Annotated in this window: 130 protein-coding genes and 1 tRNA gene (2 of these 131 running past the window's edge); 79 read left to right on the top strand and 52 right to left on the bottom strand. The window is 64.9% G+C overall.

The annotated features are described in order from the left end of the window. The 12 genes from WJU27_RS08470 to WJU27_RS08415 all read left to right on the top strand — a co-directional run. Positions 1-175, top strand: partial view of a hypothetical protein gene (locus WJU27_RS08470; protein ID WP_341421817.1) — the 3' portion only. 161 nt of this gene lie to the left of the window's left edge; the window shows 175 of its 336 coding nt (coding positions 162-336); its start codon lies beyond the left edge, outside the window; it ends in the stop codon at positions 173-175. Between the two features lie 101 nt (positions 176-276). Beyond that, complete coding sequence (locus tag WJU27_RS08465; RefSeq protein ID WP_341421816.1) at positions 277-522, top strand: hypothetical protein; 246 nt, start codon at positions 277-279, stop codon at positions 520-522. Then, on the top strand, positions 522-920 hold the full coding sequence (locus WJU27_RS08460) for a phage holin family protein (RefSeq protein WP_341421815.1): 399 nt from the start codon (positions 522-524) through the stop codon (positions 918-920). The genes WJU27_RS08465 and WJU27_RS08460 overlap by 1 nt, the downstream gene beginning before the upstream one ends. Beyond that, a complete protein-coding gene (locus tag WJU27_RS08455) occupies positions 913-1,257 on the top strand; it encodes a hypothetical protein (protein ID WP_341421814.1) in 345 nt (114 codons plus the stop codon). The genes WJU27_RS08460 and WJU27_RS08455 overlap by 8 nt, the downstream gene beginning before the upstream one ends. Before the next feature lie 29 nt (positions 1,258-1,286). Next, positions 1,287-4,232 (top strand): hybrid sensor histidine kinase/response regulator, encoded by a 2,946-nt coding sequence (locus WJU27_RS08450; protein ID WP_341421813.1) that lies wholly within the window; start codon positions 1,287-1,289, stop codon positions 4,230-4,232. Next, the gene (locus tag WJU27_RS08445) at positions 4,229-5,098 is read left to right on the top strand and encodes a YihY/virulence factor BrkB family protein (protein WP_341421812.1); all 870 of its coding nucleotides are present in this window, start codon (positions 4,229-4,231) and stop codon (positions 5,096-5,098) included. The genes WJU27_RS08450 and WJU27_RS08445 overlap by 4 nt, the downstream gene beginning before the upstream one ends. A 156-nt stretch (positions 5,099-5,254) precedes the next feature. Continuing rightward, positions 5,255-6,238 carry a BON domain-containing protein gene (locus WJU27_RS08440; protein WP_341421811.1) on the top strand — a complete coding sequence of 328 codons (984 nt, stop codon included), beginning with the start codon at positions 5,255-5,257 and terminating at the stop codon, positions 6,236-6,238. Between the two features lie 60 nt (positions 6,239-6,298). Beyond that, positions 6,299-6,733 (top strand): PRC-barrel domain-containing protein, encoded by a 435-nt coding sequence (locus tag WJU27_RS08435; protein ID WP_296810475.1) that lies wholly within the window; start codon positions 6,299-6,301, stop codon positions 6,731-6,733. An 88-nt stretch (positions 6,734-6,821) separates the two neighbouring features. Beyond that, positions 6,822-9,551, top strand: a complete 2,730-nt coding sequence (locus WJU27_RS08430; RefSeq protein WP_341421808.1) for an ATP-binding cassette domain-containing protein — start codon at positions 6,822-6,824, stop codon at positions 9,549-9,551. Beyond that, on the top strand, positions 9,532-10,059 hold the full coding sequence (locus WJU27_RS08425; protein ID WP_341421807.1) for a hypothetical protein: 528 nt from the start codon (positions 9,532-9,534) through the stop codon (positions 10,057-10,059). The genes WJU27_RS08430 and WJU27_RS08425 overlap by 20 nt, the downstream gene beginning before the upstream one ends. A 1-nt stretch (position 10,060) precedes the next feature. Then, entirely contained in the window at positions 10,061-10,555 is a 495-nt protein-coding gene (locus WJU27_RS08420) for an MgtC/SapB family protein (protein ID WP_296810483.1), read from the top strand. A gap of 186 nt (positions 10,556-10,741) precedes the next feature. Then, on the top strand, positions 10,742-11,329 hold the full coding sequence (locus WJU27_RS08415; protein ID WP_341421806.1) for a DUF4142 domain-containing protein: 588 nt from the start codon (positions 10,742-10,744) through the stop codon (positions 11,327-11,329). Between the two features lie 200 nt (positions 11,330-11,529). On the opposite strand, the gene WJU27_RS08410 is transcribed toward WJU27_RS08415, so the two are convergent. After that, positions 11,530-12,417 carry an aldo/keto reductase gene (locus tag WJU27_RS08410; protein WP_341421805.1) on the bottom strand — a complete coding sequence of 296 codons (888 nt, stop codon included), beginning with the start codon at positions 12,415-12,417 and terminating at the stop codon, positions 11,530-11,532. Positions 12,418-12,718: 301 nt separating this feature from the next. Between WJU27_RS08410 and WJU27_RS08405 the strand changes: the two genes are divergently transcribed. Next, complete coding sequence (locus WJU27_RS08405; RefSeq protein WP_296810491.1) at positions 12,719-13,102, top strand: hypothetical protein; 384 nt, start codon at positions 12,719-12,721, stop codon at positions 13,100-13,102. A 44-nt stretch (positions 13,103-13,146) separates the two neighbouring features. Here WJU27_RS08405 and WJU27_RS08400 read toward each other — a convergent pair whose 3' ends face one another. Genes WJU27_RS08400 through WJU27_RS08380 form a run of 5 tightly spaced genes read right to left on the bottom strand, consistent with a single transcriptional unit; the run spans position 13,147 to position 17,117 of the window. Further along, positions 13,147-14,319 (bottom strand): zinc-dependent alcohol dehydrogenase, encoded by a 1,173-nt coding sequence (locus tag WJU27_RS08400; RefSeq protein ID WP_341421804.1) that lies wholly within the window; start codon positions 14,317-14,319, stop codon positions 13,147-13,149. A gap of 4 nt (positions 14,320-14,323) precedes the next feature. Further along, positions 14,324-14,839, bottom strand: coding sequence for a hypothetical protein (locus WJU27_RS08395; protein ID WP_341421803.1), 516 nt, complete (start codon positions 14,837-14,839; stop codon positions 14,324-14,326). 27 nt (positions 14,840-14,866) lie between these two features. Then, a complete protein-coding gene (locus tag WJU27_RS08390; protein ID WP_341421802.1) occupies positions 14,867-15,325 on the bottom strand; it encodes a DUF2269 family protein in 459 nt (152 codons plus the stop codon). Continuing rightward, positions 15,307-16,626 carry an SDR family oxidoreductase gene (locus WJU27_RS08385; RefSeq protein WP_341421801.1) on the bottom strand — a complete coding sequence of 440 codons (1,320 nt, stop codon included), beginning with the start codon at positions 16,624-16,626 and terminating at the stop codon, positions 15,307-15,309. The genes WJU27_RS08390 and WJU27_RS08385 overlap by 19 nt, the downstream gene beginning before the upstream one ends. Further along, a complete protein-coding gene (locus WJU27_RS08380; protein WP_341421800.1) occupies positions 16,623-17,117 on the bottom strand; it encodes a DUF421 domain-containing protein in 495 nt (164 codons plus the stop codon). Before WJU27_RS08380 ends, WJU27_RS08385 begins: the two co-directional genes overlap by 4 nt. Positions 17,118-17,871: 754 nt before the next feature. Here WJU27_RS08380 and WJU27_RS08375 point away from each other — a divergent pair. The 4 genes from WJU27_RS08375 to WJU27_RS08360 all read left to right on the top strand — a co-directional run bounded on the left by WJU27_RS08375 (position 17,872) and on the right by WJU27_RS08360 (position 21,761). Next, complete coding sequence (locus tag WJU27_RS08375) at positions 17,872-18,945, top strand: sensor histidine kinase (RefSeq protein WP_341421799.1); 1,074 nt, start codon at positions 17,872-17,874, stop codon at positions 18,943-18,945. Beyond that, positions 18,920-20,359: a sigma-54-dependent transcriptional regulator gene (locus WJU27_RS08370; protein WP_341421798.1), complete on the top strand. Its 1,440-nt coding sequence runs from the start codon at positions 18,920-18,922 to the stop codon at positions 20,357-20,359. The genes WJU27_RS08375 and WJU27_RS08370 overlap by 26 nt, the downstream gene beginning before the upstream one ends. Positions 20,360-20,513: 154 nt before the next feature. Further along, entirely contained in the window at positions 20,514-20,972 is a 459-nt protein-coding gene (locus WJU27_RS08365) for a Crp/Fnr family transcriptional regulator (protein WP_020164161.1), read from the top strand. Positions 20,973-21,011: 39 nt separating this feature from the next. Beyond that, the gene (locus tag WJU27_RS08360) at positions 21,012-21,761 is read left to right on the top strand and encodes a sulfite exporter TauE/SafE family protein (RefSeq protein ID WP_341421797.1); all 750 of its coding nucleotides are present in this window, start codon (positions 21,012-21,014) and stop codon (positions 21,759-21,761) included. Positions 21,762-22,056: 295 nt separating this feature from the next. Here the strand turns inward: WJU27_RS08360 and WJU27_RS08355 are convergent, their stop codons facing one another. Genes WJU27_RS08355 through WJU27_RS08340 form a run of 4 tightly spaced genes read right to left on the bottom strand, consistent with a single transcriptional unit; the run spans position 22,057 to position 28,500 of the window. After that, positions 22,057-22,998 carry a dimethyl sulfoxide reductase anchor subunit family protein gene (locus WJU27_RS08355; protein WP_341421796.1) on the bottom strand — a complete coding sequence of 314 codons (942 nt, stop codon included), beginning with the start codon at positions 22,996-22,998 and terminating at the stop codon, positions 22,057-22,059. A 29-nt stretch (positions 22,999-23,027) separates the two neighbouring features. After that, entirely contained in the window at positions 23,028-23,759 is a 732-nt protein-coding gene (locus WJU27_RS08350; RefSeq protein WP_304002975.1) for a 4Fe-4S dicluster domain-containing protein, read from the bottom strand. 55 nt (positions 23,760-23,814) lie between these two features. After that, entirely contained in the window at positions 23,815-26,721 is a 2,907-nt protein-coding gene (locus WJU27_RS08345; RefSeq protein ID WP_341421795.1) for a molybdopterin oxidoreductase family protein, read from the bottom strand. Positions 26,722-26,766: 45 nt separating this feature from the next. Continuing rightward, positions 26,767-28,500 (bottom strand): SulP family inorganic anion transporter, encoded by a 1,734-nt coding sequence (locus tag WJU27_RS08340; RefSeq protein WP_445928430.1) that lies wholly within the window; start codon positions 28,498-28,500, stop codon positions 26,767-26,769. Positions 28,501-29,046: 546 nt separating this feature from the next. On the opposite strand from WJU27_RS08340, the gene WJU27_RS08335 reads away from it, so the two are divergent. The 11 genes from WJU27_RS08335 to WJU27_RS08285 all read left to right on the top strand — a co-directional run bounded on the left by WJU27_RS08335 (position 29,047) and on the right by WJU27_RS08285 (position 39,303). Then, entirely contained in the window at positions 29,047-30,252 is a 1,206-nt protein-coding gene (locus WJU27_RS08335; protein ID WP_020164167.1) for an aromatic ring-hydroxylating oxygenase subunit alpha, read from the top strand. Between the two features lie 35 nt (positions 30,253-30,287). Beyond that, positions 30,288-30,749: an aromatic-ring-hydroxylating dioxygenase subunit beta gene (locus tag WJU27_RS08330; protein WP_020164168.1), complete on the top strand. Its 462-nt coding sequence runs from the start codon at positions 30,288-30,290 to the stop codon at positions 30,747-30,749. After that, the gene (locus WJU27_RS08325; protein ID WP_232415992.1) at positions 30,697-31,809 is read left to right on the top strand and encodes a 2Fe-2S iron-sulfur cluster-binding protein; all 1,113 of its coding nucleotides are present in this window, start codon (positions 30,697-30,699) and stop codon (positions 31,807-31,809) included. The genes WJU27_RS08330 and WJU27_RS08325 overlap by 53 nt, the downstream gene beginning before the upstream one ends. Before the next feature lie 10 nt (positions 31,810-31,819). After that, complete coding sequence (locus WJU27_RS08320) at positions 31,820-32,545, top strand: cyclic nucleotide-binding domain-containing protein (protein ID WP_341421793.1); 726 nt, start codon at positions 31,820-31,822, stop codon at positions 32,543-32,545. Positions 32,546-32,668: 123 nt separating this feature from the next. After that, positions 32,669-33,808, top strand: coding sequence for an ABC transporter substrate-binding protein (locus WJU27_RS08315; RefSeq protein WP_232415993.1), 1,140 nt, complete (start codon positions 32,669-32,671; stop codon positions 33,806-33,808). Positions 33,809-33,855: 47 nt separating this feature from the next. Next, positions 33,856-35,208 carry an ABC transporter permease subunit gene (locus WJU27_RS08310; protein ID WP_020164172.1) on the top strand — a complete coding sequence of 451 codons (1,353 nt, stop codon included), beginning with the start codon at positions 33,856-33,858 and terminating at the stop codon, positions 35,206-35,208. Next, complete coding sequence (locus WJU27_RS08305) at positions 35,208-36,071, top strand: ABC transporter ATP-binding protein (protein WP_020164173.1); 864 nt, start codon at positions 35,208-35,210, stop codon at positions 36,069-36,071. The genes WJU27_RS08310 and WJU27_RS08305 overlap by 1 nt, the downstream gene beginning before the upstream one ends. Positions 36,072-36,074: 3 nt before the next feature. Continuing rightward, positions 36,075-36,896 (top strand): ABC transporter permease, encoded by an 822-nt coding sequence (locus WJU27_RS08300; protein ID WP_008060904.1) that lies wholly within the window; start codon positions 36,075-36,077, stop codon positions 36,894-36,896. 11 nt (positions 36,897-36,907) lie between these two features. Further along, a complete protein-coding gene (locus WJU27_RS08295) occupies positions 36,908-37,801 on the top strand; it encodes an ABC transporter ATP-binding protein (protein ID WP_232415994.1) in 894 nt (297 codons plus the stop codon). A gap of 172 nt (positions 37,802-37,973) precedes the next feature. Then, positions 37,974-38,822 (top strand): amidohydrolase family protein, encoded by an 849-nt coding sequence (locus WJU27_RS08290; protein WP_341422112.1) that lies wholly within the window; start codon positions 37,974-37,976, stop codon positions 38,820-38,822. A gap of 31 nt (positions 38,823-38,853) precedes the next feature. After that, a complete protein-coding gene (locus WJU27_RS08285) occupies positions 38,854-39,303 on the top strand; it encodes a GNAT family N-acetyltransferase (RefSeq protein WP_341421792.1) in 450 nt (149 codons plus the stop codon). Positions 39,304-39,432: 129 nt separating this feature from the next. On the opposite strand, the gene WJU27_RS08280 is transcribed toward WJU27_RS08285, so the two are convergent. Further along, entirely contained in the window at positions 39,433-40,017 is a 585-nt protein-coding gene (locus tag WJU27_RS08280; RefSeq protein ID WP_020164177.1) for a TetR/AcrR family transcriptional regulator, read from the bottom strand. Between the two features lie 246 nt (positions 40,018-40,263). Between WJU27_RS08280 and soxC the strand changes: the two genes are divergently transcribed. Both soxC and WJU27_RS08270 read left to right on the top strand, forming a co-directional pair. Beyond that, the gene (soxC, locus tag WJU27_RS08275; protein WP_341421791.1) at positions 40,264-41,574 is read left to right on the top strand and encodes a sulfite dehydrogenase; all 1,311 of its coding nucleotides are present in this window, start codon (positions 40,264-40,266) and stop codon (positions 41,572-41,574) included. Next, on the top strand, positions 41,561-42,187 hold the full coding sequence (locus WJU27_RS08270; RefSeq protein ID WP_029143619.1) for a c-type cytochrome: 627 nt from the start codon (positions 41,561-41,563) through the stop codon (positions 42,185-42,187). The genes soxC and WJU27_RS08270 overlap by 14 nt, the downstream gene beginning before the upstream one ends. 1,290 nt (positions 42,188-43,477) lie before the next feature. On the opposite strand, the gene WJU27_RS08265 is transcribed toward WJU27_RS08270, so the two are convergent. Next, positions 43,478-44,287, bottom strand: coding sequence for a DUF3800 domain-containing protein (locus tag WJU27_RS08265; protein WP_341421790.1), 810 nt, complete (start codon positions 44,285-44,287; stop codon positions 43,478-43,480). A 229-nt stretch (positions 44,288-44,516) separates the two neighbouring features. Then, on the bottom strand, positions 44,517-45,416 hold the full coding sequence (locus tag WJU27_RS08260; RefSeq protein ID WP_341421789.1) for a tyrosine-type recombinase/integrase: 900 nt from the start codon (positions 45,414-45,416) through the stop codon (positions 44,517-44,519). 503 nt (positions 45,417-45,919) lie between these two features. On the opposite strand from WJU27_RS08260, the gene WJU27_RS08255 reads away from it, so the two are divergent. The 3 genes from WJU27_RS08255 to WJU27_RS08245 are packed head-to-tail and all read left to right on the top strand — an operon-like array spanning position 45,920 to position 47,659. Next, positions 45,920-46,210: a hypothetical protein gene (locus tag WJU27_RS08255; RefSeq protein ID WP_341421788.1), complete on the top strand. Its 291-nt coding sequence runs from the start codon at positions 45,920-45,922 to the stop codon at positions 46,208-46,210. A 3-nt stretch (positions 46,211-46,213) separates the two neighbouring features. Then, positions 46,214-46,444, top strand: a complete 231-nt coding sequence (locus WJU27_RS08250) for a hypothetical protein (protein ID WP_341421787.1) — start codon at positions 46,214-46,216, stop codon at positions 46,442-46,444. Between the two features lie 12 nt (positions 46,445-46,456). Then, complete coding sequence (locus WJU27_RS08245) at positions 46,457-47,659, top strand: ParB/RepB/Spo0J family partition protein (protein WP_341421786.1); 1,203 nt, start codon at positions 46,457-46,459, stop codon at positions 47,657-47,659. Between the two features lie 37 nt (positions 47,660-47,696). On the opposite strand, the gene WJU27_RS08240 is transcribed toward WJU27_RS08245, so the two are convergent. The 14 genes from WJU27_RS08240 to WJU27_RS08175 all read right to left on the bottom strand — a co-directional run bounded on the left by WJU27_RS08240 (position 47,697) and on the right by WJU27_RS08175 (position 56,790). Continuing rightward, positions 47,697-48,623, bottom strand: a complete 927-nt coding sequence (locus tag WJU27_RS08240; RefSeq protein WP_341421785.1) for a hypothetical protein — start codon at positions 48,621-48,623, stop codon at positions 47,697-47,699. A gap of 125 nt (positions 48,624-48,748) precedes the next feature. Beyond that, positions 48,749-49,552, bottom strand: a complete 804-nt coding sequence (locus WJU27_RS08235; protein WP_341421784.1) for a TraX family protein — start codon at positions 49,550-49,552, stop codon at positions 48,749-48,751. Then, positions 49,537-50,688, bottom strand: a complete 1,152-nt coding sequence (locus tag WJU27_RS08230) for a zonular occludens toxin domain-containing protein (RefSeq protein ID WP_341421783.1) — start codon at positions 50,686-50,688, stop codon at positions 49,537-49,539. The genes WJU27_RS08235 and WJU27_RS08230 overlap by 16 nt, the downstream gene beginning before the upstream one ends. After that, a complete protein-coding gene (locus WJU27_RS08225; RefSeq protein ID WP_341421782.1) occupies positions 50,685-50,990 on the bottom strand; it encodes a DUF2523 domain-containing protein in 306 nt (101 codons plus the stop codon). Before WJU27_RS08225 ends, WJU27_RS08230 begins: the two co-directional genes overlap by 4 nt. Before the next feature lie 12 nt (positions 50,991-51,002). Next, positions 51,003-52,493, bottom strand: a complete 1,491-nt coding sequence (locus WJU27_RS08220) for a virulence factor TspB C-terminal domain-related protein (RefSeq protein WP_341421781.1) — start codon at positions 52,491-52,493, stop codon at positions 51,003-51,005. 129 nt (positions 52,494-52,622) lie between these two features. Then, entirely contained in the window at positions 52,623-52,838 is a 216-nt protein-coding gene (locus tag WJU27_RS08215; protein WP_341421780.1) for a major capsid protein, read from the bottom strand. Next, a complete protein-coding gene (locus tag WJU27_RS08210; RefSeq protein ID WP_341421779.1) occupies positions 52,819-53,433 on the bottom strand; it encodes a hypothetical protein in 615 nt (204 codons plus the stop codon). Before WJU27_RS08210 ends, WJU27_RS08215 begins: the two co-directional genes overlap by 20 nt. A gap of 2 nt (positions 53,434-53,435) precedes the next feature. Further along, positions 53,436-53,648 carry a hypothetical protein gene (locus WJU27_RS08205; protein ID WP_341421778.1) on the bottom strand — a complete coding sequence of 71 codons (213 nt, stop codon included), beginning with the start codon at positions 53,646-53,648 and terminating at the stop codon, positions 53,436-53,438. Then, complete coding sequence (locus WJU27_RS08200) at positions 53,645-53,908, bottom strand: hypothetical protein (RefSeq protein ID WP_341421777.1); 264 nt, start codon at positions 53,906-53,908, stop codon at positions 53,645-53,647. Before WJU27_RS08200 ends, WJU27_RS08205 begins: the two co-directional genes overlap by 4 nt. A 50-nt stretch (positions 53,909-53,958) precedes the next feature. Continuing rightward, positions 53,959-54,252, bottom strand: a complete 294-nt coding sequence (locus WJU27_RS08195; protein WP_341421776.1) for a hypothetical protein — start codon at positions 54,250-54,252, stop codon at positions 53,959-53,961. Between the two features lie 70 nt (positions 54,253-54,322). Further along, complete coding sequence (locus WJU27_RS08190; protein WP_341421775.1) at positions 54,323-54,679, bottom strand: hypothetical protein; 357 nt, start codon at positions 54,677-54,679, stop codon at positions 54,323-54,325. Positions 54,680-54,735: 56 nt separating this feature from the next. Then, positions 54,736-55,104, bottom strand: a complete 369-nt coding sequence (locus WJU27_RS08185) for a hypothetical protein (protein WP_341421774.1) — start codon at positions 55,102-55,104, stop codon at positions 54,736-54,738. After that, on the bottom strand, positions 55,085-56,203 hold the full coding sequence (locus WJU27_RS08180; RefSeq protein WP_341421773.1) for a replication initiation factor domain-containing protein: 1,119 nt from the start codon (positions 56,201-56,203) through the stop codon (positions 55,085-55,087). The genes WJU27_RS08185 and WJU27_RS08180 overlap by 20 nt, the downstream gene beginning before the upstream one ends. Before the next feature lie 404 nt (positions 56,204-56,607). Further along, positions 56,608-56,790 (bottom strand): hypothetical protein, encoded by a 183-nt coding sequence (locus WJU27_RS08175; protein WP_341421772.1) that lies wholly within the window; start codon positions 56,788-56,790, stop codon positions 56,608-56,610. 56 nt (positions 56,791-56,846) lie between these two features. Between WJU27_RS08175 and WJU27_RS08170 the strand changes: the two genes are divergently transcribed. Next, on the top strand, positions 56,847-57,311 hold the full coding sequence (locus tag WJU27_RS08170) for a DUF2726 domain-containing protein (protein WP_341421771.1): 465 nt from the start codon (positions 56,847-56,849) through the stop codon (positions 57,309-57,311). 146 nt (positions 57,312-57,457) lie between these two features. Then, entirely contained in the window at positions 57,458-57,850 is a 393-nt protein-coding gene (locus tag WJU27_RS08165; protein WP_341421770.1) for a hypothetical protein, read from the top strand. A 76-nt stretch (positions 57,851-57,926) separates the two neighbouring features. Here WJU27_RS08165 and WJU27_RS08160 read toward each other — a convergent pair whose 3' ends face one another. From WJU27_RS08160 to WJU27_RS08065, 20 genes are all read right to left on the bottom strand, one after another. Continuing rightward, on the bottom strand, positions 57,927-58,994 hold the full coding sequence (locus WJU27_RS08160; RefSeq protein WP_341421769.1) for a tyrosine-type recombinase/integrase: 1,068 nt from the start codon (positions 58,992-58,994) through the stop codon (positions 57,927-57,929). Between the two features lies 1 nt (position 58,995). Continuing rightward, positions 58,996-59,265, bottom strand: a complete 270-nt coding sequence (locus WJU27_RS08155; protein ID WP_341421768.1) for a DUF4224 domain-containing protein — start codon at positions 59,263-59,265, stop codon at positions 58,996-58,998. Continuing rightward, positions 59,265-59,711 (bottom strand): hypothetical protein, encoded by a 447-nt coding sequence (locus WJU27_RS08150; protein WP_341421767.1) that lies wholly within the window; start codon positions 59,709-59,711, stop codon positions 59,265-59,267. The genes WJU27_RS08155 and WJU27_RS08150 overlap by 1 nt, the downstream gene beginning before the upstream one ends. A gap of 9 nt (positions 59,712-59,720) precedes the next feature. Continuing rightward, a complete protein-coding gene (locus tag WJU27_RS08145; protein ID WP_341421766.1) occupies positions 59,721-59,891 on the bottom strand; it encodes a hypothetical protein in 171 nt (56 codons plus the stop codon). Continuing rightward, a complete protein-coding gene (locus WJU27_RS08140) occupies positions 59,888-60,556 on the bottom strand; it encodes a hypothetical protein (RefSeq protein WP_341421765.1) in 669 nt (222 codons plus the stop codon). Before WJU27_RS08140 ends, WJU27_RS08145 begins: the two co-directional genes overlap by 4 nt. Continuing rightward, the gene (locus WJU27_RS08135; RefSeq protein WP_341421764.1) at positions 60,556-60,876 is read right to left on the bottom strand and encodes a hypothetical protein; all 321 of its coding nucleotides are present in this window, start codon (positions 60,874-60,876) and stop codon (positions 60,556-60,558) included. Before WJU27_RS08135 ends, WJU27_RS08140 begins: the two co-directional genes overlap by 1 nt. Next, positions 60,873-61,895 (bottom strand): phage Gp37/Gp68 family protein, encoded by a 1,023-nt coding sequence (locus WJU27_RS08130; RefSeq protein ID WP_341421763.1) that lies wholly within the window; start codon positions 61,893-61,895, stop codon positions 60,873-60,875. The genes WJU27_RS08135 and WJU27_RS08130 overlap by 4 nt, the downstream gene beginning before the upstream one ends. Then, positions 61,888-62,337, bottom strand: coding sequence for a hypothetical protein (locus WJU27_RS08125; RefSeq protein ID WP_341421762.1), 450 nt, complete (start codon positions 62,335-62,337; stop codon positions 61,888-61,890). The genes WJU27_RS08130 and WJU27_RS08125 overlap by 8 nt, the downstream gene beginning before the upstream one ends. Positions 62,338-62,347: 10 nt before the next feature. Continuing rightward, positions 62,348-62,836: a single-stranded DNA-binding protein gene (ssb, locus tag WJU27_RS08120; protein WP_341421761.1), complete on the bottom strand. Its 489-nt coding sequence runs from the start codon at positions 62,834-62,836 to the stop codon at positions 62,348-62,350. Further along, positions 62,836-64,686, bottom strand: a complete 1,851-nt coding sequence (locus WJU27_RS08115; RefSeq protein ID WP_341421760.1) for a DNA cytosine methyltransferase — start codon at positions 64,684-64,686, stop codon at positions 62,836-62,838. The genes ssb and WJU27_RS08115 overlap by 1 nt, the downstream gene beginning before the upstream one ends. Continuing rightward, positions 64,683-64,994, bottom strand: coding sequence for a DUF4406 domain-containing protein (locus tag WJU27_RS08110; RefSeq protein WP_341421759.1), 312 nt, complete (start codon positions 64,992-64,994; stop codon positions 64,683-64,685). The genes WJU27_RS08115 and WJU27_RS08110 overlap by 4 nt, the downstream gene beginning before the upstream one ends. Continuing rightward, entirely contained in the window at positions 64,991-65,572 is a 582-nt protein-coding gene (locus WJU27_RS08105) for a hypothetical protein (RefSeq protein ID WP_341421758.1), read from the bottom strand. The genes WJU27_RS08110 and WJU27_RS08105 overlap by 4 nt, the downstream gene beginning before the upstream one ends. Beyond that, on the bottom strand, positions 65,572-67,404 hold the full coding sequence (locus tag WJU27_RS08100; RefSeq protein WP_341421757.1) for an ATP-binding protein: 1,833 nt from the start codon (positions 67,402-67,404) through the stop codon (positions 65,572-65,574). Before WJU27_RS08100 ends, WJU27_RS08105 begins: the two co-directional genes overlap by 1 nt. After that, positions 67,401-68,060 carry a DUF1281 family ferredoxin-like fold protein gene (locus tag WJU27_RS08095; RefSeq protein ID WP_341421756.1) on the bottom strand — a complete coding sequence of 220 codons (660 nt, stop codon included), beginning with the start codon at positions 68,058-68,060 and terminating at the stop codon, positions 67,401-67,403. The genes WJU27_RS08100 and WJU27_RS08095 overlap by 4 nt, the downstream gene beginning before the upstream one ends. 2 nt (positions 68,061-68,062) lie before the next feature. Next, on the bottom strand, positions 68,063-69,004 hold the full coding sequence (locus tag WJU27_RS08090) for a recombination-associated protein RdgC (protein WP_341421755.1): 942 nt from the start codon (positions 69,002-69,004) through the stop codon (positions 68,063-68,065). A 6-nt stretch (positions 69,005-69,010) separates the two neighbouring features. After that, the gene (locus tag WJU27_RS08085; RefSeq protein WP_341421754.1) at positions 69,011-70,039 is read right to left on the bottom strand and encodes a hypothetical protein; all 1,029 of its coding nucleotides are present in this window, start codon (positions 70,037-70,039) and stop codon (positions 69,011-69,013) included. Positions 70,040-70,050: 11 nt separating this feature from the next. Beyond that, complete coding sequence (locus WJU27_RS08080) at positions 70,051-70,872, bottom strand: RecB family exonuclease (RefSeq protein WP_341421753.1); 822 nt, start codon at positions 70,870-70,872, stop codon at positions 70,051-70,053. Beyond that, the gene (locus tag WJU27_RS08075; protein ID WP_341421752.1) at positions 70,869-71,123 is read right to left on the bottom strand and encodes a hypothetical protein; all 255 of its coding nucleotides are present in this window, start codon (positions 71,121-71,123) and stop codon (positions 70,869-70,871) included. Before WJU27_RS08075 ends, WJU27_RS08080 begins: the two co-directional genes overlap by 4 nt. A gap of 102 nt (positions 71,124-71,225) precedes the next feature. Further along, positions 71,226-71,618, bottom strand: a complete 393-nt coding sequence (locus tag WJU27_RS08070; RefSeq protein ID WP_341421751.1) for a hypothetical protein — start codon at positions 71,616-71,618, stop codon at positions 71,226-71,228. Next, positions 71,615-71,950, bottom strand: a complete 336-nt coding sequence (locus WJU27_RS08065; protein ID WP_341421750.1) for a hypothetical protein — start codon at positions 71,948-71,950, stop codon at positions 71,615-71,617. The genes WJU27_RS08070 and WJU27_RS08065 overlap by 4 nt, the downstream gene beginning before the upstream one ends. 285 nt (positions 71,951-72,235) lie before the next feature. Between WJU27_RS08065 and WJU27_RS08060 the strand changes: the two genes are divergently transcribed. Continuing rightward, complete coding sequence (locus tag WJU27_RS08060; RefSeq protein ID WP_341421749.1) at positions 72,236-72,502, top strand: hypothetical protein; 267 nt, start codon at positions 72,236-72,238, stop codon at positions 72,500-72,502. A 66-nt stretch (positions 72,503-72,568) separates the two neighbouring features. On the opposite strand, the gene WJU27_RS08055 is transcribed toward WJU27_RS08060, so the two are convergent. The 3 genes from WJU27_RS08055 to WJU27_RS08045 form a co-directional block, all read right to left on the bottom strand. Next, positions 72,569-72,796: a hypothetical protein gene (locus tag WJU27_RS08055; protein ID WP_341421748.1), complete on the bottom strand. Its 228-nt coding sequence runs from the start codon at positions 72,794-72,796 to the stop codon at positions 72,569-72,571. Next, positions 72,793-73,209, bottom strand: a complete 417-nt coding sequence (locus WJU27_RS08050) for a thermonuclease family protein (protein ID WP_341421747.1) — start codon at positions 73,207-73,209, stop codon at positions 72,793-72,795. Before WJU27_RS08050 ends, WJU27_RS08055 begins: the two co-directional genes overlap by 4 nt. A gap of 799 nt (positions 73,210-74,008) precedes the next feature. After that, positions 74,009-74,767 (bottom strand): LexA family protein, encoded by a 759-nt coding sequence (locus tag WJU27_RS08045; protein WP_341421746.1) that lies wholly within the window; start codon positions 74,765-74,767, stop codon positions 74,009-74,011. Here WJU27_RS08045 and WJU27_RS08040 point away from each other — a divergent pair. The 40 genes from WJU27_RS08040 to WJU27_RS07845 all read left to right on the top strand — a co-directional run bounded on the left by WJU27_RS08040 (position 74,766) and on the right by WJU27_RS07845 (position 103,850). Then, positions 74,766-75,002: a helix-turn-helix domain-containing protein gene (locus tag WJU27_RS08040; protein ID WP_341421745.1), complete on the top strand. Its 237-nt coding sequence runs from the start codon at positions 74,766-74,768 to the stop codon at positions 75,000-75,002. The two genes, WJU27_RS08045 and WJU27_RS08040, sit on opposite strands and share 2 nt — an antisense overlap. A 208-nt stretch (positions 75,003-75,210) precedes the next feature. Next, complete coding sequence (locus WJU27_RS08035) at positions 75,211-75,567, top strand: hypothetical protein (RefSeq protein WP_341421744.1); 357 nt, start codon at positions 75,211-75,213, stop codon at positions 75,565-75,567. Next, the gene (locus WJU27_RS08030; RefSeq protein WP_341421743.1) at positions 75,564-75,692 is read left to right on the top strand and encodes a hypothetical protein; all 129 of its coding nucleotides are present in this window, start codon (positions 75,564-75,566) and stop codon (positions 75,690-75,692) included. Before WJU27_RS08035 ends, WJU27_RS08030 begins: the two co-directional genes overlap by 4 nt. Then, positions 75,689-77,395, top strand: a complete 1,707-nt coding sequence (locus WJU27_RS08025; protein ID WP_341421742.1) for a class I SAM-dependent methyltransferase — start codon at positions 75,689-75,691, stop codon at positions 77,393-77,395. Before WJU27_RS08030 ends, WJU27_RS08025 begins: the two co-directional genes overlap by 4 nt. Continuing rightward, positions 77,392-77,550 carry a hypothetical protein gene (locus tag WJU27_RS08020; RefSeq protein ID WP_341421741.1) on the top strand — a complete coding sequence of 53 codons (159 nt, stop codon included), beginning with the start codon at positions 77,392-77,394 and terminating at the stop codon, positions 77,548-77,550. The genes WJU27_RS08025 and WJU27_RS08020 overlap by 4 nt, the downstream gene beginning before the upstream one ends. Beyond that, positions 77,547-78,140: a hypothetical protein gene (locus tag WJU27_RS08015; protein ID WP_341421740.1), complete on the top strand. Its 594-nt coding sequence runs from the start codon at positions 77,547-77,549 to the stop codon at positions 78,138-78,140. Before WJU27_RS08020 ends, WJU27_RS08015 begins: the two co-directional genes overlap by 4 nt. After that, entirely contained in the window at positions 78,133-79,146 is a 1,014-nt protein-coding gene (locus WJU27_RS08010) for a hypothetical protein (protein ID WP_341421739.1), read from the top strand. Before WJU27_RS08015 ends, WJU27_RS08010 begins: the two co-directional genes overlap by 8 nt. Further along, complete coding sequence (locus tag WJU27_RS08005) at positions 79,130-79,741, top strand: DUF6475 domain-containing protein (protein WP_341421738.1); 612 nt, start codon at positions 79,130-79,132, stop codon at positions 79,739-79,741. The genes WJU27_RS08010 and WJU27_RS08005 overlap by 17 nt, the downstream gene beginning before the upstream one ends. Then, on the top strand, positions 79,738-79,926 hold the full coding sequence (locus tag WJU27_RS08000; RefSeq protein ID WP_341421737.1) for a hypothetical protein: 189 nt from the start codon (positions 79,738-79,740) through the stop codon (positions 79,924-79,926). The genes WJU27_RS08005 and WJU27_RS08000 overlap by 4 nt, the downstream gene beginning before the upstream one ends. Positions 79,927-80,137: 211 nt before the next feature. Beyond that, positions 80,138-80,572 carry a RusA family crossover junction endodeoxyribonuclease gene (locus tag WJU27_RS07995; protein ID WP_341421736.1) on the top strand — a complete coding sequence of 145 codons (435 nt, stop codon included), beginning with the start codon at positions 80,138-80,140 and terminating at the stop codon, positions 80,570-80,572. Then, the gene (locus WJU27_RS07990) at positions 80,569-81,150 is read left to right on the top strand and encodes a hypothetical protein (RefSeq protein ID WP_341421735.1); all 582 of its coding nucleotides are present in this window, start codon (positions 80,569-80,571) and stop codon (positions 81,148-81,150) included. The genes WJU27_RS07995 and WJU27_RS07990 overlap by 4 nt, the downstream gene beginning before the upstream one ends. A 205-nt stretch (positions 81,151-81,355) precedes the next feature. Further along, a complete protein-coding gene (locus WJU27_RS07985) occupies positions 81,356-81,910 on the top strand; it encodes a terminase small subunit (RefSeq protein ID WP_341421734.1) in 555 nt (184 codons plus the stop codon). Between the two features lie 2 nt (positions 81,911-81,912). After that, positions 81,913-83,373 (top strand): phage terminase large subunit, encoded by a 1,461-nt coding sequence (terL, locus tag WJU27_RS07980; protein WP_341421733.1) that lies wholly within the window; start codon positions 81,913-81,915, stop codon positions 83,371-83,373. 98 nt (positions 83,374-83,471) lie between these two features. Then, complete coding sequence (locus WJU27_RS07975; RefSeq protein WP_341421732.1) at positions 83,472-84,887, top strand: DUF1073 domain-containing protein; 1,416 nt, start codon at positions 83,472-83,474, stop codon at positions 84,885-84,887. After that, entirely contained in the window at positions 84,802-85,566 is a 765-nt protein-coding gene (locus WJU27_RS07970; RefSeq protein ID WP_341421731.1) for a phage head morphogenesis protein, read from the top strand. The genes WJU27_RS07975 and WJU27_RS07970 overlap by 86 nt, the downstream gene beginning before the upstream one ends. Positions 85,567-85,577: 11 nt before the next feature. Beyond that, entirely contained in the window at positions 85,578-87,398 is a 1,821-nt protein-coding gene (locus tag WJU27_RS07965; protein WP_341421730.1) for a hypothetical protein, read from the top strand. Beyond that, entirely contained in the window at positions 87,340-88,749 is a 1,410-nt protein-coding gene (locus tag WJU27_RS07960) for a DUF2213 domain-containing protein (RefSeq protein ID WP_341421729.1), read from the top strand. Before WJU27_RS07965 ends, WJU27_RS07960 begins: the two co-directional genes overlap by 59 nt. 16 nt (positions 88,750-88,765) lie before the next feature. Beyond that, positions 88,766-89,257 (top strand): structural cement protein Gp24, encoded by a 492-nt coding sequence (locus WJU27_RS07955; protein ID WP_341421728.1) that lies wholly within the window; start codon positions 88,766-88,768, stop codon positions 89,255-89,257. A 14-nt stretch (positions 89,258-89,271) separates the two neighbouring features. Beyond that, positions 89,272-90,333: a DUF2184 domain-containing protein gene (locus WJU27_RS07950; RefSeq protein WP_341421727.1), complete on the top strand. Its 1,062-nt coding sequence runs from the start codon at positions 89,272-89,274 to the stop codon at positions 90,331-90,333. A 10-nt stretch (positions 90,334-90,343) separates the two neighbouring features. Continuing rightward, the gene (locus tag WJU27_RS07945) at positions 90,344-90,673 is read left to right on the top strand and encodes a hypothetical protein (protein WP_341421726.1); all 330 of its coding nucleotides are present in this window, start codon (positions 90,344-90,346) and stop codon (positions 90,671-90,673) included. Beyond that, a complete protein-coding gene (locus WJU27_RS07940; RefSeq protein WP_341421725.1) occupies positions 90,673-91,056 on the top strand; it encodes a DUF4054 domain-containing protein in 384 nt (127 codons plus the stop codon). The genes WJU27_RS07945 and WJU27_RS07940 overlap by 1 nt, the downstream gene beginning before the upstream one ends. Further along, positions 91,053-91,598 (top strand): hypothetical protein, encoded by a 546-nt coding sequence (locus WJU27_RS07935; protein ID WP_341421724.1) that lies wholly within the window; start codon positions 91,053-91,055, stop codon positions 91,596-91,598. The genes WJU27_RS07940 and WJU27_RS07935 overlap by 4 nt, the downstream gene beginning before the upstream one ends. Then, entirely contained in the window at positions 91,598-91,969 is a 372-nt protein-coding gene (locus tag WJU27_RS07930) for a hypothetical protein (protein WP_341421723.1), read from the top strand. Before WJU27_RS07935 ends, WJU27_RS07930 begins: the two co-directional genes overlap by 1 nt. 7 nt (positions 91,970-91,976) lie before the next feature. Then, positions 91,977-92,531: a phage neck terminator protein gene (locus WJU27_RS07925; protein ID WP_341421722.1), complete on the top strand. Its 555-nt coding sequence runs from the start codon at positions 91,977-91,979 to the stop codon at positions 92,529-92,531. A gap of 10 nt (positions 92,532-92,541) precedes the next feature. Next, positions 92,542-94,029, top strand: a complete 1,488-nt coding sequence (locus tag WJU27_RS07920; protein WP_341421721.1) for a DUF3383 domain-containing protein — start codon at positions 92,542-92,544, stop codon at positions 94,027-94,029. Positions 94,030-94,039: 10 nt separating this feature from the next. Next, on the top strand, positions 94,040-94,480 hold the full coding sequence (locus WJU27_RS07915; protein WP_304002834.1) for a phage structural protein: 441 nt from the start codon (positions 94,040-94,042) through the stop codon (positions 94,478-94,480). Positions 94,481-94,511: 31 nt separating this feature from the next. Then, positions 94,512-94,934 (top strand): phage tail assembly chaperone, encoded by a 423-nt coding sequence (locus WJU27_RS07910; protein WP_341421720.1) that lies wholly within the window; start codon positions 94,512-94,514, stop codon positions 94,932-94,934. Between the two features lie 23 nt (positions 94,935-94,957). Then, positions 94,958-95,113, top strand: coding sequence for a DUF6889 family protein (locus WJU27_RS07905; protein ID WP_304002828.1), 156 nt, complete (start codon positions 94,958-94,960; stop codon positions 95,111-95,113). Next, positions 95,106-96,593, top strand: coding sequence for a phage tail tip lysozyme (locus tag WJU27_RS07900; RefSeq protein WP_341421719.1), 1,488 nt, complete (start codon positions 95,106-95,108; stop codon positions 96,591-96,593). The genes WJU27_RS07905 and WJU27_RS07900 overlap by 8 nt, the downstream gene beginning before the upstream one ends. After that, positions 96,593-97,525 carry a phage baseplate plug family protein gene (locus tag WJU27_RS07895; protein ID WP_341421718.1) on the top strand — a complete coding sequence of 311 codons (933 nt, stop codon included), beginning with the start codon at positions 96,593-96,595 and terminating at the stop codon, positions 97,523-97,525. The genes WJU27_RS07900 and WJU27_RS07895 overlap by 1 nt, the downstream gene beginning before the upstream one ends. Next, on the top strand, positions 97,522-98,502 hold the full coding sequence (locus WJU27_RS07890) for a phage protein (protein WP_341421717.1): 981 nt from the start codon (positions 97,522-97,524) through the stop codon (positions 98,500-98,502). The genes WJU27_RS07895 and WJU27_RS07890 overlap by 4 nt, the downstream gene beginning before the upstream one ends. Then, positions 98,502-99,170 carry a Gp138 family membrane-puncturing spike protein gene (locus WJU27_RS07885; RefSeq protein ID WP_341421716.1) on the top strand — a complete coding sequence of 223 codons (669 nt, stop codon included), beginning with the start codon at positions 98,502-98,504 and terminating at the stop codon, positions 99,168-99,170. The genes WJU27_RS07890 and WJU27_RS07885 overlap by 1 nt, the downstream gene beginning before the upstream one ends. Next, the gene (locus WJU27_RS07880) at positions 99,167-99,526 is read left to right on the top strand and encodes a hypothetical protein (RefSeq protein WP_341421715.1); all 360 of its coding nucleotides are present in this window, start codon (positions 99,167-99,169) and stop codon (positions 99,524-99,526) included. Before WJU27_RS07885 ends, WJU27_RS07880 begins: the two co-directional genes overlap by 4 nt. A 1-nt stretch (position 99,527) precedes the next feature. Then, complete coding sequence (locus WJU27_RS07875) at positions 99,528-100,706, top strand: baseplate J/gp47 family protein (RefSeq protein ID WP_341421714.1); 1,179 nt, start codon at positions 99,528-99,530, stop codon at positions 100,704-100,706. A gap of 2 nt (positions 100,707-100,708) precedes the next feature. Continuing rightward, complete coding sequence (locus WJU27_RS07870) at positions 100,709-101,398, top strand: DUF2612 domain-containing protein (protein ID WP_341421713.1); 690 nt, start codon at positions 100,709-100,711, stop codon at positions 101,396-101,398. 3 nt (positions 101,399-101,401) lie between these two features. Beyond that, positions 101,402-102,100: a gp53-like domain-containing protein gene (locus tag WJU27_RS07865; RefSeq protein WP_341421712.1), complete on the top strand. Its 699-nt coding sequence runs from the start codon at positions 101,402-101,404 to the stop codon at positions 102,098-102,100. A gap of 4 nt (positions 102,101-102,104) precedes the next feature. After that, positions 102,105-102,527: a hypothetical protein gene (locus WJU27_RS07860; RefSeq protein WP_341421710.1), complete on the top strand. Its 423-nt coding sequence runs from the start codon at positions 102,105-102,107 to the stop codon at positions 102,525-102,527. A gap of 65 nt (positions 102,528-102,592) precedes the next feature. Beyond that, complete coding sequence (locus WJU27_RS07855) at positions 102,593-102,958, top strand: hypothetical protein (protein WP_341421709.1); 366 nt, start codon at positions 102,593-102,595, stop codon at positions 102,956-102,958. Then, a complete protein-coding gene (locus WJU27_RS07850) occupies positions 102,958-103,206 on the top strand; it encodes a hypothetical protein (protein ID WP_304002807.1) in 249 nt (82 codons plus the stop codon). Before WJU27_RS07855 ends, WJU27_RS07850 begins: the two co-directional genes overlap by 1 nt. Beyond that, positions 103,203-103,850, top strand: coding sequence for a glycoside hydrolase family 19 protein (locus WJU27_RS07845; protein WP_341421708.1), 648 nt, complete (start codon positions 103,203-103,205; stop codon positions 103,848-103,850). The genes WJU27_RS07850 and WJU27_RS07845 overlap by 4 nt, the downstream gene beginning before the upstream one ends. Before the next feature lie 101 nt (positions 103,851-103,951). Here WJU27_RS07845 and WJU27_RS07840 read toward each other — a convergent pair whose 3' ends face one another. Both WJU27_RS07840 and WJU27_RS07835 read right to left on the bottom strand, forming a co-directional pair. After that, the gene (locus WJU27_RS07840; RefSeq protein ID WP_341421707.1) at positions 103,952-104,428 is read right to left on the bottom strand and encodes a hypothetical protein; all 477 of its coding nucleotides are present in this window, start codon (positions 104,426-104,428) and stop codon (positions 103,952-103,954) included. Positions 104,429-104,573: 145 nt separating this feature from the next. Beyond that, positions 104,574-104,649 (bottom strand) — tRNA-Asn (locus WJU27_RS07835). 214 nt (positions 104,650-104,863) lie between these two features. Between WJU27_RS07835 and WJU27_RS07830 the strand changes: the two genes are divergently transcribed. From WJU27_RS07830 to rfbD, 3 genes are all read left to right on the top strand, one after another. Beyond that, positions 104,864-106,660: an AsmA-like C-terminal region-containing protein gene (locus WJU27_RS07830; protein WP_341421706.1), complete on the top strand. Its 1,797-nt coding sequence runs from the start codon at positions 104,864-104,866 to the stop codon at positions 106,658-106,660. 101 nt (positions 106,661-106,761) lie between these two features. Beyond that, a complete protein-coding gene (gene rfbB / locus WJU27_RS07825; RefSeq protein ID WP_341421705.1) occupies positions 106,762-107,829 on the top strand; it encodes a dTDP-glucose 4,6-dehydratase in 1,068 nt (355 codons plus the stop codon). Next, positions 107,826-108,159, top strand: the beginning of a protein-coding gene (gene rfbD, locus WJU27_RS07820; protein ID WP_341421704.1) for a dTDP-4-dehydrorhamnose reductase. It continues 560 nt past the right edge of the window; only the first 334 of its 894 coding nucleotides appear in the window; it begins with the start codon at positions 107,826-107,828; its stop codon lies beyond the right edge, outside the window. Before rfbB ends, rfbD begins: the two co-directional genes overlap by 4 nt.

Below are 108,159 nucleotides of genomic sequence, written 5' to 3'. Positions count from 1 at the left end.
CATCGACCAGGCGGCACGCGACGTCGCACGCGGACTGGTCGATACCGATCGGCGCGGAACGCCGTCCGATGTGCCCGGGCCGCCGGTCGAGCCGGGGCAGGCCGACGTGACCGGCGAAGGCGTGGATGTCGGACGATTCTCGCGTACGCGTGGATCCGGCCGCGAAGAATCCTGACCGGGCGCACAGCCCGGGAACACGGTTTGCTGGACCGCTGCACCGCCGCACTCCGCATTCCATTTCCCGTCGCGGCGGCCAACTGCTGGAGGACGTGATCGATGAGCAATGTTACGCATGAACCGATGATGAGCGCGGCTGAGGCCGAATCCCGTCTGGATGCCCAGGTCAGCCGTCTCAAAGGCGCGCTGGCGAGTGCTGCCGCGAGCGGCCGCGAATTTGCGCATGACCTCGCTCGCGACGAAGGATGGGTGGGCGAGGGCGTGCGCTGCGCTCGCAAGCATCCGGTGGCGGCGGTGGCCATTGCCGCCGGGGTGGGACTGCTGCTCAGCCGTATCCTGCGCTGATGGGGCAGGAAGCGACGGGCCGGACCGGCGGGCACGCCGTCGAGGACCTCGGGCAACTGTGGCGGCGTGCGTGTTCGCTGGCGGCTGACTTCAGCCTGCTGGTCGCGCTGGACTTCCGCCGCTCGGCGCGGCGGGCGGTGGAGGCGCTGTGCGTCGCCGTCGTCGCCGCGGTGCTGTTCGCGGTGGCCTGGATCGCCGTGATGGCCGCACTGATAGGCCTTTCGGCAGAGCCCCGCGCCGCGTGGGCGCACGGCATGCTGGGCGCTGGCGCCATCAATCTTTCACTCGCCGTCGCGATGGCGTGGTGGGTCCGCAGCCGGTTGCGCCGGCTGCCGCTCGCCACGTCGATCCGTCAGTTGCAGGGCATCAGTAAAGGGGAGGTAACCGCGGATGGCTGATCACGAAGCGCTCGAACTGGAGCGCGTCGCAGCGCGCGTCGATGCGCAGCGGCGGGCGCTGCGTCAGGCCGTGGACGAATGGACGACCGCGCGCCGCGAGGCCGTGGTGTCCGTGCAGGGTCTGACGGCCGTCGCCGCGTCCGCGTTCGCGCTCGGTGTAGCGCTGCGCGGCAGGCGCGCCCAGGCTCCTCCCGCGGCAGGCCGCTTGCCGGCCTTGCTGGCCGTGGCGCTGGCGGCGGTGCGGATCCACCGCGCCTATCACGACACCTTCCCGCGGCCCGGCACAGCGTGGCGGCATGTTCGGCAGCGTCCCACAGGGGCGCCGTCGGCCGGATGACTGACCGGGCGGACGGGGAGAGGGAAACCATGACGCTGGCTGAACTGGCCGGACGCCTGCGACCTGCCTCGCGTCGGCGCATCGGCCCGGTCAGCCGGTTCGCCGCGGTCAGCGATGCCAGCGCGCTGGTCGCGTTGATCGCCCTGATCGGCTTTGTCGGCTGGGCGCGCGACTTTCCGTCCCCGGCGTCGCTGACGCTGCTTTTTCCGACGTTGATGCCGAGCAGCCTGTTCCTGCTCGGGCTGGTGGCCATCGCGCTGCGCGAGTTGCGCTTCGGCCATCGCGCGCGAATGCGGTACACGGTCACGCTGGCGTCGGCGGTGATCGCCTTCGTGTCGCTCACCCGGCTGGCGGTCGATCTCGACATGCTCGACCCGCAGACCGAACGCGGGCTGGTCGGGGCTCTGTTCTCGACGCAGTCGTCGCCGGTCACCAGTCTCAGTTACGTGTTGATCGCGCTGTCGATGGGGCTGGCCGCATTCGAGCATCCGCTGGCGCGGCGGGTGTCCGGCTGGTGCGGTGCCGCGGTTGCGGCCATCACGCTGGTCAGCCTTTGCGTCATGACGGTGTCACTGTTCGGCGAGAGCCGGCCGCTCGATCTGGACATGAAATTCCCGGTTGCGCTGGCCCTGTTTGCGGCCAGTACCGGCCTGCTGTCGCTGCGCTCGTCGGACACTTTCGCGCAGCACGACGGCGATGCGCCCGGGCTGTCGGTCGTCCGCAATCTGGCCCCGCTGGCCGTGGTGCTCCCGCTCGCGGCGGTGTGGCTGGAAGGCGCCGGCCGTGGGGCCGGACTGTTCCAGCGCTTCGAAGGTGTCGGCGTGGTCGTGGTGACCCTCGTCATCGCCAGCCTGACGCTCATCGTATGGACCGGGCGCAAGCTGGACGACATGAACGATTCGCGGTCGCGCGCGGAACATCGCGCCGACACCCAGCAGACCTGGTTCGAAATCACGCTCGCGCACCTTGGCGAGGCGGTCATCACCGTCGACGATCAGCGTCGCATCGGTCTGCTCAATCCGGCGGCGACCGCGCTGCTGGGTGTCGAGGCCGGCGATGTGGTGGGCAAGCGCATGGAGGATCTGGTTCCGCTCGTCGAGGGGCGCACCGGCGCGCTGCTCGACTATCCATTGCAGCAGGCGTTCGAGGCGGGCGCACCGGTCACCCTGGAGGGTGAGCCGGCCCTGCGCAACGCCGCCGGCCGCCTGCAGCCGATCGAGATCACGGCGACGCCGATACTGGACGCAGAACAGCGCCTGGTCGGCGGCGTGCTGGTACTGCGCGACGTCAGCGCACGGCGTGCGCGCGAGCAGGCCGAGCGCGAAGTCTATGCCGCGCTCGACCGACGGGTGGCCGAGCGCACGCGCGCACTCGACCGCACGACCACAGTGTTGCGCGAGAGCACCGAACTGCTGCGCACGATCGCCGAAACCACGCCCGAGCAGATCATCGCGAAGAGCCGCGCCGGCGCGATCATGATGATCAACCCTGCCGCGCTGAAGCTGATGGGTCTCAGTCGCGCCCAGGTGATCGGCCGCCGGGAGGAAGACCTGTTTCCCGATTCGGCCGACATGCGTCGCATTGCGCAGCACGACCAGGAGGTGATGGAGACCGGGCGCCCGGTGGTGGTCGAGGAGCGGCGCCACACCTCGGCTGGCGAACGCATCCTGCTGGTGACCAAGTCGCCGCTGCGCGACGCCAAGGGTGACGTGGTCGGCCTGGTCGGCGTGTCGAAGGACATTACCGAGCGCAAGCGGGCACATCAGGAACTGGAACAGCTGCTCGACGCCGAGCACCGCCTGCGTGGCGAGGCGGAGCGGGCGAGCCGGGCGAAGGACGAATTTCTTGCCATCGTTTCGCACGAACTGCGTTCGCCGTTGAACGCGCTGAAGGGGTGGGCGCAGGTGCTGGCTGGCGTATCGTCGCCCGACCCGGCACTGCTGGGTCGGGCCAGTGAGGCCATCAAGCGCAACGTGGATCACCAGGTGCGGCTGATCGACGATCTGCTGAGCACCTCGCGCATCATCAGCGGCAAGCTCGACCTGAACTGCACGCGCATCAATCTGGTGGATGTCGCGGCCTCCACGCTGGAAACTTTCCGCGTGCAGGCGCACGAAAAGGGCGTCCGCCTGCGCTTCGAGTCCGAACACGCCGTGGTGCCGGTCTGTGCCGATTATGACCGGATGCAGCAGGTGCTGAGCAACCTGCTGTCGAACGCCCTGAAGTTCACGCCCGAGGGCGGCTCGGTGCAAGTGTTGCTCGCGATGACTGCCGACACGGTGGAGATGACGGTGTCCGATACCGGCATCGGCATCAAGGCGGATTTCCTGCCCCATGTTTTCGACCGCTTCAGTCAGGCGGACACCTCGATGACGCGCCGCTTTCAAGGCCTGGGCATCGGTCTGGCGCTGGTCCGCAATCTGGTGGAACTGCAGGGCGGGGCGGTGCGTGTGCGCAGCGGCGGCGAAGGGCAGGGTGCGGCCTTCGTCGTCCAGCTGCGGCGCCTGCAGGCGCACGAACATCCGTGTCAGCCGCCCGCGTCGCAGCCTCCGCGGCGGCGCCTCGAAGGGGTCAAGGTCCTTCTGCTCGATGACGATGCCGACGCCTGCGACTTCATGCTGCTCATCCTGTCGAAGGCTGGCGCACGCGTGCATGCCTTCGATTCGGGCGACGATCTGCTGGTTGCCTTCGGCGACGGATCCGGTGCCGTGGCAACGGTGCTGCTGCTCGACATCGCGATGCCTCGCGAGAGCGGATTCGAGGTGCTGCGGCGGGTTCGCGAGGAGTGGCCCGATCGCGCGGTGCCGGCCCTCGCCGTGAGCGCGCTGAGCTATTTGGACGACGCGTTGCTGAAAAGTTCGGGCTTCGAAGCGCTGGTCAGCAAGCCGGTCGATGAGCGGGTGCTGATCGACACGATTGCCTCTGTGCTCGACCGGCAGGTGGCCGGCGACGGGGCGACCGGAATCGCTGGATGAAGCGGTCTGGCCTGACGCCGCTGCGCAACGGGGCGGGGCGGACCTGGGCGGCGCTGCGCGGGTGGATCGCCCACGACGCGCCGTCGATGTCGGCCTCGGTGGCGTTCTACGCCGCCTTCTCGCTGGCGCCCATACTGGTTGTCGCAGTGTCGGTCGCCAGCTTCTTCTTCGGCGTCGAGGCGGTGCAGGGCCGCCTGTTCTCGAGCATCGAATCGGTGGTGGGGGCGGCCGGGGCCGAGGCGGTGCAGGCCATGCTGGCCAACGCCTGGCTCAGCGGCGACCAGGGCTGGAGCGGCGCCCTGTCGCTGCTCGCGGTCTTCATCGGCGCAACCGCCACGTTCGCCGAACTGAACAGGGCATTGAACCGCATCTGGAACGTCGATCCTACCCGTCAGGCAGTGATGGGACTGCTGCGCGTCCGGCTGCTGTCCTTCGGCATCGTCATCGGCACCGGCTTCCTGATGGTGGTGCTGCTGATCGCCGACGCGCTGCTGACCCACGCACAGGCGTGGCTGTGGGGTGGGCGCGGTGCCTTGCCGCTGCTGCAGCAGGTACAGCAGTGCGTGTCCTTCGTGTTCCTGTGCGTCGCCTTCAGCGTGTTGCTCAAGGTCTTGCCGGACGTGGTCGTCGCGTGGCGCGAGGCGATCACGGGCGGCGTCGCGGCGGCGGTGCTGTTCGCGATCGGCAAGCACCTGTTCGCGCGCTACCTCGCCTACGTCGGCACGGCGAACGCCTTCGGTGCAGCCGGCTCGCTGGCGGTGCTGATGATGTGGCTGTTCTTCTCCGCGGCGGTCTTCCTGTTCGGTGCCGAACTCGCGGCCGCGTCGCGCCGGTCGGCGGACAGACCGGGCTACATGCCGGTGTAAATGTTGCCCGACGCCGATGGCCGTGCACCCCGCGGGTGCAGGGCACGCGGTTTGCCACTCTGCCGGAAGACGGGAGAGGTTGGCAGGCGCTGCATCGTGCGGGGCCGTCCTCTTCCGCCCGGTCGTACCGACTGGAAAGACAGAGGAGATGAAACCATGAGATCGCAGCATTCGCGGACCATTCCGTTCGGACCCGAGGAGGACAGCACGCAGGACCGCTACCGCTCGCAGGGCGCGGAGCGCGGCATCACCGGTGCCGACTACCGGCGCTCGCGCGGCAACTGGGACGACGACGTCGAAAGCGGCCGCGGCAGCGGGCAGGACACACACCGCGGGTGGTCCGACCCCGGTCTGCCGCATGCAGACAGCTGGCGCCGTGGCCGGGACGACTTCGAGCGCAGCGGCCCGGGCGGCAATCCGGACGAGCGCGGAGAAATGTTCGCCCGCGCCCGCAGCGGTGCCCGCTACGAAGGCGAAGCCGAGCACCCGATGCAGCAGCGCTATGCCGGCTATGGCGGCTACAACGGCCCGTCCGGGAATTTCCCCGGTCGCGACTCCGGGCGTGACGACTACGGCTACGGCTGGAACCGCGCGCACACCGGCGAACGCTTCGAAAGCAGCAACGACGAGTCGGAGCGCTTCTACCTGCAGGGCGGTGGACGGCAGTCCGGCAGCCGCGAGCAGGGGCACGACGCGGGCCGTGCCTGGCCGTGGCGGGCACCGTCCGACGAGATCGGGCAGGGCCGCGCGAGCCACGGCGCTCAACCCGCCGACATTCATCGCGACCGCAAGGGCCCGAGGGGCTATTCGCGCTCCGACGAGCGCATCCGCGAGTTCATCTGCGAGCGTCTCGCGCAACAGCACCGGCTCGACGTCAGTGACGTCAGTGTGTCGGTCAGCGACGGTTGCGTGACGCTCGAAGGCACGGTGCCGGACCGCGGCATGAAGCACGCCATCGAGGATGCCGCCGATGGCTGCTGGGGCGTCAAGGATGTCGAGAACCGCATCCGCGTTGCCTCCCATCTGCGCGGCATAGAGGCGCTGGGCGGCGACGACGTCGGACGCACGATGAGCGAGTCGGCCAGTGAAGTGCTGCCGGCGAACGCTGCCGCCAGCACGCCCCGGAAGGCGAAGGGCTGAGTGCAGCCCCGCGCTTCCATCCAGTTCGATCAATCACAGACACAGACGGAGGTAACCACCATGCTGACATCCCAATCCCTTTCCGAGTCGGGCGCCCAGATCGTCGGTACGCCGAGCAGCATCCCCGACGGTCCTGGCCCTGAGGTCATGGCGGCGAGCACGCTGGAAGACGACGACGTGGTCAATCTGGCCGGCGAAGACCTCGGCAAGATCAAGGAGATCATGATCGACGTCCCGCGCGGTCGCGTGGCCTACGCAGTGCTGTCGTCCGGCGGCTTCCTCGGCATCGGCGATCGCCTGTTCGCCATTCCGTGGGGCGCGCTGAAGCTCGACGTCGAGCGCAAGTGCTTCATCCTCGACGTGGACGCCGAGCGCCTGAAGAACGCGCCGGGCTTCGACAAGGACCACTGGCCGTCGATGGCCGATCCGGTGTGGGCGAGCGAGGTGCATTCGTACTATCGCCAGCGCAACTACTGGGATCCCCTTGACGAGTGAGCGGCCCCGGGCCGGTGCCGCCATCGCGGCGCCGGCCCGTCCGGGCGCAGTCGTCGGCGACGGCCGGGTGCCGTCGCCGACCTTGTTCGTGCTCCGCCTGCTCGGCGCGGCCGTATGGCAGCACCGGCAGCGTACGCTGGGCGCCTTCGTGCTGGTGCTGCTGGCCAAGGCGGCGGCGGTACTGGTGCCGCTGTCGCTGAAGGGCATTGTCGACCAGCTGAGCCAGGTGCCGGCGCCGGCTGCGCTGTCGGTCGCGCTGGTGGTCGGCTACGCCATCCTGCGCTTTCTCGGTTCCTTCTTCAGCGAACTGCGCGACGTGCTGTTCGCGCGCGTCACTCAGCTCACCGTATCCGGCTTCCTGCTGCGCGTTTTCGCGCACCTGCACCGCCTGGGCACCCGCTTCCACGCACGCAGCCGCATGGGCGGGCTGGCGCGCGACGTCGAGCGCGGCTCGGCCGGGGTCGGCTTCCTGCTCGGCATCGGGCTGTTCACCATCGTGCCCACCCTGGTCGAGATCGTCGCCGTCATGGCGATCATGAGCGCCCACTACAGCCAGGTGTTCACCCTCATCATCCTGGCCACCTTCATCGCCTACGCCTCCTTCACCATCGTGTTCACCGAGCGGCGCGCCATCTTCCAGCGCGCGCTGAACGAACTCGACTCGAGCGCCAACGGCACGCTGGTCGATAGCCTGGTCAATCAGGAAACGGTCAAGCACTACTCCAACGAAGGCTTCGAGGTCCGCCGCTTCGGCCGCATCCTCGACCAGTGGGTCGAGGTCGGCGTGCAGAACCAGAAGGCGCTGTCGCTGCTGCACATCGGCCAGAGCGCGCTGATCGCGGTCGGCGTGGCCAGCGTCATGCTGATCGCGGCGCGCTACGTTTTCGCCGGAACGATGTCGGTGGGCGACCTCATCCTGGTGAACGCCTACATCATCCAGATCTGCCTGCCGCTCAATTCGCTCGGCTTCGTGTTCCGCCAGGCGCGCGACGCCGTGGTCAACGCCGAGCGCATGCTGCGGCTGCTCGACCAGAAGCCGGAGATCGAGGATTCGCCGGTGGCGCCGGACGTGACACTGAACCGTGGCGAGGTGAAATTCGAGCACGTCAATTTCGGCTACGACGCGAGCCGGCAGGTGCTATGGGACGTGTCCTTCACGATACCGGCCGGCGGTACCGTCGCCGTTGTCGGCGGTAGCGGCTCGGGCAAGTCCACGCTGGCGCGGCTGCTGTTCCGCTTCTACGACACCGCTTCGGGGCGCATCACCATCGACGACATCGACATCCGTGCGATGCCGCTGGCTTCGCTGCGGGCAGCCCTCGGCATCGTTCCGCAGGACACGTTGCTGTTCAACGAGAGCATCGCCTACAACATCGGTTACGGTCGTCCGGGCGCCACCTTCGACGACATCGTGGAAGCTGCCCGGGCGGCGCACGTGCACGACTTCATCGCCGGTCTGCCCGAGGGCTACGACACGCTGGTCGGCGAACGCGGCGTCAAGCTGTCAGGCGGCGAGCGGCAGCGCATCGCGATCGCGCGGGCGATGCTGAAGAACCCGCCCATCATGGTGTTCGACGAAGCGACCTCGGCGCTCGACACGCGCGCCGAACGGTCGATCCAGGAAGAGCTGGACCGGCTGGCGAAGACGCGCACGACCCTGATCATCGCGCACCGGCTGTCCACCGTCGTCGACGCCGACGAGATCCTGGTGCTCGAACACGGGCGCATCGTCGAGCGCGGCACTCACGAGCACCTGCTGTCGCTGCAGGGGCTGTACGCGCAGCTCTGGTCGCTGCAGCGGCAGCAGCAGCAGGTCGAGAGCACCGAGCGCGATCTTGCGCTGCAGCCGATCAATCTCACCGCGCTGCTGGCGGGCGTGGTGGACGGACTGCGTGCGGAGATCGACGCCAGCCAGGCCGGGTTCTTCAGCACCATCACCGCCGACGCGCTGCGGGTGACCGGCAATCCGGGCCGGCTTCAGCAGGTGATGTGGTCGCTCGCTGCGCACGCGGTGGCGAGCAGCCCGCGCGGCGGGCGCATCGAATGGCGCATCGAGCGGATCGGCGAGCGCGCACGCGTCAGCTTCACCCACGCCGGCATGCCGCTGCCGCGTACCGGCGCCGCCGCCGGCCTGCTCGACGCGCATCGCGTGGCGGCTATTCTCGAACAGCATGGCGGCCATTACGACACTGCGGACGCCGCGCCGGGGCTGATCGACGAATACGTCGAACTGCCCTTGCGCAGCGCCGCCGACATTCCGCGGATTCTCGATGCGCCGGCTGCACCCAGGCAGCCAGCGCCGCTGCCGGCGATCAGCGGCGCACGCGTGCTGGTGATCGACGACAGCAGCGATGGCCGGCAGCAGATCGAATCGGTGCTGCGCGCGCACGGCGTGCTGACGCTGGGACACGCGTCTGGGGCGGCCGCGCTGGAGGAACTGGCACGGCTGCCGCGTGACCGCTGGCCCGATCTGCTGATCTGCGACATCGCGCTGGGCGAGGAGGACGGGCACGAGGTGCTGAGGCAGTTGCGGCGCTTCGAGGCGGAACAGGGCTTCACGCTCGAACAGCGGCTGCCGGCAATCGCGCTGAGCGGCTACGACACCGCCGACTACCGGATGCGCGCACTGCTGGCCGGCTTCCAGATGCAGCTGAGGAAGCCGGCGTCGACCGAACAGCTGGTTGGCGCGGTGGCCAGCCTGCTTGCCTACACGGCGAAGGCGTCAGACCGGGCCTGGCTCGGAGACCTCGCCGCACATGCCGACGATGCCGGCGACACTTTCGTGAAAGGAGATATCGATGATGCATCCGCACGATGAGGCGGCCCGCGGTGGTGGCGTCTACGTGGGGCGTGCCGCGGCGCGCGAGGCGGTGGCGCTGGTGGCACCGATGATGGAAAGCGCGCTCGGCCGGCGCGACGTCGTCGGCAGCGGCTTTCTGTACGTGGTGGTCATGGATCCGGCGTGCGAAGCCGGCGATGCGAGCTTCGAGGAGGCCGTGCTGTACGAGCAGGGCTTCGGCGACCGCACGCAGTGGGACGCCGATTACGCCGCCTTCGCGCGGGCCAAGGCAAGGCTGAGCTGGCTCACCGGACGCGACGGGCGGACCGTGCAGGCGCTGCTGCCACACCTGCTGCGCGACGGCGACACGGCGTTGAGTGGCGGCGTCTGCCTGGACGGCATCGTGGTCGGCGTAAGCGGTGCCTTCCCCGAGTTCGACGAGCTGTTCGCCGGCGCCGTGGCGCTCGCACTGCGCGCACTGGCGCGGCAGGCGCGGGAGGCGGACGACGCGACGACGCTGCGCGCTTCGGCCGAGCGGACCGGCTGACATGGACAGTCTGGCCAGCTTCGCCCTCACGCAGCTGCTGGATGGCCTGTGGGATCCGCAACAGACGCTGCGCGCGCTGCTGCGCGTGCTGGTCGGCCTCTGCTGCGGGGCATGGATAGGCTACCAGCGCGAGCAGGTCGGCAAGGCAGCCGGCCTGCGCACCCACATCATCGTCGCCGGCGGTGCCGCCGTGGCGGTGGCTGCGGCCTTCGAGTCGGACATGGGGGACGACGCCCTGTCGCGCGTCATCCAGGGCCTGCTGACCGGCGTCGGCTTTCTCGGCGCCGGCGCCATCCTCAAGCTGCGCGAGGTCCCCGACGTGCGTGGCCTGACCACCGCGGCAGGCATCTGGATGACCTGCGCCATCGGCGTCGCGGCGGGGCTCGGGCGCTTCGCCATCGCCATTCTCGCGACGGCGGCAACCTGGTACGTGCTCAACAGTCTTCACGCCTGGGAACGCCGCAACGCAGACGAGGTGGCGGACAGGGCGCCTTGACGTCCGGTCGCCGGCGGGGGCCGGGAATGCGACTTGCAGGATGCTGCCGGCGCCGTCGGCTGGCGGCGCGGGGGGCCGCGCGCTTCTGCAGAATCAGGGATGTGCCGGTTTCCGGACGGGACGGAGCGGGTTCATCTGCTGCGTGCCCCTCTCCTTTTCCTCGACTGTGTTTACCGGGAGACGCCCATGGGAGCGAAAACCGTCATCGCCTGCGTATTGCTGGCGCTCGCGACCGTGCTGGTCGCGAGGGATGTGCGCGACCCCATTGGAACCATTACCGACGCGCCCGCCGCCGCGCGACCTGGCAACGCCGGCTCCGGCAAGGCGCTGTCGCGGATCGACAGCGGTTTCCTGATCGACGCCGCGCGCAGCGGCCGCGCCGAGATCGAGGCGGCCGAACTGGCGGAGCGTGTATCCAGCCACGCCGACGTGAAACGCTTCGCCCGCCGCATGATCGAGGAACACGGCAAGGCCGCTGACGAGCTGGCGGCACTGGCGAAACTGAAGGGCGTCGAACTGCCGGAGACGCCTTCGGTCGCGCAGCGCACGGAGCTGACGGCGCTGAAGGCCCTGAGTGGACACGTATTCGACAAGACCTACGCGTCTCGCCTGGGCGTGCGCGCGCACGAGAAGACGCTGGCGACATTCCGCACGGCGGTCAATCGGGCGCGCGATCCGGACGTGAAGGAATTTGCCACGCGTCAGCTGCCGGTGCTGCAGCGCCATCTGGAAGAGGCGCAGGCGCTGCGGGCGGCGGTGGGCCGCGACCGCTGAGCGCGCAAGATCGCGTGCTCAGCGAGGCCAGGACGTGCAGCGGCCGCGGCCCTTCGTTGCAGTGATGGTCGAGCGCGCCCTTGCCGGCGCGCTCCAGTGCCTCACCCGGATCGCACCACGATCCCGCGTAGCGGATGGCATCCGTCCGCTCTGTCCGCTGACGTGACCTCTCGCTGTGCGATGTGCGCGACCGGTGAGGTTCAGGCGGCCGCGGCCGATGTTTCCCAGACATACCTGCCCAGCCGGCCCAGTTCAGAGAAGTCGGCGTCGCTCAGGCGCAGGGCGGCGGCGGCAACGTTCTCCTCCAGGTGCTTCCGTCGTCCGGTGCCCGGTATCGGCAGCATGGACGGGCTGCTCTTCAGCACCCAGGCGAGCGCGACCTGCGCCGGCGTCGCCCCGAGACGGCGTGCCAGTTCGTCGAGGAAGGCGCCGGGCGCCGCCAGTTCGCCGGCAGCGAGCGGGAACCACGGAATGAAGGCAATGCCCTGCGCGGCGCAGAAATCGACCACCTCCTCGTGCTGCCGCGACACCAGGTTGTAGAGGTTCTGCACGCTCACCACCTCGAAGTGCTGACGGGCGGCGCTGATGTCCTCGATGGCTGCCTCGCTCAGTCCGACATGGCGGATCAGCCCCTCCTGCTGCATCTGCGCGATCGCATCGAACTGTTCATCGCGCGGCACCTTCGGATCGATGCGGTGCAGCTGCCACAGGTCGATCCGGTCGACGCGCAGTCGCCGCAGGCTCATCAGCACCGAGTGACGCAGATATTCCGGCCGACCCAGCGGTGCCCACCTGTCAGGGCCGTGCCGCACCAGGCCGCCCTTGGTCGCGACCAGCAGGCCGTCGTACGGGTGCAGCGCCTCGCAGATCAGCGTTTCGCTGAACTCGGGGCCGTAGCTGTCGGCGGTGTCGATGAAGTTCACGCCCAGCTCGGGCAGGCGGCGCAGCGTCCGCAGCGCCTCTTCGCGGTCGCGTGGCGGACCCCACACGCCGTCGCCAACGATGCGCATCGCGCCGAAGCCAAGTCGGTGGACTTCGATATCGCCGAGTGTGCAGGTGCCGGCGAGGGACGCGTCAGGTGCTTTCATGGATGGGTTCTCCGGGAGGACGACCGAAGGCCGGTCGATTCCGTGCCCTCGTCATCCGCTCGCAGTGGCAAGCGACGTGCCCGTCGGGCGGTGCCAGCGGGCCGGTGGTCGCTGTCGCGTCAGGCGGCGCTGCGTGTAGCGCTTACCGTCGGGATGAAATTCCTGCACGTCCAGCCCCGCGCGCAGTGCGCCGGGCGCGGTTCTCGGGGGCGGTGGGCGAGGCACATGGCTTGCGGGGACACCGTTGTTCCGGTGTGCCCTGAGCGCCGGATCAATTCCCCACAATCAAGGAGGTAAGCACATGATCACCAGAACCTTGTTTTTTGCCGCTGCCGTTGCGATGGCCAGCCCCGTCGTCCATGCCGCCGATGTTCGCGGACAGCCGGTCGACCAGCAGCCTGGCGGTTCCCGTGCGGGCACGCAGACGGATCAGAACACGGGCACCAGCAACAGAAGCGGCACCAACCAGCGCTCGATGCCGAACTCGTCCTCGACGACCGGCAACTCGGCGACCCAGTCGCCGGACGACATGACGACCGGCAGTGGCGACTGCGCGCCGGGCGATACGTCGCAACGCTGTCGCGATGCCAATATGCAGCGGGACGGCGGCGCGACCAGCCGGCCGCAGCCGATAGCGCCGGCGACACCGGCCGATCCGGCCTCTCGGAACTATGATCGTCGCTGAGCAGGCGTAGCACAGCGCGGGCGCCGTAACAGGCGCCCGCGCCTTCATGGACGCATCACCACCTTGATGCAGCCGTCGTTCTTCGCGCGGAAGGTTTCGTATGCGGCGGGGCCCTCGGAGAGCGCCAGCCGGTGGGTGATGACGAAGGAAGGATCGATTTCACCGTCGATCACGAGATCGAGCAGTTCGTCGATGTACTTCTGGACATGGGTCTGCCCGGCGCGGATGGTCAAGGCTTTCTGCACCACGAGGCCGAGCGGAAACTTGTCGACGTAACCGAAATAGACGCCGGGCATCGACACGTGACCGCCCGGACGCACGCACTTGATGATCTCGCGGGCGACGTGCGGCCTGTCGGTCGCCAGACCGATGCCGGCTTTCACCCGGTCGACGACGGCGCCGACGCTGCCCAGTCCGTGCGCCTCGGCACCCACCGCGTCGATGACCGCGTCGGGACCGGCGTCGCCGGTGAGGTATTGAAGCTGTTCGTAGGGGTCGCAGTCCATGAAATTGAACACCTCGGCGCGTCCCAGCGTGCGGGCCATTTCCAGACGTTCAGGGACGCGATCGAAGGCGATGACGCGGCCGGCGCCCTGCAGCCAGGCGCTCTGTATGCACATCTGGCCGACCGGCCCGCAGCCCCAGATGGCGACCGTGTCGCCGGGCCGGAGCGAACAGTTCTTCACCGCCATCCAGCCGGTCGGCAGGATGTCGCCAAGGAACAGCACCTTTTCGTCGGGCACGCCTTCGGGTATCCGTGTCGGGCCGAAATCGGCGTGCGGCACGCGCACGTATTCCGCCTGCCCGCCGGCATAGCCGCCCAGCATGTGCGTGTAGCCGTAGAGACCGGCGGTGCGGTGACCCATCACCGCTGCCTGTCGCCCGCCGTCCGGGTTGGTGTTCATGCACAGCGAACTGAGCTTCTGTTCGCAGTAGCTGCAATGCCCGCAGGCAATCACGAAGGGCACGACGACGCGGTCGCCGACGCGGTGGCGCGTCACCGCCTGGCCGACCTCGACCACTTCGCCCATGAATTCGTGACCGAGCACGTCGCCCTTTTCCATCTGCGGCGCGTAGTCGTCGTAAAGATGCAGGTCGGAGCCGCAGATCGCCGTGCTCGTGACACGGATGATCATGTCGGTCGGCGCCTTCAGCACCGGGTCGGCCACCGTTTCATAGCGCACGTCGTGTTGCCCGTGCCAGACCAGAGCTTTCATGACCTCATCCTTTCCGGTTTCGTGGGGAAGTTTGACGCGTTCCGCTGACCGGCCTGGGGGACGGCGACAGCAGCCATGCACCCACGGCAATGCCGACGCCGAAAGCCAGATACACACCGGTCAGCGCGGGGCGCGAGAGCCGCTGCTCGAAGCCGGGTTGCAGCCGGTGCGGCGTCAGTCTGTAATCGACGAAGCAGGCGACTGCGCTGGTCGCCAATCCACCTGCAATCGCTGCCGGGGCGTGTGCAGCGCTGTGAGGTTTACGGACGGCGGCATGACTGGTGGCCCAGAACGTCGACGCTAGGTGATGGATCAGATAGCCGGTGCCGGTGTAGCGCAGCGATCGTGCGTTCCGCCTGAAGGCGCGGTCCTTCCACAGCCAGTGGCTGATCGCATTGATGGCGGCGTAGGGGCTGCCGGCCTGCCGGCCGCCCGCTGCGCAAAGCAGCACCGCCGACAGCACGCTCGAAAGCGTGCCGCCGATCAGTCCCTCCAGTACCACACGTTGCATCCTCGTCATGGTGAATGTCTCATCGGCGCCGGGCGCTCAGAAGGGTTTGGCCACCATCAGATAGGTGATGGCGATGAAGGCGAACAGCGCCGGTACGCCGAGCGCCACCCACCAGCGGAAGCATTTCCAGTACCCGGACGGCAGCGCCATCGACGACGCCGTGGCGGATAGATCGCGCATGCGGATCTGTAGCCGGACCACCGGCAGCCAGCAGGCGATTGCCAGCGCATACAGCGCGATCGATACGGCGAGCCAGCCGGCATCGAGCGGTATGCCGGCGCGGCGCGCCAACAGCACGCCAGTGACCGGCTGTGCGATGGCGGTGGTCGCGGTGAATACGAAGTCGGCCACCACGACCAGCCGGCTCACGACAACGACCGGCGCCACGTCGCGGTTCAGCGTCGTGAAGAACAGATAGAAGGCCGAGCCGACGCCGGTTCCGAACAGGAAGATGGCCGACAGCACGTGCAGGAATTTCAGTGTCGAGTAGTCCATGTCACGGGCCGGCGCGGCGCCGGCGTGTCGATGAGAAGGAGCAGCACCAGACTTGCGAGCAGGGGGAGGTTCTTCGACAGCGGACCGAAGGGGTGCAGCCAGAACTCCGGCAGCGCAACGCTGATGACTGCGCTGTAGAAGACGATCAGCGCAATCTGCGTTGCCCACAGGGGGCGGCGCATCGGCGCGGGAAGCGCCAGCGTCAGCACGCCGAGCGCGAGGTCGAATGCCGCAGCGCCGTACAGCAGCAGGTATGCGAGCAGCCCGTCAGCGCCGACGCGCGCCAGCAGCGCCAGACTTGCGTTGACCGGATACATCCCCAGCGATACGACGGCGGTCGACATCCAGAGCGCGGCAATCGACAGCCGCAGCAGGAGCAGCAGCCAGTGGAGCTGCGCCAGCGTGCGTTCGGCGGATCGCTCGGACGGTCTGACAAAGCGTTCGACAGAACGGGGAGGGCGCCCGAGCAGTGCGATGAAGGGAGCCGGGTCGGCGGTGCTTCCGCGTTCGAGCATGGAAAGCGCGTCGGCGCCGACCGGAAAGCCGGTCAGGCGTGCGCCGAGTGCGACTGCCGGCCGCTCCAGCCAAGTCGGCAGCGCAGCGACGATGGCTGGGCGACAGAAGCCCAGGCTGTGGCGAAGACAGGCCAGCAGCCCGGCGAAGGTGACCGCACGCGGGCCGACCAGGGCCACCCGCCGGCAACCGCCGGCGTCGATTTCGGCGGCGCGCAGCACCGCATCGGCGACGTCGTCCAGATGTACCGGCTGAACCTGCTGGCGTCCGCAGCCCGGCAGCATGAGCAGTGGCAGCACCGCAAGCCGACGGAACAGCGCCGCGCTGTCGCCCGCCTGGCCGTACACGAGCGATGGATAGAGGATGTGCGACGCGACGGGCAGGGCGGCGAGGTGCGTGTCGGCCGCGCGCTTGCTCAGATGGAAGGCGCTCACGGCCTGATCGTCCGCACCCAGCGCCGAGAGCTGGACCACGCGTCGCACGCGTGCCCGCGCGCAGGCCTCGAACAGTGCCTTGGGCGCGCGTTCGTGCACGACGGAAAAGGTCTGCCCCTCCCCTTCCTCGAAGATGCCGGCGCAGTTGATCACGACGTCGATGCCGTCGAGATGCCGCTGCCACGCCTCATGCGTCTGCGCCTCCTGCAGATCGAGTCGCACGTACTCGACACCGTCAGCGTCGGCGCGGCCGCCTTCGCGTGTTGTGCAGCGAAGCCGGTGCCCGCGCGCGATCAGCCGCTCCATCACGGCGGCGCCGATGAATCCGCTGCTGCCGGTCATCAGTATGTTCACAGCGGCGGTTCCGTTTCGAGCGCCTCATGCGGGCGGCGCTTCTGCACGCTGATGCTGCCGTCCGCCTCCAGGAAAGCGAAGCGCATCTCGTCCAGGTCGCAGTCGGCCTCGCGCAGCGCCTGATGCATGTCATTGCGCGAAACGTGGTGCCGTTTGAGCACCGGGTAGTAGATCTTGCCGTTGCGTCCGATCAGGATGGCTTCGCCACCCAGAAGCGCTTCGAACCGCGTGCTCCGTGCGGACAGCATTGCGACGACGAGGTTGAGCAGACACAGCAGCGCACAGATCAGCAGCCCGCCGACCAGCGAATTGTCGCCGCCAGTCAGCGCGTTGCTGGCCCCTTCACTGAGCAGCATCACGACGAGCAGGTCGAAGGGCGTGAACTGCCCGATCGTGTGCTTGCCGGACAGGCGGATCAGCGCGAGCAGGCCGATGTAGATCGCCACCGTGCGAAACACGAGCTCCCAGACATCCACGTCGAGGTCGAACATGTGCGCCCCTGGATCAGAGTTGTCAAAAACTCCGTATCAAGCGGCGTGCCTTGAGGGCGGCGAGCGGCGGTTAAGCGGTGGGCGGGCGCGAGCGGGCAGGACGGCGCTCGTTCCGGGAATGCCGTCAATCCGGCGCAGCAGACGGCGGATGCCGTGCTGATCGGCCCCCTTTCCCGCAAGGCAGGGAACGTGTCGACAACCGCTGTAGGCGATCATGCGCGGCGGGCAGTCGCGCTGGTGGCTGAGCTTGGTGGCCGCAGTCGCGTGATGGGAAGGTGACCCGAGACAGGATTTGCGCTCACTCTGTACCGAACGATCGGTCTGGGTTATAACCCGAGTCATCAGGGATACGTGACGCGGGTCTGACAGCTCGGTTCAGATCTTGCTTTTACGTGTTCCAGGCACGTGCGCAGACTGCGCAGCCCGACCGCGCCGCGAGGTGTCCCTACATCTCACTGCAATCGGGACGACAAGCCGATTCATTTGATCCGGGCCCTCTCCGATGGCCACGGACGGATGTCTGGACAAGGAGGAAACGATGATTCAAAGAGCTGACGTCCTCGCAGTCGCCTTCGACTCAGTCGCGTCACGATCCGATGATCCGGCGGGCCCGCACGCGCTCATGACGTCCTGTCTACTCAGGCACTGAGCCCTCATTCCCGCCACCAGGGCGGGACGACCGCACGGCACCTACGACTCCGACCTTCCGTCGGGGACCGCCTGCTGCCGTCGATGCCATGCGCAAACGGTTCCAATGATGAAGATGCCGATGGATAACGCTCGGATGGATCTGTGTCACGCGGAGTTGCTGCATGCCTTCCCGTGGCCGACGATCATGCTTGACCCGGATGGATTCGTTGTGGCGGTGAGCCGTCCACTCCCGGGTCTGGGAATCACCGTTGTTGCGGGTGAACAGCATCTGCGCGAGCTGCTCCCGGCGTACTGGGATGCGTTGTGCGAAGCCGGGCCCGGCCCTTGCGAGCGCTTCCGCGACGTGGCCCGCGCAATCGACGGACGGTGGCTGCACGAGCGTGTATGGATGAGCGCAGTGCGCGATGGAATGCTGCTGTTCATCGAGGACCGCAGCGAGCAGATGACGACCTCGCAGGCGGAACTGCAGCGTGACCGGCTGGCGTCACTGGGTTTCATGGTGGCGGGCGTCTGCCACGAGATCAGCAACCCGCTGACCGCGGTACAGTCGATGATGCAGATGCTGCTGGGTCGCTCCGACGTCAGTGCCGAGGCGCTGCAGAAGGGCTTGCGGATCGTCTCGGACAATGTGCGTCGCGTGATGGACATATCGCGGCGCATGGTCGATTTCTCGCGGGTGGGCGATGAGCCGCGGGTGCCGTTCGAGATCGACGCCTCCATCATCGAAGCCATCGTGCTGCTGCGCCAGGGGCTGTGCAAGGAAACCGTGTCGGTCGAACACTTTCCGGAGCTTGGTGCGCTGGTGCTCGGCAACGCCGGTCAGTTGCAGGAAGTGATCTACAACATCCTGATCAATGCCGCACATGCGGTCGGTGACGCGGGGCGGATTTTCGTCACCACCGCGATGACGGCAGAAAGACGGGTGCTGGTCCGCATTTCCGACACCGGTCCCGGAATCCCGGAAGAGGTGCTGCCGCGCATTTTCGAGCCCTTCTTCACGACGCGTTCCTCCGGACAGGGCACCGGTCTCGGACTGGCCATCGCCTACGAATTCGTGCGCGAGCACGGCGGCGAACTGCGCGCCTACAACAATCCCAATGGCGGTGCGACGTTCGAGATCGACCTGCCTGCTCATTCAGCGAGGACACAGCATGAGCGCCAAAGCGAACAAGCATGATCTGATGCGCCCGGAGCGGATACTGGTCATCGAGGACGACCCCGGCATTGCCGTCTGCGTGGAAATGCTGCTCAGCAGCCGCGGCTACGCCTGCGCGGTGTTCAATGACGGTGCTTCCGGACTGGCCCATCTCGCCGCCGAACAGGTGGATCTGCTGATCACCGACCTGCGCCTGCCCGATACGTCGGGACTCGATATCCTGGCCGCCAGCAAGGCTGAAAGACCGGACCTGCCGGTCATCCTGATGACCAGCTACTCGTCGCTGGAGAACGCGATAGACGCCCTGCGAAAGGGCGCGGTCGACTATCTGATCAAGCCTTTCGACAACGACGAGTTCCTGTTCGCGGTCGAGCGTGTGCTCGCCGAACAGCGGACGCGCCGCGAGAACCGATCGCTCAGGCGCAGCCTTCGTCGTGCCTACGGCGAGCGCACCATCATCGGCGAAAGCGATGGCGTCAAGCGCATGCTGGCGATGATTTCCCGTGTCGCATCGACCGACACCAATGTGCTGATCCAGGGAGAGAGCGGCACCGGCAAGGAACTGGTCGCCCAGGCCATACACTTCGGTGGCGAGCGGGCGGAGCGGCCCTTCGTCGCGATCAACTGCGGCGCGATTCCGTCCGATCTGATCGAGTCCGAACTGTTCGGCCACGTGAAGGGGGCCTTCACCGGCGCGGTCAGCACGAGCGAGGGCCTGATACGCGAGGCGAGCGGCGGCACGCTGTTCCTGGATGAAATATCCGAACTGCCGCTGAATGTTCAGGTGAAGCTGCTGCGCGTCATACAGGAGCGCCAGGTCAGACCGGTCGGCGCCACCCAGACCTATCACACCGATACCCGCTTCGTTGCTGCGACCAACCGCGATCTGCGCGCGGAGACCGAGAGCAACACCTTCCGCGCCGACCTGTTCTACCGTCTGAACGTGATCACCATCCAGGTGCCGCCCTTGCGAGAACGGGGCGACGATATCGAGCTGCTTGCACGCTATTTCCTCGAACGCCACTGCAAGCGGCTGGGCACGCGGATCCGCGGCATGTCCGACGAGTTCGTCGCTTTCCTTCGGGAGTACCCCTGGCCGGGCAACATCCGCGAACTGGAAAACGTGATGGAGCGAGCCATCATCATGGCCGAAGGCGACACCTTGTCTCTGGACGAACAGTTCGACACGCTGCCGCAGGCCACGTTGTCGCGGCCGAGCGCGTCGTCCGCGGCCGGTGATGCGCTGGGGCCCATGTCGATCGAGGATTACATCCGCCACAGCATTCTTCGCTACCAGGACAGCTACTGCGACCGCGATCTTGCCGCCTTGCTCGGCATCGGCCGCAAGGCGCTGTGGATGCGTCGCCGTCGCTGGGGACTGATGAAGGACCGGGGGCGCGCCGAGGACATGCAACTGGACCATCAGATGTCTTGAGCGCACAGGCGTCGTGTTTCGTTTTGAACCTCATCTGTGTTTCTCCTGGAAACACGCGATGCATTTCGACGTTCGATAGCGCGTCCTGAGGGCCGTCCGGACATGGTATGGATAGTGCATAGCACTGTGCGGACAGGTTGAACGAGAGGTTGGCATGACCGGGGTTTCGAGTCCGCTGCATACGCCTTTCAGTGTTCTCAGGCAGGCGCCGTTCTTCACCGGACTGAGTGATGCGCAGTTGCACGCCATCACGCTCATCGCACGCCCCGAGGACTGGGCGCAGCACAGCCGGATCTACAACATCGGCGATCCGGTGAAGTCGCTCTATGTGCTGCTCGATGGCAAGGTCAGGTTCGCCATTGGCGTAGGCGGCAGAAACACCTCGGCGGGTGATGTGCTCGAGCGCGGACAGGTCTTCGGCTGGGCTGCGCTGGTACCGGAGGCGCAGGGACGCATCGCCACCGCTTCCTGCGTGACCGACTGTCGCGTACTGGCGATAGACGGCACACGCCTTCTGATGCTGATGGATGCGGACCACACGATGGGCTACCGCATCATGAAACAACTCAATCTCCTGATCACGGGCACTTTCACTTCGTTCGCCGCGGGCTGAACGCCTGCGCGGCGCAAGGCTCGCATCGGGAGATGCATCATGGCATTGCTGATGCTGATCGCACTCGCGGTCGGTACGCTGATTGGCGCGGTGGGTGTGGGCGGCATTCTGCTCATTCCGGCGCTCAACCTGATCGGCGGATTGAGCATACAGTCGGCGATGGCCACCGCGCTGTTCACCTTCGTATTCACCGGCATCGTCGGCACCATCGCCTTCATGCGCCATGGCAGCATCGACCTGCGCATCACGGTGCCGGTATGTGCGGGCGCACTGATCAGCGGCTTCGCGGGCGCCTGGGTTAACGCGCTGCTCGACGCATCGCTGTTGATGGTTCTGCTCGCGCTGGTGGTCTGTCTGGCCGGCGTCTACACGCTGGCTACGCGCGGCCGGCCACGGCGCCCCGCGCTGCACGGTCATCCCGGTCTGCAGCGCGCCATGCTGTTCGGCCTGGGTGGTGTGGCCGGATTCGGCTCGGGGCTGACCGGTGTCGGTGGGCCGGCATTGTCAGTACCGATGATGGTGCTCGCAGGCTTCGCCCCCTTGACGACGATAGGCACCAGTCAGGTGATACAGATCCTGGCGGGTGCGTCAGGCACGCTTGGCAATCTGCGCTTCGGCGTCATCGATTTCGGCCTCGCCGGCGCGCTGGTGCTGTTCGAACTGGCGGGTGTGCTGATAGGCGCGCGCATCGTGCACGCCATCAACGCGCAGCGTCTGCGCTTCTGGGTTGGCGTGCTTTGCCTGGCGGTCGGTGGCGGGCTGCTGGTCAAGGCTGTCGGCGGATACTAGAACGCGTGGGCGCGTCGCGCTCCTCCCACTCGGCACCGGCCTCGGTGCAGGCAATCCCGATTCGTGTTGCGCCCTCGTGGCGGCGCTGCGCGTGCTGGCGAGTGACGGCGCACTGCGGCAACTGCGGTGGCCGCATGTGCTGCAGGACGGTGAGTGATGACTGGCGGCGACGCGCGCTGTCGTTGCGCGGCGCCGAACAGCTTTGACTTGGAATGCCTGCGGGCGGTCGACTGCGCTGCGATGAGAGGGCAGAACCGGACGCCGCCGGTTGCGGGCCGCAGCCCGCAACCGCGGGTCAGGAGATGGTCTGGTAGTACAGGTTCTGCGGGTGGTTGGCCTGTGCGAAGAAGTACCAGCGTTCGGCCAGCAGACCGACGTACTGGACCGCGAAGGCCAGCCAAAGTAGGGGGGGCGAAGCGGTCGCAGCACCTGCGCTGAGCAGCAGAACAGGCAGCACGAAGGCCAGCAGCAGGAAGGTCCACTTCACCGAGCGGAGGAAGTGCAGCGTCTTGTGATGGAAGAATTCGCGGGTGTTGAAGGAGCCACCCATCAAACCCTGGGAACGTTGTGCGATGCGCGGATGATGGATGCCGATCGCGGTCTGCAGCGACGAGCGCGGCCGCAGTCGTGCGTTGCGCAGCAGGGATGCGCTGCGCGTGGCCAGACCGGTCAGGGTCAGCGCGATGGCCAGCGAGCTCATCACGAGCATCAGTTCCGCTTCGCTGAGCGCCGCGTAGGCGCTGGCCAGCGTCAGACCGGAGGCGCAGCCCAGTACCAGATAGTTGATCACGGTGAGCGGGCTGGCCCATTCCTGAAGGAACTTCAGGCATGCGTAAATCATGCCCGTACAGACGAAGAGGGCCAGCGCGAGCACCGCGCCGATCGCGCCTGTCGTCAGGGTAAGTGGCCAGTCCATGGCGTGGCTGAGTCCATACAGCGCCGTCGTAGCCATGAAGGCCGGCAGCACGATGACCTCGCGCGAAAGCCAGGAGGTGCGCCACATCGCCGCACTGCGCCAGGCACGCTCGGGCCGCCCCAGGTGGAAGAACGACGCGATCAGCCCGGCGCCCGACAGCGCAAGACTGATGAGTGCGCCAACGACGTAGAAATCGTGCCCCGGCATCGGGGCGGACAGGTTCAGCGCATGCGTGAGCTCACACCCGAAAAGTGCCAGGAAGAGGCCCTGAGCGGCCCCCGTGAGCGTCGTGAGCAGAATGACGGAGAAGGCGGGATTCATCGTGTCGTCCTGTTGAATGAGGGAGTGGATTACCAGCTGGCGGCGTCGTCCAGCGCCGGTGTGCTGGCGTCAGGCATCGGCTTCAGGCCATCCACTTTCAGCGGGTTGTCGGTGCGCACGATCTGATCGGGCCGTATGGTCATTTCTGTCTTGCGGCGCGGCAGATAGTGGTTGGACGGTTCGGTGCCCCATTCGGGCATCAGCTGGTAGCCGCCGCGCTCGCGTATCGCCTTCGACGCAGACGAATCGGGGTCGTGCACATCACCGAAGATGCGTGCACTGGTCGGGCAGGCCAGCACGCAGGCGGGTTTGCGGTCGCGTTCGGGCAGCGCTTCGTTGTAGATGCGGTCCACGCACAGCGTGCACTTGGTCATTTCCTTGCGCTCTGGATCGAGCTCGCGGACACCGTATGGACAGGCCCAGGAGCAGTACTTGCACCCGATGCACTTGTCGTAGTCGACGAGCACGATGCCGTCCTCGGCACGCTTGTAGCTGGCGCCGGTCGGGCAGACCGGAACACAGGGCGGGTCCTCGCAGTGCAGGCACGACTTGGGGAAGTGCACCGTTTCGGTGTTCGGGTAACTTCCGACCTCGAAAGTCTGCACCCGGTTGAAGAAGGTGCCCGTCGGATCTTCATCGTAGGGATTGAGGTCGGCCAGCGAACCGGCCGTTCCCGACGTGTTCCACGACTTGCAGCTCGTCACGCAGGCCTGGCAGCCTACGCAGACGTTGAGGTCGATCACGAGTGCCAGCTGGGTCATTGCATGTCTCCTGCGCGCAGTCCGCGTTCGAGGGCGAGGGTAGGGGTCGGGGGGCTCATGAGCGCTTCTTCCAGTTGCCGACGAAGTAGGTCAGGACACCGGGGCGTGTCTTCGTGACCCCCGGCAGGGTCTTCATCGGTTCGAACTGCGGCCAGCTCTCCTTGGGCTCGTCGTCGCCGGCGCGATAGATGCGCACGCGCACGTCGTACCAGGCTGCCTGTCCGGTCACCGGGTCGGAATTCGACATGCGCCTCGAACTGCCCTGCATGGGAAGTTCTTCCGATATCAGGTGGTTCAGCAGGAAGCCCTTGCGCGCCTCGTTGGCCATGGGCCCGAGGTTCCACGCGTTGCTCGCCTTGCCGATCGCGTTCCATGTCCAGACGGTTCCGGCCTCGACCGCCTCGCTGTAGCGACACATGCAGCGCACCTTGCCCCACGGCGATTCCACCCACATCCAGTCACCGTCCCCGATGCCCGCAGCGCGCGCGGTGGCCGGATTCACGTGCAGATAGTTGTGCGCGTGGATCTGCCGCAGCCAGGCGTTCTGCGAATCCCACGAGTGGTACATCGCCATCGGCCGCTGCGTCACCGCGTTCAGCGGGTAACGCGTGGTGTCGGTGCTCTGCGACTCCAGCGGCGGGTAGTAGAAGGGCAGCGGGTCGAAGTACTTCTCGACGCGGTCGCGCAGTTCCGGCGGCGGACGGCGTCCGGGCCGCCGCCCCTGCGCGGCCAGCCGGAAGCGCTGCATCACGTCGGAGTACAGGTGGATCAGGATCGGATCCGCATCGCGCCGCATGCGTACCCGCTGTGCCCACTCCATATAGCCCTTGTTCCAGTTGCGCATGTACTGATAGGACGCGGGCAGCACGTAGTGGAAGACACAGTTGTTCTTCGCGTACATCTCCCACTGCTTCGGGTTCGGCTCTCCCCGAATGGCCTTCTGGCCGTCCACGCCGCGCCAGCCGGCGAGAAAACCGATGCCCGACCCTGGCTCTGTCTCGTAGTTCACGATGAAGTCCGGGTAGTCGCGGAACTTGCGCGTGCCATCCGGCCGCACGAAGGCCGGCAGGCCGAGCCGGCTGCCCAGCTCGATCAGTACTTCCTGGAAGGGCTTGCACTGGCCCTTGGGCTCGACCACCGGAATGCGCACCGAGTCGACCGGACCGTCGAACTCGGAGATCGGCCGGTCGAGTATCGACATCACGTCGTGGCGTTCCAGGTAGGTGGTGTCGGGCAGGATGAGGTCGGCGAATCCCGTCATTTCCGACTGAAAGGCGTCGCAGACGACGATGAAGGGAATGCGGTACTCGCCGTCCTCCCCCTTGCTATTCAGCATCTGGCGCACTTCGCTTGTGTTCATGGTCGAGTTCCACGCCATGTTCGCCATGAAGATGAGCAGGGTGTCGATCGGGTATGGGTCGCCGCGCCAGGCGTTGGTGATCACGTTGTGCATCAGGCCGTGCGCCGACAGCGGGTATTCCCACGAGAAGCCCTTGTCGATGCGTACCGGTCGCCCCTCGTCGTCGACGCAGAGGTCTGCCGGGTCAGCCGGGAAGCCCAGGGGCATGCCGTCCAGCGGACTGTTGGGCTTGACCGCCTGCGGCCCGCGCGGAGGCTTGGCGATCGGTGGTATGGCGCGCGGAAAGGGCGCCTTGTGCCGGAAGCCACCCGGGCGGTCGATGGTGCCCAGCAGCGACATCAGGATGGCCAGCGCACGTATCGTGTGGAATCCGTTCGAATGTGCGGCCAGTCCCCGCATCGCGTGGAAGGACACCGGGTTGCCGGTCACGTGGTCGTGCTCGACGCCCCAGGAGTCGGTCCATGAGATCGGCAGGTGGATCTTCTGGTCACGGGCCGTCACGCCCATTTCGTGCGCCAGCCGGCGGATGGTGTCCGCCGGAACGCCGCAGATGCTTTCCGCCCATTCTGGCGTGTAGCTCTTGAGGCGGTCGAGCAGCAGCTGGAACGCCGGCTTCACCGGCGTGCCGTCGGGCAGTGCGTAGCAGCCGCGCAGGCGCGGGTCGGCGCCAGGCGTGTGGGTCGGGACCAGCTTGTCGGTCAGGCGGTCCCACCAGTACTTGTTGTGCGGGTAGTCTGGGTTTACCGGATCGCCCCCCGGGTCCATCGCGAACAGCCCGAAATCGTCGGCGTCGGGGTTCTGCATCACCAGCTGGCCGGCGTTGGTGTAGCGGGCCAGGAATTCCCGGTCGTACAGCCCCTTGGCGATGATCTCGTGACAGAGCGCCAGCAGCAGGGCGCCGTCGGTGCCCGGCTTGATCGGCACCCACTCGTCTGCGATTGCCGAATAGCCCGTGCGTACCGGATTGATGGACACGAAGCGGCCGCCATTGCGCTTGAACTTCGACAGCGCCACCTTCATCGGATTGGAGTGGTGGTCCTCCGCCGTGCCGATCATGATGAACAGCTTCGAGCGTTCGAGGTCGGGGCCGCCGAATTCCCAGAAGGAGCCGCCTATCGTGTAGATCATGCCGGCCGCCATGTTGACCGAGCAGAAGCCGCCGTGCGCTGCATAGTTCGGCGTGCCGAACTGCTTGGCGAACATGCCGGTGAGCGCCTGCATCTGATCGCGGCCGGTGAACAGCGCGAATTTCTTCGGATCGGTTTCGCGCAGTTTCTTGAGGCGCTCGGCGAGCAGTGCGAAAACTTCTTCCCAGCTGATCTCGTCGAACTCTCCGGCACCACGCTCGGTGCCGGGTCTGCGGATCAGGGGCTGGGTCAACCGGGCCGGCGACTGCTGTTTCATGATGCCTGACGCACCCTTGGCACAGATGACGCCCTGGTTCAGCGGGTGGTCCGGATTGCCGTCGATGTAGCGGACTTCGCCGTTGCGCAGATGCACGCGGATGCCGCAGCGGCAGGCGCACATGTAACAGGTGGTCTTCTTGACATCCAGTTCCTCCACCGGCTCGGCGTGCGGGTTCGACAGACGGACTGTGCTCATCGATGACTCCATGGTGAGATTGACGTTTGTGGCGCCTGCCGGCGGTCAGCGGGGGCTGCCATCGGGTAGCCATTCCTTGCATTGCCGGAAGATGCGGTGCCGGCAGTTCGCGCAGATCCGAGGGTCGAAGTGCGGGTAAAGCGTGCCGATCACGTCGTCGCCGATCGCGAAGAGCCTGTCCCGTCCGATGTCGTCGAGCTGGCCGCCGCGCTCAAGCGTGCTGCGCGCCTGCTCGTTCAGCCGATGAAAGTAGAGCCCTCCACCACGCGCGCGCCGTCGCCGTGCCTCTTCCGCAAGCAGGTCCGCACCGGATGCATCTATGAAGTTGATGCCGGGCGCCAGGACGAGCAGATGTTTCTGCTCCGGATGAACTTCCTCGAGCTGGTGCAGGTGACGCTTCACGTGGTCGATTGCGCCGAAATACAGTTCGCCGTCGATGAACTCCATCTTCAGCTGAGGACAATCCGGCTCGTCGCGTTGCGGAACGAAGTGGTACTGGCCTTCGCCGGGTGCGGGCACGGCGGCGCGTATGCCCGGTCGCGCGGTGCGTTCGAGGTAGAGCACCAGTGAAAGAATGACGCCGGCGTAGATCGCGAATTCGAGCTGGAAAACGAGGGTGGAGGCAAGCGTCGCGAAAAGCACCGCGGACTCGCGGCGGCTGGTGCGCATGACTGCGCGGATGTGCTTCACGTCGATCAGTGCGTAGGCGACCATGAACAGAATGGCGGCCATCGAAGCGATCGGCAGGTAGCGCGCGAGCGGCACGAAAAACAGCAGGGTCAGAACCAGGAAGCCGGCAGAGAAGACCGACGACAACGGTGTTACCGCTCCTGCCTCGTAGTTGATTCCACTGCGCGTGAACGATCCACTCGACACATAGCCCGAGAAGAAGCTCCCGGCCAGATTGGCCAGGCCCTGACCGAAGAACTCCTGGTTGCCGTCGATGTGCTGGCCGGATTTCGCCCCTACGGCGCGCGCGATGGACAGCGCTTCGGTCAGCGACAGCAGGGTAACGGCGAGCGCGATTGCGCCGAGCTGGTGCAGCACCTCCATTGACAGCATCGGTGCAGAAAGCGGCGGCAGGCTGCGCGGAATTTCCGACACCGTCTCGATGCCCGCATCGTGGCCGAGCATCGCTTTCACACCCAGCGCATAGAGGCTGCCGACCACCATGGCCACGATCATGTAGGGCACGCGTGGCAGGTGGCGTTTGGTGAGTATCCCGGCCGCGAGCGTTACCGCACCCACCCCTGCCACCTGCCAGTTGATGTCACCGGCTGCTGCCGCAAAGCGGGACAGCGTGCCGAAGAACTCTCCGCCGGAGCCGTAGTGCAGGCCGAAGAAGTTCTTCAGCTGACTCACTGCGATCAGTATGGCCGCGCCTGCGGTAAAGCCTATGACGACGCTGTGCGAGATGAAATTCACCAGCATGCCCATGCGCGCGAACGCGAGTGCGAGCTGCATCAGGCCGACCATGAAGGTGAGCGTCAGGACGTAGGCGATGTAGGTCGCGCTGCCCGGCTCGGCCAGCGGACTGATGGTCGAGAAAACCACGATGGAGAGCGCCGCGGTCGGGCCGGATACCAGATGTCGCGACGAGCCGAACAATGCTGCAAAGATGACCGGAATGATCGCGGCGTAGAGACCGTACTCCGGTGGCATTCCGGCGATGTGGGCGTAGGCCACCGCCTGGGGCAGCAGGATGATGGTTCCGCTCAGGCCAGCAACGGCGTCGCTGCGTAGCGATGCCCGGTTGACCATCGACCACCAGCGTCGCATCGGCAGCAATGACAGACCGGTTCTGTGGGCGCGGTTGGAGAGTGGATTCAAGCGTCGGGCTTCCGGGTTGGAGGTGTGCATCGACGGCGGGCTGAGGCTGTGGCGTGCGATGAATTGAGGGAGCGCATGACCGACCCCCTACGCAAGTTCAGTGCCACGGCTCATGCGCCTATGCAGCGCAAAGGCGTAACCGGCGAGGCATCAAGGCCGTACAGAGAGGATTGCGGAGTTGGCTTCCCGCCTGCGATGGGGGTGGCGCCGTGCGCTGCCGACGGTTGCCGAGGTGATGGTGTTTCCTCAGGAAACGCTGCGGTGTTTCACGAGGAAACCGCACGCCCGGTCGCGGCGGAGAGAGCGTCGCGGTGAAGTCGTCGAGGCGGGCCGACGCGTAGCGCGCAGAACGCCGCGCAGCAAAGGTTCTGACGTGTTGACGCAGTCAGTTTTCTGCTGCCGGCACGCCTTCTGCTAAGTCGGGTTATCGGCGCATTACCGTCGATCCGAGCAGCAGTACGACATCACCTCGCTACGTACCGGAAAGGACCTCACATGTCTCGCAACGCAGTGGAGTGGAAGCAGACGCCGAGCTTCCCCGAATCTCACTATGTCGACACGCGCATCTATACCGAAGAGGACATCTTTCTCGACGAGCAGCGCAAGATCTTCAACAAGTGCTGGATCATTGCCTGCCACGAGTCGGAGATTCCGAACGCCTACGACTACCGTACGTTCAGCCATCCTGGCGGGCCGCCGCTCATCGTGATCCGCGGTGAGGACATGAAGGTGCGGACCTTCTACAACATCTGCCCGCATCGCGGCAACACGCTTCTTTACGAACCGGTCGGAAACGCCAAGCGCATCACCTGCATCTTCCACGCATGGTCGTTCAACGCGACCGGCGACTGCATCGACATTTCCCGCGGCAAGGAGGGTTATCAGGACCGCTTCGGCTGCAAGGATGCAGGACTGCGCGAGGTGAAGACCGAACTCGGGTTCGGTGGCTTCGTGTGGGTTAACGTCGATGACGAGAGCTGCACGCTGAAGGAATACATCGGCGAGGCGATGGGCATGCTCGATGAGCATCTCGAACAGCCGCTCGAGGTGTTCCACTACCACAAGGCGGTCGTGAATACGAACTACAAGCTGTGGCACGACACGAACAGCGAGTTCTATCACGACTACATGCATTACTTCAATCGCATCACCGGCATGATCCAGCCGGGCTACTTCGATCGGAAGTACACCGGGTATCCCAACGGACACGCTTCGGTCGGCTCGATGGCGATCAAGTACGACGCCTACGAGGGCAGTAAGGCACGCGGTGTGGGCTGGCCTGGTCTGGCTCCTGGCGGCTGGGTGCTCATCGATATCTTTCCCGGCATGACCTACAACCTGCGCACCTCGGTGCTGCGCATGGACACGGCGATTCCGCTCGGTCCGAACAAGCTGCTGATCGAGTTCCGCGGACTCGGACTCAAGAGCGATACGCCTGAGCAACGCGCCGAGCGCATCCGCGACCACAACATGATCTGGGGGCCGTTCGGCCGCAACCTGCACGAGGACCTGCTTGGCGTCCACGGCCAGGGACTTGCGATGCGCGAGCGCACCGACAGTCGGTGGGTGATCCATGGGCGCGAAGAGAACATGACCATCCATGACGAAGGCGGGATGCGTCACTTCTATGCCGAATGGAGCCGCCGCATGGGACGCAAGGCCTACGACCCGTACGGCGAACAGGCTGCTGTGGCGAAGTGACTCCTGATCAACCGAACCGATACGAGAGGGCAAGCGTGGATACCAGAACCGCCATTACCGAACTCATCCACAGATCCGGTCTGATCATGGACGAGCGCGATTTCAAGGGCTATCTCGACCTGTGTGCGCCGGATTACCAATACCGGATCACCACATACAGCCCGGAGATCCGCAAGGACATGACGTGGCTCGAGCATGACAAGGCAGGCATGAAGTCGCTGTTCGACAACCTGCATCGGCACAACAGCGACAAGTCGCCGATCAGCCGTCACATCAATGTCTGCCTGGTCGACATCGATGAAGCGGCCGAAGAGGCCAGCGTCACCAGCACGATAGAGGTGTTCCGCACCACGCTGGATGGTGGCGAAACCGAGCTGTTCGCGGTGGGCAAGCTTTACGACACGGTGACGCTGGGCCATGACGGCCCGGCCTTGCGCAGTCGGAATGTGCGCCTCGATACGCGGCTGCTCGGCTACGGCTATCACATTCCGTTCTGACCTCGGCCGGGGACACGACATGAAGATCCAGGTCAACGCACGAAACCGTACACATCTGTTCGAAGCCTCACCGGGCGAGAAGATCCTGCACGGTGGTCTGGCGCGGGGCATCGCGCTTCCCTATGAATGTGCAAGTGGAACCTGTGGGACCTGCAAGGCGAAGCGCGTGTCGGGCGACATCGATGACGCCTGGCCTGACGCACCCGGACGCAAGAGCCTGAAGTCGGCAGATGAGTTCCTGATGTGTCAATGCGTGGCCCGGACCGATGTCGTGGCCGAGGTGCCAGCCTTCGTGCAGATGATGGATACCGGCTCCTGCGTGCCCTGCGCAGGTGCCGGGCGCATCGCCTCGACCGGGATGCTCACGCACGACGTGATGCTGATCGATGTCGAAACCGACGCACCGGTGGAATTCGACGCCGGCCAGTTCGTGCTGCTCGGTGTCGATGAGGTGGAAGGCATGCGCGGGTGGTCGATGGTCAACTTCGATCGCCATGCGCGCACCTTGCGCTTCGTCGTCCGCCGCAAGCCGGGCGGCGTGCTCTCGGACTGGTTGTTCGGCGCCGCATCGCGTGTCGGGACACGTGTGTCGCTGTTCGGGCCGCTGGGGCACGCAACCTTCTACCCCAGCCTCGGACGCGACCTGCTGTGCATCGCTGGCGGCAGCGGCATCGCTGGCGTCATGTCCATCCTTTCGCGTGCCGAGCAGGACGAGTACTTCGGCCGCCATTCGGGCGATGTGTTCTTCGGAGTCCGTACCTCGCGCGATGTGTACTTTCTCGACGAGTTCACCCGCTTGCGTCGTGTCTGTGGCGAGGGGCTCGCCGTCACCGTCGCGTTGAGCGACGAGGACCCCCCGTCCTCGCTGGTGAACGATTACCCGCTGATCCGCTTCGATCGTGGCTTCGTTCACGAGGTGGCCAAGCGGCACATGGTGGGACGCCTGGGCAACGTCATTGCCTATCTTGCAGGGCCGCCACCGGCGGTCGATGCCTCGATCCGGATGCTGCTGCTGTCGCGCGTTACCGCAGACAACATCCGGTACGACAAATTCAGCTAGGACCGCGGGCATGCAAAAACAGCGAATCTGCAGCGCGTCGGACGTCCCGGACAACGGGATGAAGAGCTACGACATCGAAGGCATGAAGATCCTCGTCGTGAACGCTGGCGAGTGCTTCCATGCATATCAGGGGCTGTGTCCGCACCAGGACGTGTGCCTCGACGAAGGTTACTTCGACGGCCAGTTGCTCACCTGTCATCAGCATCTGTGGCAGTGGGACATCCGGACCGGTGAGGCGGTCGGCCTGGCCGAGGCGCCGCTCGAGAAGTACGAGGTGGAGGTCAGCGATGGCGAGATCTTCGTACTGCAGTCGAGTGCGCTCAAGGCGGTGGACATATTGAAGGACGTCTCGGCGGCGTCACTCGAGCGGCTGGAGGGATTGGCCCGACGGGAGCAGCTCTCGGCGGGCACGGTGATCTACGAGGTCGACGATCCAGCCGACGACCTCTACGTGCTCGAGTCAGGCCGCGTGGAGTTCACGATAGGGCGCGACGACCGCACGCGGCTCGCGGGCTTCATGTTGCGCAAGGGCGAAGTGTTCGGCTGGGCGGCTTTGCTTGAGCAGCACCCTCGACGCATCGCCCGCGCCGTCTGCCATGAGGACTCGGTGCTGTTGCGGCTGAACGGCGAAGCCATGCTCGATGCGCTGGAGGCCGATCCGACCTCGGGGCTGATGGTGATGCGACGGCTGGCGACGCTGGTCGCACGCCACACGACAGGACCCCAGAACAGTTAGTACCGGACCGGACAGACGGTCCCGAAGTATCCGGAAGGAACGGAGGAGAAGGTATGCAGATGCAGTGATGTGGCAGTGCGGAGACTTCGGTGTCCATACCAACAATCAGGAGGAGAGTTTGCCATGGGTAATCTCAGGAATCGGGTATGCAGGATGGTGTCGACGCTGCTTGCAGCGGCGGCGTGTGCGCTGGCAGGTGGCGTCGCGCAGGCCGGCGACATCAACTTCGGCAAGGTGGGCGAACCGGTGAAGCTCGTGGTGGGCTATCAGCCCTACTACACGGAGTCGTGGTCGGGCGTCGTCATGCGCGGCAAGAAGTTCTACGAGAAGTATCTGCCCAAGGGCTCCAAGGTCGACTTCGCGGTGGGCCTGCAGGGCGCGGTCGTCGTCAATGCGATGCTCGCAGGCAAGCAGCACATCGGCTACGTCGGCGACATGCCGGGCATCGTATCGACGACCAAGCAGCAGGTCGCCGACATCCGCATCGTCGCGGCGCTCGGCCTGGGCAAGGACCAGTGCAACATCTTTCTCGCCCGCAAGGACGCGCCCAACTTCGCATCGCCGAAGGAGGCACTGAAGTGGCTCAACGGCAAGAACGTGGCGGTGCCCAAGGGTAGTTGCACCGACCGCTTCGCGCAGGAGACCTTCAAGAAGGAGAGCATCACCCCGGGCGCCTATCTGAACCAGAACATCGAAGTCATCACCAGCGGCTTCCGCGCCGGCAAGCTGGACGCCGCGGTGGTCTGGGAGCCGACGGCGTCACGCCTGGTGCAGGAAGGTTTGGCGAAGCGCGTCGCGTCCGGAACGGCGGTCGACGAGAGCGACGGCGGCTTTCTCACCATGCGTGAGGACCTGATCCGCACCCGTCCGGATGTCGTGAAGGCCTGGCTGAACGCGGAGCTCGATGCCCAGCTCTTCCTCGCTGACCCTGCCAATGCGCAGGAAATCGCTCGCATGGCGATGGAACAGACCACCGGTTTCACCGAGCGTGCGCTCTGGTCCTCCATGTTCCTGCGCTATCCGGACAGCGCCGGCGGCGTCGATCAGCGCCTGCTGCTTCCCTTCACGATCACGCCCGAAGTTCAGGCACTCATTACCGATGCCACCGCCTTCCTGTTCGCCATCAAGAGCATCAACGTCGACAAGCTTCGCCCGGAAGCCGTGATGCCCGAGTTCACCCAGGCTGTCCTCAAGGAGCGCGGACTGACTTCGCCGATCGGTGCCGTCAAGGCGCTGCCGGAGTCCGCCTACAAGGGTAACTGAGCGCGTCCGCACGGGGCGGACGCGTCACACGTTGAATGCGAGGGAACATGGAACAAGTCGAACGCTTGCTTAAGCGGACCTTGCCCTTCCAGGTCGTGTCGCCGGAAACGCTGGACGGCATTGCCGAGATCTCGAGACATGAGGTCTTCAAGGCGGGTGAGGTCATCTACGGGGCTGGTCAGCCAGCCGAAGAGGTCTACGTACTGGTTTCGGGCCGGGTAGCGCATCGGATAGATCCGGAAATCAAGGCGCGTGTGCATGAGAAGGAGCTGCAGGTCGGCGACGTCTTCGGCTGGGCCGCGATACTCGAGGGCGAGAAGGTGCGGCTTGCCGACGTCGCCTGTATCGAGGCGGCCGAAGTCCTGAAGATCGACGGCGCACGCCTGCTCGACCTTCTGCGCAAGGACGTCAATTTCGGCGAGGCGGCGCTGAAGAGCTTTTCCCAGCTCATCAGCCAGCAGTACTACCTGCCGCCGTCGGTGTCCGAGCGCGTGCCGACCACGCTGTCCAAGGTGGGTGACACACATGCCCCCGCCTCGAACGAGGCCGAGCCGCAGACGGCTTCAGCGTGGACACTGACCATGTACCGGGCAGGCGAATGGCTGAGGAGCCCCGACCCCTACCTGATGATGGTGGGCTTCGCACTGATGCTGGGCTTCTGGTACCTGACGGTGGAGGTGCTCAAGCTGCCGCGTTTCGAGGATCTGCCGGGCCTGACTACGGTGGTGAAGGAGTGGTTCGCCGAGGATCCGGTCTATGGCATGTCGATCTACACGGCTGAGTACTACCAGCACATATGGGTGAGCATACGACGCGTAGCCATCGCCTTCCTGCTGGCGACCGTGCTCGGGGTGCCGCTGGGGCTGTTCCTGGGATGGTCGCGCAGCTTCCGCGAGTACGTATTCCCGGTGTTCGAGCTGCTTCGCCCGATCCCGATCCTCGCATGGGTGCCGCTGGCCATCATCATGTTCTCCGGCAGCGAGACGCCGGTCATCTTCCTCACCTTCCTCGCCTCCTTCTTTGCGACCGCACTCAACACGATGCTCGGTGTGGAGTCGATCGACGAGTCCTACACGCGTGCCGCCTGCTGTCTCGGGGCGAATCGCTGGCAGGTATTCAAGGAAGTGATCGTGCCGGGCTCCATGCCCTACGTGTTTACCGGACTGCAGATATCGGTCGGTGTCGCGTGGTTCTCGCTGGTGGCTGGTGAGATGGTGTCGGGGCAGTACGGACTGGGCTACGTGATCAACACGTCCTACACGATGGTCAGATACCCCACCATCATCATCGGCATGGTGACTCTCGGCATCGTCGGTTACACGACGAGCGCGATGGTCCGGGTGGCCGGCAACTACATGATGCAGTGGCGTCTGCGTGAAATGGCTCTGGGAGGTCGGTGATGAGTGCTGTGCTTGAGAAGGTACGTACGCAGGGCAACGAGGCGCGCTACGGGGCGATCCGGATCGACGACGTGGTCAAGATCTACGATCCGGAAGGTGCCGCCGTAATGGCTGTCGATCACTGCACGCTGGACATCAAGGCGGGCGAGATCTGCATGATCGTCGGGCCGTCCGGCTGCGGGAAGACGTCGTTGCTGAACGCGATCGCAGGTTTCCACGACATCACTTCGGGCGCCATCTACATGGATGGCGAGATGCTCTGCGGCCCTGGCAAGCCGAAGGCAGACCCCGGCGCCGACCGCATCGTGGTGTTCCAGAACGGCGCGCTGTTCCCGTGGAAGACGAATCTCGAGAACGTCGCCTTCGGCCCGATGATGCAGGGCAAGCTGAGCAAGAAGGAAATCATCGAGAAGGCGCGCAGCATGATGGCGGATGCCGGCCTCAGCGGCACCGAGCACAACTATCCGGGCGAGGTGTCGTCGGGCCTGCGGCGGCGGGTCGAGATCGTGCGCGCACTGATGAACGACCCCAAGGTGCTGCTGTTCGACGAGCCCTACCGGGCGCTCGATTCGCTGACCCGGTCGGTGATGCACGAGTCGCTGCTCGACATCTACTACAAGAACAAGGTGACCATCTTCTTCATCACCCACGACCTGGAAGAGGCGATCTTCCTCGGCCACAAGCTGGTGATCATGACGACGCGTCCATGCCGCCCGAAGAAGGTGCTCGAGGTCGACATTCCGCATCCGCGGGACTACAGCGTGCTGACCAGCCCGCGTTTCCGCGAACTGCTCGAGGAAACCGCGTCGGTCGTGCATGAAGAGGCGCGCAAGTCCTTCGCCTCCGGCGAGAAGGAGGGTTGAGCGATGAACATGAAGAAGATACGGCGTTCGCTGTTCAGCCGCACCACGCTGCGCGCCATCGTGTCGATCACCGTCTTCCTGATTCTCTGGGAGGCGGGATCGAGGTCGAAGGAATGGGCGGGCTTCACCATGCCCTGGATCGGACTGGTACCACCGCCGACCAGCGTTCTGGCGGTGTGGTGGGATCTTCTGGGTGATACCGGCTACTGGCAGAGCTGGTATCTGAGTCTGATGCGCGTACTGAGCGGCTTCGTCGCGGCGATGGTGATAGGCATTCCGCTTGGCCTGCTGATGGCGGTCAGTCGAACTTTCAATTCGATCACCTTCCCGTCGTTCGAGATCCTGCGACCGATACCGCCGCTTGCCTGGGTGCCGGTCGCCATCATCTTCTGGCCGACCGAAGAGCTGTCGATTGCGTTCGTCACCTTCCTCGGCGCCTTCTTCACGGTGGTGATCAACGTGCTGGGTGGTGCGCGCTCGATCGACATGCGCTTCTACCAGTCGGCGCAGGCGATGGGCTCGTCGCAGTGGGACATCTTCAAGCGCATCGTGCTGCCGGCGACCGTGCCGTCCATCGTCGTGGGCTCATCGGTGGGCATGGGCATCACCTGGAACGTGGTGGTGGCCGCAGAGATGATTTCCGGCGGCGGTGGCGGCGGGGGGTCGGGCGGCGGACTCGGGTTCTTCATCTGGAACTCCTATGTCGGCGGCTCCTATGAGCAGATCGTCATCGGAATGATCAGCATCGGCATCGCCGGCTATGCGTGCAGCGAGCTTCTGCGCGGCATCGGCGGCTTCTTCACGCCCTGGCTCAGAACACGGTAAGGAGGCGAATCATGGCAAGTGCACAACACGGTGCGATGGCGCCGATCACCAGCAAGATCGCGATCAGTGCCGGGGAGATGATCGTCAGCAATGTCTGCAAGTCCTACGGCACGGGGCTGTTCGAGAAGAAGGTAGTGAAGGACTGTTCGTTCAATGTCGAGCGCGGCAAGCTCACCGTGATGATCGGTCCCTCCGGTTGCGGCAAGAGCACCCTGATCAAGTTGCTCGCGGGTTTCGAGAAGCCTACGAGCGGCAACATCCTGCTGAATGGCAAGCCGGTCACCGGGCCAGGTCGGGATCGACTGGTGGTGTTCCAGGAGTCGGCGCTCTTTCCGTGGATGACGTCCTACGACAACATCATGTACGGACCGATTGCGCGAGGTGAGGACGACAAGAAGGCGCGCGATCTCGCCGAGTTCCTGCTCGACAAGGTGGGCCTGCGCGACTTCCGCAGCAAGTATCCGATGCAGCTGTCGGGCGGCATGCAGCGCCGGGCGGAGCTGGCGCGCGCGATGATCAACAACCCGGAGGTGATGATCCTCGACGAGCCCTTCCGCGGACTGGACGCGATGTCGAAGGAGCTGATGTGGGAGTACTACTCGGCGCTGTACGAGGAATCGCGCCGCACCACCTTCTTCGTCACTACCGACATCGATGAGGCGCTGTTCCTGGCCGACCGCCTGATCATCATGAGCAACATCCCGACCCGGGTGAGAGCCACCATCGAGGTGGACATTCCGCGGCCGCGCAAGCTGGCCGACTTCTTCCTTGGCGACCGCGCCAACGAGGTGAAGATGACCGCACTGTCACTGCTGCACGAGGAGGCGATGAGGTCCTTCGCCGGCGGCAGCAAGGCGGCCGCCGACTTCGTCGAATCCTATGCAAGGAGATCACAGAGGGCGTGACACGTCGCGCCGCATGGCGCGTGCGTCGACACCCGGACGGGCGTGCCTGACGGTGCGCCCGCAGGGAGCGCTCGCGCCAGAAAAACGTGGAGTCGCTTCATCGCGCCTCCGCGCAACAGCCGGACGGGGCAAAGAAAGCCCCACTCTTAACTATTCAAGACAGGCGGACACCATGACCCAGAACGTGATCGACATGCGCAGCAGACCTTCCTACCTGCATGATTTCTATGGCGCAACGCCCGACACCCCCTCGTTCGAGGTGGTGAAGTGGCTGAACCGCCGGACCGGATCCCAGGACGAGCTGCATTTCACCCGCTCGAAGAACGCCAGTTCCTTCGTCAAGGAGATCCGGGCGGCCGGGATTGCGCAGGCGGTGGTGGTTGGCCGGGACACGCCGGGGATCAAGCATTCGAACGATGAGATCATGAAGATGGTGTCGGAGCACAAGGAGCTCGTCGGCATCGGCTCGGTCGATCCGCACGCCAGCGGCATCAAGGCGGCGACCGACGAGATTGAACGTGCGGTCAGAAAGCTCGGCCTCAAGGGCATCAACATCGAGCCCGGCTTCTGCAACCCGCAGGTCGCCGCGGACGATGCACAGCTCTATCCGGTCTATGAGGCCTGCCAGGCGCTCGGCGTGCCGGTGACCATCATGTCGGGTCCGACCACGCCGCGCTTCGAGCTGACGGATCCGGCGTCCATCGGACGTGTGGCCAAGAATTTCCCGCAGCTCAAGATCGTCTGCTATCACGGCTTCTGGCCCTATGTGAACGAGATGATCGGCATCGCCTTCCGCTGGGACAACGTGTTCGTCGTGGCGGACATGTACATCTTCCTGCCCGGTGGTTCGCTGTATGTCGAGGCCGCCAACGGCTTCATGCAGGACCAGCTGCTGTTCGGCAGTTCCTATCCGTTCCGTGCGATGGGTCAGTCCGTCGAGGACTACCGTACCCTCGGCTTCAAGGAATCGGTCATCCACAAGGTGATGGGCGGCAACGCGAAGCAGGTTCTGGGGCTTTGAGTCGACGGGCGGGGAGGCGGCGATGAACTCGATGGGGCAAGCCATATCGATACGACGGGCAGACGATGATGACGTCGCCTGGCTGCTCGAAATGTACACATCGCTCGACTTTTCGCCCGAGCCATCGTTGCCGCTGGCCGATGCCCGTGCGCGCTTCCAGCGGATCGAGGGATACCCGGACTACCGGGTGTACGTCGCCGAATGCGACGGCGAACGGGTGGGGACGTTCGCCCTCATCATCATCGACGGGCTTGCACATGGCGGGCGTCCGCACGCGATCGTCGAGGACGTCGTGGTCGCACCGGGGCGCCGCAGCAGTGGAGTAGGTCAGGCAATGATGCGCTTCGCCATGGAGGGCTGTGCGCAGGCCGGCTGCTACAAGCTCGCGCTGTCGAGTCACCTGAGGCGAGAAAAGGCGCACCGCTTCTATGAAATGCTCGGGTTCGAGCGGCATGGCTACAGCTTCATGATCGAGTTCTGAACCATGTCGACGACGAAGTCGATGGCCTGCATCGTCACGCTTCAAGGATCAAAGGTAGGCAGCGACGTACCGCTTGCTCCGCGCCGGAAGCGCGCCGGTGTCTCCAGCGACGTACGAATCGGCGGAGGGTCAGTCAAGCGCCAGCATGCGGAGCGCCATCTCGTTGAAGCGCTCGGAGATCGTCTCGGCGCCGAGGGAACCGTCCGGTCGCATCCAGAGGTAGCTGTAGAAATACATGCCCAGTACGCCTTTCAGCACCACGGGGTCGTATGGCCTGAAGAGACCCTGTTCGGCGCCGGCGATGAAGGCGTCCTTCCAGACACGTTCGTAGCGCGTGTGCAGCGCCAGCACTTCCGCACGGCGCGTATCGGTCAGCGACTGGACTTCCCGAAAGCACACCGTCAGCTCCGCCTGATGGGACGCGATCATCGAGATCAGGTGGTGACCCAGTATGCAGATGCGTCTTCTCGGGTCCGCTTCCTGTTCGGCGGTCACTGCAAGTTCGTTCAGATCGGTGATGTACTCGCGCGCAATGTCGTAGAGAAGGTCGTCCTTGCTGCGGATGTGGTGGTAGAGCGCCCCGCGGCCAAGCTGGACTGCGTTCTGCAGCTCGGTCATTCCCACCGCGTGATAGCCGCGCTCGGCAAAAAGGCGGGCGGCCGCCTTGACGATGCGTGCCCGCTGCGAACGGTCGTCCTTCGTGTCGACGCTCATGAGGTCGGCCCCGGAGGGGCCAGAGTCCAAAGATCTGCAGATCATAAATTACCCACTGTGCCTTGCGTTCAAAGCATCGTGCCCAAAGCGATGTGTTGAGCGACACCCACACGGTGGGGATGTCACGGAGCGAGTTTCGTCCGCCGCCCGAATGAATTGATTGATCCAACCAGTACGCCGACGTAGTATACCGACCGATCGGTACAGTCCCGGTCATCGGATGTTCCCAACCACCTGGAGGTCATCGTGGATCAGAAGATTGACGGAGTACGTTTGGTCAAGGCCGCTCGGGCCGAACTCGAGGCGCACAGTTCGATTACGCACAATCCGTCGCGACGGGCGATGCTCGCGAAGACGGCCGCTGCCGCGGTAACCGGGTTGGCTGGCGTCGGTGTCGCGCGCGCGGAGCCGCTCGCGGTGCCGGAATCGAACAAGGCGCTCGGACGCCCCTTGCCGCCGGAAGAATATGGGATGCCGTCGAAATACGAGTCGCACGTAAAACGACGGCGAACCGATGTTCTCGTTAACAGGCAGAACTACTCGGACTGGAGCTTCACGCCGCTGCATCAGCAACTGGGTACCGTCACGCCGAACGGGCTGATCTACGAAAGGCACCACAACGGGGTACCGGACATCAACCCCGATCAGCATCGCTTCGCCATTCACGGCATGGTCCGCCAGCCGCTGGTCTTTTCGATGTCCGACCTGATGAAGTACCCGTCGGTATCACGCTTCCACTTCATGGAGTGCTCGGGCAATGGCCTCACCGACTGGCTGAAGCCGGCGGCCCGCACCGTGCAGCAGACGCATGGACTGCTGTCGTGCGCCCAGTGGACCGGCATTCCGGTATCGACGCTGCTCGACGAGGCGGGCGTCTCGCCGTCCGCCACCTGGGCACTGGCCGAGGGCGCGGACGGTGCAGCTCACGCACGCAGCATTCCGATGAAGAAGCTGCTGGAGGATGCGCTCATCGTCTACGCGTCGAACGGCGAAATGCTCAGACCGGAAAACGGTTACCCGCTCCGTCTGTTCATTCCAGGCTGGGAGGGAAATGTCAGCATCAAGTGGTTGCGCCGGCTCAAGCTGGGCGACCAGCCCTGGCATCTGCGCAGCGAGACCGCGCGCTACACCGATCCGATGCCCGACGGGAAGTGGCGCCAGTTCAGTTTCGAGATGGAGGCGAAGTCGGTGATCACCTCCCCGTCGGGCAGTATGAAGATCCGCCCGGGTCCGATCGAGATCGTCGGCTTCGCATGGTCCGGCAATGGGAGCATACGCGCCGTGGACGTCACGCTCGACGGCGGCCGTACCTGGCGCCAGGCTCAGCTGGAAGGGCCGGTGATGGACAAGTGCCTGACGCGATTCCGGCTGCAGTGGAACTGGAACGGTGGTCCGACAACGATCGCCAGCCGCTGTGTCGACTCGACCGGCTACGTCCAGCCGACGGTCGAGGACATCCAGAAGGTGCGCGCGATCACCGGCTTCGTGCAGCACCACAATGGTGTGTTTCCGTGGTCCATCAACGAAGCAGGGGAGGTGAAGAATGCGATCGCTTGAAACAGTGACGATGGCCCTGGCGACTTCCATGGCGCTCATGGGCTGCGCCGGAAATGCGGTGAATTCGGCGACGGCATCGCCTCACGCTCGATCGATGGCGCTCGGCACCCCTGTCGTCGAAGCGGATCTTGCCGCCTGGAATATCGATGTCCGCGGTCCGGACGGGCAGGGCCTGCCCTCGGGATCGGGCAACGCACGGACGGGGAAGGCCGTGTTCGACGCAAAGTGCGCGTCCTGCCATGGCGCCGCGGCCGCAGGCGGACCGATGTTCGGAACCATGGTCGGCGGTATCGGCTCGTTCAAGACCGACAAGCGTCTGCTCACGCCGGGCAGCATGTATCCGTATGCGCCGGCACTGTTCGATTACATCCGCCGCGCCATGCCGCTGACCGAACCGCAGTCGCTCAGCAACGACGAAACCTATGCGGTGACTGCTTATCTGCTGCATCTCAACGGGTTGGTGGAGCAGGATGCCGAGATGAATTCGACCAGCCTGGCGGCGATCCGCATGCCGAATCGGGACGGCTTCATCGTCGACGACCGGCCGGATACGAGCGCTGCCCGGTGCATGCAGGACTGCAAGCCGCTTCGCACAAGCGTTGCAGCACCTTGAGGAGGCGATGGCAGATACGTTCGCCATCTACACGGCAGACAGTGATCAGGACTGCACGAGCTGATACTGACTGATGGATTGCCGGGGTAGCGTCGGCGTGGCCGACCGCTCCGACGCCAGGAGGTGTGTCCATACCCGGCCGATCTCATCCGCCTCACGGGATCTGGTCGGCCGGGTTACGTTGGTCTCGTCCCGCACTCCGACATCGCACGGCGGGGCGCTACACAGGCATTCGCTTCGCCGCAAAAATTGAATTCGGCGTGTAAACGGAAAAGGCCCGCATCGCTGCGGGCCTTTTGTGTCTTGGCTCCCCGACCTGGGCTCGAACCAGGGACCTACGGATTAACAGTCCGTAAGGGTGGGGGCGTTCATCCAAATCTGGTTGAGCGCTCTATCATCATAAGCTTGGCTGATTCATCGCATAGAGTTCAACATCTGCATTGACGTCCGCGTTAAACAGACAGTTAGGCTAGTGAGCAAAGAAAGGGCGCCGCATTGCGGTCGCCGACTACGATTGATTAATGATGAACCCTACATAAGAGAAGAGTTCCCAGTACGCGTACGCAAGCACTACGGTCTTTGACCAGAAACAAATGAGCGCGGGCCAGTTGATTGAGCTAGGCGCTTTGAATTCACTGGACTCCGATGTGCCTGCCCGCTCCTTCCATCGATGAAAAATGCCCCAGACAACCGTGCCAAAAATGTACTGGAGTAGATCTAGCGCAAGACATATCACTACAAGCTTCAATGGCTGAAGCAGTTCCTTGGGTAGCGAGATGGATGTCCCGTCCCCTGCTTTAAAAAGCCAAATCACTGCGATTGCTGCGAAGGCTAACTGTCGCGCAATGTCGCTTACTTTCCCTGTATGGAAATAGTAGTTCTCAAGTGCGTTTTGGAGCTTCATTTCTTCGGCTTCCGTGGCCCACCACTATTCGTGCCGCTATGCGCCTTTTGTGTAAGGGCAGATCCGGCCGCACTCTTTGCTGCCTTGGAAGAAGTTGAACTCTTTAAGGTCTTGGACGCTGCGCTAGCTGCCGCGCTTGACGTTTCTTTGTTCGGCGCTTTCCGCTGGGAAAGCGCGCTACCGGCGGCCGATTTGGCCGCCTTACTGCTGCTAGGGGATGCTAGCGTTTTTGCAGCCTTGCTGGCCACGCTCTTTGAAGTCACTTCTTTTTTTGCCATCTGTATTCCTTCTTCAACAAACAAGTCTAACGCCAAGCTTCAGTCGCAGCCACGCCGGAGCAACAGCGGAGCGGTGAAAGTCGTCTTGAACCTCTCTTTAGGGGCGTTTCAGAAGAGCCTCTCGCCCACTATGGATTGCTCCGCGACAATCGCGTTCTCTGATAGGAACGCTTTGAGCTGCTCGTACCTCGTCCGATACTTTGCGGCTTTGATTACCTTTGGACTAAAGCACAGACTAATTTCTGAGATTAACCCCTTCGGATTCTCTGAGAAAAAAAGTGGTGCGATAAGGTCAAGCATCGTCTTAGCCGTTGGCAGCTTTCCTTGTTCCTGCCGCGTATGTGCATTAACCGCAAACCTGAATGAGCCAAGGACAATGTCGATGACACTTCCGAAATGCGACTGGCCGATGGCGGAGTAGTGGAAGCCGATTATTCGATTCAGCCTCATCTTTTCCGAGTAGGGAAGCCCTGTCAGACCAACAGAAAATTTTTCACGAAGGTGGCCATCAATCTTCTTGTCTTCGAAACGATCTATCAGCACCAAGCCGTGGCTCTTTGGTCGACTCAGCAGACAGTCGAAGTGAAAACAAATTGTGTTTATGGCGTTTCTTCTCGCCTCATCAGGGCTTGTTGCCACGTTGTGTAGGATAAGAGACGCAAGAAAAATTGCTTTGTGTTGTACAGCCGCCTGAATGACGGCCTGCTTCACAGCACTAAACTCCTGGTGAGTTAGATGCTTTGGACCTGGATTAAATTTGAGAACAAAGTCGGGAGCGATGCCGGCATCCTCTCTTATCTTCTCCACTGCGGCGGATAACGCAACGGCCGCATTTGCCTCTACTGCTAAGCCACCGTAGACAAAGAAGTCGTTGTCCTTCTCTTCAAGGTTGCTTTCGTCGCAGTACAGCAGGTACATGCTTTGCCTTTAAGGTGAGGTCGACGACACCGTCGTCGCATAAGCTGGGCCTTGTCTAGCGAAACAACCAAACCAGACAGGTACTTTTGCTTGTGTAGTCATTGTGTTGCGGCAGATGAAGTGCTTACTCTCAAGGATATGAGTCAGCAAAACCGGGCGCTGCATGGCCTGCGTTCCTGCCACATGCGTCACCGCAGTCCACAGTCCTTGATGCCAATAGCTTGCGCGACTATAGCGGGCCGTATTGCGATTTGGAATCCCGAGCGAACTCCTGATCGATCTCCGCCGCATAACGCGCATTGACCGACGGGGACAAATGGGCGTATCGGCGCACCATCGTGGCTGACTGCCAACCGCCGAGTTCCTGCAGGACGAACAGCGGCACGCGTCGCTGCACCAGCCAGCTCGCCCAGGTGTGGCGCAGGTCGTGCCAGCGGAAATTCGTGATGCCGGCGCGCTTGAGGGCCTTGCGCCAGCTTCTGGTATTGATACTTTTCAGAGGTCGCCCGGCGTAGGTCAGCACATAGACCGAATGCCGCCCGCGACGCCGTTTCAGCACTTCGAGCGCGGTGTCGTTCAGCGGAACTTGCAGGTCTTCGCCGTTCTTGGTGGCGTCGCCGTAGATCCACGCGATCCGGCTGCGGAAGTCGATGTCGGTCCACTTCAAGCCGAGGACATTTCGCTGTCGTAGGCCGGTAGCCAGCGCGAGCAGGCAGGCGTCGCGCTGGTGCTCGGGTAGCTCCTGGAGCAGGGTGCGCGCCTGGTCGGGCGTGATCCAGCGGACGCGGCGCTTCGGTTCGGGCGCCAGGCGGACGCGTGGTGCCCTGTCGATCCACTCCCAGTCCAGTGCCGCACGCCGAAGAATGGCGCGGGTGAGGGCCATGTATCGGTTCACGGTGCTTGGGCCTGAGCCTTCTGCGCGGCGAGCGCGCGCGAGGTCGCGCAGGGTGTCGCTGTCTATCTCCCGCAGCCGCCTGTGGTTCAGATGGCGGCCAATCCAAAGCAGCTTTCTGGTGTCTTCGTGGGCGGTGCGCTTGTGCTGCGTTTCTTCCTGCCAGCGTTCCGCCGCCTCTTTGAATGTACGCATGCCGTCTGAATCGGTCATGCCGTCGCCCTCTTTATCGGACATTCGGACGAGTCAAGAATGATTATCGTTTGACGATAGGTTCTTGTCCTAAGTCCGTATGAAAGGCCCGGTCGTGCTGCGCACCACCGAAAGTCAAAGGCGACGAAGTGTGCGGGCACACCTCGTCCAGCTCGAGGCCGGACCCTGTCCTTCGGACAGCCGGTGTTTGCGGGCTTTGCCCGGAGCCCGCTTCGCGGGGTTTCGGGTTGTCTCCGCTTGACCGATTGCGCCCGCCGTCCCATCCGCTTCCTTCCTCGCATATCGCTTCCTGGATTTGAAAGCAGGCAAGAACTCGCGCCAGCGATGAAGCCGCTGTCACGCCTTCTTGCGTGCTTTTTGTGTGGAAGACGCTTCGCGTGCTGTCCGCGACCCTTTGGGGCGAGGAACTCAGCGGATGGGACGGCAGGAGACGCCGCAGCCTGTCGATCCGAGAAAACCCGAAACAACACTCGGGGGGCTCGGAATCTAGCGGCTAGGTCGGCTTTGACAGACGAAAGGACATTGACATGCGTTACACACTCTCAGTGAATTATAGCGAATGGGAAGACGACGGCTTCTGCGAGCACTCCACCGACGGTCACTCGACGTTGAGCGGACGCCTGCTGTTCGACATTGCGCAGCGGCTGCTGACGGAAAGGGAGCTGTCGTGCCGCACGCAGCTTGTACTCGTACAGCATGGCGACGACGGCTCGGAGCGCGTGCTGCTGGCGGCGCTGGTGCCGATGGCCGTGGAATCGGTGCCGGTGACGATGCTGGTGCTCGGGAAGCTGGTGACCCTCGACCAGGTGGAGGGCTGAGCCATGGGGACGAACACTCAGAAGGCGGCTGTCCGGATTCACCCGTCCGCCAAGGCCAAGCTGGCGGAGATCGCAGCCAGTCACGACACGACGCCCTCGAAGTACCTCGAGGCGCTGCTGCACTACGCGATTTCTCAGCACGAACGGCCCGGCTCTTGGGAGGCGGCGGCGGCGTTCGATTTCTACAACTACGACGATCGCAACGAAGGCGCGTTCGCGGACAAGTGGTTCTGAGGAGGCCGGATCATGACGACGACTACCGAGAAGAACGCGGCGCCGGCCAAGGCGATGAAGAAGGCGCCGGCGAGCGCAGCGAAGGCGAGCCGCGCGAAGCGGCCGGAGCTGGCCAGCGTGGCGAATGTGGTGCTGGTGCCGTTGGCGGACCTGCTGACGGATCAGAACATTCGGGAAGCGATGGACGAGACGGCGCTGCAGGAGCTTGCGCGGGACATCGAGGTGCGCGGGCTGCTGCAGCCTATCGTGGTGACGCCAGCGAAGGGCAACAAGTACCAGGTCGTGGCCGGTCACCGCCGCGCGGCGGCGGTGCGGCTGACAACCGCCAGCGCGCTGCCGGCCGTGGTGCTGAAGATGAGCGCTGCGGATGCGAAGGCGGCGCAACTCGCGGAGAACATCCAGCGCGAGGACCTTTCTTTGGTCGAGGAGGGGCGCGCGCTGCTCGCACTGCGCAACGAGGGCATGAACCTGGGTGCGCTGGCCGAGCTGGTGAACAAGTCGCGGTCGTGGGTGTGCAAGAGGATCGCGTGCGTCGACAACATTCCTTGGACGGTGGCGCAGCTAATGGAAGACGGCGTTACCGAAGATCCGGAAGTCATCCTGACACTGAAGGAACTGTCCGAGCTCGACTGGTGGGGCGCACGTCAGGCGATGGATCGACTGCGGGCTGGCGAGGAGAACCGGGACTCGCTGCGCGAGCTCGTGAGGACGGCGAAGGAACCGAAAGCCGACCTGGTCGGGCAGATGGACGGCGCGGGCGATGCCGACGGGCATGAGCGTGAACAGCAGACGCACTCGCAGGCCTCACCGGAAGAGATGGCGAGGCGGGAAGCGGCGTACGAGGACTATCGGCGAGAGCAGGCAGAAGCGGCGCGGCGTTCGCGGATTCAACGGCAGTGCAGCATGTATCAGATCCTCAACTTGGCGACGCTTGAGGAGGAGCCGACCGAGGAACAGTTCGAGATCTATGCGCAGCTGGAGCCGGAAGCGCGGGTGTTCTGGACGCAGGTGATCAGCGATGCCCTTGGCGGCGACCTGTTCGAGAAGATGATGCAGCGGGCGGCGGTAGCGGCGCTGGAAGAAGAGCCGGACGTGCTGCCGGTGATGCTATGGGTCGCGATGCAGGCGAAGCCGATTCCGGAGACGGAGGAGGAGGTGCTGCGCGGGTTTGTGCGGGACTTCAGAGGAAGAGTCGTTTCGCATGCGAAAGACTAAGAAAAACCTAGATGCGATCTTCCAAACAAGATCGCATCTACCCATTTCTAACGCTTAGCGGAATGTCATAGTCAAAATCTCTGAGTCGAATGGCCGTTTCGACGACGAAATCAATGCAGTAGCGGACGTCTTCATATGTGGGGAGAGGGTGGTTTGGATGGACCACTCGTTGAACAGAATACTGCCCGCTCATCATTTTCCTTGCTGCGGGAACATGAAATGAAAACTTAGAATACCTTCGGTAATCTATTCCAAGTGCTAGCATTTTAATCGCGGTCTGCATGGACTCCAACGATTCTTTTACTCTGTCAACGAATTCGGCCATCTTTCGTGTTTCAGACCCACGGAGGCCCATAGACAGACTTCCAGGAAATCTAAGATCGCGACCAAAGAAGAAGGGCGACCGAACTCTCCATCCTTTCTTTCGACTTTCGTAGTCGTCAATAACCTCTTCAAACGCAACTGAAATCAGTTCAAGCGCACGTTCGTTATTGTTCTCCTTTGCGGCAACCTCCGCCTCGTAGATTTTTTTTCGTGCGGAATCTGGTCGAATAAATTCAACAAGACTGATTTCATCAAATGAAAGCGAAAAAACAACTTTCGCACTCTCTATGAAAAAATTCTCTGTTATGTATCGGAAGGCATCGATATCGTGTGAGGAAGGCAGGTTTCCGTGGTGCTTCAGTGCTATGCGAGCTTTGTTCAGTCGGCGCATAGACTCCCTTTGAGGAAGCTCGACTCCCTCAGGAAGTTTGTTTGAAATAATAGCCCAGTAACCCAAAAATTCTTTAGATTCACCCGCGTCCAAGTATTCGGAAGAAAGCTGTAGGAATAATTCGACGGCGTCATGAAATGTCAGAATCGAGGCGGCTGAGTATAAATCCTGAGATTTTGATTGCTCGGTCCCGATAGAGTATAGGTACTTTATGAAAGCCAAACGTCGAATAATAGACGGATCGTGCATTGTTGATTCCTTGCCGGGGGCGTGGATGCCGCATTGGTGTAATTAATCAGGCCAAGTTAACCACAGAACGCCTCGTGTGCAAGCACACACTCGTTTCAATTATACGGCGGAATCTCAGCTTGTATTCACATGGCATTGCGGGCGCTTGGCCAAGTCGGCTCCAATGACATCCCTAAGGCAAGAATTCCGCAGAGAAAGATAAGGTGCGCGACATAGATGAGAGGTAGCCAACTGGCAATACCGAGCCGGACCGGCGTCAGTTTGCGCGCGGCGATGGACATAGAAATCAGGGTGGCTAGGACTGCTACCCACCCACCTGCAACGACTACCCAGCCGGGGTTTAGAAAAGCGACAGCTGCCCCCGCTAGCGCAGCTAGTACTGTCGCGACTCGCGGTGTCGCGCGGACTGCGTAATACAGCGAGAGCAAGTAGGTCAGCCCTGCCACACCGAACGACGACGGCGCCTGGATGATCGAGGCGACCACGAACACTGCAAGTCCCTTGGCGACGTTTGCCCATGATGGCGTCTGGCTCAGTCCGACCAGGTAGGCCACCGCCGCGAAGCTGAACAGGATGTTGCCGGCCCACCATGGACTAAAGCCCGTGTTGGCGAAGGCCAGCGCATAGACCGGCTGTGTGCAGATCGCCCAGATGAACAGACGCTTCGCCGTGGCCATGGCCTTGTGCGCCTTCAGCGTCAGCACGAAGGTCAGCCCGAAAAGCGGGAATGCGAGCCGGCCGATCAGCCAGGCCCAGACGGATGCGCGGTCATACAGACAGGTGTTGATGTGATCGATCAGCATGCAGACGCATGCGATCAGCTTGAGCACGTCGATCTGCAGCGGGTGGATCGGGAGAACTGTGGCGCGGGCGGCTTCGACTGCTCGCTCGGCTGCATCACCCAGTCGGGCGGTCAGGGTGCGCGCCATGGTGAGCCCTGCGGCACGCGCGGTTGATAGGGCTGCTGTTCGGTCTGCGGCGTGGTGCTGCTGGGGCCTGTGCTCAGACCTGGCCGAGGGGGCGGTGCTTCGATCACCATGTTCGACGGCGTGACGGTGCTGGCGCTGGCCAGCAGCGGGGCGCTCGCCTTCACGTCATTGCGTCGTTCTCTCTGCTCCGCGGTGCGGGTGTCCCAGGCGATGAAGAAGCCGTCTTTCACGATGGCGTCGCACAGGTGGCGCGGCATCGGGAGGCGCGTGGCCTGCTGGCTGTAGCAGCGGCACTCTCCCTTCAACTGGACGCAGGCGGCGGGATAGGGCGCCTGGCTCGGTCGCGTGACTTCGTCGTACATCGGGGCGCTGTAGGCGAGGCCTTCGACGCGTGGCTGTCGTTCCTGCAGGTATTGCGCCGTGGTGAGCTTGCCTTCTCTCGACCGGGTCGGGCTGCTTGCCGGTGGTGCGGCCTGCTGGCGCTGCTGCGGTGCTGCGCCTTCGGCGATCGGTTCGCCCTGGGTGCGCTGGTAGAACCAGGTGACGGCGTAGCCGACCAGTCCAAGGAAGAGCGGCGGCAGGATGAAGAGCAGGTAGTAGCGCGCCGGCCGTTTCGTCTTGTGGGTGTGGACTTCGGCGGACTTGTACCAGTCGAAGGCTTCCTTCGGGAAGTTGAAGGTGTGCTCGAGCGCGTTTGCGCGAGCAGCCAGCGGGTTCTCTTTTACGGACTCGAACTCGAACACCTTGGCTTTCGGCTGGCCGAACTGGCGGGCCGAATGAAAGTGCTTGCCGCACAGGCGCCGGACGTTGCTGTCGATCAGCATCGGGTGCTGTGTGATCAGCACCAGGTCGATACCGAGGTGGCGGTGCGTTTCGAGCTTGGCGACGTGATCCGGTACCGCCGAGCCGTTGCCGCGTGGCCGGAAGTAGGTCTGCGATTCGTCGATAACGACGATGGCGTTCGCCTCGCACTCGTACCACTTCTTCGGATCTTCGAGCTCGATCCAGGGGAGCTTCAGCCCCGGAATGCCGGCGTAGTACACCGGCCGGTTCTCGGCTTCCGCCTTCGCCTTGATCCGGCAGATGGTGTGCAGCGTCTTGCCGGCACCAGGCAAGCCGGTCTGCAGCTCGATCACTTCACCACCCAGCGTTTTATGGCGCCCTGTGCCGCAACCGTGAACAGCTTCGTGACAAGTGCCGCGAAAATAATCTGGACGGCCTCCCCTATCTTGAGCAGGCCGACAAAGCCCAAGACGTCAGCCGGCACGCCGTACAACTCCGAGAAAAATCGGTCTCGCAGCTCATTGAGCAACGGATCAAGTGCGTTGTAGGTCACCAGTCCGAGACCCAAGCCGATAAGGACCCGGCCAACGAGGGAATTGACTGCCAGAAGAAGCCAGCCACCTATAGTGAGGGGAAGCAGGAAAGGCAATGCCATGGTACGAGCTCCTTATGCGCCGCCGGGACTCTTGAGTACGATGAGAGCAGCAGCCAGATATGCGAACGCGACGACAAACGCACCCAGCTGAGATGCAACTTCGCACGGCTTCTCGAACGAGATTTCCAGACTGTTCCCACCGGGCAGAGGAACAACGCGCGGCGCCGGGCAAGCTGCCGCGATGGGCGAGGCCCTAACTTCGCTGGCGAACTTGCCTTGAACGTCGAGGCCCTCGCGTTCCTTCTCGGTCTGCAGGTACTGCTCACCGGTCTCAGTACCAGTACCCACCTTCTCGGCCGCGTTGCTGTATTCGTTCGGAGCGTTCATGTCGCAGTTGCGCTGGTGGATCTCCCTGGCAATCGCGCACTGCACGGCATCCCCCTCGCACGTGAAGGCATCGCAGCCGCCGCCCCATTTGCCGTTCTTGCAGAAGGCGACCGTCGGGTTTTCCTTGCAGAAGGACTCTTGCGATTCTTTCTTTTCGGTCTTGCCCTCTTCGGTCGTGGTCGTGCCGTTCGCGTCGGTCTTGGTGGTGCTGGTCGTGGTCGTGCTGGTGACCGTGCCCGAGCCGTCGTGCGTCGACTTCGTGTCGGTAGTCTTTGTCTCGGTGGTCTGGTTCGGCGGTGTGCCGGTCGTGGTGGTTTCGGTCTTACGGTCGTACGTCGTGACGGGCTTTTCCGGACTGGCGATGTCGGTGCAGGACACGCACATGTGGACGCCATTGAACTCGCCGGGGCACTGACCCGCACCGCACCGCGGCGGGTCTTCCTCGGGCGTAACGGAAATCGGGTCAAGGTCTTCGGGACCTTCGTAGGTCTCGTCTTCGCCGTTACCTTCGCCCTCGCCGTTGATGTCACCGGAGCAGAATTCGCCGGTGTGCACCAGGCCATTCACAACGTGCAGGGTGGTGCCGTTCGACCAGGGGATGTGATGGCCTGTACCGCCTACGTTGAGCTTGCAGCCGTCGCGACAGATTGCCCTCGGTAACTCAGTCCAGGGCGAGACGTAGGCCGAGCCGCCCGCGGTGCCGGCTGCGTGGCAGGGCGGCTGGCATTGCTGCGTGATGGTGTTGCGCACTTGACCAGAAGCGCACGCCGTCAGCTCGCACTGCCCCGTCGCTGCGTTGTAGTTCTGGCCGCTCGGGCATACCGGATTTCCGGGGCAAGTGGTCGTGCCCTGCGTAACCGCCTCAAGCTCCCCGTTTGCATTGAAGCAAAAGCGAGTGGCATACGCGTATCCAGACCAGGAACCGTTGTAGAGGCAGGAGTACTGGTATTGGTTGTGCTGCGTTCCAAGGGTGCGAGGCGGCGACACACTCGCGCAGGCCTCACCTGGCGACATGGTCCACGGATTGGTCTGTCCATTGCCATCGTATCGCCAGCGCACCATGGAGCCGTAGTCAGCTACAGCCGGAAGTGACAAGACGGTGAGAAAGAGGGAGAGCAGAAACGCGCCGAGTGCGCGTGCGAGCCGCTGCGGGCTCAGTAATTGAAGATGATCCATGCGGCCCCCAGCAACGCGATCATGACGTATGCGCCCATGACGTATTTCCCCCAGGTGAATGCCGGGACCGACCGCAGCCCCCCGGGTTACTGCTTGAACTGCTACTGCTGTGTTGCGGCTACGCCGGTGTTACATCGCGCGCGCGATCCACTTGTAGACCTTGATGCCCACCAGCACGACCAGGACGGCGGCGCCGATGGTGGCGATCGGGGCGCTGGCGCCACCGATGGCCGTGGTGACGGCGGACACGTCGATGCCGCCGCCGCCAGCATGTGCGGCGGTGCCGGCCAGCAGGAGGGGAGCGGAGACGACGACGCCACCGACCTTACGCAGGTAATTCTTCATGGTTGCTTCCTTTCACGGACAGGGTTTGGATTGCGGCGCGGATGCCGAAGGCAACGGCCCACACGCCAATGATTGCGACCGAAATGGCCGCGCCTGCTTCCGCACTCAGGGCGAAGGGGTTACCCATCGCTTCCGAGCCCGAGAGCACCACCATCCCGCATTCACTGAGGTTTGCGGGTTGAGGGTTCTGGAGGACGAGGGCACCGCCCTCGCCAATGGTTACGCACTGCATGTCAGATCCTTTCTGCTGCGGGTAGTCCGGCAGCGATCCAAAGTCATTTGATCCGCCCCGGATCGAGGCGACCTTAGCGCCGGTGTAGGCCGGCGACGGTGTGCCGTCCGCCAGGTGGAAGGCGTAGGACTCGAAGGGGCCGGTCTGAGCATCCGCGCACAGGAAGCGGAAGGTGCCGCCTTCCTCGTACTGGAGCGTGAGGCACTGGGTCTGCTCGACGTTGAAGAACCCAGTCAGGCCGGCCGCTTCGCTGATCGTGTCGACGTGGTCTTCGTGGCAGCCGGTGAAGTAGGTCTGTCCGCCGATATCTTCGCCGTACTCGTCGTACTGCGGCACGTAGACGTCCGACTGGTAGCAGCTCACGGTCAGCCCTTCCGTTCGGCACGCATGGCGCGCGGGTAGAGGCGGCCCATCTGCAGGCCGACGGTCACCGCCAGTTGCGCGGGCTCACCTGGCTTCAGGCCCTCTTCGGCGGGTAGCTCGCCGAAGGTGCCGTCGGGCAGTTCCACCGTGGCGATGCGCAGGCCGTTGCCGGCCCGCTTCACCTTGCGCACGGTGCAGTGCGTGGTCAGGTTCATGCGTGGAGTCTCCGCAGGCGAAGGCGCGCTTCGATGCGGCCGTTTCTCACCTGGACGGTGCTGTACAGGCCCACGGTGTCGGACTTCGTCACGTCGGGGTCGCAGGGCACGTCGCCGAAGCGGTCGTTGTCGAGCTGGACGTGTGCGACGTGGAAGGCGCCTTTGATCCGGGTGACCGACAGGACGGACACGGCGCGCGACAAGAGGTGTTCGCCGGTGCCGGTGGTCGGGGGTGGAACAAGCTGCGGATGGTTCATCATCGAAATTCCTTTCGTAGGGCTTCGGCCCATGGATGACTAGTTAGAGAGAGTTACTTCTTGCTGCGATATGCGACGTCATATCTATAAACACGACCCACCCGTTCAACGACCTGTTCCTCGCCGTCGCACGACATCGAAACGCGATACTCCCGTCCCTCTCGGATGTACCGATCAACCAGCCTTCGGAAATGCCGCACGGCCTCTTTCCGATTCCTGAATCGATACTCTTCGAGTTCAATGGACTTACGCGCATCCATGACTTCGACGACAAAGGGACGATCGAGAGGTGTCAGATCAACGGACACTGCGACGTTCCAACCAAACAACGTGATAGACTTTTTCATGACACTTTCCTTTCTGGGCCAAAGCCCTACGAAAGGAATTTCAGAGGCCGCCTAGCGGCCTCTTTTCTTTTCATGCGTCACGAATCACTCGCACGCGTATGAAGTGAGGTTGGCGCAGATGCGCCATCGGTCGGCCGTACTTCTTCTCCAGCACATCGACGAGCGCTGCGTCTTCGCCTTCGGCCAACCATTCGTAGCGCGCCCAGGGCTTGCACATCACCAGCAGCGCGCCGCCCAGTTCAGGCAGGCCGGCACGGCCCAGCGTGTTGCAGAACCACATGCCGAACTTTCCTGGTGCGTTCAGCAGCGCATCGAGCAGCAGCAGCAGGAACAGCAGCGGTGCGCCGAGCAGCGCAAGCACCGTTTGCCACCACTTCGCGGGCTGACCATTCACGGTCAGGCCGTTGCCCTTCAGTTCGATCTTCATGTCTTGCTCCCTTCGGGTGGATGGAGCGTTTCGCATGCGAAACGCTTGGGCTCAGATTAAGGCTTCGGAGGTTGCGGGGCTGCGGACTGTTTCCCGTTCTGGCCGAGCAGCTGCAGCGGCTTCACGCTGACGACTTCCTTCTTCACGTCCTTGCCCGCCTGGAATTCGCGGATCTGGACTTCGGCGAGGAAGGCATCGGGCTGCTTCATGTTCATCGCATGCTTGCTGCCCGGCATCTTGAGTACTTCGACGCCAAGGCCCCAGCTCATCGGGTTCGGGTCATCCGGACGCGACAGCGGCACCGTCATGAACACTTCGGTGTAATCGAACTGGGTTCCGTCAATGTTGAATTGGCGGCCGCGTGCACCGAGCACGACACGACGCTCGGTGCGGACCTGTTCAGCTTCAGCCATATCGAACAGCATGGTGGTTTCCTTTCAGTGAGTCGCCTGGAGCGTCGTGGTCCGATTCGGCGAAGTCGGCGACGAGGTGTAAGGGGATGTCCAGACCGCGCTTGACCATCTGGCGCTGTATGTCCTGGTCGGTGACGTCGGACACCAGCTCTTCGATGCCCTGGGTGCCGACGACGGCAAGGGCGACGGTGAGCGCGGGGCCAGCGGCACGGCGGATGTACTTCATCATCGCGAGCCAGCCTTGCTTTGCGGTGTGGCGTACCGTGGCAAGGCGGGTTTGCGTGGTGTTCAGGAATTCGAGCGCGGGATAGGCGCCGGCGAGGTATTCGCCGGGGCGGGTGAGCGTGTCGAAGGGGATGACGCGGTCTTCGGCTTTCAGCTCGAGTTCGATCCGTGTCCAGGGCGATTCACGGTCGCCCAGTTGCTTGCCCTTCTCGTAGATGCGCAGGAACTTGCCGGAGAGGCGACGGCCGACGGTCAGTGTTCGGCCCCGGCCGTCGGGCCTGGCCCAGTTTCCGAACTGGGCCATGACGGGCGACTGCGGGGCTTTGGGCAGACGGAAGCGGTCCTCGGTCCAGTCGTCGAAGGCGCGGTCGACGTTGTATTCGCCCTGTTGGTCGTCGTGCGTGAGGTCGACGCGGGTGATCTTGGGTTTGAGCAGCTCGCCGGACAGAAGCCATTCGTACATGGCTTTCTCCCAACCCGGCTTTGCGTGCATGCAGCCTTCGCCGGTGAGCTCGAAGAGGACGGTGCCTTTCTGGCCGCCTACGGCGATGAAGCCGAACTTGCCATCGGTGCCGAGAGACCACGAGTTCAGATAGAACTTGTGACCGTTCTTGCGCTTCTCGAAGAGGCCGAAGCCGACGATCTGCTGCAGACGTTCGGCGAGTGCTTCAGCGAAGTGGTCGTCGACAACGGGTGGCAGGCAGGACCAGCCGTTGTTCGGGTGGATCGCGCTGTCCGGGAAGGTGACGGTCAGCCAGTCGATGAAGGCTTTGCCGTCACCGCGGGTGCTGGTTTCGAGAAGGACCGATTCTTCACCCCGATGGTTGAGCACGAAACGCTCCCCATGCCGGTTACGGGGCCAATGGGATTCAGTGAAAGCGAACACGGCTTTTCCTCCTTGGGTACTTCGATTGGGATGTCTGCCGTGTTCCCCCCCTGTTAGTCAGGGGGGGCGCGGCCGCGCCCGCCGTGCCCTGCGGTCCCGGCGATGCGCGGCCACGCTCGAATGTCTCGATGGAGCCGCATTCGATGCAGATGCCGGAGAGGGCGGGGCGCGACTCGCGGCCGAGATACGACAAGCGCGCTTCCCGCCACAGGAAGGCGCAGTCGTAACAGCGCATGAAGACCCAGCAGAAGAGGGGCAGGGCGATCACGGCTGATCACCCTGCGAAAGAAGAGGCCCGGTACTGCGTCCTAGGGAGAGAATCGGACTCCGGGCGTAAAAAGGAGGCGTGCGCGACAAATCTACCACGCGTATTGCATATGCGGAATGGTTTGTTGCGGTGGTTTTCATTTGAGGCTCCGGCCGCGACGTTGCGCGTCGAGGATGGCCTGTGCCTGGTAGCCGGCACGGCGGGCGCGGTCCAGTTCCTTCTGCAGATGCTTCTGCTTCGAGCGGCGCACGGGTGCGGGCATCGGGCCGGCGAGCTGGCGCTCGAGGTCTTCGATCACGGTGAGGAAGCCGGGGTGCATTACACGGGCCTCCAGATTCCACCTTGATATGCTTCGGGTATCAAAGAGGAGGGGGTATGGAAGAGAAAGTCCCGGACGCACGCCCGCAGTACATGGATAAGTTCGCGCTTCTGAATAAGTGCGAACAGGACCTTTTGAACCGACTGGATGAAGCCATGCCGGCGCTGAGGGTCTTTTGTCAGGTCAGCATGTCGCAGCTCTTCCACATCGGATACCGCCGCGGCGCCTATCGCCAGTTGGGCGAAATCGGCAGGAAGAGCGTGGATTTCCTCGTCGTTCGCAAGAGCGACACCAGCATCGTGGTGGCCATCGAGCTGAACGGCCCGACCCACGAACGCGAGAAGCAGAAGGCGTCCGATGAGAAGAAGCGGGCGGCCTTGGAGGAGGCAGGTATTCCGCTCTTGGTTTTCTACCCGGATGAACTGCCGTCCGTGGCAGATCTGCGAAAAGCCATCGCACCGTTCATCGCAAAACGCCGGCAGTACGAGGCCGAGCGTGACGAACGCTTGAAGCGGCAGTAGGGCAGGGCGAAGAGCAGGTGGCATTCCATCGAAAGCTAACGAACGTTAGCTTGTTTTATAGCTTTCTGTCGAAAGCTTGTCAACGGAAAGCTAAGTAACTACCGTAAGCCTTCAGTTGTTTGCTATCGAGCACGAAGGGATACGGCATGAAGGCACTACTTGACTACCTGGACGAGGCGAAGACCGCCCTCGGAGTTGAAACCGATTACGCGCTGGCGAAGAAGATGAAGTGGTCTACCGCGCAGATGAGCAACTACCGCGCGAGACGACGCATCCTGGATGACTTCCAGGCGGCGAGAATTGCCGATGTCCTGAGCAAGAGCCCGATGGAGGTGATCGCGGCAGCTAACGTCGAGCGTGCGAAGGACGACGATGAGCGCGCGTATTGGGTGAAGCTGTGGAAGGACTGCGCACAAAAGAAAACGGCCCGCAAAAGCGGGCCGTCGAATTTGGCTCCCCGACCTGGGCTCGAACCAGGGACCTACGGATTAACAGTCCGGCGTCGGAACGCCTTGAAAGCCAAGCCTGATAAGGAATAGGCGTTTCCGCAGTCTAATATTATCTGGCTTGGCGCTGCCCGGAAACCCGCTTCCAGCCGTGGTCCAGTGCGCTCTATTAGACGGCCGCCTTGACCTTGTTCGGCTGCACAACACCCCTCCAGCGCTGCTTCACGTAGCGCTCTGTCGTGGTCACCGAGTCGTGGCCGCACAGCACCTGGATGACCTCCAGCGGCACCCCGGACTGCCACATGTCCGTCGCCCCCTTTCCCTTCAGGTCGTAGAAGCCGAAGCTGGCCACCTTCGCGGCGGCCTGCCGGCGCTTCAGCATCGCGCACAGTCCGTCGTAGCTGTAGGGCTTCCCGTCGCGGCGATGCAGCAGGGTCATCCCGCGCAGCTTGCCGGCACCGGCCTTAAGGTTGATCAGGATCTCGTCGATCTCGGCCGTGACCTCGATGTCCACCATCGCGCCGGTCTTCGCCTGGTTGTTCCGGATGACACGCACCTCGCGGCCGTCCGGTAGCCGACGGCGCACGATGTCGCGCTCGGTCCAGGTGATGATGTCCTCCGGCCGTTGCAGTGTGCGATAGACGAGGTGGGCGAGGGCCCAGACCATCAGCGGCGCGTCCTTCAGGGCCTGCGCCATTTCCACGTCCTCGACGTAGCGATCCCGCTTCTTCTCCGGGTTGCGGCGGACGCCGCGGCATGGGTTGGTCGTCACGCCGGCATGCCCCTTGCGGATTAGCCACGTGAACATTGACGACAGGCAGGCTTTCTCGCGGTTTGCGCGCACGCCTCGGCCGCCCTCAAGGTTCGTGTCCAGGAATTCGCCGACGTGGCTCGGCGCGACGGCCGCCGGGTAGAGCGGGCCGAAGAAGATCTTCAGCACCTCCGCATCGGTCGTGTAGTCGTCCAGCGTTCGCTGGGCGAGGTCGCCGACGGAAACGCGCTTCCGGCACCAGATCAGAAACTGGTCCAGCCAGTAGGCGACGGTCCCGAACCCGTCGTCCAGCTGCTGCTGGATCCTGTTGGCGCGCTCCTTCGCCTGTCCGACGTCCGTGCCAAGGCGCTCCCACCGTCCGGACGGATGGTCTTCGGACGGCCGGTGGAAGTAGTAGAACGCCCCGTGCTTGGCATACACCCGGTCCGGCAGGTCGAGAGGGTTGTGCTTGCGACGACGACCCATTTCAGGCGGCTCGCCTCCGGTTGATGAACTCGATCAATCCTGAGCGGTTCGGTGCCGCAGCTGGCGCGGTTGTGCCCTGCTGAGGTTCGGCATGCTTTCGCCCGGACAGTACCGCTTCTGCATGGCTGCGAACAACCAGCGCGCGGCCGTTCGGCTTCGTGGCCACGGTCAGGCCTAGTTCGCGAAGGAACCGCACCTGTGCCGCCGGCTGGACCAGCGGTTCGCAGATGCGCGCGATCTCGGCGTCCGTCAGGAAAAGTCCGTCGTTCATCAGCTCTCCTTCGGGCCCGGCAGCAGATTCGCCGCCTCGGCATGCTCGAGCACGGTCTTTCCGCTGGGCAGCAGGATCTGCCCGAGGAAGGCTCCCTCGAACGACAGGATGCCGGTCTCGATCGCGGTGATCTGACCCTTGATCCAGTCGCGCAGGATCGAATAGACAGCGGTGCTGGCGATCTCCTTCGCGCGCGCCTCGTGCTGGTGCTTCGTCGCTTTCGTGCGCGGGCCGTACGGGTGTTCCTTCAGCCACGCGGCGGCGTAGCCATTCACGGACGCCCGAACGCTCACCGGCCGGCCGCGGTATTCGAACTGCACCAGCAGCTCGCCGCCCTCGAAGTCCAGCATCTGGCCGAACTTCGAGCAGCCGAAGCCGCGCAGGATCTTCTGCATGTCCTGCACCGCACGCTCGCCGCTGCTGGTGTTCTCGTAGGGTAGTGGCATCGTGAATCCTCAGAAAAGCGACTGCTGTGCCGGGGCATCGCGCAGCGCCATGGCTCGGCGGCGCTGGTTTCCGGCCCAGTCGAGCAGCTGGAAGCTGAAGCCGCGGTGGCGGCCGGTGAAGTGCCGCGACTGCGCGAGATAGACGCGCGCGCAGTGGATGCAGGTCTGGCGCTCGGTCATGGCGTCACCCGCTTGAACTCGACTACCCAGACCCACGGGTTGGCGTCCCAGCTGCCGGGGCCGTTGATCGACTCCCACAGCGAGCGATAGGTGTCGTAGGCCGGGCATGCTGGGTCGGTGTAGCAACCCTCGGCCATCGCGTCCGCCTCGCTGATGTCCTGCAGCCGCTCGACGCGGACGGCGGTGACCTCGAGCAGGATGCGGCTTGCCCAGCGGGGCATCTTGCTGTGGTGGCGCCACTCCTCGAAGTCAAAGGCCATTTCGGCGTCATCACGCGAGAACCCGAGTTCGCGCATGCACTTGTCGATGTAGGTAGCGGCATAGTCGACAGCGGTGCCGCTCATGATGTCTTCCGTAATTCGTCTGGCCTCATCAAGGTCGTGGGCCGTGTGGCGCCACGTCTCCTGCACCCACAACCGGTCGCCCGGCTGGCCGTAGGGGCACGGGTTGAGGTGGTTGCTTTCGGTCTCGCCGCCCGGGTCCGGCGTCCAGTAGTTCACGCCGGGGTCGGCGTAGCCGGATTCCGAGCGGCCGGATGGCGGCGCCCAGTAGCGCACGTGCTTCGCGTCGGCCGGCAGTTTCACCTCACGCCGTGTCTGCGTCTTCGTGTCGGCCAGCAGGGCGCGCACCATCGGATCGTTGAAAGGGATGGGTCGCTCTTTCATCACCGCTCCTGGCTGGTCGGGTCGGTGTGCCGCGCGCTGGCGTCGGTCTGCTCGTACGGGTCGAGCACGGTGACGGCCGGGCGGGTGCTGGGGCGGCCGGGGCGCGGGCCGTGGATGGCGAGGTCGGGCGCCGGGGCGTTCTCGCGGCCGTAGTTGCCGGTGATGACCTGGTGCAGGGCGTGGTAGCGGTTGCGGGCGTCCTGCAGGCGGATGCGTGCGCCGATCAGCTCGTCGATCTGGGTGCAGATCTCGGCGTCGATCGCGCGCAGCCGCGTCAGCCGGCCGGCGAGGTCGTGCATCTGGGATTCGGTGAGGGTCATGGCGCCGAGCGCTCCGGAAACCCGTCATGCGTCCGGCCGTCGAGCAGGCGGCCGGCGGCCTTCTTGCCGATGCGCACCACGTAGTCGGAATCCGCAGCCACGTCGCCGCTGTCTGTCCAGCCGCTCGGGCCGAGCGCACGAACCGGCAGTGACACAGGATGAGTCTCGTACCAAGCTCCAGCCGGCGCCCACTCGCCCCACTGCTTGAACAGGAACGGAACGCCCGCTGCAGCGCATTGATCGCGTAGATCGCGTGCCCAGTGCGGGTGCATCGGCCGGGCGCGCGGGCCGCTCTCGCCACCGACGATGATCCAGTCGAGCGCTTCCAGGGCGTTGGTGCCGTCGTTCACGCGAGTGGGGTTGGCAAACATTCCCTCGAAGCTGATCGGCCCCAGCATCGGCTCGACGCTTAGAAACCGCACCGCCGCCGGCGTGGCCAGCAGCTTCGGGATGTCGCGGTCGGCCTCGGCCTGATTGCAGATCGTGGCGCCGATCCAGATGTTGGGCAGCACGTCGGGGATGATCAGGCGGGTGGAGCCGACCAGTGACAGGCGCGCGTCATGGATCATCTTTTCGGCATTGCCGATTCGCTTGGTCAGCAGGAGCCAATCGAGATTCGGCGTAGCCTCGATCAGCGCGAACAGATCCTGACGCCACGCGGCCGGCACCTCGTTGTCGAACACGTCGGCCAGCGACGCGCAGAACACGCGGCGGCGGGCGGGCTTCCACATGTGCTGCGACCGGTGCGGACCCTTGCACTGCGCGAGCATCGGGTTGTCAGTGCGCAGCCCGCACACCTCGCACTCGTAGAACGGCTTCGCATTCCACTTCCCCGGCTTCTTCCAGTTGTCGTCACCGGTGCGCTTCCGCGCCTGGCCGGCGCCCCACTGCACGACGTGCCGGCGCAGGTCGAAATCTCGCTCGGCGTAGCAGTGGTCGCAGGCCGGCGAAACCTTGGTGCAGCCGATCCACGGATTGAAGGTGGCGTCGCACCACTCGATGTTCGAGCGCTCAGCCATTGCGCACCTCCGACACCCACACCGCGGCCGGCTTCCCGCGCCACTCGTAGCCGCTTGTCCACTCGCCTTCGCTGCCCAGGTCACCCAGCGGCATCACCGCGATCACGTGACCCTCGGTGACCAGCTGCGCGGCGTCGCACATCGAGCGCGCGAAGGACACGTCGGCCGGGATCAGGCCGAGCACGGCCGCGTCGAATGTCTCACCGTCGAGCCACTGCGCATCGGTCCACGCGACGAGAGAGGCGCGCAGAGCACGGAAGCCGCGGGCGCGCAGTTGGTCGACCAGCGCGATGTCGCTGACCAGGCACGTGACCTGCGCGGCGACCGGCTGGAAGCTGTCGAGCAGCGGCACAACGTCGCCGGCGAGCAGCACACGCTGCCCCTTCTGGATGTCCGCCGTCTGGAACGCGAAGTTAGCGGCGGACAGTGCTGTGATGTTCATGGTCTTCACCTCAGAACGGAATGTCGTCGTCCATGCCGCCGAAGCCACCGCCGGACGACGCAGGGGGAGCCGCAGGACGCTGCGGACGGCTCGGCGCGCTCGACGGCGTCGCGGGCTGGCTGTAGTCGCCGCCGTAGCCACCGGCGTCACTGCCGCTCGAACCCTGACGGCCGCCCAGCATCTGCATGTTGTCGGCGCGGATCTCGGTCGTGTATCGGTCCTGACCCTGCTTGTCCTGCCACTTGCGAGTGCGCAGACTGCCCTCGACATAGACCGATGAGCCCTTCTTCAGGTACTGGCCGGCGATCTCTGCCAGCCGGCCATAAAACCCGATGCGATGCCACTCGGTCTGTTCCTTCTTCTCGCCGGTGGCCTTGTCCTTCCAGCTGTCCGTCGTGGCCACCGTGATGTTGCAGATGGCGTCGCCGTTTGGCGCATAGCGGGTTTCCGGATCGCGGCCGAGGTTGCCGACGATGATCACCTTGTTGACGCTGGCCATCAGGCAGCACCTCCCTGCGCTACGGTCAGGGCGGCCAGCGCAGGCTGAACCCAGATCGGGGCGGATGACAAAGTGAACGTTTCGCCGGCCCACGCCAGCAGCAGCGTGCGGCCCATCTCGCCGGCGATAGCCTGCGCGGCGTCCGGCGGCACTGCGTTGCCGATGCGCTCGCGCCAGTCGCTGTCGCTGAGACCGTCCAGCTCGAGCACTTCCTCCGGATCGACCAGCGACTGAAGGGCTGCCAGCTCGAGCGTGGTGAAGGGTCGGTGCCACGTGCCGTCCTCGGCGCGGATGCGCGCAACGAGGCGGTCGGCCGCAGCCGGCATGCCGAAGTCGCCGACTTGCACCGAATCGCAAACCCGCGGGTCCGCCACCGTCCACGGACCGTTGTCGTGGCAAGCCGAGGCCGACACGGCGCCGCAGCTGCTGGCCCACGGCACAACGCCGTAATGGCCGCCGGTCAGGTAGTGGTCGCCGCGCTGGCGCTGCATGCCGGGGCGCGGGTCGGCCACGGCGTAGGCGCCCTGCCCAGTGGTGCTGCCGCTGATCACGGTGCCGGCGACGCCGTCGAAGTGCGTGACGGCGTACTTGCCGAACACCTCGCCGGCTGGCCGCGGGTCGCTGACACACTGGCCAGTGCCGTGTGCGCTGGTGATGGCGCGCGCGGCTTCGTCGAAGCGCACGATGCGGAACTCGTTCGAGTGCTTCGCCGGGCCGCCGTGGCGTGGATCTGCGACGCAGTAGCTGCCCTGTCCGGGCATCGTCTTGCTGCTGATCGCGCCGGTGCTGTCGTCCCACGTGCGGACGCCGTAGGCCTGGCCATCGCGCCATTTTGCGGACGGCTCGAAGCGCGGGTCGGCGATCGAGAATGCACCATTGGTCGGCCCGCTTCTTCCAGACACGGTGCCGGCGTGCTCGCTCCAGTCGATCACGCCGAGATAGCCGGCGCGGTATTCCGGAACAATGAGGTAGTCGCGCAGCTTGCCGTCCTCGATCGCCAGCCGGTTCAGGCTGCGCCAGTCGCTGCCGGCCTGGACGAAGGCGAGGCGAACCCATGTCTTCCACATCAGCGCCGGCACGCGGTGCATCGGGCCGGCAGCCAGATCGCCCGGCAGCGGCATGCGGCCGAGCACGGTGCCCACGCCCTGCAGCGGGCGCGAAACCGGCTCGTACAGGAAGGGCGGCACCTTCGCCATGTGGCGGGCCACCAGCAGGAAGCGCTTGCGGCTCTGCGCCAGCGCGCCGAGCTGGCCGCAGTCGTGCGTGGTCTCGGCGACCGCGTAGCCGTACTGCCGCAGCAGCGCGCTGATCTGGTCGAGCAGGTGCCGGCCGCGCGTGGCGATGCGGGGCACGTTCTCGAACAGGATCAATTCGGGCGGGTCATCCGACCACGCTTCCAGCATCAGCCACACGCCGCGCAGCGTCAGGCGGTTCAGCGCCTGATACTTGTCGGTGCGGCTCTTGCCCTCGGCGAGCAGCCCGGAAAACCCCTTGCAAGGGGCGCTCAGGAAAACGATGTGCGGACGCTCGCCGCCGGCCGCGCGGTGAATGTCGGCCGTGGTGGCCTCGCGCCAGCCCGCGGCCGGCTCGGCTCCGTGGAAGGCCCGGTACTGCTCGCGGTCGAACAGATCCAGCACCGTGCCCGGCACGCCGGCCAGCCGGCTGAAGTCGCGGATCGAGGCCGGGTCGACGTCGATTCCGCCCAGGCAGCGGAAGCGGCCGACCATGTTGCCGACCCGTGCGCTCGCCGCATTGAAGCCGCGTGCGCCGCCGCCGAGGCCGCAGAACAGGTGGAAGTGACGGATGTCGCGCACGTCGTCGGGCGCGGTGGTGAAGGCGTCGCGCTTCATTCAGCACCTCGGCCGATGTCTTCAATCCGGACAACCCGAATCCCCAGCCGGTGCGCGACATGCACTTCGAGGTGCGCGCCCTTGCTGTTCTCCCATCCGGGCAGCATTGCAATCGTGTCGCAGTCGCACAGGGCCTTGATGTCGGCGCGCAGGCACTCTTCCCACGATAGGTCGGTGTCGGCGTTGATCTCGGCCGGATTCACGACCTCGATGCCTTGCGCACGCACCTTTTCCGCAGCGGCGTGAAAGGCCGGGAAGTTGTGATTGGGCAGCCCGGACATCGGTCCGCTGATGTAGATGCGCTTCATGCGGGCTGTCCTTCCTGCTGGTGCTGAACGCCCTGCGAGTATTCGTAGCGTTCCAGGCTGATGACGAATCGCAGCGCCATGGCAGCCGTCTGTATAGCCTCAGTTCGCACATCGTCACGGCTGGACTTGTGCGGCTCGTAGGTGGTCTGCAGAGTGGCTTTCGTCAGTTCGCCAAATTCCTCGCCGAGCACTGCCAACGCGTGCAGCGGATCGGTCGGCCAGGTCGGGAACTTGGTGACGGCGCGGCGGAGTTCGTCGAGGATCAGCGCGATCGGTCCATCGTTCCAGCACTCCGGATCCGCGCACCGCGGACCGCCGTGATTGCCGTCGCACTTCGCGGGCTTCTCCACCGCATGCTCGCCAAGTCCGATCGGGCACGGCGAGACCGGGCACTCCGCGCAGTACCGATGAGGTGCTGCGTGCGGGCAGTCTTCGAATCGAACCTCGCAGAGCATGCGCACTGTGTCTGCGCACTCGCGCAGCGCTGCTCGGCGGTCTGCGCTTCCTGCGCCGCAATCGGCTTCGGATTGCCACTTCCCTGCCAGCGCGGCCAGTGTCGAAAGCTGTATGGAGTCCATCACGCCGCCTCCCGCATCTGGCCCACGACGCCGCCATCGATCCAGTGCGCCTGCATGCTGTCCGGCAGGCCACCGGGCAGTGCCTTGAGCGTCCCGAACACCAGCGCCGTGTCGATCTCGTCGGCCTCGGTCAGTGCGTCAAGCCATTCCAGCGCGTCCGCGCGGCCGGCCAGGTCCAGCACGTCGAAGCGATCCAGCACCAGCAAGCGCAGCCCGGACAGATAGCTGACGGCCTCAGCGATCATCGCGTCGGCGCGCCACTTCTCGGACTCGCTGAGCAGCGCGTAGGGGCGGCCATCTCCCGTGATCTCCATGTCGGCCGTGATCTGCGGAATCGACCAGCCAGCAGCAACAGCGCTGGCGCCCAGCCGTGCATTCATCGGTCCGAGCGCCTCGGCCAGCATCTCGCCCGGGATGCCGTCCGGCGACAGCGCGTCGGCGATCTCCAGCCACGCCAGCACGTCGGCGTGGTGCCGGGAGGCCTCGGCAACAACCTTCTCCTGCCGCGCGGCCAGCTCGGTCAGCGCCTTGTACTTCTCGACATCGGCACGCCACGCGTCGCGCGCCTCGATCTTCTGCTGCACGTCCTCGCTCAGCTCGTCGAAGTTCTGCGCATCGCCGCCAGCGGCAGCGGCATCAAGGGCCTGCAGCGCGGACTCTGCAGCTTCGGCTGCCGCCAGATCGCGCCGACCGTTGGCTACAGCGCTCTGCATCAGGTCGCGCGCCTTCTCGTACTCGGCGAGCTTCGCGGCGGCCTGCGCATCTTCGGCCGGAGCCGTTGCGCTTTGCGCGCGGTATTCGGCGACGTGCGCGCGAGCGCGGTTCAGCAACGCCTGGTCCCATTCGAGGATCTCGCCGGAGTCGCTCACCACGATGCCGGTGCTGGCCTCCGCGATGCCGAGAAACTCGGCGGCGACCTCGGCGAGGCCGCGCAGCACGGCGTCCTCCAGCACGGCACGCACCTTCTTCACGCCGCCGGCTGCTGCCTTCGCGTCGGCGACCTTCGCCTGCCAGTCGGCCAGTTCAGCCTCGTCCTTGGCCAGCTTCGCGCGGATGCGCTCGATACGGCCGGCGCGCTCTTCCAGCTGCACGCGCTGCTGCTCCTGCTCCTCGCATGCCTGTGCTGCGGAGCGCGCAGCACCCAGCGCCTGCTGCGCCGTGGCCAGTGCACCGTCGGCCTCGGTCAGCTTGGTGCGGGCGTTCTCCAGTCGCGCACCGGCCCGGTCGGCACCTTCCGGCAGGGCGGCGGGGCGCCAGCCGGCCGCCTTGTCCTTGCCCCATGTCTCGCCACCGGTGACCGTCTTCCACGCGGCCTTCGCATCACGTGCGCGGTTCTGGGCTTCCTTGCAGGCGGCTTCGAAGCCGGCGCGCAGCAGCGGCATCACCAGCGCGACGCGGGCGTCGTCGAATCCCTTGTCGGCCAGGCGCTTCTTCACTGCCTCGCCGCTGGAGCTGAGTCCCATGAGCCCGAACAGGAAGGCGCGCCGCTCGTCCGGCGACAGGCTGGCGAAGCGCTGGGCGTCCAGCACATAGTTGATGGCGCCTGCTTCGAAGCATGTGCCCTTGCCGCTCGGCAGTGCTACGGCATAGGCGCCGCCGTCCGCCACGACTTCCACGAAGCCGGACTCGGCGCCCTCGGTGAGTAGGGACGCGTATTCCTTCTTCAGGCTGACGCGGACGGTCTCACCGGTGAGCGCGTGCCGGATGCCTTCCATCAGGCTGGACTTGCCGGCACCGTTGCGGCCGGCGAATAGCTGGACCGGGCGATCGAGCACGATGTCGGCCGCGCGGATACCCAGGTAGTTCTGGGCGGAGATTCGGGTGATCTTCATTGTTGCGCCTCCTCGTCTTCTTCCGGAACCCAGCCTTTGACTTCGTACGCAAAGGCCGTCCACTTCTTCTTCTGCTCGTCGGTCATGTCCCGCCATGCAGGGGCGATGTCGCTTTCCACCACCATCCCGCCCTTCAGAGAGAAGCGTCCGCAATTGCTGCCGACGTCCTCATCCGCGAACACGACTTCGATGGTGTCTTCCGGAAATCGCTTGGAAAGCTCGGTGAGCACTCCAGCCGGGCACGACCATGCGGTGTCAAATGTCGCGGTCCCTTCCTCGGGGTCCGAAGTCGGTTCGCATGCATTCCACTTCGTGCCCCACACCTTGCGAGCGAAATCCATGGAGTGCAGGTACCCGCAGGCGCGGTAGTTCTCCAGCATGCCGACGAACTGAGAGAAGTCCTCGTCGCTCAATTTCCTGATGTCGAATCGAGCCCGATTGCCGGCTTCCAGAGATGCGATCAATGGGTTCTGGTTCAGGGGGGTGCCGCAAACGATCTCTGCGGCCATTTCGGCGTTGCATGAGATGCCATCCCACTCGTCCCGCGGACCAGGGAAGGGGCATGTAGCGGAGAAATCAACCCGCCCTTCGGCGTTGAGCATTGCTTGAATCACATGCTTCGGAGCGCGGATTCGGTTGGTTACCCAGTTCGGCATGATTAGGCCGCCTTCCTTTCCTGTTCGGCGCGGTCGACGAGGTCGTCGCGCTTCGGCACCTCAATGCCGCCGTGTGCCTCGATCAGCGCCAAGAAGGTCTGCTCGATCTCGCTGGCCTCCAGCAGGAACTGCGCGTCGAAGTGCTCGATCTCGTTGTCGGTCGGCTCTTGCGACTCGGTGAGCACGTCCAGCATCACGATCCGCTTCAGCTCCAGTTCGCTCCCGAGGATGAAGCTCATGCGGTCACGGAAGGTCAGGCCGAGATGCTCGGCGCGCTTGCCGGCCGTGATGTGGTGCCGGATCTCTTCGGCGTCGAGGCTGTGCCGGGTGTAACTGACCGCGGCCTTGCTAGCGGTGGACGACACCAGCTTGCAATCGGTGTCGATCGTGAAGTGCTTGGGTGCCTCGTCGGCTGCAAGCCATGAGGTCATTGCGCTCTGTGGGGTGAGCTGCGTCTGCACAAGACACGCGGGCACGTTCTCCAGCGCGTCGCTCAGCGCTTCCATCAGCTCGTCGGCCTTGTTCGCGCTGTTGGCGGCGACGATCAGCAGGCCACGCTGGCGGCAGATCCACGCGAGGGTCTGGCGTTTGCGCGTGAAGGCCTGCTCCAGCAGTTCGCGGGTGACCTGATCCTTGATCTCGCGGGTTTCCTTGCGGCCGGGCTTGTAGCCTTGCTCGATCTCGATGTCGGCGATACGGATGTCGACATGCTCCTGGACCACAGCAGCCGGCAGCAGTTTCTCTTCGACCTGGAAGCACACGAGGTAGCGACCATGCACTTCGTGGCAGAGCTCAGCCTGGTCGCGCGGCGGCACGAAGCCGCTGGATTCCGTCTGAGACGGCGAGCACGGCTGAAAGACGCGGCGCGACAGCAGCTCGGCGGTGCCGGCGGCATCCCACGGCCAGCCGGACGGGAGGTGGTAGGCGATTGCGGTCCGGATCATGGCGGCTTACTCCAGGCTCATCGAACGCTGGCCACGGCCACGCGGGGCGCTGGCGCGCTGCTGGTCGGCCGCTGCCTCCTCGGCGATGCGGCGCTCCATCTCGGCCGCCTCCTCGGCGGACGGCTGCCAGTTGCCGCCGGTGTTCGTGCCCTGTCCCTGTTCGACCGCGCGGAGGTCGTCGTCCTGCGGGTCGCCTGAAGTGGTAGTCCCGGTCACCTGACCTGCGGTTGTTTCCGGCGCCGGCTCATCTTCGGGTGCAGCTGGGCGCAGTGACGCGATATCAACGGAGAACTGGCCGGTGCTGTCGCGCTCGGCATCGATGATGTCGCCCGCCTCGTCCGACGAAGGCAGACCCATCAGCAGTTCGGGGGCGTAGAGCTTTCCGAAGAAGGATGCAGTCCGATACCGCAGCATGACTTCCGGCATGGTCTGCCACTTGCTGCCGGTCTTTTGGTACCAGCCTTCCTTGACAGCCATTTCCATCGAGACTGCCGGCGAGGTCACTCGCTGCCCTGTGGCCTTCTCTTCCGCCCACGCGACGCAACGCAAGTTGCGAACCTTGGTCTTGACCTTCTTCCACTGCTTCCGGCCATCAACCCATTCGACAACGTCGTACTCAACGTCCTGCTCGCCGAGGTCATCAAGATCGAAGCGCAGCGGCGTGAAGCGGCCGCAGTTGTTGATTGCGGCGATGATCCAGGTGGACGACCACGATGGCCGTCCCTCCACGATGTAGAGGTTCTGCATGACCATCAGCGGGTCAGCGTTCATCCGCTGCGCCATGTTCATGGCGATCACGCAATTCGGAATGGCGTTCGGGTTGTCCTGCCACGACACGTTCTGGCCTTGCTTCTTCTCGATCAAGGCGCGGTACTGAGCCGGCACCAGCGTCGAAGACGAGAGCAGCTTCGCCTGACGAATGGCAAGCTCGAACCCTTGGAGAGAGCCAAAGCCGGGGACGATGGCCGGAAGGCTCGGTTCGCGCGGTGCCGCGACTTGGTCGCGGACTTGTTGAAGGGATGCGGGTGCATTCATGTCGGTAGTCCTCAGTCGTGGAACGGGCAGGTCGCGTGGCGCGGGCAGTACTTCTCCGAGCAGAGCAGCGACTTGGGGTTGGGGTAGAAGCGGCCGGTCTTGAACATCTCGGCCGCGAACTGGATCAGGCCGGGGTGCTTGTCGGAACCGACCATCGCGGCACGCGCGTTGGCGATACGCCCGGTGGAAATCTCGGACGTGCCCTTGGTCTTCATTCCGATGATCTCGGCGTCGTCGGTGATGCGCTCGCCGGTGGTGTGCTCGTAGAGCAGCTCGTAGGTGCCGATCTGCGGGCCGTGGCCCTTGGTCACCGCCACACCTTTCTGGACGGCCGCAGATCCAGTCTTGATGTCGGCGATACCGACACCGTCACCGGCGCGGCGGATGCGCGCCCGGTCCATCGTGCCGGTGAGGCGCACGACGACACCCGAACCGCAGTCGATGTCCATGGGCTTCGTCGGCATCTCCACGGCGACGAAGTCGTACTTCGGCGACACCTCGATGCAGTACTTCGTGATCAGCGTTAGGCCGACGCGCTCGGCCTCGGTCATCGTGATGTCGTCGCGTTCCGGATCGAACTCGTTCTCCGGGTCGCGGAGCTTGTCGACCATCACGCCGGCTGCGTCGTCAGCGGACAGGCCGGCGCCGTCGAGACGCGCCTGGTCGAACACCGCGGTGCCGGCGTGGATTGCCGTGCCGAGCGCCGCGCGCAGGCCGACGACGTTGCGCATGCCTAGCAGATGGATGCCTTCCCAGCGGTAGGCACAGTCAAATAGCCCGGCCCACGAGCTGGCGCGCACGGTCAGAGACGGAAGACGTTCAGGCGCATTCATGCGCGGTACTCCTTCAGGTGGTTGAGGGCGCGCCGGTAGCGGCGCAGCTGGTGCTCGATTTCGCGCAGCGCTTCCGCCGTGGCGATCTGGTAGCCGGTCGCGCGCATCTGGGCGAAGCCGTCGGCGCCGACTGCCGCGATCTGCGAGGCGATGCTGTCGGCGGCCAGCACGCGCATGGCGGCATGCGCACGGCGCCAGCGCAGCCCGAGGATTCGAGCGCGCAGGGCGGCGGGGGAGGGGCGCTTATTCATCGTCCGGGCCTCCCATCTGGTCCGCGATGCGGCCGACCGCACGGGCCACGGCCCAAGCCGCAGCTGCGTAGGCCAAGCCGATGAGGATGGCGAGCAGGACGTTCATGCCGCACCTCGCGCCAGCGCGTCTGAAGCGCAGTCGGCCACAGCGGCGCCGCGCTCGGTCTGGTCGTAGGCGGCGTCACGCTCCACGACCGCCATGCGCTGGCCGGTGCCGGGAGTTGCGACGACGATGTCGCCATTCGGGCGGGTGACCAGCGAGAAGCCCAGCACGCGGGCTGCCTTGGCCACCTCGATCGCCGGCGCATTCGGGTCCGGGTCGATGCCATGCACGCCGCGCATGTACATGCAGCCGGCCACCAGCAGCGTCTGCATCAGCGCGTCGTAGCCCTGGTCCTCACCGATGGCTTTCAGCGCAGGGTTCTCGTTGCACACGGCGACGACAAGGCAATCCACGTCGTCACGCACGGTGAAGTCGTAGCGCGGGGCGTTCATGCCGCTACTCCATACCGCGCAATGTCGGCCAGGCGCGCCAGCTGCTCGGCGTGCCCCTCGTCGATCTCGGCGGCCAAATCGTCGGCTCGCGCATTGATCTCGGCGCGCGTGATCTGCTCGATCAGATCGCTGCGCAGGTCGCGCAGCACCACGATCTGGCTGCTGTCGGCACCTCCGGCGGCGAGCACGGCCAGCGCGTGGCGGGCGAAGTACTCGCAGTCGGCGCCGTGGTACTCCAGGCCGCCGTCCTTCGGGTTGTACTGGCCGGTCGCTTCGATCTGCTGCCGGACATCGGCCGCGATCTGCTGCTCCGCTCTGCTTCTGCTGTCCATGACCCCTCCATCGCGTGGTGCGCCAGTGGTGGCCGGTCGCCTACGGATGCCAGAAGAGGGCAGGGCCGGATCGGCTTAGGGCGCTGGCCCGCTCGGGGCTTTTGCTGGCGCTCAGATTCTGCGAAAACCGCAGAACATGGACGCAGAATACTGCGCGCAATTTCCTGCGTCAAGCGCAGAAAGTGCGAATTGACGGAAAAGCGGCGGGCGCAGGGCTCATCCTTTCGGATGACGACGAAAGTCGTACGCTGTCGAACACCGACGCGGATTCAGGGGGAATGGCAGATGGCGAGGAAGTGGCGGAACCGGTGGTCGATGGCGGCGCCGTTCCGGTTCTCAGCGCACGGTGTGGGGGACGTGCGGCACGTGGTCTTCGATGCCGAGGACCGGGTGATCTGCTCGCACGTACCCGCTGACCTCGGGAGGCTGTTCGCCTCAGCGCCGACGATGTACGCGACGCTTCACCAGCTGGGCGAGACGTTCGAGGAGGGTGACCCGCGGCGGGAGCTGGTCAGGCGAGCGCTGGCCAGGGCGGACGGGGAGCAGGTGTAGCGAGCGGGCAAGAATAAGCCCGCGCGCGGCGGGCTATCAATAGTTTGCGATCTGGTGCAAGTCCGTCTATTCGGCAAGCTTCCTAAGCCGAGCCAAGGCGGCTTCATCCAGCAGCCCGTTGGCGAACGCCAGCACCAGCATGGCCAGCGGAGCCGGAACCTCGCGTCCGCTCTCGTACCGGCTGCCCGCGCTCTGCGTGACCCCGAAGCGCCCCCAGAACTCAGTCTGGTTCTCGTTACGCGACACGCGGTAGGCCCTCAGGTCCGCCAACGGGTTGTCCTTCTTGCGCCTCATCGAGCCTTCCTCCATTCCCACGGCGGCACTGGCGTCCTCTCACTCCACAAGCCTCGACCTGCTGCCTTGGCATCGTCCTGCAGCTGGAACAGGCTCCGGTCGCTCGCATACCGCTCGAACACCCAGGCCATGCCGCTGCGCACCTGGTGCGCGCTGGCGTCCTGCCCCCGGCACGTCACCCGGGCGACCGTGCGCCCATAGCGGTCCCGCTTCTGCGGCCTGATCTCAGCGCGCTCGCGGAAGCACAGGTCCGACAGTGATCGCTTCGCCGCCGCCCCGAACGGCTGCCGGCTCTCCGGCGCGTCGATCTCTGCCACGCGCACGCGCAGCTGCTCGCCGCCGTCCGGGCGCACCGTGAGCGTGTCGCCGTCAGAGATGGCGACGACGAGGGCTGTCAGGAGGGGCAGCGCCACAGTTATTTTCCAGGAGCGTCAAAAGTCAGAGAACGAGCTTTAGGGTTGGCTACCCACGCACCGGAGCTCATGACCTGTAGGCACCCCGTCTGGTCTTGGAGTACGCCAGGAGAGGTTGTCTTGCATATCTCCTCGGCAGCGGTGATGCACCTTGCGCCAAGCGTCATGTCGTCAATCCAGAACTGCGAGCAGTACCCCCACACTGACAGAGGCAGCTCGGAGTTTTCGCTGTGCGCCAGCAAAACCTCAAAAGCGTTTTTCGTTCGCTTCGAACATCGGTTTGCGGCCCCAGAGTACCCAGCAGCACTCAGTTTCTGGCAGGCGCCAAGCTGAAACTCCAAAAGGCGTTCTCGATGGATCGGTTGGAAAGCGACTCGGCCAAGGTCTGGTGCCTTTGCAGTGCGATCGTCGCCCGACTTCTTGGCGACTTTTTTGATGTCCAAGAGGTCACATGCCAGGCTATTCGCCGACGACCGCCCGGGATCGCGCACAAAACGGCAAGTGGCAACCACTTCTCCGGCGCCTGCGGCGTCGATACTGGACGCCCGGCGCGCCGACTCTTCCGTGATAGGGAAGTTTTGTGGTTCAAGTGTGCCAGGCGCTGTTCTAACTATGGTCGAAGGCAGGAGGTGTAGGTCAGATATCGTGACCGCTTTCCCGCCAACAATGGCGGCACGCTTTTGCGCCACTACACGCCCACGGATATCAGCATGGTCTCCATCGCGCACTACCAGACTCTCGGTGCCGCCAGCGCAAAGCGCAGTCGAGAACAGCGCGGTCGCAATGCATGAGCGAACGTTCACCGGCGCCGGTACCGCCGATGCTCGACCATCGTCCCGATGATCCGGAACGGCTGCGAGTCGGACCGAATTGAGGGGTAGTCCTCGTTCAGCGGCACCAGTTCAACAACGTGCTCGCCGTGCTCGTTCAGCCCTCTTGGACGGAATTTCTTGAACGTTGCCTCGTTCTCGCCGTTCTTGGCGACCACAAAGTCACCAGGTGACGGCGCCAACTCCGGGTCAATGATCACAACGTCCCCTTCCTTGAAGTCCGGGAGCATCGAGTCTCCCTTGATTCGCAGCGCAAATGCACTCGCTGCCAACTCCAAGTCCGTCAAGAGCCACTCTTCTGCTCCACCAAGGTGGTAAGAATCAACTGCTTCGCTCATAAGCCCCGCCTGTACGTAACTGACTAGCGGGATGCGTCGAACCCCAACGGGGACAGGTTCAACGTTCGCTTCGCCAGCTGCGAACAGGTCTGCAACGCGGCACCCCAAGGCAGCTGCGATCTTCCGCAGCATCTCCTCGCTGGCGCCTTGTTTGCCCGTCTCGATGCGAGACAGGTTGCCGGTGTCGCTGCCGACCTCGGCTGCCAAGTCCTCGAGCGTCCACTTTACGGCCTTCCGGCGCCGTCTGATTTCGTCACCAACTTTCATATTCGCATTGTCCGGGCGGTTCTGCGTTCCACGCAAAGCGCGATCCGCAGAATCTGCTTGACTTTGGTTCTGCGATATCCGCAGAATTTGGGGTGAAGCAACTTCACCAAGGTTGATCGACATGAATACCCCCCTCAGGGCCGCCCGCCTCGCGCGAAAGAAGACGTTGCAGGAGGTCGCGGTCGCCGTCAGCAGTGACACGGGAAACCTGTCGCGCATCGAGCGCGGTGAGCAGGTCCCGTCGAAGGAGCTGACCGATGCACTGGTCGCGTACTTCGAAGGCGAGGTCACGGAGATGCAGATCATGTGGCCCGAACGCTTCGTTGCCGAACCCGGCACCGACCGGGCCGTCGCCTGATGAACGCCCGTTTCTCATCCACGCCCACCTCCTCCGGTCGTGGCCTTCAACCCCTGCCTGTTGAGGTTTGCCGCCGGTCGGCTGATTTCTGTGGAGCGGGCAGGGGTCTTTCTCTTCCCCGCCGTCGAAAAAATTTTCGGCAGCTTCCAACCTGTAACGCAACCTGTAATCAGGGCGCGTTGCATCAATTCCGCTGATGGTGGCAGCCATGCAACGTGAAATGCCGTTCCTCGACGCCTTGCCGAAATCCAGCTGGGTGGCCAATTCCATCGTTACAGGTTGGCAGACCTACCGCGACGCGGTGGTCTGGTGCTGGCAGAACCGCCGGCGCAATAGCCGCGACGAGATCGGTGATCAGTCGATGTTCGCGCGGTCGTCCGGCGCCCACCGTCCCCACGTGAGTCGGATGCTCAACCCGCACACGAAGGCGCCGATGGATCTGCCGCCGGATCTGACCCCGAGCTTCGAGGCCTTCACAGGCTGGCGCGGCGTGACGCAGTACATGGCCAAGATCGGGCACACCACCGTGATGGAGCAGGTGATCGCGGAAAGGAATGCGGCATGAGTCAGTTCCTGCGTCGCTACCTCCAGGCCTTCATGGACGCCGGCTCGTTGGTGGGCCTCGTGATCGGTACCGTCGGCATCCCCGTCGCGGCTCTGGCGTTCGTTTGCTGGAGGGTGTTCGGGTGAGCCACGCCGACCATGATGTGATCGCGGCCGCGCGCGACGGCGACCTGATCGACGATGTCTCGGCCTTCTTTGCGCCGACTTCGACCGACATGGTCGACGGACTGGTGGCCAGCTACCGGCAAGACCGCGCGCGGATCGAAGCCGCGGCCGCCTTCGTCAACGGCCCGGAGTGCGTCGGAGTCCTGAACTACTTCCTCGACGGCAATTCCGACCCGGACCGCGGCCGCACGTCGCTGTCGTTGGCGGCGGGCCAGCTGTTCCAGGAGGCTGGCGCCGTCTCGGCGCTCAATGCCGCCTACTGGTCGAAGGCGCTGAACCTGACCGACGTCTTCGACGCCATGCCGCAGGCAAGGCGGAACCAGTGGAACGAGCAGATCCGCTATCCGCAGGGCCGGAAGGCCGCGCGGCACAGCAGCGAGCCGGATCTTCCTCCCCTGCCGGATTTCGAGGAACAGACCGTCCGCGCGACGCTGCTGGACCTGCTGAACAGCCGCGCCAAGTTCCTGGCCGAGCGCGTGGACGGCATCTTCCGCGCGCTGTCCGGTGAGCACGTGACCAACTGCCCGGAGGGATTCGGCCGGCGCATGATCATCGCGCGGCTGATCAACGGCTACGGCAGCACGGACCACGACCGCGTCGGCTACATCAATGACCTGCGCAAGGTCATCGCGAAGTTCATGGGGCGCGACGAGCCGGGCTGGAACGCCACATCCAGCGTGGTCGACATAGCGCGCCGGCAGCACCGCGGCGAGTGGCTGACGCTGGATGGCGGCGCGCTGCGCCTGCGCGCCTACAAGTGCGGTACCGCGCACCTCGAGGTGCATCCGGACATGGCATGGCGCCTGAACTGCGTGCTGGCGCACCTCTACCCGCTCGCGATTCCCGCCCAGTTCCGCCAGCGCCCGAAGAAGAAGTCGAAGGAATTCGTGATGATGGGGCGGCCGCTGCCGTTCGCCGTGATCGATGTGCTCGGGGAGATGGTTCAGGCCGTGCGCCTGGAGAAATCGACCGACTGGCGGCGCGAGTACAACCGCATCAATATCCCGCGGGCACTGGAGTTCCGGCATGGCGGCAAGGGTGAGCCAGCCGCGCATCAGGAGGCCGCCCAGGTGCTGGCCTACATCGGAGGCGTGAAGGTTCCGAACGACCGGGGCGGCGTCCGCTTCGAGTTCGAATACGAGCCGCGCGAGGTGCTGAACGAAATCATCGCTTCCGGCTGCCTTCCGGACCAGAAGGCACACCAGTATTACCCGACACCGGCGACCGTGGCCGCGGCGGCGATCGAGGCCGCGCAGATCGGGCCGGACGACGTGTGCCTGGAGCCGAGCGCCGGCACCGGTGCGCTGGCTGAACTGATGCCGAAGGATCGGACGCTGTGCGTCGAAATCAGCCCGCTGCACTGCAAGGTGCTGGAGGCCAAAGGCTTTTCGTTGACCTGCTGCGACTTCCTCACGATGGCAACTTCTCTTCGGGTCGACCGCATCGTGATGAACCCACCGTTCAGCGAAGGCCGGTGGCAGGCGCACCTCGAGCACGCCGCGGAGATGCTGGCCAAGGGTGGTCGCCTCGTCGCCATCCTGCCGGCCAGCGCCAAGGGAAAGGACGTTCTGCCCGGCTGGTCTTGCGAGTGGTCACGCACCTACGACAACGAGTTCGCCGGCACCAGCGTGTCGGTGGTGATCCTGACGGCGGTGCGCGGATGAACCTGGCCTACCAGATCAACATGCACCTCGCCGCCCACATGCGGCAATGGCCGCGCGCGGACCGCGAGCAGGTGCGTCGCGATATCACGCGCCGGCTGCGAGCCGGCGATTCGTGGCTGTGGCCGGAGCCGGTGCAGATGGAGATGTTCGCGTGATCCAGTGGTCTGAATCCATGATCGCCCGGGCCATCGCGCTGCAGACGCTGGCCCGGAAGTGCGTCGTGCTGGTCGACAACTGCGGCTGGACCGGTCACGAGTGCGACGTGCTGGCCGTCACCACCGACCTGCGCATCATCGACGTCGAGGTGAAGATCAGCCGCGCCGATCTGAAGGCCGACGCGAAGAAGGACAAGTGGTGGCGGCGCACCTTTCTCGGCTACGGAGAGCGCAAAGAGACTTTCAACGAGGCCGGCAGGCTGATCCGCGTCGAGCGGCCGAGCCTGTACGACGTCAAGGCGCGCCAGCACCCGCCGAAGGTCTGGAAGCACTACTACGCCATGCCGGCCGATATCTGGAAGCCGGAGCTACTGGACTGCCTGCCGAGCCCGGCGAGCGGCGTACTGCTGTTGCGCGCGATGAGGTCGCGCATCGACGTGGAGTGCATCCGCCGCGCAACGCCGGCCAAGGATGCCTACAAGCTTACGCCTGAGCAGGTCATGGACATTGCGCGGCTGGCGAACCTTCGCATGTGGGAGGCCTATCACCGGCGCGACCAGTCGAAGCAGCAGGAGGCCGTGAATGCGTGACTACGCCAAGGTCTCCCCCAAATTCTGGTGCGGTGCCACCGGAAAGGCGCTGCGCGCTCAGGGGCAGGAGGCGCTGGTCGTCGGCCTGTACCTGATGACCAGCCCGCACGCGAACATGCTCGGCCTGTACTACCTGCCGATCACCTTCATCGCGCATGAAACCGGATTGGGCATAGAAGGGGCTTCGAAGGGGCTTCAAAGGGCCATCGAAGCGGGGTTTTGCCTCTACGACGAGGCCTCCGAAGTGGTGTGGGTGATGGAGATGGCGAAGTACCAGATCGCCGAGTCCCTGAAGCCCAACGACCTGCGGGTAAAGGGGGTGCAGAACGACTACACCGCACTGCCTTCAAACCCTTTCCTGTCGCCGTTTTTCGACAAATACGCCGAGGCGTTCTGCATGTCTTCGCGACGTGAATCGGCGGTTTCGAGACAAGCCCCTTCGAAGCCCCTTCGAAGCCAAGAACAAGAGCAGGAACAAGAGCAAGAACAGGAACCCCTCCCTTCGGTCGGGGGTGCAGGGGGTGGTCAACCGCCGCAGCCCCAGCAGCCCGATGCTTCGCCTTCGGCTCCGCCAGCCACCACAACCCCGCCGCCATCGTCGCCGTCCGAAGGCCACGATCCTCGCCAGCAGGGCGAGCAGACAGCCGATGCTGCGCGCGGATCACGGTTGCCGCGTGACTGGGTGTTGCCGAAGGCCTGGGGAGACTGGGCGCTGAGCGAGCGCCCGGACTGGTCGGCTGACGACGTGCGCCGTGCTGCCGATCGCTTCCGCGACCACTGGCTGGCGAAGGCCGGCCAGCAGGCACGGAAGGTCGATTGGCTCGCCACGTGGCGGAACTGGGTGCGCGACGAGACCGGGCCCCGCCGGCCGCGCGCACCGCCTGTCGCTCCGCCACGAGGCACGGAGAACCTTAGCCCGGCAGGGCAACAGACCGCCGCAGCGGTTCAGCGCTGGCTGGCGAATTCCAACCCGCAGGAGGCAGTGTCCGATGATCGAAACGGATAAGACGCGGTTCGCTCAGGCGCTGATGGCGCTGGCCGAGTACTACGGAAAGCCGCTGTCGGACGGCGTTGTGGCGCTGTACTGGCAAGGGCTTCAGGACCTCGACATCGGCGCCGTCGAGTCGGCCATCGGCCGGCACATGTGCAACCCCGATACGGGGCAGTTCATGCCGAAGGTCGCCGACCTGCGCCGCATGATCGGCGGGCGTACGACGGATGCGGCAGCCGTGGCTTGGTCGAAGGTCGATCGCGCCGTGCGATGCGTCGGGCCGTACCGGTCCGTGGCGTTCGACGATCCGCTGATTCACGCCGTCGTGACCGACATGGGCGGCTGGGTGCTGCTGACCGGCAAGAGCGAGGACGAGTGGCCGTTCGTGGCCCGCGAGTTCGAGAACCGGTACCGCGGGTACGCCATGCGCAGCGAGCGGCCGGCCTATCCGCCGGTGCTGATCGGCATCCAGCAAGCCGACGCCGAGCGACGGGGCTTCAAGCCCGAAGCGCCGACGCTGATCGGCGATGCCGGCGCCGCCCGCCTGGTTCTCGCCGGTGGCTCAGCAGCTGGCGTGTTGCGGATCACCCACGAGGCGACGGCGGCATGAGGCGCGAGGCATCGATCCCGAAGATGTCCGCCGACGCCGGCGACAAGGAATGGGCGAAGCGCCTGCGCCGGATGTACCTCGCCGGCGAGCGGCTGAGGCCGGCGCAGATCGCCATGGCGTCGGCGGCATTGGGTGAGACGTGGAGCGACGGACGGTGCATGCCCAGGGTCAGCGAGGAAGCGTGACGGACTGCGATTGCTGCGCGAGGGCGGTGGCGAACAACGGGAGATCAGGATGGTATCGGGAGGGATGCGAGAAATGCAGGATCAGATGGATTTCGGAACAGCCGCGGCACGTGAGGGACGCGCTGGCGGCCACGATGACTCCCGACGAGCTGGAGAAGGTCAGGGCGGCGGTGGTCGAGTTGTGGCAAGCGCGGAAGAAGCCGGCCGAGTAATGCGCATCGTGGTCCGCGGCACGCCGGCGCCGCAGGGTTCGAAGTCGTTCAAGGGCATGAGCAAGGCCGGCCGGGCGATCCTCACGGAGTCGTCGAAAAAGGTCCGGCCGTGGCGGCAAGACGTGATGGCCGCAGCGGAGGCGCTGCGCGAGCGAACCGGTGCGGCGCCGATCGACGGACCGGTTGTCGTGAGCATGGTCTTCACGCTGCAGAAGCCGGCCAGCGCGCCGAAGCGCCGGCGCACGTACCCGATGCGTACACCAGACCTTTCCAAGCTTGCGCGCTCCACCGAGGACGCGCTGACCGATGCCGGCATATGGGCAGACGACGCCCGGGTCATCGGCTACACGAAGCTGTGGAAGACCTACCCGATGGAAGACGTCGACGCGCTCGATACCCCGGGCGCAGTGATCGAGATCAGGGAGGTGGTATGAGCCAAGCCGCAGTGCAGGTCGAAGTGGAACCGCTGTTCACCAGCACGCACGCGGCGCTCGTGTTCGCCTTCAACTTCAGCCATCAAGCGTACGACCGGCCGGTGATGAACCGCATGGCCGACGGCCCCAAGCGCAGCGGGAAAGGTCTCGTTGGTCTGGACGGGGCTGGGCAGGCCGGGATGATCCGCGCCGCCGTAGATGCGCTGGGCCGCGAAGAGGCGATGGTGATCACAGCCCGGTTCGCACCGCGTCGTGAAGAGTGCGAGTGCACGCGTCCATGTTGCAGCGGCTACGTGCCCGGCCGAGAGTGGCGCGCGGCAATCGACCATCTGACCGAGTACGTGCTACGGATGGCCCTAGCCGGCACCGTGAGCCACTACCGCGTTCGGAATGGCATCGTCCGCCGTATCTTCGGCGACACCGTCAATCTGGGCGAGTTGGCGGAACACGCTTGCGTCGGACGGGACACGATGGGTGACCACGCGAAGCGCATCGCGAAACACCTCGGCGGCATCGAGGGCCGCGCGATGAAGGCGATCGACGATAAGCTCTACACGAAAGGCATCGTGGAGCGCTGAAAAAAATTGACTCCAAATCCGATGTGGGATTAGAGTCCGTTTCGGATAGGCACCAATAGCCCGCCCGGAGAAATCCCGGCGGGCTTTTTGTCGTCTGTCGTCTGTGACATCTCCTCCCTGTTGTCCTTTGCCGGCGCCGCTTTCGGGCGGTTACGGCGATCTTTTCCTGCCGCACGCATGCGGTCACGGCGAAAGGAGCTGGCATGTGAACCTCACCCCGCGACAGCAGCGCTTCGTCGATGAGTACCTGATCGACCTGAACGCCACCCAGGCAGCAACCCGCGCCGGGTACAGCGCGAAGACCGCCGCGTCACAAGGCGAGCGTCTGTTGAGGAATGTTGATGTGGCCGCCGCCATAGCCGCGGCGAAGAAGGCGCGCACGGAGCGCACCGAGGTCGATGCCGACTACGTGCTGAAGCGGATGATCGAAATCGACCAGATGGACGTCCTGGACATCATGGACGACGACATGGCGATCAAGCCGGTCAGCGAGTGGCCGAAGGTCTGGCGCCAGTACCTGAGCGGGTTCGACCTGGCCGAGATGTTCGACGGCCGCGGCGAGCAGCGCGAAATGATCGGCATCCTGAAGAAGATCAAGTGGCCGGACAAGGTGAAGAACCTCGAGCTGCTGGGCCGGCATTTCGGCATGTTCAAGGACAAGGTGGAGCACACAGGCCCGAACGGCGGACCGGTGCAGGCCATGACGATGACCCCTGAGCAGTTCCGCGAGATCGCGAAGGGGATGGCCGACGAGGTGTGACCATGCGCCAGTTCAGCGAGGACGAACGCTTCGCTGCGGCGCAGATGGCGCGGGAGGACCTGTACTACTTCGCCCGCTGGATGTTCTTGCAGCGCAAGGGCTTCAAGTGGATGCGGGCGCCGCACCACCGGGTCATCTGCGCCGCACTGGAGCGGGTGTTCAACGGAGAGAGCCGGCGGCTGATCATCAACATTCCGCCGCGGTACTCGAAGACAGAGCTGGTGATCAACTGGGTTGCCTGGTGCCTGGGAAAGGTGCCGGACAGCGAGTTCATCATGACCAGCTACTCCGGCGCGTTGGCGACGAACAATGCCTGGGTGGCGCGGGAGCTGATCCAGCACGAGGCGTACCAGCAGATCTTCCCGGGCACGCGGCTGCGAACCGACAGCAGCGCGAAGGGCGAGTGGCGGACCACGGCAAACGGCATCGTGTATGCCTCAGGGGCTGGCGGCACTATCACCGGCTACGGCGCCGGCAAGCACCGGCCCGGGTTCGGCGGCGCGATCATCATCGATGACCCGCACAAGCCGGACGAAGCCACCAGCGAGGTGATGCGGCAGAACGTCATCGACTGGTTTCAGAACACGCTGGAGTCGCGGAAGAACGACCCGGCGAACACACCGATCATCCTGATCATGCAGCGGGTCCATGAGAAGGACCTGGCCGGCTGGCTGATCGGTGGCGGAAACGGCGAGCAGTGGGAGCGGGTCACGCTGCCGGCGGAGTGCGACAGCGAGGACGACCCGCTGGGCCGCGAGATCGGCGCCGCACTCTGGCCGGAGAAGCACGACGAGCGCGCACTGGCGGTGCTCAGATCGGCGAGCAGCTACGTCTATGCGGCCCAGTACCAGCAGCGGCCGGCTCCTCTCGGTGGTGGCCTGCTGCGGGGCGAGTGGTTCCGCCGGTACCGGACGCTGCCGCGGATCATGTACCGGAAGATCTACGCCGACACGGCGCAGAAGACCAAGGAACACAACGACTACAGCGTGCTGGAGTGCTGGGGACGCGGCGAGGACGGCAACGCCTACCTCATCGATCTCATCCGCGGGAAGTGGATGGCGCCGGAGCTCAAGCGTCGAACCGTCGATTTCTGGGAGAAGCACAACGCCTGGGACACGGTGCAGTACGGTGGCCTGCGCGCGCTGATGGTTGAAGACAAGGCGAGCGGCACGGGGCTGATTCAGGACCTGTCCATGACCAGCAGCATCCCGGTGCTGCCGATCGAGCGTCACACGGACAAGCTGACCCGGGTGATGGACGTGCAGGGCTACGTCGAGTCAGGACGGGCCTGCATCCCCGAGGAAGCGCCGTGGGTGTCGGAGTTCATCGCCGAGTGCGAGGCCTTCACGCCGAACGACACGCATGCGCACGATGACCAGATCGATCCGATGTGTGACGCACTGAAAGACATGGTGGCCGCTGGCAACCTCCTCGAGGTGTTCGCACGGCTGGCGGAAGGATGAAACACATGAGCCGACAGAGCGCCCGCCGACAGAAGCTGCGAGCCGCGGCGCGCGATGCCGGCGTTGGCATCCGCACCGGCGACAGCTTCCAGAACTTCATGACCCGCACCGGCGTCGGCGCGGGCAGCGCGAACGATGGCGCGAAGTACGGATTCAACCCGGTCAGCCGCAACCGCGTGCAACTGGAGTTCGCGTACCGCTCAAGCTGGGTGGTCGGTCAGGTGGTGGACACCGTGGCCGAGGACATGACCCGCGAGGGTGTCGAGATCCAGTCCGACATGGAGCCGGACGAACTTCAGCGTCTCGAGAAGGAAGCCGGACGGCTGGGCGTGTGGCCGCAGCTGTGCGAGGTCGTGAAGTGGTCACGCCTCTATGGCGGCGCCATCGGCGTGCTGATGATCGACGGCCAGGACCTGAAAACGCCGCTGCGGATGGCGTCGGTCGGCAAGGGCCAGTTCCGCGGCGTGATGCCCCTGGATCGCTGGATGGTCCAGCCCAGCCTTCAGGATCTGGTGACTGACTTCGGGCCGGAGCTGGGCAAGCCGCGGTTCTACGACGTGCTGCCCGATGCGTCCGGCCTCATGGGCATGCGCATCCACCACAGCCGTGTCGTGCGGCTGGATGGCATCGAGCTGCCTTACTGGCAGCGCATCTCAGAGAACGGCTGGGGGCAGTCGGTGGTGGAACGCCTGTGGGACAGGCTGGTGCCGTTCGACAGCGCGACGGCAGGTGCGGCGCAGCTGGTCTATAAGGCGCATCTGCGCACGATCAAGATCAAGGGCCTGCGCGAGCTGATCTCGGTGGGCGGCAAGGCGTTCGACGGCCTGGTGGCGAACATCGACATGATCCGCCGCTACCAGTCGAACGAAGGCCTCACGCTGCTGGATGCCGAGGACGAATTCCAGACCGAGAGCTACACCTTCACCGGTCTGGACAACGTGCTGCTCCAGTTCGGTCAGCAGATCAGCGGCGCGACGGGCATCCCGCTGGTGCGCCTCTTCGGTCAGTCGCCGGCCGGCCTGAACGCGACCGGCGAGTCGGACCTGCGCAACTACTACGACAACGTGCGCGCCCAGCAGGAAGCCCGTCTGCGCGCCGGCGTGGAGCGCATCTACGGCCTGCTGTACCGCTCGGTGTTCGGGAAGGAACCGCCGGACGACTGGGACATCGAGTTCTCCGCGCTCTGGCAGATGACCGACGAGCAGAAGGCGACAGTCACGAACCAGCGCTCTGCGGCCGTGGTGGCGGCGTACGACAGCCAGATCATCGACAAGCCCACCGCGCTGCGCGAGCTGCGCCAGATGGCGAGCACCACCGGCGCCTGGTCGAACATCACCGACGAGCTGATCAAGCAGGCCGAGGACGAGCCGCCGCCCCCGATGGAGGGTGACGTCCCGCCCGGCGCGCCCGGACAGGAAGGGAAGAACGATGCCGGCTCAGACGACCCCAGCGTCGCTGGTCCTGACGCTGGACAGGAAAAAGCGCGGGCAGCCGCAGAGGGCAACGCGGGCTGAAGCGCAGTACGGCCGCAGCCTGCGCATGCTGGCGCGGCAGGTCGGCGAGCTGATCAAGGCGTTCCCCGCCGGTGACCCGCAGGCGCTGCCTACCATCGAAGACATGCTGCGCCGCTACGCCGAGGCGCTGACGCCGTGGGCGCTGGGTGTGGCGCAGCGGATGCTGTCGGACGCGAACGCGCGTGACCTTGCGAACTGGCGCGTTCTCACCGCCGAAATGAAGACGGAGCTGCGCCGCGAGATTCTGGAGGCGCCGACCGGCGAGCGCATGAAGGATCTGCTGGGCCAGCAGGTGACGCTGATCAAGAGCCTGCCGCTGGACGCCGCGCAGCGCGTGCACGAACTGACCATCCGGGGACTGGAAGACGGCACCCGGGCCAAAGAGATCGCCGCCGAGATCATGCGCAGCGGCGAGGTCGCCGAGAACAGGGCGATGTTGATCGCCCGGACCGAGGTGGCGCGCACATCCAGCGTGCTCACTCAAGCCCGCGCAGAGCACGCGGGCTCCACCGGATACATCTGGCGCACCGCCCGCGATGGCGACGTGCGGCCCTCACACAAGGCCATGAACGGACGGTTCGTCCGCTGGGGCGAGCCGCCGACTCTCGACAACCTCCGGGGACACGCCGGCTGCCTGCCCAATTGCAGGTGCTACGCGGAGCCCGTCATTCCTGACTGAAGGGGAGCACCATGCTGATCGCCAATACGGGCCGGTCGATGGTCGTGATGAATCTGCGCACGGGTGAGCAGGTGCAGCTGCCTCCGGGGCAGCGTACGTCGCTGGATGACTCGAAAATTCAGTATATCGATGACAGCTTCGTGCTGATCTCTCTGTTCAATGCGGGCGTGCTAGTGGCCTACACCGATGCCGGCGCTGCTTATCCGGGATTCCCGACGACGGCGAATCCGGCCGACTCGAAGCGTATTCCGCCGGTGGATGCTGACTACGCCGCTGCGGTGGTGGGGGCGGCTGGAGTAGATATCGGCGCATCACTTGAGCGCCGAGGTGCTGTGTTCAACGGAACGTCAGATGACGGCGCCGCGATTCAGGATGCGCTCGACGCCTTCGCGGCCGACTTCCCCGGCGCCATCGCGCGATTCCCGGCCGACGCACAGCAGACCCGGATTGCCTCCGGACTCGTGTTCGACTCTGCAAAGAACAGCGTGGACTTCAACGGGCTGCGGATTATCCCGTCTGGTGCAATCACCGCTTTAACTCTCCAGTCAAACGAGGAGCCGTCGCCGAACAGCAAGCATTTCGTCCGCGGGTTCCATATTGACGGAGATCTCACTGTCGGGCAGCGCGGGCTGTACTTGAACAATCCGGACGCTGTGACGTTCGGCGGAGGGCCCTCGCGTGTCGGTCTGCACAACTTTGCGATCTCCCAATGCGACGTTGGTTACGAGATCGGTAACGGTGCATACGGGATGCACCATCTCGGATGGTGTATCTACGAGAACAACACAGGTCTGAAGTGCCCGTCTGGGCTGGTGGATTCGTATGAACTACCCGTGTTCTACGGCGGCTTTCTCAAGAACAACATCACTGGTCTGAGTCTCGAGGACGGTCAGATCACAATGATTGGGACCAGCATCGACTACAACCGGAAGCAAGCCGCGATTACTGGTGGGCGTCTACTGCTCCAGGGGTGCCACGTAGAAAGCAATCTTAAGCGCAACACCTACAGCGCCGGGCAAACCTGTTTTGACCTGTCTGGCGATTCAAGCGTCGTGATGCAGGGCGGCCGGATGATCTTCACGACGGGCACCGGGACTGATCTTGCATACGTGTTCGACATCGGCACGAACGCGGATTACGAGGGCGGCGTCTGGATGGATAAGGTGACTCTATCCAACGTCAATCCGGCCAGCGGGTACATCGGCAAGGGGACTGGCAACCTCTATTTGCGCGACTGCATTCCGGGTGCTGGAACGACGCTTTGCAAGGGCGTGCACGAGTCGTACAACATGCTCAACTACGGCACGTTCGAAGCGGCTATTTTCCCGCTTGATCTCATCTCGATCACGAACGGCGGGACGATCACCAGCCGGGTTGCATCGACCAATGTGAACATCTCGCAGGGCGCTGCCGCAGCCCGCTCCGGTAGCAATGGGATGATCATCACGAAGAACACAGCGCCCGGTGCATCTGGCACCGCCGATGTTGTGATCCTCGCGCCTGTGCGTAGCAACGGGTCTGTGCATAGCGCACGGATGTGGTATCGGTCGCCGTCGTCGAGTCGTCAGATCACCGTGCAATACGGATACTTCAAAAAGTTGGACAACGTCGCGGGCTCTCAGGTCGTGCCGACCATTACGGATGTTGCGTTGAATCTCAACACGACGATTACCCTGCCGGGGAGCGATACGGGGTGGGTTGAGTTGACCGCCGCGCTGCCCTACCGCCGCCCGCCAAAGGGTTTCGATTTTGTCGGGTTCCGCGTCCGCGTGCATGACCTCGCGGCCGGCGAGGTGCTCTACACGGACGACGACGAACTTCATCAGTGGTAACCCCACCGCCCGCCCCGCGCGGGCTTTTTCATTTCCGGAGCCCCTCATGACCCGAACCGCTGACCGCCGCGCGGTGCAGGTGATCGACCGCGGGCGCTACTACACGACAAACCAGCTCGGCCAGAAGCGCAGCACGACGCCCGAGGGCTTCCTCGTCTGCCATGACGTGCCGATCGCTCGCACCGGTGTGCAGCTGTACCTCGACGAAGAGCTGGTCGGCGAGGACGGGAAGCCGCTTGTGAAGGGCGGCCCGGACGGTCTGGTGCGCGTCGAGCGCGAGGCAGATCAGGTCTTCCGCGAAGACACGCTGAAGTCGTTCGAAGGCAAGCCGGTCACCGTGAATCACCCGGGGACATTCGTGACGCCGGAGAACTGGCGAAACCTGACCATCGGGTTCGTTCAGAACGTGCGGCGCGGTGACGGCATCGAGGACGACCTGGTGCTGGCGGATCTGGTGATCACCGACGCCGACGGCATCGAGTACGTGAATCGGGACCTGCCGGAAGTGAGCGCCGGCTACGAGGCCGAGTACGAACAGCTGGCACCCGGGCGCGGGCGTCAGCTCAACATCGTGGGCAACCACGTCGCGCTGGTGGAGCGAGGCCGCGCCGGCCCGCGCTGTTCAATTCAAGACGGAGTACCTGACATGACGACGAAGAAGAAGCGCAGTTTCTGGGACCGGCTGATGACCGCCGTGAAGGCGCAGGATGCCGAGGCGATCAAGGCCGAGATGGAAGACATGGACGGCGAAGGCGAGGGCGACGAGGAGGAGGAAGGCAAGAAGAAGCCGACCGGTGACTCCGCCGTTCTGGCCTCGATCAACGCCCAGCTCAAGACCCTGACCGCCGATGTCGCCGCGCTGAAGGCGCGCGCGAATGACGCCGATCCGGACGACGAGGACGACGAGTCGAAGAAGAAGACCGACGACGAGGTGCTTGAACCGGAGACGGCCGAGCACAACAGCGAAGCCAAGGGCAAGGTGCTGTCCGGCGACTCGCTGAAGGCCGTCGTCGCGCGCTCCGAGATTCTGGCGCCGGGCATCCAGATCCCGACCGGTGACAGCGCCGCTGCCCAAGTGGTGGACGCGCTGATGCGCAACGCCCTGACCACGGCCATGGCGAGCGAGAGCGGCAAGGCCTGCGTCGCGCCGTTCCTGGCCGGCCGTGAGGTCAAGGCGCTGACCGGCGACGCGCTGGCTGCCGTCTTCACCGGTGCCGCAGAGCTGGCGCGCGTGAAGAACAACGACGCGCAGCGCGGCAATGACCGCCTCCACATGAAGGACTTCGGCAAGGCAACCGACCCGAATTCCATCAACGCGCGCAATCGCGAATTCTGGGCGAAGGCCCGCTAACCCGAGGAGCATCACCATGGCTGCATACCAGTACCGCATGCCTGCCGGCATCCCGGGCGACGTGACCCGCCAGTCCGCCGCCAAGATCGAGCCGCAGGTTCTCAACGCCTCCCTCCCGTTCGCCGGCTACGGACTGTTCGGGAAGCTGGCCAGCAACAAGTTCGTGCCGGTCGGTAGCGGCGACGCCGCCAGCGCCGTGTATGGCCTGCTGGTCCGCCCGTACCCGATCACCGGTGCGAACGCCAGCGACCCGCTGGGCACCAGCGTGCCGCCGACCACCGGTCTGGCCGACGTGCTGCGCAGCGGCTACGCCAACGTGAAGAACAACGCCGGCACGCCGGCAGCCGGTGGCCAGGTCTATATCCGCGTCGCAGCGGCTGCGGCCGGCAAGCCCATCGGCGGCATCGAGGCGGCAGCGGATAGCACCAACACCATCGCGGTGGCCGGCTGCATCTTCATGTCGGCGGCGGACGCCTCCGGCAACGTCGAAATCGCCTTCAACATCTGAGCGGAGCCCACATCATGAGCAAACTCCTCCTGGCCGCGTCTCTGGGCGCGGCTCTCGCACCGATCCCGGCTCCGTCCGTGATCACCCGTCGTCGCGGTCGCGTGGAATTCCGCGACGGTCTGATGACCTTCGATGCGCAGACCATCGACTCGGCCGGCGTCTTCCTGGTCGGCGAGCTGGAGCGTCTGGACCCGCGCATCCACGAGCCGCTGGCGGCCGTCACCTGGTCGCGCGACATCGACCTGCGCAGCGATGTGAGCATCGCCGACGAGTTCTCCAGCTTCACCAATTCCAGCTTCTCCGCCGCCAACGGCGTGCCGGGTTCCGGCAAGGCCTGGGTGGGCAAGGACGCGAACGCCATCACCGGCATCAGCCTGGACCTCGGCAAGACCACCAGCCCGCTGCCCCTCTGGGCGATGCAGCTGGGCTGGACGATCCCGGAGCTGGAGAGCGCGCAGAAGCTGGGCCGCCCCATCGACCAGCAGAAGTTCAGCGCGATGCAGCTGAAGTACCAGATGGACATCGACGAGCAGGTCTATGTCGGCGACACCGCGCTGAACCTGTTCGGTCTGGTGAATTCGCCTCTGGTCACCGCGACCAACGTCGTCAATGGCGCCAGCGCGTCGCCGCTGTGGTCCAGCAAGACGCCGCAGGAAATCCTGAACGACGTGAATACGCTGCTGAACAACGTCTGGTCGGCGTCCGCCTGGGCAGCGTGCCCGTCGAAGCTGCTGATCGATCCTGTCAATTACAGCCGTCTGGTCTCCACGCTGATCTCGTCGGCCGGCAGCATCTCGGTGCTGGAATTCCTGAAGGTGAACAGCCTCTGCAACAGCATCAACGGCCGTCCGCTGGACATCCAGCCGCTGAAGTGGCTGACCGGCCGCGGTGTCGGCGGCACGAACCGTATGGTGGCGTACTCGCAGGCGGAGGACCGCGTCCGCTTCCCGCTGGTTCCGCTCCAGCGCACGCCGCTCGAGTACCGCGACCTGCGCCAGCTCACGACCTACTTCGGCCGCCTGGGCGCCGTCGAGTTCGTGTATCCGGAAACCGTCGGCTATGCTGACGGCCTCTGAGGAGACGGCCATGCGGACCTTTCACACGAAGTGCGTCCTGACGCTGGACAACGGCGAGCGCCTGACTTTCGAGCCGGGCGCGGCCGTGCCGCTGGAGCACGCCCGCCACTGGTATGTGCAGCTGCACAGCCACGAGCCGGCGCCGGTCGTCGATCCGGAGGCCGAGCGGCTGGCCGCCGAGCAGGCAGCAGCCGCCGAAGCCGAGGCCCAGCGCATCGCCGCCGAACAGGCGGAAGCGCAGCGGCTGGCCGAGGAGGAAGCAGCGGCCGCAGCGGAAGCTGAACGCGCAGCCGCCGCTGCCAAGCCCGCAACCACCTCCAAGAAGAAGGCAGCCGCCTGATGGACGTCGCAGGTTTCCGCAGCCGTTACCCGGAGTTCTCGGACCCCGCCGAGTACCCGGATGCAATGGTTCAGATGCATCTGACGGTTGCGGGAATGCTGCTGCTCGAAGAGGTGTGGGGCGAGCTCATGGACATGGGTCACGGCCTTTTCGTGGCCCACAACATGACGATCGGCCGGCGCAATCAACAGGCAGGCGCGGTCGGCGGCACGCCGGGCGAAGTCACCGGGCCGAAGACCGCGAAGGCGGTGGACAAGGTGTCGGCCAGCTACGACACGTCGGCGGTCACGCTGGCTGATGGCGGATTCTGGAACGCGACGTCCTACGGCGTTGAGCTGCTGTACTGGGCGCGCCTGATCGGCATGGGTGGCCGCCAGCTGTGAAAGCCGTTCTCGTTCGCAAGACGGACAAGACGACGGCGGTACTGAAGGCACTGGAAAAGCTCACGCGGCGTGACGTGCTGGTCGGCGTGCCCGGCGACACCGCCGACCGCGATCAGGATGAGTACGGGCCGATGAACAACCCGACGCTCGCCTACATCCACGACAACGGCAGTCCGGCCCAGAACATCCCGGCGCGCCCGTTCATGGGCCCGGGCATCGAGGCAGTTAAGGAACGGATCGCCAGCGGGCTCGGCAAGGCAGCGAGCGCAGCACTCGACGACCGCGACGACCTGGCCATGCGGCACCTTGAGCGCGTGGGGCTGGTCGCGCAGAGCAGCATCCGGCGGTACATCTCCACGGGCAACTTCGCACCACTTGCGGCCGCCACGCTGCGGGCACGCGCTGCACGCGGCAGGAAGGGCGCGCTGCTGGAACTGGCCAGCCGGGCCGCCGGCAATGCGCCGAGCAACGAGAGCGCGCGGCCTCTGATCGACAGCGGTCAGCTGCGCAGGTCCATCAACTACGTGATCAGGGGGCGGTGATGGCGCTGCTGGACGTCTCCGACATCCTCTGCGACCCGGACTTCATGGACACGGGTCTGGTCTGCGAGCGCCTGACCCAGACCATCGGCACGAACGGTCGCGCCACCAACGCGCCGGCGCAGACGTCTTTCGCGGGCGTCGTGACCAGCGACAAGGGCGACCTGCTGATGCGGATCGCCGAGGGCGAGCGCACGGTGGGCAGCATCATCATCCATACGCGCTTCGCGTTGCAGGACGGCCGCCCGGGCCAGACTGCGGACGTGGTGATCTGGCAGGGTCGGCGCTTCACGGTGTCGGCGGTGCAGGACTGGTCGCACTTCGGCCGCGGCTTCGTGAGTGCGAACTGCGACCTGCTGCCACTTCAGGGGTGACTCCACCATGGCGAACAGCTCGGCAACCGGCGGATATCTCCAGCCGGCGGGCACCCCTGCGCCCGCAGAAGACGATGCACTGGACGACATCATCCAGGCGGCGGTGGTCGGCATCACCGGCCTGCCGGGCGATCTGGTGCGGCCGCGGTTCCAGCCTGGCCACCCGCGCCACCCGGAGCACGGCACGAACTGGTGCGCGGTGGGCGTCGTGGAATCGACGCGAGACGCCGGCCCGGCGATCGAGCACCAGGCCGCCGGTGACGGCTTCGACCGCTACACCCGGCATCAGGAGATCCGCGTGCTGGCCAGCTTCTACGGCCCGAACGCTCACCGTTTCGCGGGCCTGCTGGCCGACGGACTGGCTGTGCCGCAGAACCTCGAAACACTGGCCGCGCAGGGCGTGGCGTTCATCGACGCCGATGACGCGCGCCGCGTGCCGGAGCTGATCAATCAGCAGTGGGTGAATCGCTACGACGTGCCGGTCCGCCTGCGCCGCGCCATCCGCCGCAGCTACCCGATCCTGAACATCCTTTCCGCCGATCCGGCGTACTCCACCAACTGAGGACACACCAATGAGCACTCTCGGACTGCCTGTCAGCGACATCGTGAATGTCCAGGTGGTGCTGGCGCCGCTCGCCGCGCAGACGCGCGACTTCGGATCGCTCCTGATCCTGGGCGACAGCGACGTCATCGACACCACCGAACGCCTGCGGCTCTACACCACGCTGGATGCCGTGGCCGACGACTTCGGTACCGTGGCCGCTGAATACAAGGCCGCGGCGCTGTACTTTGGCCAGACCCCGCAACCCTCCACCCTGTACCTGGGTAAGTGGGCGCGCACGGCGACCGCCGGCAAGCTGCGCGGCGGTGTGCTGTCGGCAGCCGAGCAGACCCTGACGAACTTCACCGCCGTGACCACCGGTGCGATGAAGATCAGTGTCGATGGCGTCGAGCAGTCGCTGGCCAGCCTGAACTTCAGCGCGGCCCTGAACCTGCCCGGCGTGGCCGCCATCCTCGACACCGCGCTGACCGGCGCGACCGTTGCATGGGATGCGGTCAATCAGCGCTTCGTGATCACCAGCAGCACCACGGGCGCCGCGTCGACGATCAGCTTCGCGACCGCGCCGTCGTCCGGTACCGACGTGAGCGAGCTGTTCAAGCTGCGCAGCACCAATGGAGGCTATGTGGCTCCGGGTGTGATCGCGGAAACGCCGGTGGCCGCTGTGCAGGCTGTCGCCGATATCAGCTCGGCGTGGTACGGCCTGTACATCGCCGGCGCGACCGCGCCGACCGACGATCAGGCGGTGGCCGTCGCTGAGTTCATCGAAGGCAGCGGCCTGTCGCGCATCTACGGCATCACCACGCAGAACGCTGGTGTGCTGAACGCGGTGACCACGAACGACATCGCATCGCGCCTGAAGGCGCTGGGCTACAAGCGCACCTTCGTGCAGTACAGCAGCAGCAACGAACACGCCGCGGCGTCGATCTTCGGACGCGCCTTCACGGTCGAGTTTCAGGGCAGCAACACCACGCTGACCATCAAGTTCAAGCAGGAGCCGGGTGTCGCCGCCGAGACGCTGACCGCCAGCCAGGCCGTGGTTCTGCGGGGCAAGAACTGCAACGTGTTCGTCCGCTACAACAACGACACGGCCATCATTCAGGAAGGTGTGATGGCCAACGGCTACTTCTTCGACGAGGTGCACGGCACGGACTGGCTCCAGAACGACGTGCAGACGGCCATCTACAACCTGCTCTACACCTCCACCACCAAGATCCCGCAGACCGACGCCGGCATCAACACCATCCTCACCACGATCTGCCAGCGCCTGGAGCAGGGTGTGGTGAATGGCCTCATCGCCCCCGGCCAGTGGAATGCGCCGGGCTTCGGTACGCTGCGTCAGGGCGACTTCCTGCCGACCGGCTACTACGTCTATGCACCGCCCGTGAGCGACCAGTCGCAGGCCGACCGGGAGGCGCGCCGCGCGCCGGTGATCCAGTGCGCGATCAAGCTCGCCGGCGCCGTGCATTTCGTCGACGCCATCATCAACGTGAACCGCTGAGGTCTGAACCATGAGCACCTATTCGTTTCAGGACGTCGCCGCCACCCTCGTCGGCCCGACCGGCATCGTCGATCTGGGCTACGGCGCGGCCGTGGCCGAGGAAGGCATCACGATCGAGCCGGCCGGCGATAAGAACACCATGCTGATCGGTGCCGACGGCGAGGGCATGCACAGCCTGCACGCCGACAAGAGCGGCACGATCACCGTGCGGCTGCTCAAGACCTCGCCGACGAATCTCAAGCTTCAAGCGATGTACAACGCCCAGACGCTGAACGGCGCGCTGCACGGGCAGAACGTCATCACCGTGCGCCAGAAGACGGCCGGCGACCTCACCGTGGCGCGGTCGTGCGCCTTCAAGCGCAAGCCGAACCTCGCCTACGCGAAGGACGGCGACATCGTCGAGTGGGGCTTCGACTGCATCAAGATCGACACCCAGCTGGGCGAGTACTGAGGTAGCCGACATGCGAGAGCACACCATCGGCGTGAGCACATACCGCCTGAACAAGCTGTCCGCGATGCAGGCGTTTCACGTGAACCGCCGCATCATGCCCATCATCCCGACGCTGATCCCGATCTTCGCGAAGCTGGCCAAGGAAGGCAGCTTCGGCGCCGACCTGCTGGGATTCGCCGAGGTTGCCGAGCCGTTCGCACGCGGCATCTCCGAGCTGCCGGACGACGTCTGCAACTACGTGTTCGCGGCGTGCCTGGGCGCTGTTCAGCGGCAGACCACGCCGGGCACGTGGGCGCCGGTCTGGAACCAGTCGGCCGGCGTGATCATGTTCGACGATCTCGGCCTGGACGTGATCCTGGAGCTGGTGGTCGAAGTCATCAAGGACAACCTCGGGCCTTTTATAGCCGGTCTGCTTACCAGCCAGCAGAGCGGACCGACGCCGGCGGCTGGCTGACCCTCCCGGGCGGAGAGGACTGGGTGCTGTCACCCGTGCTCGCCGGCCTCTGCAAGTACGAATCCCTGATCGACGGAACGATGAGCCTGGCCGACGTGGCCCTGCTCAACGACGCGCTGCTGGTGCGCACCGATAACCAAGACATCGCCCGTCGGCGCATGGAGAGAGCACATGGCTGAGAAAGACATCCTCCGCGAGTACCTGGTCAAGCTGGGCTTCCAGATGGATCAGGCCAGCGCGAAGAAATTCACCGACTTCATGGCTGGCGCCGACAAGGCGGTATTGAGGTTCATGAGCGGCGTTGCCGCAGCTGCCGTCGCGGTCACGGCTGGCGTGTCGAAGTTCGCCGCCCAGATGGAGCGCCTGTACTGGGCTGCCCGGCATGGCGGTTCCTCGGCATCCGGTTTCAAAGCCTTCGAACGCACGGCGGAGAACCTCGGGGCTTCCGTCGAGTCGGCGCGCGGCGCCGTGATCGGGCTGGCCTCCAGCATCCGGAATAACCCGGTGATGGAGGCGTTCTTCAAGCAGTTCGGCATCCAGACCCGCGACGCCAAGGGCAACATCCGCGACACCACGGATCTGCTGCGCGACATGTCCCGGGTGTTCCAGGACATGGACTACCTGGTCGCCAATGCCTACGCCAAGCAGCTGGGCATCACGGAAGACCTGCTGATTGCCATGCGCGACCCGGCCTTCTCCGAGATGTACGACCGCCAGAAAAAGATCGCCGAGGCCAGCGACACGGCCGCCGAGGCGGGGCAGCGCTTCATGGTCAAGCTGCGCGCGCTCGAGGATCGCATCACGGCAGTGGGTACCGTGATCGGCGAGAAGCTGATCGACGTGCTCGGACCACGCATGGACGCCGCGGCGCGGTGGTTCGAACAGAACTCAGATTCGATCGTGAAAGTGGTGGATCTGATCATCACCGCGGTGGTGAACGCGGAGCGGATCATCATGCCCATCATCAACAAGATCATCGAAGGCTGGCGGCTGCTGATCAAGCTGGGGCAGGACGCCCTGGCCATGGTGCCGACTGACATCCTCGACAAGGGCTTCGCGAAGCTCGATAAGGGCTTCGAGTGGCTGGGTATCAAGGATGCCATTCATGACATGCTCGGGATGGGTGGCGGTGCGCCGGCTGGCAGCGGTCTGGACCCCATGGCCTTCTTCCAGAGCATGGGGTGGTCCAAGGAACAGGCCGCCGGCATCGTGGCCAACCTGCAGGCCGAGTCGGGCATGAACCCGCGCGCGGTCGGCGACAACGGCAAGGCAGTCGGCATTGCCCAGTGGCACCCGGATCGGCAGGCGAACTTCCGCCGGTGGGCCGGCAAGGATTTGAAGGACGCCAGCGTCGAAGAGCAGATGCGCTTCGTCCATTACGAGCTGACGCAGGGCTCCGAACAGAAGGCTGGTGCGCTGCTGCGCGCCACCCAGAACGCGCGGCAGGCCGGCGAGGTGGTGAGCCGCTACTACGAGCGCCCGCTGGCCACCGATGCCGAGGCGTCACGCCGCGGCACCGCCGCCGCCCAGATCGCTCAGACCACCACCATCAACGTGATGGGCGCTGGTGATCCAGTGGCCACCGCCAACCGAGTGGCCGACGCGCAGTCCCGCGTGAATCAGGACATGGTGCGCAACTTCACGCCTGTGCTGAACTGATGTCGCTGCTCGACTTCATCCAGCTCACGCCGCGATCGAGCATCGGCGGCATCGAGATTCAGGCCACGCTGGAAGAGATCCACAACTCGACCGTCCAGATCACCGAGCATCCGGTCGAGCTGGGCGCCGAGATCACGGACCACGCCTTCAAGAAGCCGGACGAAGTGGTCCTGCGCTGCGCGTGGTCGAACAGCTCGCCTCAGGCGCTGCTGGGCACGGTCCAACGGCTGTTCTCCGGTGAGCTGATCGGCGCCGACTATGTGTCGGACGTCTATTCGCAGCTGCGCGAGCTACAAGAGGCGCGCACGCCGTTCGAGATCGTCACGACGACGCGCCGCTACCAGAACATGCTGATCACTGCGCTCCAGGTGACGCGCGACCAGAAGACTGGCAACGCGCTGGTCTGCACGGCGACGTGTCGCGAGGTGATCATCGTGCAGACCAAGGCGACGACGCTTCCGCCGCGGCAGGATCAGGCCAGCCCGGAGGAAACCGCCGAGGTGGAAGACCGCGGCACGGTGCAGGCTGTGCCGGCCACGCCGTCTCCGGGTGGCGCGGTGTCGCCGCTGGACATGGTGCGCCAAGCCACCGGCGACCCGCTGGCCACGAGCATCAGCCCGGGCGACTTCTTCAGCGTGCCGGCGCTGCCGACGCCACAGAGCTTCGGCATCTCGCTGGGCGGTCTGGACCTGAACATGAACCTCGCGTTCAAGGGCGCCGCCGGCTGGGTCATGGACGTGGCCAACAACGTGGGCGACACCCTGCTGTCTGGCGTGCCGCTGGTCACCGGTGGCAACCTGCTCGAGCAGTTCGAACACCTGGGCATCCCGGGCGGGCTGTGGGTGCAGACGAAGAACGCGCCGGACGCCGTGCCGACCTTCGACAATCTGGGCGTCGAGAGCTTTCTGTTCTACGTGGCGGATCGCGCATGAGCGTTGCCCAGTACCTGCGCAAGTTCAGCCTGATTGTCGGGCCGGACAGTGGCGAAGCGCGTGACCTGTCGGACCTGCGCTGCTACTTCAGCGTGCGCCGCGGCGACAACGAGACGCCCAACACGGCCGATATCCGCGTCGCGAACCCCGCGCCAGCAACGGTCCAGCAGGCGATGAGCAGCGAATTCACGCGCGTGGTCTTGCAGGCTGGATACGAGGGCAACTTCGGCGCGATCTTCGACGGCCAGATCAAGCAGACGCGGTACGGTCGAATCTCCAGCACCGAGACCTATCTGGACATCCACGCCGCCGACGGCGACCGGGCCTACAACTACTCGACCATGGCGCTGTCGCTGGCGGCAGGCGAGAACGGCCAGCGCCGGCAGCTCGATGCCGTGCTGGGCTCCATGGCCTCGTTCGCCGTGTTTCAAGGCTATGTCCCACCGGACCTGCCGGACAACCCGCTTCCGCGCGGAAAGGTGATGTTCGGTCAGTGCGCGGACGAACTCCGCATCATGGCGCGCAACTCGCTGACGAACTGGAGCATCCAGAACGGCAAGCTGCAGCTGGTGCCGGAGACGGCATACCTGCCGGGCGACGTGCCGGAGATCAACGCCTCCACCGGCATGATCGGCATTCCGGAGCAGACGCAGAACGGCATCAAGGTGCGCACGCTGCTGAACCCCGCACTGAAGATCGGCCAGGTGATCCGGCTGAACAACGCCAGCATCCAGCGCTATCGGCGGCCGATCAGCCTGGGCGCGACCGTCCAGAACGACACCTTCGACATCCGCAACCCGATCAACCCGGACGGCCTCTACTACGTGATGGTGGCCGACTACTACGGCGACAGTCGCGGCGACAGCTGGTACTCCGACCTGACCTGTCTGTCGGTCGACGCCACCATCGACCCCGAGTACCTGAAGACCCAGCCGGTCGGCGTGCCCGTCGTGTCGGCCATCAAGAGGCGAGGCTGATGGATCGAAGAGAGAGATTCAGCGACGAGCAGGCCGCAGTCCGCGCCGCGATGGCGCGCCTGCAATCCCGCCTCTGGACGGCCATGCCCGGCATCGTCGATTCGTTCGACCCGGTGCGCATGGTCGCCAACGTGCAACCGGCCATCACCGCGCAGCTGCGCACGCCGGAGGACATCGTGCAGGACGTGCAGATGCCGCTGCTGCTGGACTGCCCGGTGGTGTTCCCGGGCGGCGGCGGCGTGACGCTGACCTTCGCGCTCGCACCCGGCGACGAGGTGCTGGTGGTGTTCGGCAGCCGCTGCATCGACAGCTGGTGGCAGCAGGGCGGTGTGCAGGGCCAGGCCGAGCTGCGCATGCACAACCTGTCCGACGGCTTCGCCATCCCGGGACCGCGATCGCTGCCGCGCCGCTTCGACGTCAGCACCACGGCCGCGCAACTGCGCTCCGACGACGGCGAGACCTATATCGAGCTCCAGTCCGGCGGGAAGGTGCGCATCCAGGCGACCGACATCGAGATGCATGCGCGCCAGTCGTGGTCGTGGGATGTGAATGGCTTCGGCGAGCGCTGGGAGCACACCGGCGGCGCGAACTACACGCGCACTCGCTGGCAGACCGGGGCGACCGTCACGAACGTCGATATGCCCATCAACCCGCCCGAAGGCCCTTGACCATGCGCTATCGGAAACTGGATGCTGCCGGCGACTACGTCCTCGGCGGGCAGGCCGCCTTTCACACCAACACGCCCGAGGCCGTGGCCCAGGCCATCCGCACGCGGCTCGCGCTGTGGCGCGGCGAGTGGTTTATCGACGCCAAGGAAGGCACGCCCTGGAATCAGGAGGTGCTGGGCAAGCGCGTGCGCGGCCGCTCGCCGGACGCTGCTGTCAGGTCCCGCATTCTCGGCACGCCCGGTGTGATCGAGATCGCCAGCTACAGCAGCGAGTTCAACGGCGACTCGCGCACCCTCTCCATCACCGCGACGGTGCGCACGCAGTACGGCACCACGACCATCACGGAAACCCTCTGATATGGCCTCCCAGACCGCACCGACCATCGACGCGGCCGGCATCCGCGCGCCGCAGTTCGCCGACATCCTGACGTGGCTGCAAGACCAGTACCGCGCGATCTATGGCGCCGACGTGTATCTGGAAGCCGACTCGCAGGACGGCCAGTTCCTGGCACTGGTGGCCGCCGCCATCAACGACAGCAACACGGCGTGCATCGAGGTCTACAACTCGTTCAGCCCGGCGACCGCGCAGGGGCACGCCCTCAGTCTGAACGTGAAGCTGAACGGCATCCGCCGGCTGGTGCCGACCGCTTCCACGGTCGACCTTCTGCTCGGCGGTACCGTGGGCACGACGATCACCGGCGGCCTGGTGACCGACGCCGACGGCACGCAGTGGCGCCTGCCCGACACCGTCACCATCCCTGGTACCGGATCGATCACCGTGACGGCCACGTGCGTCAAGCTGGGCGCGATCGAGGCCGCCGCCGGAACGATCACCAAGATCGCCACGCCCACCTTCGGCTGGCAGACCGTCACCAACCCGTCGGCCGCAGTGCCCGGCAGCCCGGTCGAGACTGACGCGGCGCTGCGCGTGCGCCAGTCGCGGAGCGTGGCGGTGCCGTCGCAATCGATCTTCGAAGGCATCGTCGGCAGCGTCGCGAACCTGGCCGGCGTGACGCGCCTGCGAGGCTATGAGAACGACAGCGATACGCCGGACGCCAACGGCGTGCCGGGGCACCACATCGCCCTCATCGTCGAAGGTGGCGACGTAGCGGCGATCGCGAACACCATCGCGATCAAGAAGACGCCGGGCACCGGCACGGCCGGCGACGTCGTGCAGTCGGTCGCCGATGCGTTCGGCGGCAGCCACATCATCCGCTTCAGCCGGCCGACGGTCGCCAACATCAAGATCAACATGACGATCCAGGCGCTCACCGGGTACTCGTCGGCGATTCTCCCGCGCATCCGCCAGGCGATCGCCGACTACCTGAACGGCCTGTCGATCGGTGAATCGGTGCTCTACAGCAAGCTGTTCGTACCGGCGAACCTTGGAAATGACAGCGTGGGCATGACCTACGCCATCACGGCCATGACGGTCGCGCGCGATGCCGGTGCGTACGGAACGTCGAACGTCGTGCTGGCCTTCGACGAGGCAGCGGCCTGTGACGTGGCCGACATCGCCATCACCGTGGTGACCTGATCGTGGCCCGTGACTACACCGCGCTGATCACCAGCGAGCACCGGACGGCGCCGCGCTTCGTCGCGACGGTCGGCGCCGTCACCGGTGCACTGGCCATTACGGCCGACGTTACGCGCTCGATTCCGAATGCGTTCGACGTCGAGACTGCGGTCGGCGCGCAGCTCGACATCATCGGCCTGTGGGTCGGCCAGTCGCGGCTGATTCCGAACGTTCTGCTGCTCCAGTTCTTCGGATTCGCCGGCAATCCGGCGGCACTGCCATTCGGCGAAGAGGACAACCCTTCGGGCGGTGGCCGCTGGTATGAGGAGGGAGAGGACTACACCGCCACGACAGTGCTGGGCGATCCGGAGTACCGGACGCTGATTCTTGCGCGCATTGCACGCGACATGTCGAAAGGCACTACCGCTGAGCTTCTGGGCTCGCTGTCGTTCGTCTTCGGCGGCGCGCTCGTCGCACTGGATGACCCCGGCGACATGACCATCAGCGTCGCCATCGGTCGATTCCTCACGCTGGTGGAGCGGGCAATCATCGCGAACCTAGACATCCTTCCGCGGCCGGCCGGTGTGCGCATCAGCCGCCGCGTGATGTTCAGCAGTGAGCGGTACTTCGGTTTTGAGGGACAGGAAAACGCCCTGTCATTCGGTGAAGAAGGGCTGCTGGATGTCGGCGGCCTGTTCGCAGAGGAGTTCTAAGGTATGGCAATCACGAAACCTCCGGTTCTACCGCCCTGGGCGGACAGTGGCGATAAGGTGCAACCGACCAATGCGGAGATCGAGTCGGGCTGGCCGGCTGGCTCTGTTCCGCCGTCCCGGCAACGATTCAACTGGATCCTCAACTTTTGCGCGAACGCCGTGCGGTACTTCAGCCGACGCGGATTGGTCGATTACGACTCCGGCGAGACCTACATGACGGGTGACGTGGTCCGCGGTGACGATGGGCTGATATATCGATCGCTGCAGGACACGAACTTGAACCACACCCCGAGTTCGTCTGCGGCGTGGTGGGGACCGGTCCAAACAAAGACCGCCACGACATCCGACAACACGACGAATATCGCTACCACAGCGTGGGTACGCGCCTCGATGTCGAACATCGCCAGCGCAGCTGGTTTTGTGGTGTCGTTTGGCACCTACAGCTACGTGAAACTCCCGTCGTGGTTGGGTGGGGTGATCTTCCAGTGGGGAGTGTTCACGTCTAGCGGATCGGCCGGCGCGGCCGTCCCCGTCGTCTTCGCGACGGCATTCCCCAACTCCGTGCGCGCGCTTGTTCTGACATCTTCACTTTCGAGCGCGACGACAACCACAGCGTGGTACGACAGTTTGTTGCCTGGTGGTTTCAACGGGCGATCCAACGCAATCTCGAATTCTGTCTCGTTTCTCGCTGTAGGAGACTGACGAAATGAAGCTCTATTCAAAGACCACCGGATGGTTCTACGACGAAGATATCCACGGTGCCAACGTGCCTGCCGATGCTGAGGTGGTGTCAGACGACGAATACCGAGCACTCCTGACCGGGCAGTCGGCCGGCATGGCTATCGTGCCCGGTCCCGGCGGTTCCCCGGTGCTCGCGCCTCCCCAGATAGATCCGTCGCCTCCGCAGTCCGTGACACGCCGTCAGGCCCGGCGAGCTCTCGAAGAAGCTGGTTTGCTGGAAACGGTTGAAACCTACTTTTCGACCCAGGCCAGCACAGCTGATCGCATCGACTACGAGGATGCCCAGACTTTCGACCGCGACTGGCCCGCGCTGACGCAGGCGGCTACCGCTCTTGGCCTCTCGTCCATCCAGCTTGATCAGTTGTTCGTGGCGGCTTCGACCCTCTGATCTATCGCTCAATGCGTCACCAAGAGGCCGCCTTCGGGCGGCTTTTTTACTTTCTGGAGAGGCTAGTGACTGAACCCACCTCTACCGCGGCGGGGGCCGCTGCCGGCGCGCTCACAGTGCTGCCTGTCGCCATGCTGGGCGCCCAGACTGACGCGCTCGGCCTAGGCCTCTTCGGCGCGCTGCTGGTCTGTATGTGGTTGCGCTCCGTTCGCACCCGCTCGCGCGCATTCAGCGCGGTGCTGCTGTCCGGATTGCTGGCTGGATACGGATCTCCGATCGCCGCGTCCGTCGCCTCCGGCTACCTGAGCGGGATGAATGTGGACGCCTTGCGGTTACCCATGGCGCTGTTGATCGGCGTGCTGTCGCCGACACTCGTTCCCATCCTGCTGCGCGTAGCGGCGGCGCGCGTCGATCAAGGCGGGGTGCTGTGATGGACGCGCTGCACGTCTGTGGCATTGCGGCTGCCGTGGTGGTGCTGGTGCGCGTGGTATGCCTGGCCAGCCACCTTTCACCGGACGGCTGGAAGGGCATGCTGCCGCGCTTCTTCGCCTTCTCCGTGTCCCTGGCGGCCTTCGGGGCATCGGCCTTCGCGGTGGCCGCAGACTTGCCGTTTTCCGGACAGGCGCTGCTGGTCAGCGTCGCGGGGCTGATCGTTTCGGACCGGAGGATGACCCGATGATCCTCTCGCCCATCCAGCTCATGCGCATCGTGCCGCGCTGCCCGGACGAGATAGCGTGGACCGCCGGCCTGAACGAAGCGCTTCGCGAGTTCGGCATCGAAAGCCGTCTGCAGGTTGCGCACCTGCTCGCACAGCTCGCGCACGAGAGCGCCGAATTCACGCGGCTGGTCGAGTCGCTGACCTACACCAGCGCGGAACGCATCCTTGCGGTCTGGCCGTCCCGCTTCTGGCTGCCCAGCCCACAGCAGCCGACGTGCCCGGCCAACCGGCGCGACGCCCGCGGTTTCGTGCGCGCGCCGGTGCTGCTGGCGAGCTACGTCTATGCCGGGCGCAACGGTAATGGCGCAGAGAGCACGTCGGACGGCTTCCGCTTCCGTGGCCGTGGTCCGATCCAGATCACCGGCCGCAGCAACTACGCGCGCTGCGGCCAAGCTCTCGGACTGCCGCTGATCGAGCAGCCGGATCTGTTGACTGACCCGGACGTCGGCGCTCGGGCGGCGGCGTGGTTCTGGGCGGACCGGCGCATAGGACCGCTCGCCGACGCCGACGACCTCGACGGCGTGACGCGCAAGATCAACGGCGGCACGCACGGCCTCAATGACCGGCGCCGGTATCTCCAGACCGCGATGCGGGTACTGTCGTGATCGCCGGCACATTCGTGCGCGCACTGCCGTCATGGGTGCTCTGGCTGGCGCTGGCCGCGCTCGTCGCTGCGTCGGCGGGGTGGGGATACACGCGCGGGCTGTCAGCCGAGCGCGAGGCGCGCGACGACCTGGTCGCCGCATTCGCCCAGTTCCGTGCCGAGGTCGCCGCCCAGGGCCGGCAGGCGCAGGCCAGAACCGCGGCCGAGATCACACGACAGGAGACCATCAATGCCCAGACTCATACCGCCTACGGCGTCGCTTTCGATCGCATGCGCGCTCTGCACGCTGCTGACCGCCTGCGCCTCGCCGCCGGTCCAGCACGTGCCGGTGGCAGTGCAGTGCCCGCCGATACCGCGGCCGCCGGCCGAACTGATGCAGCCGCTGCCGACGCTGGACCTGATCCCGGTGGAGATGCTTCCGCCGAAGCTCCGGGCGCGCTGACGGAGCGTTGTCAGGCCGCAACGCTGCAATGTGTATGGCTCCAGCACTGGCTCGATGAGCAGGCCGCAGCCGTGCCCTGAGTGCGAGCGGCTGCGCGAGGATCGCAATGCGTGGCGTGCGATCGCAGTCATGCTCATGGGGCTGTGCCGCACGCTGCGGGACATCGCGATCCGGCGGTGATGGCGGGTGGGTGGGGCTGGAAATATTAGACAACCGTCTAATATTCGCCCTACAAACGGCATAAATGAAAACGGCCCACATCGCTGTGGGCCGCTTGGCATTTGGCTCCCCGACCTGGGCTCGAACCAGGGACCTACGGATTAACAGTCCGGCGCTCTACCGACTGAGCTATCGGGGAAGAAAGAGGCCGCAACTATAGACAGCCTTCCGATAATCGTCAAGCGATTGATGGGATATTTTCTTCGGGCTGAATGTGCGGTCACTCGGCACCCGAGTCGATTTATGATCGCGTCACCGCTGCCTGCAAGACTGTCTGGCAGCCACAACCGCATGACTTCATCTCTTCAGCGTCGGTGATCCAGCCGGCGCGGCAAGGCGGCCAGCGCGCATCCATGAACGAAAATGCTGTTTACGTAAAGACCGAGGCCGGCGAAGAGGCGGTGAGCAAGCGCACCATCGTCCAGCGCAACCTGCGCTCCATCCTGATCATGATCGACGGGCGCACGCCTGTCGGCAATCTGGCTCAGCAGTTTGGCGATCCGCTCATCGTCGAAGGTCTGGTCGGCGAGCTGGAGCACCGCGGACTGGTGCGCCGGATCGACGCGCCCACGCAGGGCGAGGAGGCGGACCGCGCCGAGCTGTCGTCCATGCTGGTCGATATCGAGGATCTGGTCAGCCAGCCGATCACGCCGGTGTCGGACGACATCCGGCGGGCGCACGAGAAAGCGTCCGCCAAGGAATCGCCGGTGCTCGACGAGTTCGCAATGGCCTTGCCCGAGCTGGCGGCGCCGGCACCGGCGAATGCCCCGGCACCGGCTGCAGCACTGTCTGCGGCCGACGATGTACGGGGCGCCATCCGTCGGGCGATGATGTCCGCCTCGCCGGATGCCGCAGCGTCGTCGGCGGAGCGCAGCGGCGGTGGCCTGCAGCGACTGTTCGATCTGTTTGCCGGACGTGTCGGCGACCGCAAGGGCCCCCCGGGTTCGCTCGGCAAGAAGATCGTCCTTTCCGCGGCGGTGCTGCTGGTGCTGCTGGTCGGCCTTTTCTTCCTTTATCCCTATCAGCGCCATCTGCCGCACTTCGAGTCCCTGGCGACCGAATTGCTGGGGCAGCCGGTGCGCATCGCTTCAGTTTCGCCCAGCCTGTTTCCCGAGCCGTCCATCGCACTCGAAGGGGTGACGGTGGGTGGGCTGGGGCAACTCGAAATCGGCGCGGTGAAGTTGCTGCCGCGGGTGTCCACGCTGCTGTCGGAACGCACCGTTCTGCGCGACGTGCGCATCGAGCGTGCGGCGCTGAATCTGTCTTTCCTGCCTGCGCTGTCGCGCCGCCAGGACATCAACTGGGCTTCGCGCTGGGTCACGGTCGAGCACGTCAGCATGGTCGACGCCAGCATCGTGCTGCTCGATGGTGCGATCGGCGCGCTCGGCGGCGATCTGGCGCTGGACGAGAACGGCGTGCTGACGCGTCTGTCGCTCGCCTCTGCCGACGGCGGGCTCAAGCTCCAGGGCAACAACGCTGGCGGCGTCTGGAGCGTGTCGATGACGGCGCTGGGCTGGCAGACCCCGGGCAAGCCTTCGCTGCTGTTCGACGTGCTGGAGGCCCAGGGCACGCTGAACAGCCGTCGTCTGCAGTTCGACAAGCTGGATGTGAAGCTATACGACGGTTACGCGACCGGCAGCGTGGCGCTGGACTTTGCCGACGTCGCAAGGTTCGAAGGGCAGTTGCAAACCTCCCGTCTCAGCCTCGGCGGCCTGCTGAAGGTGTTCGCGCCGACGCTGTTGCTGACCGGTGATCTGTCCTTGTCCCTGTCGCTGACCGGCGAGGGCCGGAACTACGAGGAACTGCAGAAGAACCTCCGTGGCACCGGCACGATGGGGGTGCAGCGCGGACAGATCGAGCGCGTCGATCTTGTGCAGGCGGTGCGCATCCCGCGGCCGGGTGGCGTGCGCGGCGGTAGTACGCGCTTCGATCGCCTGGACGCCACTGCGGTGGTCGACGCCAGCGGCGTGAGCCTGAGCCAGGTGGTGATGGAATCGGGCCTGGTCGGCGCCAACGGTACGCTGCGTCTTGCCGACGACACCCTGCGCGGGCGTCTCGATGTGACCTTGCAGGGCTCGGCAACGACGGTGCGCGCGCCGGTGAGCATAGAGGGGCCGTACGCGGATCCAGTGGTGAAGCTGCTGCGCTGAGCCGGAACATCCTGTTGCATCGCAGCGTGCAGCTTTTACTACGCGCTGTCATGCCTGCCGGTTAAAGTGACGGCTCCCCGAATCGCACAGGCGTTTGCATCATGACCATCCTGGTAACCGGCGGTGCCGGCTTCATCGGCAGCAACTTCGTTCTCGACTGGCTGGGCGGCAGCGATGAGCCGGTCGTCAACCTCGACGCGCTGACCTACGCGGGCAACCGCGCCAACCTGGCGTCGCTCGATGGCGACGGGCGGCATATCTTCGTGCACGGCGACATCTGCGACCGTGATCTGATCGACCGCCTGCTCGCGCAGCACCGTCCGTGCGCCATCGTGCATTTCGCCGCCGAATCGCACGTCGACCGCTCGATCCACGGCCCGGGCGAATTCATGCGCACCAACGTCACCGGCACCTTCACGCTGCTGGAAGCGGCCCGTGGCTACTGGGGCGCACTCGAAGGCGACGACAAGGCCGCCTTCCGCTTCCACCACGTGAGCACCGACGAGGTCTATGGCTCGCTCAAGCCGACCGACCCGCCGTTTGCCGAAACCAATGCCTACGAACCGAACAGCCCCTATTCGGCGAGCAAGGCGGCGAGCGACCATCTGGTGCGCGCCTGGCACCACACCTACGGCCTGCCGGTGGTGACCACCAACTGTTCGAACAATTACGGCCCGTATCACTTTCCCGAGAAGCTGATCCCGCTCATCATCGTCAATGCGCTGGCCGGCAAGCCGCTGCCCGTGTATGGCGACGGCCAGCAGGTGCGCGACTGGCTGTACGTGAAGGACCACTGCGCGGCCATCCGCGAAGTGCTGGCGCGCGGGCGTCTGGGCGAGACCTACAACATCGGTGGCTGGAACGAGAAGCCGAACATCGACATCGTGCGCACCGTGTGCGCGCTGCTCGACGAAATGAAGCCGGATGCCGCCGGCCCCTACGAGCGGCTGATCACCTACGTGAAGGACCGCCCGGGCCACGACCGGCGCTACGCGATCGACGCGCGCAAGATCGAGCGCGAACTGGGCTGGAAGCCGGCGGAAACCTTCGACACCGGCATCCGCAAGACGGTGCGCTGGTATCTGGACAACCAGACCTGGGTGCAGGACGTGCTCAGCGGCGGTTACCGCGACTGGGTGAGCAAGCAGTACGGCGGAGCGTCGGCATGAAGATCCTGCTGTTCGGCAAGGGCGGACAGGTTGGCTGGGAATTGCAGCGCGCGCTCGCGCCGCTGGGCGAGTTGATTGCGCTGGACTTCGATACCGCGGGCGATCTTTCCGGCGACTTCAGTCAGCCGGAGGCCGTGGCGGCAACCGTCCGCCGTGTGGCGCCGGACCTCATCGTCAATGCGGCTGCGCACACCGCGGTCGACAAGGCCGAGAGCGAGGCCGATCTGGCGCGCCTGATCAACGCCAGCACGCCTGGCCGCATCGCGCAGGAAGCGAAGGCACTCGGCGCCCACCTTATTCACTATTCGACGGATTACGTGTTCGACGGCA

Origin of the sequence: Methyloversatilis sp. NSM2 (genome assembly GCF_038066675.1) — a bacterium.
Classification (GTDB): Bacteria; Pseudomonadota; Gammaproteobacteria; order Burkholderiales; family Rhodocyclaceae; genus Methyloversatilis; species Methyloversatilis discipulorum_A.
This window is presented reverse-complemented; position numbering and strand designations above follow the sequence as displayed.

Bases quoted from the DNA above. Each gene is read 5' to 3' on its own strand.
- WJU27_RS08380 (WP_341421800.1), bottom strand. From the start codon at position 17,117: ATGTTCGACCTCGACGTGGATGTCTGGGAGCTCGTGTTTCGCACGGTG.
- WJU27_RS08090 (WP_341421755.1), bottom strand. From the start codon at position 69,004: ATGATCCGGACCGCAATCGCCTACCACCTCCCGTCCGGCTGGCCGTGG.
- WJU27_RS07975 (WP_341421732.1), top strand. From the start codon at position 83,472: ATGACCCGCACCGGCGTCGGCGCGGGCAGCGCGAACGATGGCGCGAAG.
- WJU27_RS08260 (WP_341421789.1), bottom strand. From the start codon at position 45,416: ATGTCCGATAAAGAGGGCGACGGCATGACCGATTCAGACGGCATGCGT.
- WJU27_RS07955 (WP_341421728.1), top strand. From the start codon at position 88,766: ATGGCTGCATACCAGTACCGCATGCCTGCCGGCATCCCGGGCGACGTG.
- WJU27_RS08005 (WP_341421738.1), top strand. From the start codon at position 79,130: ATGATCGAAACGGATAAGACGCGGTTCGCTCAGGCGCTGATGGCGCTG.
- WJU27_RS07875 (WP_341421714.1), top strand. From the start codon at position 99,528: ATGGCCTCCCAGACCGCACCGACCATCGACGCGGCCGGCATCCGCGCG.
- WJU27_RS08155 (WP_341421768.1), bottom strand. From the start codon at position 59,265: ATGAACGACGGACTTTTCCTGACGGACGCCGAGATCGCGCGCATCTGC.
- WJU27_RS08030 (WP_341421743.1), top strand. From the start codon at position 75,564: ATGAGTCAGTTCCTGCGTCGCTACCTCCAGGCCTTCATGGACGCCGGC.
- WJU27_RS08410 (WP_341421805.1), bottom strand. From the start codon at position 12,417: ATGAAAGCACCTGACGCGTCCCTCGCCGGCACCTGCACACTCGGCGAT.
- WJU27_RS08300 (WP_008060904.1), top strand. From the start codon at position 36,075: ATGAACATGAAGAAGATACGGCGTTCGCTGTTCAGCCGCACCACGCTG.
- WJU27_RS08305 (WP_020164173.1), top strand. From the start codon at position 35,208: ATGAGTGCTGTGCTTGAGAAGGTACGTACGCAGGGCAACGAGGCGCGC.
- WJU27_RS08160 (WP_341421769.1), bottom strand. From the start codon at position 58,994: ATGGGTCGTCGTCGCAAGCACAACCCTCTCGACCTGCCGGACCGGGTG.
- WJU27_RS08125 (WP_341421762.1), bottom strand. From the start codon at position 62,337: ATGAACATCACAGCACTGTCCGCCGCTAACTTCGCGTTCCAGACGGCG.
- WJU27_RS08340 (WP_445928430.1), bottom strand. From the start codon at position 28,500: ATGCGACGCTGGTGGTCGATGGTCAACCGGGCATCGCTACGCAGCGAC.
- WJU27_RS08245 (WP_341421786.1), top strand. From the start codon at position 46,457: ATGACGACGACTACCGAGAAGAACGCGGCGCCGGCCAAGGCGATGAAG.
- WJU27_RS07900 (WP_341421719.1), top strand. From the start codon at position 95,106: ATGGCTGAGAAAGACATCCTCCGCGAGTACCTGGTCAAGCTGGGCTTC.
- WJU27_RS08080 (WP_341421753.1), bottom strand. From the start codon at position 70,872: ATGAATGCGCCTGAACGTCTTCCGTCTCTGACCGTGCGCGCCAGCTCG.
- WJU27_RS07970 (WP_341421731.1), top strand. From the start codon at position 84,802: ATGCCGGCTCAGACGACCCCAGCGTCGCTGGTCCTGACGCTGGACAGG.
- terL (WP_341421733.1), top strand. From the start codon at position 81,913: ATGCGCCAGTTCAGCGAGGACGAACGCTTCGCTGCGGCGCAGATGGCG.
- WJU27_RS08040 (WP_341421745.1), top strand. From the start codon at position 74,766: ATGAATACCCCCCTCAGGGCCGCCCGCCTCGCGCGAAAGAAGACGTTG.
- WJU27_RS07965 (WP_341421730.1), top strand. From the start codon at position 85,578: ATGCTGATCGCCAATACGGGCCGGTCGATGGTCGTGATGAATCTGCGC.
- WJU27_RS08170 (WP_341421771.1), top strand. From the start codon at position 56,847: ATGGAAGAGAAAGTCCCGGACGCACGCCCGCAGTACATGGATAAGTTC.
- WJU27_RS08225 (WP_341421782.1), bottom strand. From the start codon at position 50,990: ATGGCATTGCCTTTCCTGCTTCCCCTCACTATAGGTGGCTGGCTTCTT.
- WJU27_RS08100 (WP_341421757.1), bottom strand. From the start codon at position 67,404: ATGAAGATCACCCGAATCTCCGCCCAGAACTACCTGGGTATCCGCGCG.
- WJU27_RS08405 (WP_296810491.1), top strand. From the start codon at position 12,719: ATGATCACCAGAACCTTGTTTTTTGCCGCTGCCGTTGCGATGGCCAGC.
- WJU27_RS08325 (WP_232415992.1), top strand. From the start codon at position 30,697: ATGTGCGCCTCGATACGCGGCTGCTCGGCTACGGCTATCACATTCCGT.
- WJU27_RS08175 (WP_341421772.1), bottom strand. From the start codon at position 56,790: ATGCACCCCGGCTTCCTCACCGTGATCGAAGACCTCGAGCGCCAGCTC.
- WJU27_RS07925 (WP_341421722.1), top strand. From the start codon at position 91,977: ATGGCGAACAGCTCGGCAACCGGCGGATATCTCCAGCCGGCGGGCACC.
- WJU27_RS08240 (WP_341421785.1), bottom strand. From the start codon at position 48,623: ATGCACGATCCGTCTATTATTCGACGTTTGGCTTTCATAAAGTACCTA.
- WJU27_RS08360 (WP_341421797.1), top strand. From the start codon at position 21,012: ATGGCATTGCTGATGCTGATCGCACTCGCGGTCGGTACGCTGATTGGC.
- WJU27_RS07915 (WP_304002834.1), top strand. From the start codon at position 94,040: ATGAGCACCTATTCGTTTCAGGACGTCGCCGCCACCCTCGTCGGCCCG.
- WJU27_RS07865 (WP_341421712.1), top strand. From the start codon at position 101,402: ATGGCAATCACGAAACCTCCGGTTCTACCGCCCTGGGCGGACAGTGGC.
- WJU27_RS08285 (WP_341421792.1), top strand. From the start codon at position 38,854: ATGGGGCAAGCCATATCGATACGACGGGCAGACGATGATGACGTCGCC.
- WJU27_RS08215 (WP_341421780.1), bottom strand. From the start codon at position 52,838: ATGAAGAATTACCTGCGTAAGGTCGGTGGCGTCGTCGTCTCCGCTCCC.
- WJU27_RS08140 (WP_341421765.1), bottom strand. From the start codon at position 60,556: ATGAAAGAGCGACCCATCCCTTTCAACGATCCGATGGTGCGCGCCCTG.
- WJU27_RS08070 (WP_341421751.1), bottom strand. From the start codon at position 71,618: ATGAACGCCCCGCGCTACGACTTCACCGTGCGTGACGACGTGGATTGC.
- WJU27_RS07850 (WP_304002807.1), top strand. From the start codon at position 102,958: ATGGACGCGCTGCACGTCTGTGGCATTGCGGCTGCCGTGGTGGTGCTG.
- WJU27_RS08460 (WP_341421815.1), top strand. From the start codon at position 522: ATGGGGCAGGAAGCGACGGGCCGGACCGGCGGGCACGCCGTCGAGGAC.
- WJU27_RS08020 (WP_341421741.1), top strand. From the start codon at position 77,392: ATGAACCTGGCCTACCAGATCAACATGCACCTCGCCGCCCACATGCGG.
- WJU27_RS07940 (WP_341421725.1), top strand. From the start codon at position 90,673: ATGGACGTCGCAGGTTTCCGCAGCCGTTACCCGGAGTTCTCGGACCCC.
- WJU27_RS07845 (WP_341421708.1), top strand. From the start codon at position 103,203: ATGATCCTCTCGCCCATCCAGCTCATGCGCATCGTGCCGCGCTGCCCG.
- WJU27_RS07895 (WP_341421718.1), top strand. From the start codon at position 96,593: ATGTCGCTGCTCGACTTCATCCAGCTCACGCCGCGATCGAGCATCGGC.
- WJU27_RS08425 (WP_341421807.1), top strand. From the start codon at position 9,532: ATGATGCATCCGCACGATGAGGCGGCCCGCGGTGGTGGCGTCTACGTG.
- WJU27_RS07830 (WP_341421706.1), top strand. From the start codon at position 104,864: ATGAACGAAAATGCTGTTTACGTAAAGACCGAGGCCGGCGAAGAGGCG.
- WJU27_RS08220 (WP_341421781.1), bottom strand. From the start codon at position 52,493: ATGGATCATCTTCAATTACTGAGCCCGCAGCGGCTCGCACGCGCACTC.
- WJU27_RS08150 (WP_341421767.1), bottom strand. From the start codon at position 59,711: ATGCCACTACCCTACGAGAACACCAGCAGCGGCGAGCGTGCGGTGCAG.
- WJU27_RS08455 (WP_341421814.1), top strand. From the start codon at position 913: ATGGCTGATCACGAAGCGCTCGAACTGGAGCGCGTCGCAGCGCGCGTC.
- WJU27_RS07960 (WP_341421729.1), top strand. From the start codon at position 87,340: ATGACCTCGCGGCCGGCGAGGTGCTCTACACGGACGACGACGAACTTC.
- WJU27_RS08295 (WP_232415994.1), top strand. From the start codon at position 36,908: ATGGCAAGTGCACAACACGGTGCGATGGCGCCGATCACCAGCAAGATC.
- WJU27_RS07990 (WP_341421735.1), top strand. From the start codon at position 80,569: ATGAGCCAAGCCGCAGTGCAGGTCGAAGTGGAACCGCTGTTCACCAGC.
- WJU27_RS08195 (WP_341421776.1), bottom strand. From the start codon at position 54,252: ATGAAAAAGTCTATCACGTTGTTTGGTTGGAACGTCGCAGTGTCCGTT.
- WJU27_RS08185 (WP_341421774.1), bottom strand. From the start codon at position 55,104: ATGCTGTTCGATATGGCTGAAGCTGAACAGGTCCGCACCGAGCGTCGT.
- WJU27_RS08390 (WP_341421802.1), bottom strand. From the start codon at position 15,325: ATGGACTACTCGACACTGAAATTCCTGCACGTGCTGTCGGCCATCTTC.
- WJU27_RS08145 (WP_341421766.1), bottom strand. From the start codon at position 59,891: ATGACCGAGCGCCAGACCTGCATCCACTGCGCGCGCGTCTATCTCGCG.
- rfbB (WP_341421705.1), top strand. From the start codon at position 106,762: ATGACCATCCTGGTAACCGGCGGTGCCGGCTTCATCGGCAGCAACTTC.
- WJU27_RS07890 (WP_341421717.1), top strand. From the start codon at position 97,522: ATGAGCGTTGCCCAGTACCTGCGCAAGTTCAGCCTGATTGTCGGGCCG.
- WJU27_RS08280 (WP_020164177.1), bottom strand. From the start codon at position 40,017: ATGAGCGTCGACACGAAGGACGACCGTTCGCAGCGGGCACGCATCGTC.
- WJU27_RS07860 (WP_341421710.1), top strand. From the start codon at position 102,105: ATGAAGCTCTATTCAAAGACCACCGGATGGTTCTACGACGAAGATATC.
- WJU27_RS07920 (WP_341421721.1), top strand. From the start codon at position 92,542: ATGAGCACTCTCGGACTGCCTGTCAGCGACATCGTGAATGTCCAGGTG.
- WJU27_RS08355 (WP_341421796.1), bottom strand. From the start codon at position 22,998: ATGAATCCCGCCTTCTCCGTCATTCTGCTCACGACGCTCACGGGGGCC.
- WJU27_RS08310 (WP_020164172.1), top strand. From the start codon at position 33,856: ATGGAACAAGTCGAACGCTTGCTTAAGCGGACCTTGCCCTTCCAGGTC.
- WJU27_RS08400 (WP_341421804.1), bottom strand. From the start codon at position 14,319: ATGAAAGCTCTGGTCTGGCACGGGCAACACGACGTGCGCTATGAAACG.
- WJU27_RS08190 (WP_341421775.1), bottom strand. From the start codon at position 54,679: ATGAAGATCGAACTGAAGGGCAACGGCCTGACCGTGAATGGTCAGCCC.
- WJU27_RS08065 (WP_341421750.1), bottom strand. From the start codon at position 71,950: ATGGACAGCAGAAGCAGAGCGGAGCAGCAGATCGCGGCCGATGTCCGG.
- WJU27_RS08320 (WP_341421793.1), top strand. From the start codon at position 31,820: ATGCAAAAACAGCGAATCTGCAGCGCGTCGGACGTCCCGGACAACGGG.
- WJU27_RS08035 (WP_341421744.1), top strand. From the start codon at position 75,211: ATGCAACGTGAAATGCCGTTCCTCGACGCCTTGCCGAAATCCAGCTGG.
- WJU27_RS08335 (WP_020164167.1), top strand. From the start codon at position 29,047: ATGTCTCGCAACGCAGTGGAGTGGAAGCAGACGCCGAGCTTCCCCGAA.
- WJU27_RS07995 (WP_341421736.1), top strand. From the start codon at position 80,138: ATGCGCATCGTGGTCCGCGGCACGCCGGCGCCGCAGGGTTCGAAGTCG.
- WJU27_RS08345 (WP_341421795.1), bottom strand. From the start codon at position 26,721: ATGAGCACAGTCCGTCTGTCGAACCCGCACGCCGAGCCGGTGGAGGAA.
- WJU27_RS08130 (WP_341421763.1), bottom strand. From the start codon at position 61,895: ATGGCTGAGCGCTCGAACATCGAGTGGTGCGACGCCACCTTCAATCCG.
- WJU27_RS08085 (WP_341421754.1), bottom strand. From the start codon at position 70,039: ATGAATGCACCCGCATCCCTTCAACAAGTCCGCGACCAAGTCGCGGCA.
- WJU27_RS08445 (WP_341421812.1), top strand. From the start codon at position 4,229: ATGAAGCGGTCTGGCCTGACGCCGCTGCGCAACGGGGCGGGGCGGACC.
- WJU27_RS08200 (WP_341421777.1), bottom strand. From the start codon at position 53,908: ATGATGAACCATCCGCAGCTTGTTCCACCCCCGACCACCGGCACCGGC.
- WJU27_RS08075 (WP_341421752.1), bottom strand. From the start codon at position 71,123: ATGAATAAGCGCCCCTCCCCCGCCGCCCTGCGCGCTCGAATCCTCGGG.
- WJU27_RS08350 (WP_304002975.1), bottom strand. From the start codon at position 23,759: ATGACCCAGCTGGCACTCGTGATCGACCTCAACGTCTGCGTAGGCTGC.
- WJU27_RS08250 (WP_341421787.1), top strand. From the start codon at position 46,214: ATGGGGACGAACACTCAGAAGGCGGCTGTCCGGATTCACCCGTCCGCC.
- WJU27_RS08370 (WP_341421798.1), top strand. From the start codon at position 18,920: ATGAGCGCCAAAGCGAACAAGCATGATCTGATGCGCCCGGAGCGGATA.
- WJU27_RS08315 (WP_232415993.1), top strand. From the start codon at position 32,669: ATGGGTAATCTCAGGAATCGGGTATGCAGGATGGTGTCGACGCTGCTT.
- WJU27_RS08105 (WP_341421758.1), bottom strand. From the start codon at position 65,572: ATGGACTCCATACAGCTTTCGACACTGGCCGCGCTGGCAGGGAAGTGG.
- ssb (WP_341421761.1), bottom strand. From the start codon at position 62,836: ATGGCCAGCGTCAACAAGGTGATCATCGTCGGCAACCTCGGCCGCGAT.
- WJU27_RS08235 (WP_341421784.1), bottom strand. From the start codon at position 49,552: ATGGCGCGCACCCTGACCGCCCGACTGGGTGATGCAGCCGAGCGAGCA.
- WJU27_RS07950 (WP_341421727.1), top strand. From the start codon at position 89,272: ATGAGCAAACTCCTCCTGGCCGCGTCTCTGGGCGCGGCTCTCGCACCG.
- WJU27_RS07840 (WP_341421707.1), bottom strand. From the start codon at position 104,428: ATGAGCATGACTGCGATCGCACGCCACGCATTGCGATCCTCGCGCAGC.
- WJU27_RS08265 (WP_341421790.1), bottom strand. From the start codon at position 44,287: ATGTACCTGCTGTACTGCGACGAAAGCAACCTTGAAGAGAAGGACAAC.
- WJU27_RS08440 (WP_341421811.1), top strand. From the start codon at position 5,255: ATGAGATCGCAGCATTCGCGGACCATTCCGTTCGGACCCGAGGAGGAC.
- WJU27_RS08465 (WP_341421816.1), top strand. From the start codon at position 277: ATGAGCAATGTTACGCATGAACCGATGATGAGCGCGGCTGAGGCCGAA.
- WJU27_RS08395 (WP_341421803.1), bottom strand. From the start codon at position 14,839: ATGACGAGGATGCAACGTGTGGTACTGGAGGGACTGATCGGCGGCACG.
- WJU27_RS08365 (WP_020164161.1), top strand. From the start codon at position 20,514: ATGACCGGGGTTTCGAGTCCGCTGCATACGCCTTTCAGTGTTCTCAGG.
- WJU27_RS08270 (WP_029143619.1), top strand. From the start codon at position 41,561: ATGCGATCGCTTGAAACAGTGACGATGGCCCTGGCGACTTCCATGGCG.
- WJU27_RS08000 (WP_341421737.1), top strand. From the start codon at position 79,738: ATGAGGCGCGAGGCATCGATCCCGAAGATGTCCGCCGACGCCGGCGAC.
- WJU27_RS08060 (WP_341421749.1), top strand. From the start codon at position 72,236: ATGGCGAGGAAGTGGCGGAACCGGTGGTCGATGGCGGCGCCGTTCCGG.
- WJU27_RS08110 (WP_341421759.1), bottom strand. From the start codon at position 64,994: ATGAAGCGCATCTACATCAGCGGACCGATGTCCGGGCTGCCCAATCAC.
- WJU27_RS08205 (WP_341421778.1), bottom strand. From the start codon at position 53,648: ATGAACCTGACCACGCACTGCACCGTGCGCAAGGTGAAGCGGGCCGGC.
- WJU27_RS08045 (WP_341421746.1), bottom strand. From the start codon at position 74,767: ATGTCGATCAACCTTGGTGAAGTTGCTTCACCCCAAATTCTGCGGATA.
- WJU27_RS08135 (WP_341421764.1), bottom strand. From the start codon at position 60,876: ATGACCCTCACCGAATCCCAGATGCACGACCTCGCCGGCCGGCTGACG.
- WJU27_RS08055 (WP_341421748.1), bottom strand. From the start codon at position 72,796: ATGAGGCGCAAGAAGGACAACCCGTTGGCGGACCTGAGGGCCTACCGC.
- WJU27_RS08010 (WP_341421739.1), top strand. From the start codon at position 78,133: ATGCGTGACTACGCCAAGGTCTCCCCCAAATTCTGGTGCGGTGCCACC.
- WJU27_RS08420 (WP_296810483.1), top strand. From the start codon at position 10,061: ATGGACAGTCTGGCCAGCTTCGCCCTCACGCAGCTGCTGGATGGCCTG.
- WJU27_RS08255 (WP_341421788.1), top strand. From the start codon at position 45,920: ATGCGTTACACACTCTCAGTGAATTATAGCGAATGGGAAGACGACGGC.
- WJU27_RS07885 (WP_341421716.1), top strand. From the start codon at position 98,502: ATGGATCGAAGAGAGAGATTCAGCGACGAGCAGGCCGCAGTCCGCGCC.
- WJU27_RS08095 (WP_341421756.1), bottom strand. From the start codon at position 68,060: ATGCCGAACTGGGTAACCAACCGAATCCGCGCTCCGAAGCATGTGATT.
- WJU27_RS07945 (WP_341421726.1), top strand. From the start codon at position 90,344: ATGCGGACCTTTCACACGAAGTGCGTCCTGACGCTGGACAACGGCGAG.
- WJU27_RS08435 (WP_296810475.1), top strand. From the start codon at position 6,299: ATGCTGACATCCCAATCCCTTTCCGAGTCGGGCGCCCAGATCGTCGGT.
- WJU27_RS08165 (WP_341421770.1), top strand. From the start codon at position 57,458: ATGAAGGCACTACTTGACTACCTGGACGAGGCGAAGACCGCCCTCGGA.
- WJU27_RS08115 (WP_341421760.1), bottom strand. From the start codon at position 64,686: ATGAAGCGCGACGCCTTCACCACCGCGCCCGACGACGTGCGCGACATC.
- WJU27_RS08415 (WP_341421806.1), top strand. From the start codon at position 10,742: ATGGGAGCGAAAACCGTCATCGCCTGCGTATTGCTGGCGCTCGCGACC.
- WJU27_RS07930 (WP_341421723.1), top strand. From the start codon at position 91,598: ATGGCGCTGCTGGACGTCTCCGACATCCTCTGCGACCCGGACTTCATG.
- WJU27_RS08290 (WP_341422112.1), top strand. From the start codon at position 37,974: ATGACCCAGAACGTGATCGACATGCGCAGCAGACCTTCCTACCTGCAT.
- WJU27_RS08450 (WP_341421813.1), top strand. From the start codon at position 1,287: ATGACGCTGGCTGAACTGGCCGGACGCCTGCGACCTGCCTCGCGTCGG.
- WJU27_RS08375 (WP_341421799.1), top strand. From the start codon at position 17,872: ATGATGAAGATGCCGATGGATAACGCTCGGATGGATCTGTGTCACGCG.